This window comes from bacterium SCSIO 12844, assembly GCA_024397935.1.
Classification (GTDB): domain Bacteria; phylum Pseudomonadota; class Gammaproteobacteria; order Francisellales; family Francisellaceae; genus M0027.
On the sequence record CP073743.1, the window covers coordinates 2073774 to 2189116 of the forward strand.

Below are 115343 nucleotides of genomic sequence, written 5' to 3' on the forward strand. Positions count from 1 at the left end.
ATAGTATTACAACAGTAATAAGTTTGATTATGAAATTATTTTAAGAAGTCTAAGAAAAAAGTTATTTATTTAGAAGCATTTTCTGAAGGGTTAAAGTATTTAAATAACTCACCTTCAGGTTTAAGAATAAGCGTATTATCTTTATTAGCAAAAATACTATCATAAGTCTGCATGCTTTTTAAAAATTCAAAAAGGGATTGATTTTTTGAATAACTCTTAGCATAAATCGACAATGCCTCAGCTTCACCTTGAGCTCTGATTTGTTTAGCTTGCGATTGAGCCTTAGCTAAGATTACTGTAACAGAAGCATCAGCATTCGCTCTAACTTCTTCTGCTCTAGCATTACCCTCTGCTCTAATACCTGCTGCTGCTTTTTCACGCTCAGAACTCATTCTTTGATAAATTGACTCTGTCACTGTTTCAGGTAGATCAATTTGCTTAATTCTAACATCTTTAATTGCAATACCTAAATTTTGTGCCTTATCCGAGACAACTTTATCTAGGTCAGCCATTAAATTAGAACCACGATTATTCACTAATTCTTGAATGGTTCTTGTACCAAATTCATCTCTCATTGCTGATGATGTATACTGAATTAATAAATTTTCTGCTGTTGATACACTGCCATAAGTTGAGCGGTAGAACTTATCTAAATCAGTAATCTGCCAAATTACATAAGCATCTACCATGATATCTTTCTGCTCTTTAGAAACAATACGTGATGAATCAACTTGTAAGGTACGATAACGCATATCATACTCTTTTACATCTTCAATAAATGGTAGCTTAAAGTGCAATCCTGGCGTAAATGATTTTGTTTGACCATTATCTAATTTTTCAATTTGACCTAGTTTTAAAATAATTGCTCGATGAGATTCAGTTACTGTAAAAATTGATGCATACAGTAAAATCAAGACAATAATTAATAAACACAAAAATCCAAATGCTTTATTCATTAGTAATTGCCTCCATTACCTGAAGAAGATTTATTCGCTTCTGTCCATCTTACCCACATTTGTTGATTCATTGGTGTTGATGATGTTGAAGCTGTTTTAGCTGTACTTGTGTCGCTAGATGCAGCATGAGTCATAGGAGGACGTGTATAGTTACCTGAACGCTTAATACCTGTAACATCTGGCATAAACAAATTATTATTACCCGAACCATCAACAACATATAAACGATTATTACTTAATACATTTTGCATGGTTGTTAAATAGATTTGTTTTTCAATAATCTGAGGTGCTTTAACATACTCTGGTAAAATCGCATTATACTGCGCTACATCTGCCTGAGATTGTAAAATGAGTTTTTCTTTATAAGCTTTGGCTGTATCTAAAATACGTGCTGATTGACCATTAGCTTGCGGTATCACTTTATTAGCATAACTTTGTGCTTTGTTAATGGAGCGATTACGGTCTTCACGTGCTTTAATTACATCATCAAATGCAGCTTTAACTGGATCAGGCGCTGTTGCCTTCTGCATATTCACAGAAACAATTGCGATACCTGTTTTATAATCTTTAAGTAAGCGTTCTAATTCTGTTTGAACTTCTTTAGTAATTTGCAGACGATCAATACTAATAATACTATCTAAAGTACTCTGACCAATCACTTGACGCACAGCCGCATCTAATGATTGATTTAACATTTGTTGAGGATTAACCACATTAAATAAATAATCTTTCAAATCAGAAATTCGATAGTTAACTGTAAATGCGACTGACGCAATATTTTCTTCTGAAGTAAGCATTTCTCTGGATAGTGAAACTGTTTTTACTTGATCAACACTTTGTTCATAAACTGTCTCAATAAAACGAGGATACCAATGAAAGCCTGGCCCAACCGTTTGAACATAGCGACCAAAGCGTAGAACTGCAGCTTGCTCGCCTTCTTTGACAATAAAAATACCTGATATTCCCCAAATCACGGCAATTAATAGAATAACTAACAAAATCATCGAACCTACACTCTTTGCATTACCTGGAGGTTTTATGCGTGTAGGACCTTTGTTAGAATTTTTATTATCTTTTTGTGGATTTGACTTCTTCCTAGAGAATAAATTCTTAATGACTTCTTCAAAATCTGGAGGTCCATCTTGATTCTGATTTAACTGAACCGTCCTGTTTTGTTTTTGCCACCACAGCTTTTTAATCATATATCACCCTTTGCTAAGCTTTAATAACAAACTTTCCTTTACTTTAATGTTGGTAAAATATATCACCTAATTCAAGTGCATTATCATCACATATTGACTTCAATTTGTAAAACCCACAACGTATATTTAACACAATATTACCATTTTCATCGCTAGATTCTGATAAAACCGCATTAATTTGATACAGTTGCGCTCTAAAACGCGCATGTTTTGCTTGGATAATAATTTTACCTGATACTTCGTCTTTACTTAAGCATAATGAAATTGATTCTTTTAATAAATCAATTCCTGCACCTGTTTGTGCAGAACACCAAACTCTCCTTGGTTGTAACTTCTCTTGATCATAATCAACATGCACTAATTTTTTAGTTTTATCTGATAGATCAATTTTATTATAAACTTCCAATACAGGAATATGATCTGCATTAATTTCCTTTAATACTTGATAAACTTGATTGATATAATCTCTGTACTGTTCATTAGAATAATCAACGACATGTAATAATAAATCTGCTTGAGCCGTTTCTTCTAAGGTAGCTCTAAAGGCATCGACTAAATCATGTGGTAAATTACGAATAAAGCCTACCGTATCAGAAAAAATGACTTCACCATAATGCGGTAAAGTTGATTTTCTTAACGTTGTATCTAATGTTGCAAATAATTGATCTTTAACAAATGCATCAGCACCCGTTAGTACATTAAATAACGTTGATTTACCCGCATTGGTATAACCTACCAATGATATCGTTGGGATATGCGATTTTTTTCTTACTGAGCGTGATAATGCACGCTGGGCTCTAACCTTATCAATCTTTTCTTCTAAGGTACGAATTCTATGACGTATCATACGTCGATCGAGCTCAATTTGCTTCTCTCCTGGTCCACCTCTTAAGCCGATACCGCCTTTTTGACGCTCTAAGTGTGTCCATGCCTTAACTAATCGTGTTGCTTGATAATTTAATTGAGCTAACTCAACTTGTAAACGCCCTTCATAGGTTTTAGCACGCATAGCAAAAATATCTAAAACAACGCCTGTACGATCAAGAATACGGCACTTTGGTAACATTTCTGTCAAATTACGTTCTTGGGCAGCTGTAATGTTATGATTAAAAATAATTAAATGAATATCGTTTGATTTAACGATGGAAGCAATTTCGTCAACTTTACCTGAACCTACAAAATATTTAGGGTCCGGCTTTGATCTTTTTGTATGGATAATTGTAATGACTTGCCAACCAGCAGCAGTCACTAACGAATTTAACTCATCTATATCTGAGTCTTGTTGATCAAAACGACCAAAAAACTGAGCATCAACCAATAGGCTGCGCTCACCTTTTTTTATTTGTTCAAAGAGTTCCAAACAACGCGCTTAAATATTATGACTCAAGCGGTTGTTTGTTTTCAATTGTCGAAATGTCATCTTGCTCAAAAGATTCACCCATAAAGTCATCACCAACTAACTCATCTTCGATTGCTTCTTGATGATTTGATTGTTGATTTTGGTGACTATGATGCTGTGTTTGTGAGTGATTCGAAAATAACAAACGCACCGGACGAGATGGAACTACAGTTGAGATTGCATGCTTATAAACCATTTGATTGACATTATTACGCAATACAATTGAAAACTGATCAAATGCTTCAATTTGACCTTGTAGTTTAATCCCATTAACCAAATAGATAGATACAGGTATTTTTTCTCTGCGAAGCGCATTTAAAAAAGGGTCTTGCAAAGATGATATTCTTGACATATTTTCAGTCCTCTATTTATTTATTGTTATAATTTATACCCATCGGGTAAACTAGATTCTACCAGGGATAAGTTCATAATGCTACTATTAAATAACTATTTTTTCACCTAAATAATTCATTACTTTAGATTTTAATTTTAACCCATCAACAAATGGATCAAATACTTGAATTGGACTTTGCCAGTGTCTCATCCAGGTTATTTGGCGCTTTGCTAATTGGCGTGTTGCTATGATAGATTTTTCAACTGCTTCTGTATAACTTAATTTCCCTTGCAAGTGCTGCCACATTTGACGATAACCAACACAACGAATCGATGGCAAAGCATCATTAAGATCTTCTCTTACAAACAACTTTTTTACCTCATCTATAAAACCAGATTCAATCATTTGATCAAATCGTTTAGCAATTAACTGATGCAAACAACTACGATTATGAGGAAAAAGACCAATTTGAGTGACATTGTATTGAGACGCTAATGCATAACTTTTGGCATCTTGCCATAATTGACTCATAGGCTTTGAAGTAATGTAGTAGACTTCTAATGCTCTAATAATACGTTGTGCATCAGTAGCTTTAATATTTTTTACTGACTTTTGATCAACCTCAGATAGTTTTTGATATAGATAGGCCAAACCATTATTTTCAGCTTCTTCTATAAGCTTTCCTCTTATCAATTCATCTGCTTTAGGTAGTTCAGTTAGCCCATGCATAAATGCATTAAAATACATCATTGTACCGCCAACTAATATGGGTATTTTTTTATTTTGATGGCATTGATCAATTATTGGTTTTGTGGCACTTAAAAAATCTGAAACAGAAAAAGTTTGATTTGGCTCAATAAGATCAATTAAATGATGGGGATAGGCTTTAAGTTCATCTGGTGTTGGTTTTGCCGTACCAATATCCATACCCTTATATATCATTGCTGAATCAACGCTGATAATCTCTGAATCAAAGTGATCATTTAAATGCATTGCCAATTGTGTTTTACCACTGGCTGTTGGCCCCATTAAAGTAATAACATTCATAAATTTATTCTAAATAATTAGTTTTCTGATTCAAGCTTTACAGAAATTACATTTTTTAAATAGTCTAAATAGGCTTGATACTGTAAAGAAAATTGCATATTTTTTGCCATTGATTCACTTTGCATTTGCATTCTGTAATAATTAGTATCAGCTTTACTAGGTTTGATAGTACTTTCAATACGATAAATATATAAAGCTTTATTCGCCTCAAGTAAGTGATATTTTGATTGAAGTAGATCATTTATAGGTGCTGACATAATAGATTTAATGACATTTTCAGGTAGCTGTGTACTTGTTCTTGCAACTAATAATTGTTTCCAATTTAAAGGAACACTAACAAGTTTGTTAACTGACTTAGCATTATTTAGTTCAGTAATAACAACTGAAGCTTTTGATTTTAACCATTTTTGTTTTTGTTTCTGAGCTAAAATAGTACGTATTTGAGTGCTAACTTCTTTTAATGGCTTTTCTTGTTGTAGTTTATATTGATTTAAACGAATAATAACAGCTTCTGTTGGTGATATATTTATTACATCACTATTGTATTTATTTTTTAATACATCATGACTAAAGGCTGCTTCTCTAACTGATTTATTTTTGGCAATACCACTACCTGTAGCTCGTGTAAAAAAGTCACTTACTTTAACCGCCACCTTTGCTTCTTTCGCTGCACTTTCTAAACTATCAGGAGATTCATAAGCTAAATTAGCCATTTTATTACCAATAGAAGAATATAAAACTTGTGCCTGTTCTTTAGATAATTGGTTTTTAATTTCTGTCTTAACTTCAGAGAGTGGCTTTACTATCGTTTTTCCATCTTTTTGCTTTGTCGTAAATTGAGATTTGTTTGCATCATAAAAAGCTTGAATTTGACCATCTGTTACTGTAATTCGCTTTTGTATATCAACTAATGTTAGCTCAATATAACTAACTTTAACTTCTGCTGGCTGAATAAATTCACTCTGATGTGCTTTATAATACTTAGAAATTTCATCATCAGTAATAGAAGTTTTTGTTGATACTTCAGCATAAGGCACTTCAGTATAGCTTACTTTACGTTTTTGAAATAATAAATTAAAAGTTGCAGTTTCTTCACTTGGAAGCACAAAGTCACTGCCTATTAAACCTACTGTAACCTGAGATGATAAAATATTATCTTCTAACATACTTCTAAGCATTGGTAATGTATAGCCACTAACGCGTAAAAATTGATCATATTTTTCTTTAGAAAATTGGCCATTTTCTTGAAAGTATGGCATCTGTGTAATTTGTTGATCAATCAGTGCTTGAGAAACTTTGACACCCATTTGTAGTGCACCTTGCTTTTGCAATTGTTGATTGATTAATTGTGATAGAGCAAGTTTCTGATACTTAGGATTATTTAAATCAGTAATACCTTCTTGAGATAAGCCTTGTCTCATTTGATTTAGTTGTTGCTGAACTTCAAAATCAGTAATATTTGTTTTACCCACTTTTGCAACTGTCTGTCCGCGTTGGTTATTGCCTTCAAAATAATAACTAATGCCCCATAAAACAAATACCACACTTATTACGCCAATAATAACGGCACTAGCCCATCCTTTAAGCTTATCATGGATTGATTGCAGCATAACAAAAGCTTCCTTAATTCTTTCTAAGTTCTTTTAATTTTTCGACATTTTAGCATAGTCATAATAAAAAAGGCATCCCGAAAACGGCATGCCTTTTGTAAGCTTTAAGCTCTTATAAAAATCAAAGAAAACGGTTTATGTCAATTAACCGCATCCTTTAATCCTTTACCAGCTTTAAATACTGGTGATTTTGACGCAGAAATCGTCATAGGCTGGCCAGTTTTAGGGTTACGCCCTTGACGAGCAGCACGCTTACGAACCTGAAATGATCCGAAACCAACAAGACTAACTTGATCACCTTTTTTAAGTGAGCTTGTAATCGATGTAATGGTTGCATCTAACACTCTTTGAGCAACTTCTTTTGTTACATCAGCTTCCTTTGAGATTGCGGTGACTAATTCACTTTTATTCACAGGTCTATCCTCTTACTTGTTAACAAACTTATTATCCCTAAAAACCTACTGAAGACCAGCTATTTTGCAGGATTATTGCTAGTTATAGCAAGGCCTTTTCAGTCAGTCAACTCTAATCTAGCTCTTTTTCTCACTATTCTTAGTTTTTTGTGTTTTTTTAGCTGATGGGCTTGATTTTTTAGATTTATTTAATAGTTTTTTGCCATTAACTAAAGCATGTGTTAATACCTCATTAACCCACTGAACTGGAATAATTTCCAAACCATCTTTAATATTATCTGGCATCTCAACTAGTTCACGTTTATTTTCTTCTGGAATTAATACCGTTTTAATTCCACCACGTAAAGCAGCTAATAGTTTTTCTTTCAAGCCACCAATCGGTAAAACTTCACCTCTCAGTGTTATTTCACCAGTCATTGCAACATCAGCCCTGACTGGTTCATCCGCTAATACTGAAACTAATGAAGTACACATTGCAATACCCGCGCTTGGTCCATCTTTGGGTGTCGCACCTTCAGGCAAATGGACATGCAAATCATATTTTTCATAAAAGTCATCTTTTAAATTAAGCTTATCAGCTAAACTTCTAACAACAGTAACAGCTGCCTGAATTGACTCTTGCATGACATCACCAAGCTTACCGGTACTAACAACTTTACCTTTACCAGGTGTGGCGACAGCTTCAATTTTTAATAACTCACCACCAACTCTAGTCCAAGCAAGCCCAGTTACTTGTCCAATCAATGGCTTCTCATCAGCAATACCATAACGGTACTTTTTAACACCCAAGTAATCTTCTAATATTTCAGATGTAATTTTTATATGTTTTAGTTTTTTATCCAATAGTAATGATTTAACTGATTTACGGCACAAAGTTGCAATATAACGTTCAAGCTCACGAACACCTGCTTCTCTTGTATAATAACGAATAACATCTGTAATGATTTTATCCGAAATCTCAATTTCACCTTTTTTAAGACCTGTTGCCTCAATCTGCTTTGGTACAAGGTAACGATTAGCAATATTCAGTTTTTCATCTTCTGTATAACCAGATAAACGAATCACTTCCATACGATCTAGTAGTGGCTCTGGAATATTTAATGAGTTAGCAGTTGCAACAAACATTACATCTGATAAATCATAATCAACTTCAAGATAATGATCATTAAACGCATGGTTTTGCTCAGGATCTAACACTTCAAGCATTGCTGACGCTGGGTCTCCTCTAAAATCCATACTCATTTTATCAATCTCATCAAGTAGAAATAATGGATTTCTTGTACCAGCTTTAGTCATTTTTTGAATAATCTGACCTGGTAATGAACCAATATAAGTCCTACGATGGCCTCTAATTTCAGCTTCATCACGCACACCACCTAACGCCATTCTAACATAATGACGTCCAGTTGCCCTTGCAATAGATTGCCCCAAAGATGTTTTACCAACACCTGGCGGTCCAACCAAACATAAAATTGGCCCTTTAAGCTTACGTTTTCTTTGTTGAACAGCTAAGTACTCTAAAATACGTTCTTTTACTTTTTCCAAACCATAATGATCAACATTTAAGACTTCTTCAGCTTTTGTTAGATCTTTTTTAACACGAGAACGTTTTGACCAAGGAACATTAATTAGCGTATCTATATAATTACGCGATACTGTAGCCTCAGATGAAGCCGGTGACATCATTCTAAGCTTTTTAAGCTCTTGCATGCCTTTTTTTTCTGCTTCTTGAGACATTTTCGCTTCTTTAATGCGACTTTCAATATCATCTAATTCATTTTGACCATCTTCCATCTCTCCTAGCTCTTTTTGAATTGCTTTCATCTGCTCGTTGAGATAGTATTCTCTTTGATTTCTCTCCATCTGTTGTTTCACACGCTTCATAATCGTGCGCTCAACTTGGAGAATATCCATTTCAGTTTCCATCAACACCATTAACTTCTCTGCACGCTTACAAACATCTAAAGCTTCTAATAGCGCTTGGCGATCTTCTATTTTAAGACTCATATGTGCAGCAATCGTATCCACCAAACGTCCTAATTGACGTGTACTAGAAACAGAGTTAATGACTTCAGGTGGGATTTTTTTATTTAATTTGACGTATTGATCAAATTCAGTCACTAAAGTACGTGTAATTGGTTCTGTTACATCTTCAGGTGGTTCATTATCTTCAATTAATTCAATTTCTGCAGATAAATAAGCAAAGTCAGTCGCATAGCGACTAATACGCGCTCTTTTCTCACCTTCAACTAAAACTTTTAATGTACCATCCGGTAGCTTTAATAATTGCAATATCGAAGCCATCGTACCTAATTCAAACAAATAATCAGGTAATGGATCTTTATCATTAGCTTCCTTTTGTGCTACCAGTACGATCTTTTGATTCGTTGCCATCGCTTTTTCAATTGCGCGAACTGATTTTTCACGTCCAATGAACAAAGGTACAACCATATTTGGATAAACAACCACATCTCTTAACGCCAATACAGGATAAGCACTAACTTGTTGTTCTGTTACTCTCTCTACCTCTTGACTCATTACAAATCCCTAAATTTTTATATGTTAAAATATATTTTTCACTCATGCAGATGACGAAAGTCTAACTTCTTCTTCGTTTTCTAAAACAACCAAAGCAGCGCTTTCTCCTCTAATTACACGATCATCAATAATTACCTTTTTAACATTTTCTAATGATGGTACTTCAAACATAGCATCTAATAGCGCATTTTCCAGGATTGATCTTAAACCACGTGCACCAGTTTTTCTATCTAACGCTTTTTTTGCTGCTGCTTTAACTGCTGAATCTTTAAATTCAATTTCAACTTCTTCTAAACTAAACAGATGTTTATACTGTTTTAAAAGTGCATTTTTTGGCTCAGTTAAAATTCTAGCTAAACCTTCTTCATCTAACTCTTCTAAAACAGCAATTACTGGCAAACGCCCTATAAATTCAGGAATAAGTCCAAATTTCACTAGATCTTCAGGCTCTGTTTTTTTCATCAACTGATTATGCGCCTGACGATCAGTTTCACTAACAACTTCAGCACCAAAACCAATTCCTGACTTCTCAGTTCTTTGACGAATAACATTTTCAATACCTGCAAATGAACCACCACAAATAAATAAAATATTAGCTGTATCAATTTGTTCAAATTCTTGCTGCGGGTGCTTACGTCCACCTTTAGGCGGCACAGAAGCAACTGTACCTTCTATTAATTTTAATAATGCTTGCTGAACACCTTCGCCTGAAACATCTCTTGTAATTGAAGGATTTTCACTTTTTCTTGCAATCTTATCAATTTCATCAATATAGATAATACCTCGTTGGGCTTTATCTGCTTTGTAATCCGCATTTTGAAGTAATTTCTGAATTACATTTTCAACATCTTCACCGACATAGCCTGCTTCAGTTAAAGTTGTTGCATCTGCAATAGCAAATGGAACATCCAACATCTTTGCTAGTGTTTGTGCTAATAGTGTTTTACCATTACCTGTCGGTCCAATTAAAAGAATATTACTTTTGCTAAGTTCTATATCACTACTATCTTCACTCTCATCACTTGTATCTTTTTTTGAAAAAATACGTTTATAGTGATTATATACCGCAACAGATAAAACTTTCTTTGCAAAATCTTGACCAATGACGTACTGATCAAGATGTTTTTTAATCTCATGAGGTTTTGGTAAAGCTCTTTCCTCTTCTTCTTCAGTAGTAGATTGTCTTTGATCAATAATAATATCACGACATAAATCTACACATTCATCACAGATATAAACTGAAGGTCCTGCAATTAATTTTTTTACTTCATGCTGGCTCTTACCACAAAAAGAGCAGTAAAGTGTTTTGCCGCTAGTACCATCACCTGATTTTTTCTTTCTAGGCATAATCTTATTATCCTAATTTGAATTTATACTTTAACAATAAATCAAAATGGAGGCTTTTTCCAAAACTTCAAGTGCTTTTGCAGCAATTTTAATTTTAATATAATTTATTTTGATTTGTTTGAACTACTTTTAGATTCCATGACTGCATCAACTAGACCATACTGCATTGCCTCTTCTGCCGATAAGAAATAGTCTCGATCTGTATCTTGAACTAGTTGATCATATTTTTTACCCGTATGTTTTGCCAAAACACGGTTTAAAGTTTCTTTTACTCGCATCGTATTTTTAGCATGAATTTCAATATCAGTTGCTTGACCCTGAAATCCACCTAATGGCTGATGAATCATAACCTGCGAATGTGGCAAACAAAAACGTTTCCCTTTATTGCCTGAAGCTAATAATACAGCCCCCATACTAGCAGCTTGACCAATACACATCGTACTTACATCTGGTTTAATCAACTGCATCGTATCATAAATTGCCATACCAGCAGTGACCACACCCCCAGGTGAATTTATATATAAATGTATATCTTTATCAGGATTTTCACTTTCTAAAAATAATAATTGGGCAATAACTAAATTGGCAGTGTGATCATTGACCTCACCAACCATAAAAACTATACGCTCCTTTAGGAGTCTTGAATAAATGTCAAATGAACGCTCACCACGAGATGTTTGTTCAATTACCATAGGAACTAACGTATTATGCATAATCGTCCCCTCTTTGTATGCAATTTCTTAAACTAAAACCACGTCAATTAAATTTTTGGTACAAGCCATATTAAAAACATGGCTTTTTAAATACTACTTGATAGTGCTTGTATTTATTACAACAGTCAACACTAATTAGTAGCTAGCGTTGCTGCTGCCCCATAACAGAGCGAACCAACTCAAAAAAGTCAGCATCTTTCTCAGATACTTGAGCACTTTCTAATAATGTATCAACCAACTGGTCTTCTAATACAGCATGCTTAATATTATCCATTTCTTGCTTATTTTCAAGAATATGTTTTTTAACATTATCTGCATCTTCATAGACTGAAACCACTTCATCAATCATTTGGTCAATACGCTTTTGTTCAGGTTCAAATTCATGCTGTTCAAATAATTTACCCACAATCAGGCCAAGTTTAACGCGATCAAAAGATGGTTTTTCAAACATTTCATTTGGAATATTTTCAGCTTTAATACCACTTTTTTCACCACCAAAGCGTTGGATTAGTTCTTGTTTAGCTTTACTAATTTCATTTTGAACCAAGCTTTTAGGAACATCAATCTCATTCTGCTCTTTTAGACCATTAAATACTTGCTCTTTAATTTTCTTCTTGATCGCAGCTTTTAGTTCACGCTTCATATTATTTTCAATTTCACGCTTAAACGTATCAAAATCACCTTCAACGTTAAAGCGCTTGAAGAATGCTTCATCTAATTCTGGTAGTATTGGCTCTTGTATTGCTTTTAAAGTAATCTTAAACTCAGCTTCTTTTCCACCTAAGTTCTTATTATGATATTCCTCAGGGAAAGTAACTTTAATTGTTTTTTCCTCACCATTAGTCATACCAACAACACCATCTTCAAATCCAGGTATCATCTGCTTAGAGCCAAGAATAATTTCAGCATCTTCTTGCGAACCACCTTCAAACTCTTCTTCATCAATTGTACCAACATAATCAACTTTAACTTGATCATCAATCGCTGCTGGGCGGTCAACTGCATTATATTCAGCTGTCTGCTTTCTTAATGTTTCAATCATTTGATCTACTTCAGCTTCACCTAATTTAACAACTGGCTTTTCTACTTTAATTTCTTCAATACCCTTAACTTCAAATTCAGGATACAATTCAACTTGAGCAACAAATTTTAAGTCTTCACCTTCTTTATCTTGAGTGACTTTAACTTCTGTAATTCCAGCCGCTTTTAGTTTTTCTGATTCAATTGCCTCATAAGATCGTTTTGGCAATACATCACCAATGACTTCAGAACGTATCTGATCACCATAACGTTGCTTAATAAATCTTACTGGCACTTTACCTGGTCTAAAGCCATCAATACGCGCATTTTTAGAAATTTCTTTCAATCGTTTATTAACTTCTTGGTCAATTTCTTTTGCTGGAACTTCAATGGTTAAATCACATTGAATACCATCTTTTTTTTCTACCGTTACTTGCATAGATGTTTTCCTCAAGTTCAATTTTAATCAAAAACTAATTAATACTGTCTAAATATACAAATGTGAAAGTCTATAGGGTTTAATTGCAGATGTCTACTATTGGTGTTACAAAGCCTATCATTTTATTTTATCTTTTTGTTTACTTTCTTTAACTTTATCTAAATAGCGTTTTGCCAATGCATGATAGAGCGGTTCTCTACAAATTGCCCTAGATACAGTTGTCGCAATAATAGAGCTAATCATAATAGGCAGTAGCATATTACTTGTTGCCGTATCAGTCATCTCTGAAACGATAATAAATGCAGTAATTGGACTTTGTACAACCCCTGAGAAGTAAGCAACCATGACTAATAATACAATTGCTCCTTGATACTCAGGCGTAAAAAAGTGAGATATCATACTGCCAAAACCTGCCCCTGCTGATAATGACGGTGCAAATATACCACCTGGAATTCCACTTAAGTAGGTTAATAATGTTGCCAGCATTTTATAAAACCCATATAAAATACTAGTCGATTGACTATCACCTGTAATTACTGCTTTAGCTGCTTCATAGCCACTACCATAAGTCTCACCATGTGAAATCAAACCAATTAATGCAACAGCTAGCCCTAAAATCCCTGCTATCCATAAAGGATGCCGTCTGACAACACTAAGCATTTGTCCTGAAATATAAATTAAAAGCCAACTAAATAAGCCACCTAATAAGCCACCTAAAACAGCACAAACTAATATAATAAACCAACCATCTTGAAATATATTTAAACTGGCAGAAGATGAACCAAAATAGGTATAGTCTCCCAAAAAACCCATTGCAACAATACCAGATAATACAACCGTTGTAATAATCGTACCGCTAACACCTTTTTCATAAGAACCTGCTAACTCTTCAATTGCAAAAATCACTCCAGCTAATGGTGCGTTAAATGCTGCAGCAATCCCTGCTGCCCCTCCAGCTAGTAATAATCCTCGCTCAACATCATCTCGTTTAAATTTATCTAATTTACCAAAAAAGTTCATCACTGATGCACTTAACTGTATGGTTGGCCCTTCTCGACCAATTGATGCCCCACACATAAACCCTACAATGGTTAACCCAAATTTACCTAATGCTATACGAATTGAAACCAATCGACTCCTGCGTTTTGCATTTTTAACTTGAAGTGCTGTCATTACTTGTGGAATACCACTACCTTCTGAACCATCAAACATATAGCGCATCACATAGACAATTAGCATAAAACCAACAGGTGTAATGACTAATGGCCAATAAGGGTAATTGCCTGAAAAACGTAAAAACCAACTATTAACATGATCACATAAATAAGCAAATAAAACACAAACTAAGCCAACTGAAATACCACCTCCCCAAAAAATAACACGTCGTCGCCATACAGATATCGACATTAATTTTTTAGATTCAACTAAGAGTGTTTTTTTCTTTAAGGATTTTAAGCTTTCAATTTTCATACTGGAAATATACTTATGTGTCATGCGTTTTTAAACGCCTTTATTCTATATCTCTATGCTTGAGTATTCAAACTATTATCATAAGATTAGAGAAACATTTCATCAACCATTTCAAAAAGCATTCCTTCCCTTAAGGCTCCATTTGATTGATACATCAAATCAATATTGAGCAGATCAAAAATAGCATATAAAACACAAAAACCACCGGGTAAAATATTTTCTCTATCTACTCGCAAACCTGGTAATGAAATTGCATCAACCACCTTTAACTCGATCAGTTTTGCACAAATACCATCTAAGCCAGATTTAGAAATTTCTCCTTGATTCCAATGTAGTGCTTTCATTACAGAGGCAATTGAGCGAATCGTACCCGATGCACCTAGTGTTCGTTGCCAACCAATTTGTTTATAAGTCTTAATAATTGGTTTTAGAACCTCTTTAGTATATGTAATTGCAGAAACAAAATTACTCAATGATAATTTGTTATCTGAAAAAAATTGATCTTGGACACTAACACAACCCACTTCAAGACTTTCAAGCTCAATAATATCTCGCCCTTTACCAATAACAAGTTCTGTACTACCGCCACCAATATCAATTATTAAAGCCTGCTCTTTATCTAAGTTTGCCATCTTTGATGCACCAACATAAATTAACCTTGCTTCTTCCAAACCTGAAATCACTTCAATTTCAGCTCCAAGTACATTTGATGCCTTCATTAAAAACGCTTGATTATTTGCTTGTGCTTTTCTTAAGGTATAAGTTCCTAAAGCTTTTATATCAGTTACCGCATACTTTTTAATTGATTCAGAAAAATTCCCCAAACACTCTAATGCTTTACCCTGCACTTCAGTTGATAAATGACCTTCATTATCTAAACCTGAACGTAACTGGACTTTATACTTATTTCGATAGAGTGTTTTAATCTGATAACTTCCACTTGTTCCAATAACACTTGAGATTAGCATATGAAAACTATTTGAACCTAAATCAATTGTTGCCAATATTTTCTCATGCATAAATTAACTCCCAAATAATCCTTTGACTTCATGTAGAAATTAGCTAACATAATACGCAAAAAGCTACGTATTTAAAATTTAAAAGCGTTAGATTTCTTAATTTTTAGGATAATATACTTAATTGAATAGTTTTAGGAGAACATAAATGAGTGTTGTTAATGTAACTGACCAAAATTTTGAAAGTGAAGTCATTCAATCAGATTTACCTGTAATTGTAGATTACTGGGCGCCTTGGTGTGGACCTTGTAAAATGATTGGTCCTTTGTTTGAAGAACTTGCTGGCTCTCACAGCGACAAAATTAAATTTGTTAAAATTAATGTTGATGACAATCCAGAATCCCCAACTAAATATGGTGTTCGCGGCATTCCAACTTTAATGATTTTTAAAGATGGCGGCGTTGAAGCAACCAAAGTTGGTGCAATGAGCAAACAACAACTAATTGCTTTTATCGAAAGTAACCTATAATTATTTTTTTTTCTTTCTATTATCTGCTATGATACTAAAAAATCATTAGTTCAAAATTACATCTAGAATATTTTTCAATGAGATATGTTTAACCCAACAACCTACTAAAAGAGATCATCACTAATGAATCTAACTGAGTTAAAACAAAAGTCTATACCGGAATTGATGGAGCTTTCTCAATCACTTGGACTTGAAACAACCGGACGTGTGCGTAAGCAAGAGCTAATTTTCACCATTTTAAAAGGTCACGCTGATAGTGGTGAAGATATTTATGGTGAAGGCGTCCTAGAAGTACTTCAAGATGGTTATGGCTTTTTACGTTCTGCAGATAGCTCTTACTTTGCTTCTCCGGATGATATTTATGTCTCACCTACATTTATTCGTAAGTTAAATTTAAGAACAGGCGATAGTATTGTCGGTAAAATACGTCCACCAAAAGATAATGAAAGATATTTTGCAATCAAACACATTGATTCAGTCAACTTTGACTCGCCTGAAGTTGCTAGAACAAAAATTCTATTTGAAAACTTAACACCACTATTTCCTGAAGAGCGTTTACGCATGGAAATGGGCAATGGTACAACCGAAGATATCACAGCAAGAGTGATTGATCTATCTTCACCATTTGGTAAAGGGCAACGTGGCTTGATTGTATCTCCACCAAAAGCTGGAAAAACGATGATGATGCAGAATATTGCTTCATCTGTTGCTAGACGTTACCCAGAAAGCTATCTGATTGTACTTTTAATTGATGAACGCCCTGAAGAAGTAACTGAAATGCAACGCTCTGTTCAAGGCGAAGTTGTTGCTAGTACATTTGATGAACCTGCCGCACGCCATGTCCAATTAGCTGAACTTGTCATAGAAAAAGCCAAGCGGATGGTTGAACATAAACAAGATGTTGTTATTTTACTTGACTCTATTACACGTCTAGCACGTGCTTATAACACAGTTTCTCCTTCTTCTGGTAAAGTTTTATCAGGTGGTGTTGAGGCCAATGCCCTACAACGCCCTAAACGCTTTTTTGGTGCTGCTCGTAATACAGCTGAAGGCGGTAGCTTAACGATTATTGCAACTGCCTTAATAGACACTGGCTCTAAAATGGATGAAGTCATTTTTGAAGAGTTTAAAGGTACAGGTAATATGGAGCTTCATCTAGATCGCCGCATTGCTGAAAAGCGAGTTTATCCTGCTATTAACTTTGCTAAATCTGGCACGCGTCGTGAAGAGCTATTAACACCAAAAGAAGAATTACAACATATGTGGATTCTGCGTAAAATTCTTCATAACATGGATGAGATTCAAGCAATTGAATTTTTAACTGAACGTATGAGAAACACAAAAACCAATCAGGACTTTTTCACTGCTATGAAACGTGGTGGCTAATCTCAATGACTCAATATCATGATTTAAGAGATTTCCTTAAGTGTTTAGAAGATAAAAATGAATTAAAAAGAATCGCCTATCCCGTTAGCCCAACACTTGAAATGACTGAAATTTCTGACCGCGTACTCAAAAATAAAGGTCCAGCACTTTTATTTAATAATCCAAGTCATCAATCAAAAATTCCTGTATTAACCAATCTCTTTGGCACCCCTGAGCGTGTTGCAATGGCAATGGGTGCTCAATCAATTGATGCATTAAGAGATATTGGTAAACTACTTGCTTATTTGAAAGAACCTGAGCCACCCAAAGGGTTTAAAGATGCAATAGAGAAGTGGCCCGTCTTTAAGCAAGTACTTAATCTTTCACCAAAACACATTAAAAAGCCCTTATGCCAAGAGATCATTTTAAGAGGTAATGAAGTTAACCTCTGGGATTTACCTATTCAGTTATGTTGGCCAGAAGATGCAGCCCCTTTAATTACTTGGGGCCTAGTAACCACTAAAGGCCCAAACAAAGAGCGCCAAAACTTAGGTATTTATCGTCAACAAGTATTAGATAAAAATAAACTGATTATGCGCTGGTTATCACATCGTGGTGGCGCACTAGATTTTAAAGAATTTTGTCAAAAAAACCCTAACAAACCTTTTCCGATTGCCGTAACTTTAGGCACAGATCCTGCAACGATTCTTGCAGCAGTAACACCTATACCAGATACCTTATCAGAATATGCCTTTGCAGGCCTTCTACGTGGTAATAAAACTGAGCTTACAAAATGCACCACACATGATTTAGAAGTTCCAGCCAATGCAGAAATTGTGCTTGAAGGCTTTATCTACCCAGGTGAAACTGCACCTGAAGGGCCTTATGGCGATCATACAGGTTACTATAATGAAGTAGAACAATTCCCTGTTTTTACTGTAGAAGCAATCACCATGCGTTCTAATCCAATTTATCATAGCACCTATACTGGTAGGCCACCTGACGAACCAGCAATTCTAGGTGTTGCGTTAAATGAAGTATTTGTGCCTATCTTACAAAAGCAGTTTCCTGAAATTACAGACTTTTATTTACCACCTGAAGGCTGTTCTTATCGACTGGCTGTTATTAGCATCAAAAAACAATATCCAGGCCATGCTAAACGCATCATGATGGGAATTTGGTCATTTCTACGCCAATTTATGTATACTAAATTTGTTATTGTTGTTGATGATGATATTAATATCCGTTCATGGGAAGATGTTATTTGGGCAATGACAACTCGAATGGATCCAATTCGTGATACAACGATGATCGATCATACACCGATTGATTATCTTGACTTTGCATCTCCTATTTCAGGCCTTGGTTCAAAAGTTGGTTTTGACGCAACAAATAAACTACCAGGTGAAACTAATCGTGAGTGGGGCAAACCAATTACTATGTCTAATGATGTTAAGCATAAAATTGATCAGATCTGGAATGAGCTGGGGTTGTAATATATGAACTACCCTACTGATAAAGATGGATTTTTACTTCAATTAGATTTATGGGATAAAGCATTTGCAGAACAAACTGCTGAAAATGAAAAAATCAAATTAACCCAAGCGCATTGGGAAGTCATCTATTTTTTACGAGATTTTTATCAAGAATATCAAACTTCACCTGCCATTCGAGCACTAGTTAAAGCACTAAAGCTTAAATTTGGTGATAAAAAAGGTACAAGTCTTTATTTGCAAAGCTTATTCCCTGAAAGCCCTGCACGACAAGCTGCTAAAATTGCTGGATTGCCAAAACCTAGTAAATGTATTTAATAATGATAATGATATCAATAATCAAACCTTCCTCTCTTAGCTGCTCTCTCTAAGCCTTCATCATTATCATCTCTTTCATGCAAAAAGAGGTATTTCCCCCCCTGCTGTTGCTGTTGCTGTTGCTGTTGCTGTTGCTGTTGCTGTTGCTGTTGCTGTTGCTGTTGCTGTTGCTGTTGCTGTTGCTGAAAATATTCATCTTTAATTTCTTGAAAGTCAAGTTCTCTAATTGCAGTTCAGCTATTCCCGCTTAATTTTTCATTTAATTATTAATTCCATTAGCATTCTCATTGACAATACTTACCGCTACAGCATATGCACCGTATATTAGATTTTTATGTCTCATTAATAAATAACCGGGTATAGTTAAAAACACGATGTTCATGGCAAAATATAATTAACCAGTGTCGATGATCAATTGGGCTTTAACTTTTCCTGATAGGTGTAAATATAGCGCTTCCCAACTATTAATCTGTGCTATAAAAAAAGCACTTCTTATTCTGTCCCATAAACGACTTCTTGTCTCTAATTTTTTTAATGCCGACTTAAATAATGGACAGCATAGTTCTTGAATTTGATCTACCAAAAATGCCAATAGCATCAAAAAGCCAAATACTGTACATAAGTTGTTTGCTCCATGACCAAAATTGTGTTCAAAATTATACCCTTGATTTTTTAATGTATTAAATGTCTCATTTTCAATTTTCCAGCGTGCACGTGCTCCTGTCATTATTTTAAATACATTGTTTGAATTAAGATCAAGGTCTGTCACCCAAGTAAAATGCTGTACTTTACCTTTTTTATTTGTCTGTTTATAAGACAAAAAGTTAACCTTAATATCACTTCTAGTTTCATTTAATTCAGCTTGATTAACCCACTCAAATTCATGTTTAACACCCTCTAGTGACATCGACAAAAACTCGGATTTACTTGCTTTAACCCAGTCAAAAAGCCAGGTATGATCACTTGGTTTTACTCCTAGAATATAATGAATATTATGTTTGTTTAGGTCATCAATATGAGGGCCATTGGCATATAAGGCATCTTCAACAAAAATCATTGCTAAGTGCGGGTGTTCTTGGCGAAGACGTTTAATTAAACGTTTCGCTGCATTTCGCTCACAATCATTTTTCTTTGTTCCATCACTTTTAATAATTGGCTCAGGCGCTAATGGAATCACTTGCTTTATATCAGGATGTACAATCGAAGCACACAACATTTGATGATAATAAGTTTTTGTTCCATTACGGTGATGTTTTACACAGCAATTATCACAATGCACTTCATGTGATGAAAACATCCCTGTGCCGTCACTGGAAATCAAATAATAATCATTATAAAAACAATATTGCTCTAGAACTTTACCTCTTTGTAGATTGCTTAGTAATGCATTAAATGACTGACGTAATTGAAGATAATCAATTTCATCTAAACGTTCACGTAAATATGTATCACATGGCACTTTTTCAACTTTATATAATGAGCTAATATTATTTTTAACCAAACTGCCCTCTGATCGCATATCTTTATCAAATTTAAGTAATGAAGGATACTTCATTCCAAATACTGCCATGCCACACATCAAACAATCAACAAGTGAGTAAATGCTGGATGACTTCCTATCAGTAGCTTTTGCAAAGCTATTTCTTAATGTGTGTAATAAACCTGGTATAGATAGATGTTTTTTAAATTGATTGTTCATTGTAAAATAACTAGGTTACGAAAAATAAATATATGATCGGTCTAAAAGTCTTTATTTGCAACCCGTGTCATTAATAGCGGGAATTGCTGATTGCAGTTTTATGCTTTTCATTATAGTCCGGTTCATCACCTTCCTCTTCAAAATCAGAGTCATTACCTTCTTCAACAACAGGTTCATAAACACTAATACCAATACCTCTTGCTGAATCATAATTATCAAACTCATCATCAATAAATAAAATATCTTCTGATTCAATTGATTGGTCTATTCTTTTTCTAAGTTCACCTATTAATGCTTCTTTACAATCTTGACCTATACTTTCGACTGTTTGTAGCTTAGCATTAATTACAGTACCAGCACCAACAACATTATTTTCATTAAAAGGAGTTTGTTGATGTGGTACTTCACCAGTTTCTGTACACCACTTTTGATAAGCTCGATTAACAATATCAATAGCATTAGAGACTGGACCTCGAGTTGCAATATAAATTGGTATACCTTCACCTAAACAGTAATGCAAAAACTTCAAAAAACTAGGGTTCACATGATTGATCGGATTTTCGTACATATCAGAAAGGACTTCATAATCATCATGACCTTCCTTTAGCTCACGTAAATTAATGCCCTTAGTATGTGTTAATGTAATTGTATGATCAAAATCAAAAATAACTGCCTTCATATACTTGCAAGCTCCCCAAACTATCAATATTTATAATATTAGAAACAAAAAATAATATATTATTAATTTTTAAATATCAAGCAATTTAGTTTACACATAAATTCAGTGCAAAATAATATAAAAAATGCTATACTATTTATATAGTTGGGAGATAATATCATGAATTTATACGACTACTGTAAAAAAGAAAGTTTAGATATATCAAATTTATCTAAGTCATCCTTAGAAGCACTTGGCAGTATGTTTTTGGAAAATGTAAATCCAACTCAAGAAGAAATAAACCGACTTCGTTCAATTGATCAAGGTACAGTATCATTAGAGGATGCTTTACAGAAAACGCATGAAAAAGCAAAAAAATTAGCAAATGCTTATAAGCTAGAAGAACATGCTTAATTTATGAGTACCGACCCTTATTTATATCCTAATTCAAATGTTTTAAAAAACAAATTTGACCTATATAATCAGGATGATCTTAACAAAATAGAAAAAGAAATATATGATGTAAAAATACAAATGTCTCTACCTAAGGGGAGCTTTAATTATAATCACTTAAAGGCTATACATAAATTTTTATTTGAAGATATTTATGATTGGGCTGGACAAGAAAGACTAATCGATATTGCTAAAGATAACTCACTTTTTGCAAAACCAACTAATATTAAACATGAAATCGATAAAATATTTCATCATCTTTTAAATGAGAGTTTTGATCACTTTGGCCATTATGAAATGTGTGAAAAAATTGCTAAATATTTTAATGATGTTAATGTTGTTCACCCATTTAGAGAAGATAATGGTCGAGTTAATCGAGCTTTTTTTTCAATGTTAGCCAGAAAATATGGTTATAAAATCAATTGGAGCAATATGGATAAAAATAAATATCTCGAAGTTAATATCTTAGGTATGCATCAAGGTGACGATACCCCTTTAGCTAATTTACTATTTAAACACTCTCAATACTTAAAGTAACATATCATTATGTTATTAATAAACATATTAATTCAAGTTATGCTTTATTTAACTAAAATCACGCATTATAACTAGGTTCACTTATAGAAACTTCTGTCTCAGCTTGATTAAAAATAGCAGGTGGTGATTTTTCTAATTCTAATGGGAATCTTCTTTGCCAATCCTCCATTACATCAGATACAAATCCTTGGATTGCAACTCTTTCTTGGCTATCTTTAGGATACTGTAATGCTAGAACAGATAATTGATTACTAATCACACTCAACTTAAGCCCTATATCTTCATTAGTTGCTACTTGAGTAGTATTAATCATACTTTGAAAATCTCCAACATTTTGCAATATTGCAGGCAATAGAATTAATAACTGCTCATTTTTTGGTAATAAGTCACATAATTTATGAAAACTACTAAAAAAATGATTTATTTTAATTTCATGATCTAACGCTTTTGCTTGGTCTTTGTACTGCTCTAAAACTTCATTTGTAAGCCCTAACTGATCTAAACCAGCTTCTTTAAGAAACAAATTATAAACTTGACCATCTAACTCACCAAACTTCATTTTAAAATTATCTTCATAAAAATTTATGATTCTTGCAACATGAAATAACCTACTTTCATTTGACGAACTGTTATCGAGTCTTAAAGTATGAATGTGAGACCGATCAATATTATCAATTAGTCCAAGCCCAGCTAACTCTGATTGATGAAGTGTATAGCAACCTGCAACATCGTCTTTTATGCTATGTAATGTTTCAAGCTGTAGTTTCTGTGCTATTTCTAATGCATTGTATTCTTCTTCAGTAAAAGCATTCCTTTCATCCCAGTTTGTTAAATCTTGCTGACTTAAAATATAAGATTCATTAATTACTGCATCACTAATATCTGGCGCACTCCTATAATAACTTTGTCCCGGTTTTGTACCCATTGGAGCACCAAGATATGTTAATTGTGGAATTACAAAATGGTCAACCGCATTAAAATTTTGATGAATTACTTTTCTCATTTTACAACCCTCATATTTAAGCAACTACAATACCAATATATAATAATCAAATATAATAAGCAATACTGTAAATACCAAATACATCATTATGTATATACTTGCTTCACTCTTAAGTAAAAATTTATATTAGAAAGTTATAACTCGAGCTTATGACAAAGCTCTTCAGATTGTGTTGCTTTTGAAAATATTATTGCATTATCTTGAGTAACTTGCTTTTCCATATTTTGACTAATTTTCTTTTTGGCATAAGCAATTTGTAACTTTCCATAAGCGGACTGCTTTTCTTGACATTGCTTTGTATCTTTATCTAATTGGTAACTAATTTGATAGTGGCAATTAGTTTTACTTACTATTATTAGTTAATCCAGGTTTTCTAATTAATTCTGCAACAAAGTCTGGTATATAAGTACATGAAGTATAAATATCTTGACTATCATCACTACTACTTGTTACTTTTCCATTTTTAAACATCACCGACCCTAATAATAAACTAGCATAATGTTTATTAAATACTACTTTATCTTCATCGTTTGAATCATAGATTGTCCTATTATAGTTTTCTTGAGGGGTAAATAGTCCTGTCACATTCGTTTCATTATAGATACCAATATAACCTAATATTGGTATATTTTGTAAATAAATTCTAAGCACTCTAGCTGGAGAACATATATAGTTTTGAGAATTTTCATCGATTAACTCAGCTGCTGAATAACAGCTATTTAATATTACAGCATCTACTTGAACATCCAGTATATTTCGAATTAACTCAATCAATTTTGAAAAATTCATTGTGTGTTCCATTTCACTTTTAGCACTCTTATTTTCTCCAAATAGCCAACCTAAAGCTCCATGTAAATTAAGTACGACCCAAATGTTATTTGCTGTAGCAGATATACATTGATTTTTTACACTTGCTAAAATCTCTTTATCAGTTGCATTAAATTTAATTACTGCTTTATTAATAACTTGACAACCCTTAGCTTCAAGCGTCTTTTTTACAGAATTAAAATTAACAGCCTTATCTTTTCCACTATCAAAAGGAGAACTAATTAATAATATTTTTGGTTTATTCTTACCTTTTTAAAGTAGAAACTGGAAACAAAAATACTAACTATATGGACTATATTTAAAACAAAATAGCATATAGTATCAATAATTTAAAAGACAATATTTTCTGAAATAAATATGATCATAAATAAGCTGAATAATTTAATTGCAATAACATCCCTTCATCAATTGACTCCTAATTCTTATACTAAATTTAGCTACATATTACAAAATCAATAAAAAGGAGTTAGATTTATGGCAAAACACTCAATTGCAGCAGAGTTTGTTTATCAATTAGCCGAATACGGCATCAAACAAATCTTTGGTATCACAGGTGATGCAATGAATGCATTTACAGATGCCATTAGAAAAGATGGCAGAATCAAATGGTATACAGTAAGACATGAAGAATCAGCAGCTTTTGCTGTCAGCGCTCAAGCTGAATTATCTCAAGAATTAGCTGTTTGCGTTGGCACCATCGGTCCTGGTGCTATTCATTTAGTTAATGGTATTTATAATGCAACAAGAGATCGCTCCCCTGTTTTAGTTATCACAGGTCAAGTACCTGGCCAAGAAGCAAGAAGTGATTATTTCCAAGAAATTGATCAGAGTAAAGCATTTGATGATCCATGTGTTTTTAGTGCCATTATACAAAGTGAAAAACAAATTCCACGCCTTATCCAACAAGCTATTGAAGCTGCAGTGTCATTACGTGGTGTTGCTCATATTGCAATTCCAACTGATCTTGCAACTTTAAAAATAGAAAAAACCAACCAACCCATTCAAACATTTATCCGCAAAAATCATACCGTTATTCCTGATGAAGATGAATTAAAACAAACCATTGAATTAATTAATCAAAGTAAAAAGCCTTCTCTACTAATTGGATGCGGTGCACGAGGCGCTTCTGATGAAGTTGAAAAACTAGCTAAAAAACTAAATGCACCAGTTGCACATTCTTTAAAAGGTAGTGAAGTATTAGCTTATGATAACCCATACTCAATTGGTGGTATCGGCCATGTTGGTACACCACACGGTATGGCAGTTGTTGATGAGTGTGATTTACTTATTATGCTTGGTACTGATTTTCCTTACAGTGCATTTTTACCAACACATGGTAATATCATTCAAATTGATCTTAATCCACAAAAACTTGGCCACCGCACGCGAATTGCTTATGGCCTTATTGGTGATGTTAAATCTACAATAACTCAATTATTATCTATGCTTGAACAAAAACAAGCTGATAATCACTTAAAAAAACTACAGTCGCAAAAAGAAAAATGGCTTAAAAATACACTTGATAAATATGATGTGGATAATGGTGATATTATCCACCCCCAAACGGTATTACTAAAGGTAAGCAAATTAGCAGAAGATGATGCTATTTTTATCGGTGAAGTTGGTGAAGTAACTGTCTGGGTTGCACGCTATTTAAAAATGAAAGGTTCTCAAAGATTAATTGGTTCATATAATCATGGTTCACTTGGTGTTGGCTTGCCTGCTGCTATTGGTGCTAAAGCAAAATATCCTAATCGACAGGTTATAGCTCTTTGTGGTGATGGTGCTTTTGGTATGCTTTTAGCTGACTTAGTAACTGCTGCTCGATATGAGTTTAATCTTGTTGCTATCGTTTTTAATAATAATAAATTTGGCTTTGTTGAGTTAGAAATGGAAGCTGCAGGCTACCCTAGATTTGCTACAGATTTAGTTAATCCTGACTTTGCAAAAGTTGCTGAAGCTTGTGGTTGTATCGGTATGACTGTAACAAAGCCAAATGAATTAGAATCGACATTAGAAAAAGCACTAAAACAAACTAAGCCTGTTGTCGTAGAGGTTTTTGTTAACCCTGATGAGTTAATTATCCCTCCAGAAATTGATTTTGTTTCTGCATGGAAGTTTACAACTGGAAAAATTAAAGAAATGGTTATTGAAAGAAGTATTCAAAATTTATTTAAAATGCTGTAGATCAAACTGTACCTACTGGTGCAATGTTTGGTATTATACTTTTAACTTGATTTTTTAATATCCAAGGACAGGCACTCTCATGCCCATCAATTTGCTGGCAGTAAAATACTACCCCAGTATAATCAGCTGGATAAGCATAACCAATCGCATTATCACAGTTAACTTGTTTAATCTCAGAATTTCTATCCTCTAAAATATAACAACGTGATGATGACTTACTAAATGTTACATTAATCACATTATCTTCTTGTGAATTCATACAAAAGGCAAAATATTGTTTAAGATTTGGCCAATATTGAACTTTCATACCACAAGCAGCCATTTGTATACTACCTAAACCTTTAATTGTTTGAACTTGAAATTTCAAAGGGAATGCTCCTTGTGGTGGGTAATCTGGCATTGTAAAGGTATGACCACTAATTACTAGATGAGGTCCATTTGAAGATGAATCATCATAATGATACTGACAACCACCTAAACTATCACAGACTGAAATTTTTTGATTATTAAAATACTCATAAAACTGTATACATGCTTTATAGCGCCCACCTGTATGCGTCATCTCCCATGTATAAGTATCTCCAGGTAATATCGTACAAGTATTCCCAGGACTATCTAATTTACAATGATAATTATCTCTATCTATATAAAAATTACCATAGCCAACATCACATTTATCCATTTCCCATTTATATTTAGAGTTATTGATAATCATGCCATGGCTATTAGCCAATACTACTGATGGAAAAATAATACCTAAGCTAATTAGATATATAATCAATTTCATCTTTGCTTCCCCCTAGTTTAGCCTAATTTTTCAAAAGCTAATCACTAGCCACCAAATTTATTGTCTGATTATATTATTTAATTATTTGTAAATAAACTAGGAAAACTACTAGTTATTTATGTTGAATAAAATTAATGTAATCCTAGGCATTAATTTAAGTATTAATAAAAAATGCTTTAAATGCCTTTAAATCAGCTTCCTTTTTATTTTTTAACGCTAAAGCTTGATCAAGCATTACTTCTTCAAACTGTATATTTTGCCCAGGCACAAATTGAGCCAGCATATCAATATCAGCGCTAATTACATTGTAAATTCTAGGATAACCACCCGTACACTGGCGGTGACGTAATAAAATAATTGGTCCATCTTGAGTTAATTGAATTGTACCATCAGAAACTGCTTCTGATATCATTGATTTGACTTGATATTTTAATTTGTTAGCATTCTCAAGTCGTAATCCCATATTATCTGAGTGTAATGAAATCTGCCAACTAGCTGTAAAAAAATCATTTTGATTTTTAAGAATATCTAACTCTGGGGCTGGTATAACTCTAATTGGTTGATTAAATTTATACCAGTGAAACCATTGAGAAAAATCACCTCTTTTTAAACCAATTCTTTCTCTATTTTGATCTGATAATGATGAAACTGCCAAATAACTTCTAAAGCCGTATTGTTTTTTTTTAAGAACTAACTGGCTATGTCTAGGCGCATAAATGACAGTTGCATGAGGTACATGAGTCGACTTACTATTATACATTAACTCTGCATCTTCAAAAGCAGCCCCTGTAAGTACAAAAATAGAATCTTGAGTAAATTCAAATTTAGGAGGGTAGACGATTTCTATCACCTGATTACAATTAGGCTCACCTAGTAAAATTTTTGCCTCTTGATAAGATAATTGATCTAACGCTCCTTTAGGTGATATGCCAAAAGCCTGATATCCATAATTTGGAACCAATGCTTCAAAGCATAAGCCTTGTTCAGATATTTTCAGCATGAGAATCTAGTGCTTTAATACGATAGATTAACTGTAATGCAATCGGTGAGTCTGAGTGAATACATACCGTATCAGCTCGTATTAAACGACGTTCCGAAACTAATTTATTCGTTTGATTTATATCATATGTTTTAACATAACCAGCTAGAATATCTTCATATTGAGCCAATGCTTCTTCAGGATCATCGATGCAAGCATAAGGCCTATCACGAGGAACTAGAGCTAGTTGATCATCTATCATGCAGTAACGACGTTCGATAAATGCTTCATAAAGGCATTTAATATCCAATCTTGTGCAAGCTGAAGCAAGTAAACTTCCTTCGGGTACTAATACCTGCTCTATACCTTTTGTACTTAACCACCTAGCTAAAAATAAAGCAAGTTTAAGGTTGGTATTTACCTTATGGTATAAGGCACCATGAAATTTAACTCGCCTAATAAAAGGAAACATTGTTAATTGTTCATCCAAACTTAAAGCAAGTTCCTGATTAGAGATCTGCATTTCTTTACGGCCAAAATTAGCTTCATCAGGATAAGATAAATGTGCCGTTACCATAAGTCCACGTCGCCTTGCTTCATGGGAAAAATAAGAGACACTAGTTTCATCTCCAGCATGCCCCCCACAAGCAATATTGACAATATCTACATATTGTAATAACTCCTGGTCGACTGGATTGGTCTCTCCACGCTCACCAATATCACAATTAATTAACATATAAATTCCTTTTTCATTTTTGTTTTAAAATTATTTTAAATTTCTTTAAACTTAAGTGTATCACCAGGTTTTAAACTTTCAAATAAATCAAAATCAGTTAATCCAATTATATTCCAACCACCAGGTGATGATTGAGAATAGATTCCTGTTTGCATACCCGCTAATGCAACACTTCCTTTACTTACTCTAACTCTTGCCCGTTTACGCCTTGGAATCTCTAACTTAGGATTTAAGCCTATCAAATAAGGAAAAAAAGGAACAAATCCTAACATTGCAATTTGGTATGTAGGCGCTTTATGTAATTTTATTACTTCATTTTCAACTAGCTTTGTATGTTCTGCTACTCGAGTTAAGTCATGGCCACCATAGCTAACATCAATTGTCCATTGATTCGTCTTTGTTAACCACTGCTGTTGTTTATTTTTTAAAGCGAGTTTAATTTGCCTTTCAAGCTCTACAGCTAATTTCAAATAGGTATTTGTATTATTATTTAAAAAATGAAAAGCTAAAGCATTATATGAAGGCACTAAATCGATAATTTGCCATTGTTGCAAAAATGATTCATTTTCAGATATTACATAATAAGCAGTTAAGACTTGATGGCTTAATTCTTTTGAGATTTGATCACCAAAAGAAAAAATAAGGCACTGATCACCGAGTAAATAATAACGCATCTATTTACTTACATTCGTATTTTTTATTATGCACGATTGTAACGGAAACAAAATCATAAATGAATATAAGACATTGTTTAATGATTATATCTTTACCGAAAAATGACGGTAATCAAAAAAATAAATACATGATTAAATAATATTCACAAATAAGTTTAATTTTTTAAAAAATTTTATAGGGAGTTGCAAATATGCCAAATCTAAACTCATACTCTACAGATGGTGTTAATCACTGGGTTGTACCAACTATTAATCATGGTAATGCCCCCACAGGTAAAACATTCGGTCAAAGTTACTATAGTCAAGGTCGTAATGTTTCTTTAGCAAATGTTGAAATAAATAGTGAAAATTTAAAAATTGCTGATAAAAAATATATATTCGAAAAGCAGATTAATTTTTCATGGGAAATAAATCGGAACTCATTTACTGAAACTGAATACTTAAGGTTAAGCGAACAAAACAAAGTTCAAATGCATCGTTTACATGCTATCTTCGATGATACTAGAGGTTTTTATCAACAATTTTATAGCCAAAAGAAATTAGATGATTATGACTACTTTGATAGCTTACAAAAAAACATTCTAAATACTACATTAACTAATATAAATAACGATCCACTATTAGCAAAACAACAACAATATTTTGCTGCAAGAATACTTAATTTTTATGAAGATAATTACCAAGAAACTGATGGCCAATTATCTGATAATGTAAAGTTATTGTTTTTAAAAGAAGCAAAAGTAATTGACAAAAATGCAGTTTCTATACCAGCTGAAATTAATGCTAAAGTAAAACAATATCAGAAAAATGCCAAATATTTAGATCAAATTTACAACCCTGATTTAAATAACCCAGATATTGAGTTTATAGTATCAGAATCTTTAACAAAAATATTATCTAAAAATAAATTTTCACTTGAAGATTTAGCTAATCTAAAAGATCATATTAATCAAACATTTTCAGCATTTTCTGAAAAAACTAGAAATAATATTCATGACATGCTTAAATCAAAACTCCTTCAAGAGGATATCAAACCTGACTATGAATATGATGTTCCATTACTAGCAACCCAATTAACTAAAATTGACTATAAAGATAGCAATATTGAGAACCCTATAGACCTATTTATGAGCAAATTAAACGATATATTAAACATAGCTCAATCAACTAACATCTTAGATCTACTATCTAACACTATCAAAAGCTCTCTAAAAGATGAAAGTCACCCACTACGATTCCTTTGCGAAGAAAAACAATTTATTAGTGGTTCAACTTATACCAGTGATGCCAAACCTTATCAAACTGCATTACGTTTAATTGGTCAAAAAAAAGCTGAAATACAATCCTTTGATACATTAAGTAATCCTGAACTATATAATGACCCAGTTAAATCTATTGATGATAAAAAAGATTTATTTTTAGATAAATTAAAAACATACCTTAATGATAGCAATTTAAATAAAACTGATCTTAGGCATTTACACAATTTTATTTACTCAACAACCGAAAATAAAGACCATCCTTTACGATTTATTTGTGAAAAGACGGGGGTCGTTGCAAGTGCATTAGGCCAGGAGTATGGTGAAACTTCAACATTAAATACTGCCATTAGTATGGTCAAACATCACAAGTCAGAAACAAGTTCTAGCTTAGCGTCTACTCCAAGTAGTTTATTTTACCCTACACATAATTCGACTAAAACTAGTACTGCATCACCTTCAGATCAATTTTAATGATCAATTCATATTCTCAACTTATAAAATATTACAAGTTATTGGTCCACAGCAAAGTGTAGACTCTTTTTCTTTTTCAGCAAATACCATTGGAGTTTCTTCTTGTTTCTTTTTACCAAAGCCACCTTTGGGCACTGGCATTAACATTGGTACTTCTAGGTCTGATGTAAATCCCATAAATGAATTGCTATTCTCTAAATTATGAATTTTTTCTGCAGATTCAGCATCGTAGCGTTTACTCTGATAATTAAAATAAGCTGTACCTATTTCATCAACATCAGGGAAATATTTACTATAATCAAATGGTGTATTATGAATTAAACCTATTGATTTTATCGGTGTTTTTGGACTATCTCTATGATATATTTCACCAAAATCGACTGGAATAACTTGACCATTTATAAGCTTCTTAAAGTTATCTGGTTTAGGGTCTGCCATAAAATAATCCATTCTATATAAGTCAGTGACAGCCTGCTTAACTTCCTCAGCTGACGGCTCATTACCTTCAATCCAAGGCGTATACATTATATCACCTACTGCTTTTGCTTGAACTAACTCTTCCTTTCCAATTGCAGTAAAATATTCATTCCATCTTGATACTTCTTCTTTAATATCGACCATATCCCGCTTACTTGATCTTATTTCTTTTTCAGCATAAATACCATCTTCAAAACCAAGTTCATCTGTTATCCTAACTTGAGATACCATACCAAATTGGCCATTTGCAATATTTGCTTTTAATACTTCACGCGTCATTATTCAACCTCCTAAACAAATGATGGGTTGATTATGAATAATTAAACATGAAATAACCAGATATTTAAAATTACAAACTTAAACTAGCATTATGTTTTATATATTAATCAATTGTAATGGTAAAATACTATCTTATGTTTTAGATTTGATTATTTTGCGATCATAATAAAGTAAATTATAACTGACTTTTTAGTAATCGAATTGCTTCTTTATAATTAGGATGGCTAAAAATTGCATTGCCTGCAACAAATGCATCTGCACCTGCTTGTGCAATGGATTTAATATTATCTGCATTAATACCACCATCAACTTCAAGACGAATAGGTAATTGATTATCATCTATCATTTGACGTACTGTTTTAATTTTCTCTAAAACAGTTGGAATAAAGCTCTGTCCACCAAAACCAGGATTTACCGACATTAGTAATACTCGGTTTAAGCGCTCTAATACATAATTTAATATAGATGGATCCGTTGAAGGATTTAAAACTAACCCAGCTTCAATATCAAATTGACGAATTAGCATTAAACTTCGATCAACATGCTTAGATGCTTCTGGATGAAATACAATACTACTTGCACCTGCTTTAGCAAATCGCTCAATTAAATCATCCACAGGTTCAACCATCAAATGAACGTCCAATGCTATAGTGATACCTTCTTTTCTTAATGCTTCAACAATCATTGGACCAAATGTTAAATTTGGCACATAATGATTATCCATAACATCAACATGAATCCGATCACAACCTGCTTCAATAGCTGCAACTACTTCTTCATAAAGCCTTGCCATATTTGCTGATAATAGTGATGGGCAAATCCAATATTGTTGTTTCATATGATATAACCTATATAGTTTTATGCGCTCTCTTCAAATACACGTCCGATTGAAAGATAATCCATACCTAATTGTTTTAGATAACTTGGATTATACAAATTACGGCCATCAAATATAACTGGAGTATTTAACTTAGATTTAATTAAATTAAAATCTGGTGATCTAAAACATGACCATTCAGTTACAACAACTAAAGCATCTGCATTCTCTAATACTGCCTCTGGTGTTGTATAAAAAGAAATCGGCTTATCAACATAAATTTTCTTAAAGTTATCCATTGCTTCTGGGTCATAAGCTTGAACCGTTGCACCCTTTCGAAAAAGCTTTTCAACTAAATCACGCGATGGCGCTTCTCGAATATCATCTGTGTTTGGTTTAAATGCAAGTCCCCACAAAGCTATATGCTTACCTTCAAGGTCTCCATTAAAGTATTGTTCAATTTTTTCAAATAAAAATTGTTTTTGATCTTCATTTACCTGGTGTACAGCATCTAAGATTCTTGCCTTATATTGGTGATTGTCTGAAGTATACCTTAATGCTTGAACATCTTTTGGAAAACATGAACCACCATAACCACAACCAGGATATATAAAATGATAGCCAATACGTTTATCAGAACCTATACCTAAACGCACTTGTTCAACATCAGCACCAACAGCTTCAGCAATACGACTCATTTCATTCATAAAGCTTATTTTAGTTGCAAGCATTGCATTAGCTGCATATTTTGTTAGCTCTGCCGAACGAACATCCATAAACATCACTTTATCATGATTACGATTAAATGGTTGATATAGTCGCTTCATTACTTCAGTTGCTTTATCAGAGTCGACACCAACAATAACTCTATCTGGATTCATACAGTCATTTACTGCATCACCTTCTTTTAAAAACTCAGGGTTTGAAACAACATGAAATTGAATATCACAATGACGCTTTTGTAATTGTGCATCAATCGCAATCCTAACTTTATCTGCTGTGCCAACAGGTACTGTTGATTTATTAACGATGATTTTTTCATCATTTAAATGCATACCAATTGTTTGAGCAACCTGTAATACATATTGTAAATCCGCTGATCCACCTTCTTCAGGTGGTGTGCCTACAGCAATAAAAATAACTTCTGAATCTTCTATTGCTTGTTTTGCTTCAGTTTGAAATCCAATACGACCTGCTTTAATATTTTTTTGAATGAGCGCCTCTAAGCCAGGCTCAAAAATTGGACACAGTCCATGGTTTAAATCATCAACACGCTTTGAGTCTATATCAATACAAGTAACATGATTTCCCATCTCTGCAAAACAAGTTCCAGTTACTAAGCCAACATAACCTGAACCAAAAATCGTAATTTTCATTGCATTGTTCCCTACTGATTTAAGTCAACATCCACAGTTTTTTCATCACTTAATTGTTGAGGCATTAAATCTTCTACGGTTACACTCTCTGTTGCTTCTTCTTCAGTTTCAGCCTTATCAGATAATGCTTTTACTTTTAATGGCTCATTGGCAAATAATTCGAACATTGCAATTAAAAATTCATGTAAATTCTCTGTCATTATTGTAAAGTCAGCATCAAATTTTTGTGACTCTGTTTCTGTAAAGATATCATTTGCCTGGTCTTGCAGAATCTCTAAAAATTTCACCGAACGGATACTAAAGTCATCTTTAACAACAAAAGCAATTTGATCTTTCCAAGTTAAACCTAACTGAATCACTTCACGGCCATTTTCAATTAACTGTGCAATTTCACCCGATAATAAATTTTGGCGCTGGCAACGAATCGTACCACTATTATCATCAGGGTCTTTTAATACACAATTATCTTCAATAACTAAATCATTTGGATATTGATTTTCAGTTAACCATTTAGTTAATAATAAAGGAATTGTTACAATATCAGGTGTTTGAATTTTAAATGAGCCTAATGCTTTTCTTAATTGCACCGTTAACAATTCTGCTTTTTTCATTGAAGCTGCATCAATCACCAATAGATTAGCCTTTGTATCTATATAGCCATAGATAAATGAATGCTTTGAAAAAGCCTTTGGCAAAAGACTATGATAGATTTCATCTTTCAGTGCATCTTTTTCTTTTTTTCTTACTTTTTTATTTTCCCGTAATTCTATTTCTTCTATTTTTTCATCTAGCATTTCTTTAACTACAGAGGCAGGTACTATTTTTTCCTCTATTTTTAATGCCACCATTAAATAACCATTAGCAGCATGAACTAGTATACCCTCAGTTTGGCCAGAGGGAGAACTCCACCCAAGCGATAAAGCTTCTGAAGAAGGACAAGGTTGGAAACGAAATTCACTAAGTGCTTTCTCAAAGTCTTCTGTTTTTAGTTTAAATGATTCCGTTAATTGAAAAATGATAAGATTTTTGAACCACATTATTTTTATTCCTTAAAATTGACATCTCAAATACTCTTTAAGTAGATGCCAACATCATAAGCGCTTTATGCTTTAATGTTAAGAAAATTTCTTAAGAAGAAAATATTGAGTATTTTTAATTATAAACACTTAACCGTTCTGGTGTACCGATATCAGCCCATACACCATGATAGATTTCAGCTGTAACTTTTTGATTAGTCATTGGTTTTTTCCATATATCAGGTAATCTTACATTACAACCTGAGTAATATCCCTCAAACAAGCTCTGATGATATAAACCAATCCCTGAAAAAGTATATGTTTTTGAATTCAATTTTGTAGTCGGTATATTATTATCTACTGAGAAATCACCTTTTAGATGATGCGGTGGATTCTCAACTAATATCAAGTGAGCTTGACGCGTATTGTTTAATGTAAATTGAAGCAATTGGCTATAGTCATAATCTGTTACAATATCCGCATTAACCACAATAAACGTCTCTGATAAAAAAGCTAAAGCTCGACAAATACCACCCCCAGTCTCTAGTGGCTCCACTTCACAAGAATAGACGATTTTAACACCCCAACGATCACCAAAACCAATGGCTTTAATAATCTGATTTCCAAGGTAAGCAACGTTAATTATAATCTCACTAACACCTGATTTTACTAGGCGATCAATTTGTGCTTCTAATAGACTTTTACCTCTGACAGATAATAATGGTTTTGGCATATCTTCAGTTAAATGCCTCATTCTTCGACCGCGACCTGCAGCTAAAATCATTGCCTTCATTCGTTAAACGATTTCCTTTAATTTTTTAATTTTAATGCTTCATACCAGCAATGTATAAATACACAGCCAAAACATGACATACTGTACCTGCCAATACAAATAAATGCCACAATGCATGTGCATATTTTATCTGTTCATCCAACATATAAAAAATCGTGCCAGATGTATAAATTACACCACCTAATAATATCAGCATTAAAGCACCTAAAGGTAAAGCTTCAATTACCTGTACAATAAAGCCTAATGCAGTCCATCCCATCATGATATAAATAAATGTTGATAACCACCCCGAATGAAAAAAAATTAATTTATAAGCAAAACCTAAAACAACCAACCCCCATAAAATACCAAAAATAATCCAACTATATGGATTTTTAACCATAATTAAGGCAACTGGTGTATAAGTCCCTGCAATTAATAAATAAATGCTTAAGTGATCGAGTGCTCTAAAGAAACGTTTTGCTTTACCGTCACTTAGCATGTGATAAAGGCTGCTTGAAGCATAAAGGATGATAATACTTACTGCAAATATAACACAGCTGACAACATTAACGGCTAGGCCTGAACCACAGGCTTTTATAACTAAAAAAATTAAAGCGACCACACCAAATAATACACCAACAAAATGTGTTAACGTATTCATTCGTTCTTCTGACTTTGAAAAAATCACATCATAGTGTGAGTGTGACATTGGTCTTTAAATTTCCATTATCTTTACCCATATCTATAATTATTGTTCAAAATGCTGTTATAATAAATAATCTTTAGCAAATAATTTATTATTAAATATAAAATATGCAAAAACTCCAAATAATACTTGCTTCATCATCCCCTTATCGCAAAGCATTACTTGAGAAATTACAACTACCCTTTTCTTGCCTATCCCCAGATATAGATGAAAGTGCGTTAATTGATGAATCACCCCCACAATTAGTCAAACGTTTAGCTCAATTAAAAGCTGAAAAAGTCTCTCAAATAGTAAAAGCACCAAAAATCATTATTGCATCAGATCAAGTTGCAACATTTAACAATCAAATTTTAGGCAAACCCCATAATAAAGAAAACGCTATAAAACAATTAACAAGCTTTAGTGATCAATGTGTTACCTTTTATACCAGTTTATGTGTTCTTAATACCAAAACAAAACAAGTTGAGACATTCATAGAGCCATTTAAAGTGTATTTTAGAAACTTAACACTAACAGAAATTACTCATTATGTTGAAAAAGAAAAACCACTCAACTGTGCTGGCAGTTTCAAATCTGAGGGTTTAGGAATAACGCTTTTTAAAAAACTTGAAGGCAATGACCCAAATACTTTAATTGGCCTACCTTTAATTCGACTGTGTGAGGTTTTAAGAAAGATGGGGATTGGGGTTTTGGGTTGATAATAACTGCGCATTAGGCGTAATCTCAGCACCGTACACAATTAAAGGAGAATTTGTTGAGCTATTCGATTTCATAACCTTTGATTTCAAATCGGTTATAACCTTTCCTTTTAATTGAACTGTTGTATTATCAATCAGTTTAGCTAGTTGATTATTTTCCCCTATTTTAATATTTGGAGGATTGCCAACATCTATCACAAACTGCTTGTTATTCTCTAGCTTTGCTTGATCAGCTAAACAGTTTAAAAATTCATTTCTTATTTTATCAAAACTTTTTAATCCATTTATTGATTCAAAATAAAAAGATTTATTAAATATTGCCATTAATTGATTTACAAAAATTATTTGATCATTTGGATTAACTAATGTTCCCTTAAATAAACTTACTTTTTTACCTAAAAGTAAATCTTCTATCTTACTTGCATCTAAAAACTGCTCTTTTGTAAATGGCGTTTCCTTTATCATCAAAAGAAACTGTTCTAATTCATTTTGGCTTAACTTACCTCTTTCTATGACTTGATTTACCGTACTAAATAAAATATTAATTATATTCTTTGATAATTGTTCCATATTACTTTTAATATCTTTTAACTCATTAGTATAATCGCTTTCTAAAATTGCTGATAAATATACTAAATCCTCATAATCTAAGCTATCAACAAATGAATTAACTTTACTAGAATCAGAGCAGAAAAGAGCATCAAAATACCTAAATATGCTACCAAATTTTACATCAACATCTTTAAGATCATTAACAAATGTTTTTATCTCACTAACACTATCTAAAGATCTTAACTCATTTTTACGACCACGCTTATCTTTAGCTAATTGATGAATATCAATTATTTTCCTATTTTCATAAATATTTTTAATGATTGTTTTTTCATTTCCATTAAGATTTAAATTAGAAATATTTTCATATGTATTCTGCTCAAATAACCTAAATGCTTTATGTAGAAACCCATAACAAGCTTGGAGTTCATTTTTTTGATTTTGTTGATTATTATTATATTTTTTTAATTCTAATTCAGTAGCTTTTTTCCTTATTTCAATCTTAATTAAATTTAATATCTGTTCACCCTCATGTGATTGATCTGTAGTTTTGAATGTTTTACTAAAACTATTAAATAGACGCCATTTAACATCATTTTGATTACTTTTCCCACCTTCTTTATTTTTCCACTCTTGTTGTAGCTTTGCTTGGACTTCCACACAGTCATCTAATGTGCTTAATTTAGATACATTTTCTTTAATCCATTGTAGAGCTTCTTTCCTCATATCTTCTGAATTAATAACCTTATTATCTTTGACAAACTTTTGTAAAGCATTTTGTAGCCCTTGTAAAAATTGATCTGCAGATAATTGTTGAATTGACAAAGATAAAGAAGATAAACTACTTTGACTTGAACGCATAAATAAATTTTTAATACTACTATCCGGGTTTTTATTAATCCTGTTACCATTATTCCTCATAACAAATAAATTATTTGCCTGTTGACTGTCTCCTTTTAGTTCTTTAAGTTGAAATGGTTCATTGATCTCTATATCAGTTAATGTAACATTTTCATCTATATCTAACCTATCAAATCTAATATCATTAAACTCAATAGACTTAAAGCTGCAATCTTTGATAAATGTATTCTCTTCAAATTTACTATCAATAAAATTACAACTGACAAAATCTTGACTAAATTTCGTATTATTAAAATTACAAGACTCAAAGGTAGAATTTTTTATTTGTTTATCATTTGAACTTTCAAACGTACAATTTTCAAATGTACATTTTTTAAATACTGCATTATTACAGTCTAAGTTTTTAAACCTAACATTAACAAACGTTATACCCTCTAAAACTGTCGTTCGATCAATTTCTCCATTTTCAAAAACACAATCAGATATTTGTGCTCCATTTAAATTTACCCGTTTTAAATTTTTGGGTAATCCAGCATCTTTACCGCCATTAAAAATATGATTTTCTAAAGAAAAATGACTTTCTTCTGAAGCTTGATTAATTATATTTTCTAATTTATAGTTTACAAATAGTGGTAACTTTGTATTTTCATCTACAATAACATCATTAAAATTAGCATTCTCTAATTGACAGCTTTTATCAATTTCAACACCTTTTAAATCTTTAGGTATTTGAATACTACTTAATGAAACATCACTAATGTTGCCAACAAATTTTGCTTTTGATAAATCACAACCATCTAGCTTTAGTGGAAAAACTGTTTCAAACCAAACGCCGCTAGCATTATTATTTTCTATTTTTAATAAATACTGCTCAATAGTAGACAAATATAAGTCATTATTTAAGTCAATAGGATAAAATGAAAAATGTTTATTCCATGCTGAAATAACCTTGTCTTTGTCCTTATTTTTTAACTTAGAAATGATTGTACTACTTTGTACTACATCAAGATCTAATGCTTCTTTGAATTGATTTATTTTTCTCTTCAATTCTTCTACTGAAACTGAACCAAATGTAGCACCATTAAAATTGGCTTTTGAAAAATCGTAAGGTTCATTATTTTCATATATCATTTGATTTAAATTGACCAACCTTAAATCACAGTTTTTAAAATCAATTATAAAATCATTAGGTACTTTAATTTTTTCATTACTATTAATTAATAAAAAATGAATAAATTTAGATATATTACTTTCAACTTCATCTTTCAACTTATTAATATTATCCAAAGCTATGTTTAATTTTTCATAAGACTCAATCACTTGATCATCATCACCTTTATTTATGTTACTTAATAGCTTATTAATAAATTCAATTTGTTGATTAATTTCATTGTTTTTACTTTCTAAAACTGATTTAAAATGATTTAAAATGCTTTTATTTAAATAGTGACTATCATCAGATTGTAGATTTGTCAAACTCTGAATATAATTTTGATATAGATAATCTTTGCTATTATCTATTATATTTTTAATATCATATTGTTTAAAATATTCTCTTATGTTTTTTGCAATTTCTTTTTGTTTAAGCCCTTTTTTTTTCTGAAAATAATTTATTTTTTCATTAATATATTCATTAGGATTACTGTTAATTTTATTTTTTTGCTCTTCTATTATCTTAAGATTCTTATCAATTCCATCAGATGCTTGTTTAATTAACTTGATATTTTTCCCATGATTTGTAATTTCATTGTTTAAAGAATCGATATTTAATGCATTAATTTGATTTATAGCATCACTATTATCTTGTTTAAAGTTTGCTTGATTTTTCTCCAATGTTGCTTTTTTATTTTGTATTTCATTTAATAAACCTTCCAAGCTATTTATATCTAAATAATGATTTAATTTATCATTTAAACTTTTATTAAGTTGAGCATCATCAATGATGTTTGATTTTAATATGTTGTTTTTTATTCCATCCTTTAGCATATTCTCATATTTAAAAAAACTTTCTTGAATGCCAATTTGACCTAAATATCGCAATAATATTTTACGACTATCAGACATCCTAAAAAATGACTCTCTCTTTTTTATTTCATGATATATAGCAAATAATGCCTTACTTAAATCATTAATATCTGATTTTGACCAATCAACGCGATTCCATGCTGCAAATTTTTCTGAAATCAGTTTATCCGCATTTTCTTCTGACATATGGTCTTTATTTATCAGATGTTTTCTATAGTCAGCTTTCGTTTTGTTAATAATCTCATTTAATACGGAATAATATTTTAAATTAGGTAACAGATTATTTTTTTCTTTTTCTAAATCTTCTATTTTACCTATAATTGATTTTCTACTTTCTTCCAAATCGGCAATTGACTGTGATATTGACTGATACTCTTCAGCAAATTTAACTAAATGATTAATCTTATTATTATTCTCAGCGATAAATATATTTTCTAATGCTTCTCTTAAAGTTATAAAGCTTTTAATTTGAACATCATTATCTAAAGCTTGTGGGTTAGCTTCAGCATAATCAAATAATTCAATTATTCTATTTTTTATATTACCTATGTTTTCATTTAATGTTGTTAGTTCATTTTCTAAATTTTCATTTTCTTTAGAGCTAGATTTAATGATTGAATCATTTAAAATTAGTTCATTTTTTACAGACTGATTAATCCTCTGTTCTAGCAAACCAGATAATCTTTTTACTTCTCTTTGAATTGATTCAATATCTTTTTTTCTGTTTTCTGTCTCTTGTCTAACATTTTTTAACAATTCATTTACAATAAACTTCATACCCCTACCCCAAATTTAAGTTATGCCAAATAATTAAATAAATTTACAACTTACATTAATAAATACAAATTAATAATAGAATTTTAAAAACTTCCCCTCCCAAAAATTAAATTTAAAATAATAGCATTACATAACCAATCTCTCAGTAATAAAACTAGCTGTCAACTAAATAAGTACGTATAACTATAAAATAATTCAAAATAATTAGCATATATTTATATGTTTTATCTAATTAAAACAAAAATTAATAATAAATTATATTTCAAAATAATAATATAGCCTAATTAATTGGTTAACACTTTTGTAAATGTCAAAATTAATACCCATTTAAATCTTTTAAAAGCATAAATCATGTTTACTTTGTATCTTCAATAAAACTACGTTATAGTAATGGACTTTGAAATAAAATTAAGAGGATTAGAGACCATGACAACTGCAAGTGCACGTCATATTTTAGTTGAAACTGAAGCACAATGTAATGACTTAAAAGGTCAAATTGAAAATGGTGCGGTTACTTTTGAAGAAGCTGCTAAAGCACATTCACTTTGCCCTTCTGGCCAACGTGGTGGAGAGTTAGGTTCTTTCAGCCAAGGTCAAATGGTTCCTGAATTTGATCAAGTTGTCTTTAATGAAGAAGTTGGTAAAGTTCACGGCCCTGTTAAAACTCAGTTTGGCTATCATTTAGTTGAAATTACTGAGCGCAGCTAATCAATCTAATCATGCTATTTTATCTGTAAATAGCAATTAAAATTATCAAGGCGCGATAAAGTTGCGCCTATACAAATGTATATAATCATGGACGATAAAAAACGATATCATTATTTAGATAATATTAAATGGGTATTAGCCATCTTGGTGATTATTCATCACTCTGCTAGCGCTGCTGGATTAGACCCTATCGGCTTTAACTTACCTAAAGTCATTAAATCTAACCAATGGCAATATGATGTTTTAAGCAATTTACAAGGGATTAATCAATCATTTTTTATGAGTTTATTCTTTTTTATCTCAGCTTATTTCATTTATCCATCACTAATTAAAAAAGGCAATATACACTTTATTTTAGATAAACTAAAACGTCTTGGTATTCCTGTTTTAATCACTGTCTTTATTATTACACCAATTGTTGCTTATCTAGGACCACTACATGCTAGTTATCTTTATGTGTTAAAGTTTTATGGTAATTTACTAAAAACTGCGAATATGCAGCTTGGTGTAACATGGTTCTGCTGGGCATTAATTGTATTTAATATTTTTTTCCTTATTGCTCACAAGTTATTTTCATCCAATAAAGAAAAGCATTATCAGCAAAAACCGATACCCAATGTACTGGTAATCATATTATTAACAGTCATTATAATTGTATTTAATGCTATTGGGTTATACCTACAAAATCTATTAGGCGAAAACTTTTTGGGTCTTCATGATTTAAAATACTTTCCCATGTACATCTTGATGTTTTATCTGGGTATTAAGGCATATCAATACCAATGGCTTGATCAGATTAATTTTAAACATGCGTTTGTAGGTATTCTAATGTGGTTATTTGCCTATGCATTTCTTTTAAAAATTTTATCAGGTTATGGCTTTAATGGTTATGTTCTAATTAGAGGATTTACTGTTATTGGTCTATGCTTATTTTTAATTTATGCATTTAAAGCACTCTTTAATAATACAAATAAATTTACCAGGATACTTTCCCGTTCAAGTTATGCTGCTTATGTTATTCAAGTGATTCCTTTAGTAATATTCACTAGTATTTTAAGATTATTTATGACTGAAACACCATTAGCTAATTTTATTATTATTGCTATTCCATCTGTGGTTTTCTCATTTATTTTAGGCTATCTTATTTGTAAGTTGCCTGTTTTGAAGCGAATATTTTGAACTTTTCATAAGTTACGCTTTCTCCACCCAATTATATAATGCCAAACCATCAACTCGAGAAAATTCTTCCAAATTATTAGTAACTAAAGGCAATTCAAGACTTTTTGCATGTGCTGCTATCAATAAGTCATTTGCACCAATTAGCTTACCTTTTTTTTCTAAGCTAGTTCTAATTAAACCATATTCATCAGCTGCGTTTTGATCATACTCAACAATTGATAGAGGTGTTATAAAACTTGCTAATGCCACTATATTCTTTTCAACTTTAATACTTTTATATACACCATAAACCAACTCAGAATAAACAATTGAAGAAATACCAATTTCATTAAATTTATACTCCTTAAATTTATTGAGTACATGAGGTGGCTTTTCATTAATAATATAGATACATATATTGGTATCTAGCATCAGCTTAATCATTTAAACTTTTCTCTCTTTTGGAGCGGTAAATCAATACGTCCTTCAGACATAAAATCTTCAAACTCATCTAAACACTGAAATATTAGATCCCAATCTTGCTCTTCAGGTAACTCTCTAATAATCAAAGCATTTCCAATTTTTTTAATATCAACTTTTGTTGAATCAACATTTAATTTCTTTGGAATTCTAATCGCTTGACTATTACCACTTTTAAATACAGTAGAAATCATTTACATTACCTCTAGTGATACGTATATATAATATAGTATACACAAAAATTCATGTATATACAAATTATGATATACATAATTTAAAATAAATTACCAGGATGTAAAACATGAAAAAAATATTAGTATTTATTTTAACCATCGGATTTTTAAGCAATAATGCAATAGCCTTATGGAGTACTGGCCATGCACTCGTTGCTCAAATTGCAGAAGAACATCTAAATCATGAAACGCTAATAAAAGTTAATCAATTATTAAATATTCAGCCAGATGTACCTGAATTAAATGACTGGAAACAACCGCAGCCTAGCCCTAAAATCTTATATCAAACCTATAATTATATGCAAGGTGCTGCTAGCTGGCCAGATGATCTAAAAAATTATTACTGGCAAGACTTTAGCCAAAAAAATAATTTCTCTGATATGCATTTTATCGGTGTTGATATTAATTTAGCTCAACAAGGCAATCAAACTTATTGCCAAAATACATTAAATAACCAGTACATTGAATCATTTATTCATAAAAATTCTCATAATATTATCAATGCAATAGAAAGTGCAGTTAAGACATTAGCATTAAAAACAACTTCAGATAGTCAAAAAGCGACTGCTTTAAGATATTTAATCCATTTTATGGGTGATTTAGCACAACCTTTACATACCATCAATCCTAAATTAGATGGTATTAATACCTATGGTGGTAATCGTATGATTTTTAATGAAATAAATACCCCAGAGTACAATCAAGTTACAGGGAAAAATCCATTAAATGATTATACCACTTTAGCCATTGATAAATTACATGCCTACTTTGACAGTGATCTTGCTCAGTTTAACCAATTACAAGAAACAATGGATTCAAAATACTCACCTCAAGGTTATGAATTATGGTATCAATATAAAAATGAATACTTAGCCTACTTACATTATCTTGCCTTACAAACTGGACAATATACAGATCAAATTTCACCAAGTATTACCCATTGGGCAAAACAAAGTGCTCAACTTGGCTGTGAAATCTTAATTACTGATCAAGATAGCTTTCATTATCAGGCAAATACAACAAAAAAACTCATTACAATTACCTGGAATCCAAAAACTTTTTCACAATATAATAATAAATTTAATCAACAAATATATTTAAATGGTATGCGCTTAGCCTATTTGCTAGAAGCTATTTATAACCCTGATAGCATAAATCCTATAATTATCAGCTATAGAAAGTTAATTATCAATCCTATCGTCAATAACCCTAATATAGTTACTCTAAGCGAGTTATCTCAACAATAGTTTTGAAACTCTATTATTAGGATTTTAAAATTTTCTTAAGAAAAATATAAGAACAAATTGACAACGTAAATAAAACGATAGATAAAAGAAAATATACCTCTCGTATGCCTAAATGTAATACTAAAAATCCACTAGATAATGTACCTAAAGCAAGTGCTGTATTTTGCATTGTTGATGCCGCACCTGACACTCGCCCCATTTGATGCTCTGGTGTTTCTTTTTTAATTAAATAACCATAAGTAACTAACTGTGTTCCCGTCCCTAGACCAATGACAAATCCAAAAATATAGATAACCCATGATGGCCAGCTTGACTGGTATAAACTAAGGCCTAACACACCACAACCTAAGATAATAAACCCAATAATAAAATAACTACTATAGTTAGTTATATTTTCTTTTCTACTAATTAATACACTAGTTATTACTGCTCCTAATCCATCTAAACCGACAAATATACCTAATGCTTCAGGTTCATTCGGTAGTACATGATGAATGAATATTGTTAACTGTGCTTGCCTAATTAATGAGCAAAAAAACCATACCATCACAAGTATAACAACAGTTCTTACTAATTGATTTTTCCATACTAACTTTAAACCAGATAGCACATCACTTAGCCAATTTTGAACGACTTCCCCTTGGTCATTTTCATCTGATTTTAATGGTTTATCAAAAGGTAGGCCAAATAATATTAAAGCTGAAATAATAAAGCTCACTGCATTAATTGCCAAACAACTTCTAGCTGAAGCAATAACCATTACTAATGCACCCAACATAGGACCAATTACCTTACACATTTGAAAAACAACTGTGGTATAACTTGAAGCTTTTAATAACTGCTCTTGAGAAACAACATGTTTAATATATGCTTGTTGAGCTGGTACATTAAAACAAACTACAGAAGCCCTAACAAAAATTAATACTAAAGCAAAAAGAATACTATTACTAAAATAAAGCCCTATTGTTAAAAATCCTGCAATTAAATCGGTTATAATCATCATATTACGTTTACTGACTTTATCGGTTAAAACCCCAGCAAACGGACTTAATATAATTGAAGGTAAAAAATAAAATAAAATCATTAATCCTAATAATACAGGTGATGCATGCCACTCGATAACAAAAATGATTTGTAAGGCAAAAATATCAAACCAATCACCAATATTACCAATTGTAAATGAGACAAAAAAACGACTAAATTGATGGTTTTTCCAAATATTATTCACTCTATAGCCTATCAATATTCACTAATACATAGCTTTATAGCTAAGAAATTTTACCCTATAACATAAACATAAACATAAAATGCTATATAAAAAAGGGATGATAGTGCGAAATTTAGATTTAAAGTTTTAGCAGATGGATACGTCCTAGGTCTTACATAGCTATTTCTTGAGATTGATCATTCAACTGGTCACTTTGAATTTTTAGAAATGGTAATACACTGTCAGCTTTATAACATCTATTAATATAAAGATTGAAAGACTTATTAACCTCAATATATGAATGCATACTTGAAGCAACAATAAATGATGCAGCAGCTTCCATAAATGCCTTCCCTTGTTCTGAGTGAGGTGAAATATTTAATACATCCATAACTTTACAATACATATTTGCCATACCTGAAACACCTGCAATATAAGGTAATTTTTCATCTCTGCATTTAACTACAAATGGATTATTTGAACTAGCACTTACTTTTCGGTAATCAACATCTCTCTTCCAAGGAATAAAAATATCCTCTTCAAATATATCTTTATCCTCAATTGTTCCAGAGTTACCTATTCTATCTAAGCTTACTTGTGCACTTTGATGTTTTTGTTTATTATCTTTATAAGCTTTTGTTCCATGAATAACATGACTATAAATGTTATTTATTTTATCTATATTACCACCAGAAAACCCTGTAGCTACCATCCATATCATTGAAAGTTTTGCAACATAATTTGATTCATCATCATTTTCTAAATAAGATAATAAACTTTTCATAGATTTAATTCCTAGTTCATTAAGATTGACCGATGGATATGCGCCTTTTTTGGAAACATTAAGTTTTTTAAATTTATTAAATAAAGTTCGCTTTTGACCCTGGTTAAAATTAATTTTGATAAATTCAACTAAACCTTTAGATACTTGATGTACTACACGTTTTGTTTCTTCACTTTTAATTACTTCATGAGCTTCTTGATCTCCTTTTTTCATTTTTTCCTTAATACTATTACCTGAGCTATAAGGAAATTTTAAGCTAACTTCTTGAGAAGGTAGAATTTTGCTTAAGATATTTTGACCAGAATCTTCAATCGCATATTTATTACTATCTATCATATGGGCAAGCGAACCAGTTTTATTTGTTATAAAAAACCAATTTACTTTAGAACCATCACCACTATAGTGTTTAGACAAGACCATACATATTTTGATATATCTATTCACTTTTTTACGATTCATTACATCTAAGTCTTTCAGCTCCTGTTTGTAGCGACTTATCGACGCTTGATTTAATGTTCCTTTATTAATTCGTTTTTGAATTCTTATTGCAATATCATTTAACTTACTTAAAATCGCATGATTACCATTAGCTAGTTGATTTTTTAAATCAATACCTCGATTGACTAAAATTTTCTTTTGTTTTTTATCATATCGATTACCTGAATAGCTAGTGAAAAAGTTAGACTGAGAAATATACTTTGGCATAACACAACTCCCATAGTTCCGTAATAAGCTTTAAAGTTAAGATAAATTTACATTTCAAGATAAAACGCAAAACATCGCATAACAAATATATAATAATCAGATAAAACAATCAAACATAACGTAGAGCTTCATTTACATAGAATGTAACAAAATTATCCTGTTTATGAGCAAATATAAAAAAATCAAATATAATAAAATATTCACAAGCTGTTGATTTATAAAATGAAGCACTTAGAAGAAATTTACAATTTATTTTATAAAAATCAGTATTGTTTTTTTAACACTACAAATTAATCAACTTATTAAATCCACCATCATACGAATATGATTATCTGTATCATTTAAACAAGGGATATATTCAAAAGACTCGCCACCTGAAGCTAAAAAGCTTTCACGCCCTGCAATATTAATTTCTTCTAATGTTTCTAAGCAGTCACAGGCAAATGCAGGTGATATTACTTGTACGGACTTAACGCCATCTTTTGGTAATTGAATGAGTGTTTTATCAAAATAAGGTTGTAACCATTCTAATGGCCCAACTCGAGACTGAAAACACATCATATATTGATCGTTAGTTAAATTTAATCGCTTAACAACACTTTGGGTGGTTTCATAACAAGCTTTTTGATAAGGATCTCCCTTTTCACAATAAATTTTTGGTAAACCATGATATGAAAATATTAATTTTTCCGCACGAGCATTTTTCTGTTGAAAGACCTCAATTGATCTAACCAATGCATCAATATATAACGAATGAGTGTGATAACCTGAAATAAATCTAAATGATGGCAAACTGCGCTTTTTTTCAAACACTTGATTAATATTATCAAAAACTGAAGCAATAGTTGTTGCGGAATTTTGTGGGTATAATGGCAAAATAACAATATTTGAAATTTGTTTAGTTTCAAATGCATTAAATGCTTTTCTTATTGAAGGATTTCCATAACGCATTGCAATTTCAACATGATACTTATCACCTAAAGCTTGTTGTAATTGATGTTTTTGCTTTTCTGTATAATAGAGTAATGGTGACTTACCCTCTTTCCAAACCGATTGATATAACTTAGAAACCTTTTTTGGCCTAACATTTAGAATAATAATATTAAGAATCATTTTCCATAAAATGCTTTGATTGTTAATCACTCGTTTATCTGATAAAAAAGGTTTTAAATAACGTTTAACCGCATTAGGCGTTGGCGCATCTGGGGTACCTAAATTAACGAGTAAAACACCTTGCTTATTTAATCCATTATTCTGCATTTTATGCTAAAATCTCTTTGTTTTGTTATGTTGATATCAAAATAACGCTAGTCAACCATCATGGTCTGTTTTAAGATAGGTTGCAAGTAAAAGAAATGAATTTTTTAAATGCTAACGGTAGAGCTTAATGTCAGAATATAACTTTAAACTGATTGAACAAAATGCCAGAGACTACTGGCAAAATAATAAAACTTTTGAAGTCAAAGAAGATCATACAAAAGAAAAGTATTATTGCTTATCAATGTTACCTTATCCAAGTGGTTCACTACATATGGGCCATGTCCGTAACTATAGCCTAAGCGATGTTATTACTAGATATCAAATGATGTTAGGTAAAAATGTTTTACATACAATGGGTTGGGATGCTTTTGGCCTACCTGCTGAAAACGCTGCCATTAAGCATAAAAAACCTGCAGCCCAATGGACTTATAATAATATTAAACAAATGAAAACTCAGCTTAAATCACTTGGGTTTGGCTATGATTGGTCAAGAGAGATTGCTACATGCCATCCAGAATATTATCGCTGGGAACAATGGTTTTTTATCAAGCTTTATGAAAAAGGCTTAGTTTATCGTAAAAATTCTGTTGTTAACTGGGACCCAGTTGATCAAACTGTCTTAGCAAATGAACAAGTCATTGATGGTCGAGGCTGGCGCTCAGGCGCTTTAATTGAGAAAAAAGAAATTCCACAGTGGTTTATTAAAATTACTGATTACACTGATGAATTACTTAAAGATATGGATCAGTTAGATGGTTGGCCAGAAGCTGTTAAAATTATGCAAACCAATTGGATTGGTAAATCCAAAGGTTTAAATATCACATTTGATATTAAAGATCATAATGAACAGATTGAAGTTTTTACTACAAGACCTGATACACTTTTTGGCGTTAGTTATCTTGCCATTGCGCCTGAACATCCAATTGCCATTGAGGCTTCAAAAAATAGTCCTGAAATTATGCAGTTTCGTGAAAATTGTCGTCATATGTCAACCATGGAAGCTGATCAAGCAACAATTGAAAAGAAAGGTATTGATACAGGTATTAAAGCAATTCATCCATTATCCGGGAAAGAAATTCCAATCTGGATTGCTAACTTTGTCTTAATGGGCTATGGCACAGGTGCAGTTATGTCAGTACCTGCACATGATCAGCGTGACTGGGAGTTTGCTCAAAGCTATTACTTGCCAATTAAACCAGTTATCCATTATGAAGATAAGCATGAACATAATTTCAATCAGTCAGCATTAACTGATTATGGTATTTTAGAAAACTCTGGTGAATTTGATGGTTTAAATTTTGATGAAGCTTATCAAGCAATCAAGCTGAAACTAGAAGAAAATAATCATGGTAGTGAGACGATTAATTATCGCTTACATGATTGGGGCATCTCACGCCAGCGCTACTGGGGTTGTCCTATCCCTATGGTTCATTGCCAAAATTGTGGTATTGTGCCTGAAAAAGAAGAAAATTTACCTGTTGTACTACCTGAAGATGTAACCTTAACTAAAGCTGGTTCACCATTAAAATCAATTGATAGCTTCTATCATACCACATGTCCTAGCTGTGGCAGTCAAGCTTATCGTGAGACAGATACTTTTGATACATTTATGGAATCTTCTTGGTATTACGCACGTTATACTTGCCCACATGCAAATCAAATGCTGGATAATGAAGCCAATTACTGGTTGCCGGTTGATCAATATGTCGGTGGCGTTGAGCATGCCATTCTACATTTGCTTTATGCACGTTTTTTCCATAAAGCGATGCGTGATATGGGATTAGTTACAAGTGATGAACCTTTTAAAAATTTATTAACACAAGGTATGGTTTTAAAAGATGGCGCTAAAATGTCAAAATCAAAAGGTAATACCGTTGACCCTCAAGCATTAATTGACCAGTACGGTGTTGATACTGCCAGATTATTTAGTTTATTCGCAGCTCCACCTGAGCAATCGCTTGAATGGTCTGATCAAGGCGTAGAAGGCGCACACCGATTTTTGAAAAAGCTATATAGCTTTAGTGAACAACATCAAACCATGCTTAAAAATTTAAATCAACAGTCTGTTGACTCATCATGGCACAAACAGTTATCTAAAGATGATAAAGCCATTCGTTATGAAATTCACAGCACATTAAAACAAGCTACTTTTGATATGTCACGTAATCAGTTTAATACTGTCGTTTCAGCCGCAATGAAAATCTTAAATGCTTTATTAAAAGTTGAAAATGAATATTTAATTTATGAAGGGCTAAGTATTCTATTGCGCTTACTATCTCCAATTACACCACATATGACTCATCACTTATGGCAAATAAATAACTTTGGTGAAAATATATTAAATGCTGCATGGCCAAAACCAGACTCAAATGCATTAATTACAGATGAAATGACCTTAATTGTGCAAGTAAACGGCAAAGTCAGAGCTAAAATTACCGTTGATGCACAAATGGATAAAGAACAAGTAGAAGCCATTGCCCTATCACAAGAAAATGTGATGCGCTTTACTTCTGAAAAGCCCATTCATAAAGTCGTCTATGTCCCTAAAAAACTTGTTAATATTGTTGTTGGAGCATAAAATGCAATTAACTTTAAATAAACGCCTTTGGCTAAAATGCCTACTTATTGTTATTGCTGCTATAACAATTTATGGTTGCGGTTTTCATTTGCGTGGATTAAATCTGAATATCCCTGAACCAATGAAACAACTTTATATTCAAAATGATACCAATGACTATCAGTTTGTTGCAGCACTAAAACCTTTACTAAATTCATATAAAATTAACGTTGTTAACAATCCTAAAAACGCAACAGCAACTTTAGTTATTTTAAAAGTGCAGACATCTAACACAATGCAAAGTGTCACTGGTAACTTATCAGCTGGTCAATACCTTGTTACTTATGATGTTACCTATAAAGTAGTTGATGCTAAAGATCGTACTTTATTATCAGAACGAATTAGTTCAGCAAGTGCTACTTACTCTAGTAATGCAACACAACAACTTGCTGCTAATAACCAAGTCGATCAATTAAAGGCACAATTAAGCAAACAAGTTGCCAGTGATGTTGTTAGCTCATTTACACAAATAACCCCAGTTGATACAACTGATGATAATATTATTATTCCAGATGACACTGACAAGTCATGAAAATTAACTTTAAAGGATTAAAGCAACACCTTAAGGCACAAAATCATTTTATCTATTTAGTTTTTGGCGATGAGCCTTGGCAAAAAGAGCAAAGTTTAGAAATGCTTAAACAGCATTTTAAAACTTTAGAATTTAATGATATTGAACGCCATAATTTTGACAAAACGCTAGATAGTGAATGGTTTTATCGAGCTTATGATAACCTTTCTTTATTTAGTGATAAGACACTAATGATAATACGCTTTGATCATATCCCTGATGAAAAGTCCAAAAAAATACTTGCTGAATTTGCTCAAACTCATAACAACCAAGATAGTCAAACTGCATTAATTTTACTTTTACCTCAACTTAACACACAACAACAAAAGCAAAAATGGTTTAAATCAATTGATGAGAATGGCGTTATATTACCCATATGGAATCTTAATCGCTATCAAATGAGCCAATTGATTCATCAATTAAGTCATGAAAAACAAATCAAATTAACTGATACGGCTTGTGAAAAACTCATTGAGTATACTGAAGGTAATCTTCCAGCAACAGCACAAACATTAGAAAAACTTGCAATTACACATACTGACCAAAGCGTTACAGAAGATGATATCAATGAAATTATCTCAACTGTTAGCCATTATGATGTTTATGCACTTAGTGAAGCATTTTTAAACTATGATTTAAAAAAAGCAATTCTAATTATCAATCAACTACAACATGCTGGTACTGAACTTGTATTATTACTATGGATACTAAGTCAGGATATCCGTTTATTACTACAATTTAAGCAAGCTAAAAGCCACATAGAATTAAATGATTTATTTCAAAAGCATCGCATTTGGAAAACACGCCAAGCCATGTATAATAAAGCACTAAGGCATTATAAAGCTGAAACACTTAAAACCAAATTATCTTTATGTGCTAAAGTAGACTACCTAGTTAAATCCTATCAAACTGAGCTTGCTTGGCAGCATTTAGTTCAAATAATTATATAAAATACTAAAATAACCTGAGTTCGAAAATAGAAAGTAGCTTAACCATCAAATGGCTATAATGATAGCCTGAGGTTAATTCTTATTACTAATTGTTATAGTTATATTTTCACTTACTTTATTGGATGTTGATTCCATATCAAAATCACGTTCTGTTGTTGTGGTGCAGTCTATACTTGTAGAGGTTGAATTAGAAGATGAATTTATACAGGCCTGACTGCAAGTATATTTAGCATTAGGGTTTGCGTTTTGTAAAATAGATGTAGTTGCCTTTACATCTGCCCCATATTGTTCATTATCCTGATACTTTTGCGTATAAAGTTTTAAATAAGATGAGCAAACATAATATTGCTCATTGCCAAAAAATATATCAATATATCCATCTGCACTAAGATACACATAAGTAGTGTCAGGCGAATAGGTAAAAGATAGATTGCTAACACTTGTATTGGGCTGTATATAAACCATATAAGAAGCAGAGGGTGACAAAAAGCTACTACTTGAAGTTGCACGTGCAAGCATTGCTTGATCTGTATGATTAATAATTTTATATTTAGCTACAGAAGATTGTAATACTTCAGTATTAGCTGTTGCTATAGTAAGGATAAAGAGAATACTTATTAAGTATAAAGCATTCATAAATTTATAAGTCATAAGTTAACTCCAGGTTAATTAAAACAAACAATAATTCAATTATAGCAGACTTTAATTTGTGAAATTCATTCTCAATAAAATAGGAATAACATGATGCCTCATAAAAAATATAGTAATGAATTTAAAACAGAAGTAGTTAAGGTCTTTTGACAATTAACATTAGCTGTAGTAGCTCCGACTTGATCTGAGCTACTACAAAAAAGAAGAATTAATATTTGACTATCATAATATTAACTTTGGTTTAGAAATTTGCTATGATCATGGAAATAAATCATTTATTGCAACAGTTAGGATTCCAAAAGATCTAATAACCAAAAAACCTCAGTAAGATCACTATTTCACGCTATTTTATAATAATAAAAATGCTACAGAATAGGCCAATCAATCTAAAGTTTGGCCTGCATCACATACAATGTTATAAATATTTAGTAAATACTGGTATAATAATTACTACTACTATTATCTGAAACAGAGGTCCAAGGACATGCGGGATCTCCCCCATCTGTTTGTCGACAGAAAAACACCAATGACTCTGAACGAAATGTTGAACCTAAGCCATTATCACAACGAATCATTTTATTTCCATAATTGCAAGTTTCTTGACTCTTACTGAATTTAAACATGTAAATATCATCTTCAGAATCAATATTTACTTGATTTAATTTTACTAACCTTCCAAGACCATCTGTAACACTTACTGTACCTAGACCTATTGATGTAAAGTATTCAGCTGCATCTGTTACTTCAATAACAAGCTCAAACCCTTTAGCTTCTTCATACCATTTGCTGTGACAATCATTTCCATCACAGGTTGCATGAATAATCATTGTTCTTCCAGGCATTTGTTCTGAATCATATTCTTTAGCAAAAGTTAAATAAATATTATTATACCAATCATCACTATCAGGATGTCCCCTCTCATGCTTAAATCTTATTAAATCAAATTTACTTGAATCTTGGCTAATCTCATCATTTACATCGTAATCATCTAAAACTTGAAATGCTAATGTCATATATTTACCATCACCATTACAGTCACCCTCTCCATCATCTGCTAAAGTAACTTTTATATCACTATGAGCAAATATAATATTAGGCAAATGATTTACATAGAGCATACACTTAGAATCTTGCAACTTAACATAAATATCATTATCACTATCATTTTTTATTGTTGCTTCATATTCTTCCGAGTCATAACCATAAGCAAGGTTCAAACCTAATAACAGTATAAAACCAATGATTAAAGCATATTTTTTATTTATTATTTTCATACTTCACAACCCACATCAATCAATTCAGCATTAAATTATAACGCAATGCTTCATATATGTGAAGTGTTAATTCTTATTTATAAATATTTTTATCAAAATAAAATATCAAGGCGCGATAAATTGACGCTTCTACAAATAGAACTTTATTTAGGAATCCACTGCAACAAACTGCTGTGGTTTTTCATCTTTGCCTTCAAATAAAAATTTAACCATTTCTTCTTCAAGAAATTTTCTTGATTGAGCATCCATTAAATTAAGGCGATATTCATTAATTAAAATCGTTTGGTGATCCAACCACATACGCCATGCATCTTGAGATATATTCTCTAAAATTCGTTTTCCTAAATCACCAGGATATGGCGCAAAGGTCATTTTAGGTGCTTCTTTTTGTAATTTTTGGCAAAATATCATTGTTGTCATTATTATAAGCTCTATCATTGTCGATTGTAGAATCTATTCTACTGAATCATTGGTTAAACCAAAAGCATTAATTAAATTGAAATTGCTTATTGATTGTCTCTATAAAAATTAACCGATGCTTAACAATCCAGTCATCCCAATGCCTTAGCCATTGTTTATATATTATAGGCACGGATATATTCTCAATAGATAAAATTTGTTGATATAGCTTATCTTTAAACTGATCTTTTAATTCAGTAACGATTTCTAAACCTAGCGGTAAAACTACAATCCATTTAACCATTAACCGTTTAAAAAATGACTCATAGAGCTCTTTATATGCCTCTAGCCCATATATTTCAATATTATGAAAGAGTAAAAATACTTCAAATGCAAATTGGTGATATTTAACTTTGCTAACTTCACAGCCTATTAAGTCTATAGAGTTCAAAGAAAAATTTTTTTCTTTTAAAAATGCCATATCAAAGCATTCAAATATGGCTTTTTTTTCTTCGGGTAATTCAGTTAAATAATTGATCATTATCTTTCTTTAAACAAAAAATTTATGCTTTATCTCAGTAATTGTGTCACGAAGTACTTGCGCTTGTTCAAATTCCAGTTCACGCGCATGCGCTTTCATTTGCTTTTCTAATTTAGCAATCAATTTAACTGCCTCTTTAACGCCTAAAATCGCCTCTATATTAATATCACTTACTTTGGCTTTTTTCTTACGTGCTTGTTTCATTTTTTCTTTTTCAGGCGCAAAATCTAACATATCATCAACATTTTTAATAATACTTTGAGGGGTAATACCATGCATTTCATTATGAGTAATCTGTTTTTGCCTTCTTCTTTGTGTTTCATCTAGTGCCAATTGCATTGAATTTGTAATTACATCTGCATATAAAATTGCTCTACCATTGACATTACGTGCAGCTCGACCAATTGTTTGAATTAGCGAACGTTGTGAACGTAAAAAACCTTCCTTATCTGCATCAAAAATTGCAACTAAACCAACCTCAGGCATATCTAAACCTTCTCGCAGTAAATTAATACCAACCAACACATCAAAAGCACCTAAGCGTAAATCACGTATAATTTCAACTCGTTCAACCGTATCTATATCAGAATGTAAATAGCGCACATTAACACCTTGCTCTGATAAATAGTCAGTTAAATCTTCTGCCATTCGTTTTGTTAGTGTTGTAATTAATACTCGTTCATTAACTTTAACTGAACGATGAATTTCAGATAATATATCTTCTACTTGAATTTTAACCGATCTAATTTCAACTGTTGGGTCAACTAATCCCGTTGGACGAACAATCTGCTCAACTGTATTTTGCGTATGCTTTAGTTCATAATCAGCAGGTGTTGCAGAAACATAAATCACTTGATTAACTAAATTTTCAAATTCTTCAAATTTTAAGGGCCTATTATCCACAGCAGAAGGCAGACGAAAGCCATACTCAACTAAATTTTCTTTACGTGAACGATCACCAAAATACATACCGCCTAATTGTGGTACTGTCACATGTGATTCATCAATCACAACAAAAGCATCATCCGGTAAATAATCCAATAGCGTTGGCGGTGCTTCACCTTGTGCCCTACCTGATAAATGACGGGAGTAATTTTCAATACCCGAGCAATAGCCAAGCTCTCTAATCATCTCAATATCATAAAGTGTTCTTTCTCTTAAACGCTGCTCTTCAATTAATCGATCGTTATCTCTTAGCACTTCAAGACGCTCTTTTAATTCATCTTTAATCAAATCAATTACTTTTTCTAAGCGCTCTCTTGATGTCACATAATGTGTTGATGGGAAAATACTGATATGACGTAATTGTGCTAATGTTTGCCCTGTTAGTGGATCAAAATAAGTAATTCGATCAACTTCTTCATCAAATAATTCAATTCTTACCGCTCGATTATCACTTTCAGCTGGAAAGATATCAATGACTTCTCCTCTGACTCGATAAGTTCCTCGAGAAAAATCCATTTCATTTCGTTGATATTGCATCTCAGCTAATCGTCTTAAAATGCTTCTTTGATCAATTGACTCTCCTACTCTCACTGACAATAACATCTGCATATATTGCTCTGGATCACCTAAACCATAAATTGCTGAAACCGTTGCAATAATAATTACATCATTACGTTCTAAGATTGACTTAGTTGTTGATAAACGCATTTGTTCAACATGCTCATTAATCGATGCATCTTTTTCAATATAAGTATCCGATGCTGGCACATAAGCTTCAGGTTGATAATAATCATAATAAGAAACAAAATATTCAACTCTATTTTCTGGAAAAAATTGCTTCATCTCAGAATATAGCTGTGCCGCTAATGTTTTATTATGCGCTAAGATCAAACATGGCCTTTGTACTTTTTCTATAATATTAGCAACCGTATAAGTTTTTCCTGAGCCTGTTACCCCTAATAAGACTTGATGCCTAAAACTGTGATCTAAGCCATCAACAAGTTTTGTAATCGCTTGTGGCTGATCACCTGACGGTTGATAACTGGTATTTAGCTTAAATACTTTTTCATCATCTTTATTTATTTGACTTTTCACTATACTTTGACGCTTTTTATTAGACATCGTTTTGACAGCTCTCTATAATTTTTAAATAATTTAATTAATGTTAATTTACATAGACTAAATCGATACACATATATGCATATCAGCCAATTTAAGATTAGCAACTTCCGAAATATTACCACTTCAGATATAACATTTCACCCCCATATTAATCTTATTGAGGGATTAAATGGCTCAGGTAAAACTTCACTCTTAGAGGCACTCTATTTTATTAGTCATGGCCGTTCATTTAAAGCCAACCAATTAAACCGTATCATTCAATATGATACTAGCGAAACAACTTTGTTTGCTGAGATTAATCATGCTGAAATGCCAAAAACACTCGCATTGCAAAAAAATAAAAATGGCCAGACTGAATTAAGACTAAATCATAATACAGTCAATACACAAAGTGAATTAACACGAATATTGCCAATGCAAATTTTACACCCTGGTAGTTTTGCTATTTTAACTTCTGGCGCAAAGTATCGTTGCCAATTACTCGATTGGGGTGCATTTTATAGTCAAAACGCATTTCATCCACTATGGCGTAAAACGAAACAACTCATTCGACAACGTAATAGCCTTTTAAAACAGAATCCAAATGAAACAATGCTCAAACCTTGGGATTACGAGCTAACTACCTGTAGTATACAACTAGATCAACTACGTAGTGACTACATGCATAAACTTCAGATTGAAATTAATACACTACTACCTATATTCAGTAAACAATCTTTAAATTTTGACTACTATCGTGGCTGGTCAAATCAAGAAGAATTATCACATGCACTGAAAAGACATCTAGCACAAGATATTAAGTCTGGCTTTACTCACTATGGCCCACATCGAGCTGATTTAAAAATAACAACCAACCACTTACCTGCTTGTGATGTCTTATCTCGAGGTCAACAAAAGCTCTTAATCTTAATGCTAAAACTCGCTCAAGGCGCTTTATTTTACAAAGAACATCAAACACCTTGTATTTATCTAATTGATGATTTACTTTCAGAACTTGATAAGCATGCAACAAAAGCGGTACTAGAATTTATAAAAACTCAAAATGCACAAGTATTTATTAGTGCTATTAATTCTGAAAAAATTCAAACATTTTTATCTCAAGATCAGTATCAACAATTTAATATTGCTGAAGGGAGCATTAAAGCCTAAGCCAATTAATTAAATTGATATAAAACACTTAAGAATTAAACATAAAACTTGGTATAACTCATAATTATCTATTTGCTTTATGTAATATATTTTAGAAAAACACAGGGTAATATATTGCATTATAAGTGCAACAAAAAGCTCCTTTACCTGTCATCTAAAGTTTGATTATAATAAATATAGTTAAATTAAATATTGATTATCTAAGGTTTAAATTATTAACACTTTTATTTTAAGGGACATTTAATGGCAAAACTCAGAATTATATCACTTGATATGGATGGCTGCTTATTTCATAGGCATTATCATAAAGCATATCAAAAAGATCGAGATCAAGCTTTATTCGAAACAAATAAAGAGTTTTTTGAGTCGCTTCTAAAAGAAACTTCAGAAGATGAACAACTGATTTTTATGATTGGTTCAAATCGGCAATCATATACTATAGATGCATCTAATAGTGGCAAAGGCCATAATACCGAATACTCTTTTAAAGCAATTGAAAAAATTGCAACTATCTTTTCTAAAGAGAGAGCAAAAAATACAACACGCCTAGATACATTTCTATTAGAAGATATATTCAGTAACCGAAGGGCTGGCAGCTCCTTTCAAATTGCACAACAAATACGAGAAGGCAAACTTCCAGAGCCCAATAAAGATTCGCTACTACTAGAACAATCAAAAATTCCAATTCTCTATGCTCAAATGCATCGACATGCTTTAAAAAACCCAACTGAGGTTATTGAGTTTGACTTTTATGATGATCGAGAAGATATTATCAAAGCATTAAATGAGTTTTATATTAATTATCCTGAAATGATTCCAAAGAATGTTACGTTAAACTTACATTTATACAATGGAGAAGAACGAGTAGATCTTGAACCAATTCAAGGTCAAGGCAGAATTGATTCAAACTACTGTCAAACAGTAAAAAATATGATGCAAATCACTATAGAAGGAACGCAACAAGATAGAGATTGCGACTATGATACTGCAAAAACGCTGACGGAGCTAAAAATGGAAAATAGTTGCGCTGCATATGTAACACCTAAAGCCTTAGATCAATGCACAAAACAAAATTTAACCAATAACAAAAAGTTTTTTCATGATATATTATCAAACGTTAACAATCAAACAAGATTTGGTGGCGGAAAAACGATTAGATTTGACGGGAATAACTATTGCATCCCAAATGGTGTTTTTCAAGCCTGCCAACCTTTTTGTAAGAAAAATACACACACTCCAACTATTAATCTTGATTTATTAGTAACAGATGATGTTAAATCATTTTTTTCTAATAAAATTCAGTCTTATGCTCAATCCAAAAAAGATAGTTCAGGCTTCTTTTGGAAACGCTCTGAACCAGTTAAATCATTTTATACTGAAGCGGCTAAAGGATTAAGAGAACTTGAACACCATGTAAGTAACGATTTATAAATAATCGTTTATTTTCTTTATTTAAAAGGTAGATCTGTATAACATTATTATAACTCTCATAAGTATTCTATAATAATAAATAGAACCTAACTAAATTTTAATTGAGATGATGATGGAATATAAAAATATCTTAGTTGCTATTAATGTCTTTGAAGACTACCAGCATGTTTTTCAATCAGCTCTATCTGTTGCTGAAAAAATGAATGCTAAATTAACACTGTTTATGGTTATAGAAGCTTCTTTAAGTTTTTCTCATACTAGTTCAGAAGATAAAGCCAAGTTAGAAAAAAATGCTAAAACCAAATTAGAGTCACTTATACAAAATACGAACTTAAAAGACATAGACTATGCTATACAAACAGGTAAATCTAACACATTAATTTCAGAGTATGCAAAAAACAACCATCATGACCTAATCATTTTAGGCTCTCACGGGTATCATGGTATCAATTCACTACTTGGTTCAACATCTAACAGTGTTTTACATAAAGCATCTTGTGATACCTTAATCATTAGAATTTCAGAAGACATACCAAAAACAGCAGCTGCCTATCATAAAATGTTAATTGCTACTGATTTTGAAAATGATGATGATTTATTAGTTCAACAGGCCAAACAAATTGCTAAACATTACGGTGTTTCACTGAATGCACTCACTGTAATAAAACACGTTACTTCATCAATATCATCCAGTGATTACGGTGTTATACCAAACATCCGTCGTGATTTATTAAAAGAAACAAAGTCAAAATTTTCAGACTGGTTAAAAGCACATGATATTGAAAGTAAGCCTATGTGCGTCATTGGTGAACCTGCAAGTGAAATTGCTGAATATGCTAATAAGAAAAATATTGATCTTACCATCCTTGGTAGCCACAATCGAAACTTTATTGGCCGCTTTTTTATAGGTTCAACAGCAAATGCTATCTTACACTTAATCCAAAAAGATGTTTTAGTTGTACGTTTGAAATAATATACTCTACAAATAGCAAAAAGTATAAATATGGAAATAATCACAAATGACAACTGACAGCCATCATATGATGATTGATATTTTCCCACACATTTGCCTATTTTTTGGCATTGCAGGTGTCATCGTTCCGCTTTTACATAGACTCAAAGTCTCTCCCATTATTGGTTACTTAATCTGCGGCATCATTATTGGACCATATGGACTAATTCAATTCTCCCAACTACAACCCTGGGTCAATTATATTTCAATTAAAAATACCCACACAGTAGAATTAATTGGTGAGCTTGGCATTATCACATTAATGTTTATGATTGGTTTAGAGCTCTCTCTTGATCGCTTAAAAGAGCTACGCCGCTATATTTTTGGGCTTGGCACACTACAAATTTTAATCACCGCTGGTATTATCACGATAGTTGCAACTCTATTTAAAAACACTTTACAAACAGCGATTCTAATTGGTTCAACATTTGCACTGTCTTCAACGGCTATTGTGATGAAGTTTTTAGAAGAGCGTAAGCTAATTAACCGTCCTATCGGAATGTTATGCTTATCTATTTTATTAATGCAAGATTTAGCCGTAATTCCGATTTTAATCCTAATATCCTCTTTTACAGGCAGTACGAATACTAACTTAGTCATTGATTTAAGTATTTCACTAATAATGGGTGTATGTGCTGTGGTGATTATTTATTGGCTGGGTAAAAAAATTCTCAAACCCTTATTTCAGTCTATTCATTTTTCAAAAAGTCCAGAATGGTTGGCAGCATTAGTTGTTTTTATTGTTATTACTTTTTCGATGCTCACTTATATGGCTGAGCTTTCCCTTGCTCTAGGTTCATTTATTGCTGGCTTATTAATTGCTGAAACTGAATTTAAACATGAAGTTGAAATTATTATTAACCCATTAAAAGGCTTTTTACTTGGTATATTTTTCCTGTCTATTGGCATGATGATTAACCCCATTGAGATTTTTAATTATCCACTATTATTACTACTTTCAATCATTGGCATTTATACACTTAAGTCAGTTATTATCTTTTTACTTTGTGTTGTTTTTAAAGTTCCAGCTCGTCACTGTGCAGAAACAGCGGTTTACCTCGCACAACCTGGTGAGTTTGCTCTAATGATTTTAGGAATTGCAATGACAACACAATTAATGCCACAAGAAAGTATACAATTTTTCCTCATTGTCACCGTTTTATCTATGATGGTATCACCACTTTTATTTAAACTCGCGCCCATAGCGAGTCATTATGCTCAACAATTATTTAAAAATCATAAATCATTAATTAAATCAGCCAATGCACATGAAAAACATGAAATTGTAATTGCTGGATTTGGTCGTATTGGCCAATTAGTTAGCATGGTTTTAAAAGAACAAAATATCCCTTACATTGCCTTTGATCACGATGGTGAATCTATCCAAAAGTTACGTAAAGATAACTTTAAAGTTATCTACGGTGATGCTCGTAAAAAAGAATTATGGCATCATCTAATTAATGACAATGTTAAGACTGTTGTTATTGCTATTGATGATGATAAGATCACTGGCAGAATTATCAAATTACTGAAAACAGAGTATCCATTAATGTCGGTTATCGCACGATCAAAAAATATGAAAAATGCGAATATTTTATATGAAAATGGCGCAAATTATGTCGTCACTGAAACACTTGAATCGAGTCTGCATATTGCTCAACTGACAATAGAACAATTAGGTCATGAACCTGAGAAAGTTAGAGATATAATAGAGTCAATACGTAATAACTTTATTAACACTTATCAATCTAGTGAAAACTCCCAATAAATTGACATATGTCATGTTGGTTAGTTCATTTACAGCGTATAATGTCACTGTAGTTAAAAAACATGGAAACAATTTAGATGTTAAATCACAGAAATATATTATATGCGATTGACCTTGATAAAGGTTTAGATGATTCTTTTGCAAAATTAATCGATGAAGCAAATGATAATAATGTTAATATTCATATTTATCATGTTGTCAAATCAACAGCTGCAGCTTATGGCTATGCAACAGCTTATATTCCTTCAGATTCTATGATGGAGTTAGAAACTAAGCTTAAAGATAATGCCCAAAGTAAATTAAATCAATTATTAGAAACCAGCCGCTTTACTAATGGTTCAGTTTGTATTGATATCTCTGATAGCCCTAAAGAAGAGATCATTGAAAAAGCAAAAGAATTAAAAGTTGACGCTATTTATATTAACGGTCATGATCACAATTTAATTGGTCGACTAGGCTCTGTTGCAGATTATGTCATCAACCATGCAAAGTGTGATGTTGTCGTATTAAAGCATTAATATGAGGTAAATAAAAATGACTACTGCGTTAGAATATCGTTATACACCTGAAGATAAGCCTACCACATTGGCTTATCACTTTTGCTGTGAAAATCCTGCATGTGGCCATTTAATTTTTAAAGCAACACATTTTAATGAACATTTATACTGCCCTCACTGCGGAGGTTCATTGGTTTTACAACAGCAATTAGAGCATGATTTAAAACATAAAAAAATACTTGAAAAATCATATCAATTCGTACAAAACTTATTGAAAACACAGCAACAAGAAGAATATAATAAATTGCTCAAACGTGAATATATTTACCACTTTCTTCAATATAATCGACCTGAAACCATGGAGTTAGAACCAACTAATACAAATAATAACAATGAACCTGATAACACACCAGAGCTTATACCAAAACCAGCATCTGCAGCTTAAAATTTATCAAATTTAACTATTTATATTACATTCCTATTTAAAGTTTTTAATTCGTAAACTCTAGTAAAATATTTTTGAAAACTTCCAATATTATTATCTACATTTTATACATATTTTAATATTCTAGTAAGATTGAAATCCATTTTAACAATATTTAAATAGCTATTATAACCAATAATACTCTGTATCTATCAGTAGATTAATATAAACAATGTAAAAAAAAATACTTATTTTCAGTTTTTTAATTTTATATTCATTGCAAAAATATAAAATTACAATATATAAGTGGGTTGCATAAAATGAGAAAGAAATTATTTAGATATACAAATGGTGTTACATATAATAAACACTCATCTGAATCAGCTAAAGCATTGGGAAAGTATTTTGAAAATGGAATTTGTTTTGGATCATGTATTTCATTTGCTAACAACTATTTAACTCAGGGACAAGCTAAAGTTAATAGAATTGATGCAATTCAAGTACAAAGACACTTATTATCAGGCAAAAAAAATATGCTAGAGCTAATGAACTCAAATCCTTTAGCATACTCAGATAGCAGTATAGCTGATTATACTGAAGGTGATTTGAAAAACTTATTAAAAGATCAAATTGAGACAAATGATTCTGGTGTATATTTATTAATATTATGTGAAAGCCAACAGAAAAGTCATGCAATTTTATTTTTACATGATCAATCATCTAGAATATATTTTGATCCAAATTATGGGGCTGTTAAATACTCAAATGACCACAGTCTAGATGACATGCTTAGTACAATTGAAAAACACGTTACTTCAAAAGAAACAGGTGCTTTAGATACAGTAAATGCTTTATGCTTTTATAAATTAGAAAAAGGAATAGAACATATGCTAAACCCATATGATAAAGCCAGAAGTGCATCTCAAAGAAGAGCAACTAAACGGGCTGAAATAGAAGAATTTCCAATGTATGAAATGCAAATGAAAGGAGAATTTATTGATAAGGAAGGACATATTAATATTGAAATGAAAGAGCTATAACAATACTCATTTAATCTATTATTTGATCTCACTTAAATCTTTTATTTGAACTAATTTATTTTTAATTAAAACATTACCTTTTTTATTAATATTAGAGATGGTTCTTGATAATGTCTCTACTTTAATATCTAAATGATTAGCTAAATCTTTGTATTGCATCGGTAGATAAAACTCTTTCTCGCATAGACCATACTGCTTTTTCTTTTCTGAAATTTTCAATATAAACTGATAAACTTTATGCTCAGCATCTTTATGATGTAGGTGATAATTATTTTGCCGATTCACTTGATGGCCTAATAAGGGGATTAAGTCTTTCACCATATGTGGATGCTGCATTAACTCTTTGTAAAATTTATCATACTCAAACGTACACAGTAAGGTATTTTCAATCGCCACTAATGTCATTTGGTGTGTTTTATCATTTAATCCATCTAAACCAACAACATCACCTTGAAAATAAAAATCAGCAATATAATCATCGGATGTAACTGACTTTAAAGCACCTGATTTAATGGCATAAAGTTTTTTTAATTCTTTGCCATGGGAGTATAACGTATCACCAGGCTCTAGATAAGCACTCTCTGGATGATTGCCAACCTCTTCTTTTTCTTGGTAGTTACATAGCCATTTGAACAAACAGCTTTGACAAGTCATCGATTGAATTTTACTCATGCTTTTAATTAACCCAAAAATTAAACTAAAATGTAAGGAAATCTTATTACTAAGGCCCTACTTAAGCAATCAGTATTTGCTTATTAATTGATCTATGTCAATTCTATGTTAAATCAAACCAATATGCAAAAAATATCTAATGGCTTTACATTTATTATTTATTATACTTTCTGCGAAGAAATTAAATCTCTAAAGGTATATAATTATGCTACCAACTCTTTTATCTGTTGATCTTGCAAGATATCAATTTGCATTTGTGGCAATGTTTCACTTTATTTTTGTTCCGTTAACACTTGGACTTACCTGGATTTTATTTACTATGGAGTTAATGTATGTAAAAACAGGTAAGGTTATTTATAGAGATATGACTAAATTCTGGGGCAAGCTGTTAGGTATTAACTTTGCTTTAGGTGTCCTATCTGGTTTAACAATGGAATTTTCATTCGGCCTTAATTGGGCTTATTATTCTCAATTTGTTGGTGATATTTTTGGCACACCATTAGCAATTGAGGGTTTAGTTGCTTTTATGCTTGAATCAACCTTTCTAGGTATTTTCTTTTTTGGTTGGAATAAACTTTCTAAAAAACAACATTTAATGGCAACTTTCTTCTTGGCATTAGGATCTAACCTATCCGCCCTTTTAATTTTAGTTGCCAATGGATTTATGCAGGTACCAACAGGTGGCGAATTTGTATGGCAAACGATGCGCATGCAAACAACTAACTTAGGCGAACTATTTATCAATCCAATTGCACAAATTGGGTTTGCACATACTATTTTTGCTGGCTATACAACAGCTTCGGTATTTGTCATTGGTATTAGTGCATTTTATTTATTAAGAAAGCAAGACACTGAATTTGCAAAAAAATCAATGGCAATTGGCTTAGGCTTTGGCCTTGTTGCTTCCATTATGGTAATTTTTATGGGTGACCAACAAGGTTTAAATGCTTATCATAATCAACCATTAAAACTTGCTGCAATAGAAGCGGAATGGACTACACAAACACCCCCTGCAAATTTTAATGCTATTGCTTTTCCATCTCAAAATATGCAAAAAAATTATGCCACCATTCAAATTCCTGATGCATTAGGATTCCTTGTTACCCATTCGAAAAATACCAAAGTCTTTGGAATTAAAGATATTTTATATAATGGGTATAAGACTAGTAACGGTAAAACTGTACCATCAATGACTACTCGTATCGAACAAGGTGCTTTAGCTTATGATGCCTTAACTAAAATGCAGCAAGGTAGCACAAATACACAGATACTAAAAACTTACAATCGTTATAAAAATGACCTTGGTTTTGGCATGTTATTACTACCATATGTTGAACAAGGCAAACCATTAGTATCAGCTACTAAAGAACAAGTTTATAAAGCAGCAACCAACGCCATACCTGATGTATTTTCACTCTTTTGGACTTTCAGAATTATGGTTGCATTAGGCACACTAATGTTTATTGCCATATTACTAGGTGTTATTTTCGCCATTAGAAATACTTTATGGCAAAAACGTTGGTTGTTAAGATTTATGCTATATATGATTCCAGCACCATGGATTGCTTCATTATGTGGTTGGTTTGTAACAGAGCATGGTCGCCAACCTTGGACTGTCTATGACATATTACCGACAAGTCTAAGTGCCTCTTATTTATCAAGTGTTGATATAGTTATCTCTCTAATTTTATTTATAAGCATTTATGCTGTTTTAATTGCCTTTGAACTGTTCTTAATGTTCAAATACGCAAGACTTGGCCCAAGTGCTCTACATACAGGCAAATATCACTTTGAAACCCCTACCCAAAACTTAAATCAAGGAGATCAATAATGATTGACTTATATACAATTGTACAAGTTCTAAGCTGGGTAGCAATTGGTTTAATTATGTATTTAGTTTTAGCAACTGTTGGCTTTGATTTTGGAGCTGGCATATTAGCTAGATTTGTAGGAAAAACTGACCAAGAACGACGCGCTATTATTAATATTGTAGCACCAACCTGGGATGGTAACCAAGTATGGTTAATTACAGCTGGTGCTGGAATATTTGCTATATGGCCACGTGCATATGCTGCATCATTTTCAGGCCTTTATCTCGGCATGCTTGTTGTCCTTTTTAGCCTCTTTTTACGTCCAGTTTCTTTTGAGTTTCGTTCAAAAATTAAATCAGCTAAATGGCGTAATTTTTGGGACTGGATGTTAGTTTTTGGCAGCTTTATTCCAATGTTAATTATTGGCATTGCTATTGGTAATTTATTTTTAGGTCTCCCATTTCAGTTTCAACCAGGTAGTCTAAGATTTGCCTATGGCACAGGTGCACAAATTGCTCCAGAAGCTGCTGGATTTTCATTAATTATGTTATTAAAGCCCTATGCATTAGTCACAGGTATTTTTGCCGTTGTCATTGCTATCATGCAAGGTGCTTCATACTGTGCGATTAGAACTGATGGTATTTTAAGAGAAAGATTTAACCGCATTAAGATTATATCTTCAATATTATTTATTCTCTTATTTGCAATATTAGGATTATGGTTACTTTTTATTGTTGGTTATATATGGGAACCCTCAAGTATTCTTAAAAGTTATTCTGACGCAATTTATCATCCCTTAAATGGACAGATTATTACGATATTAGATGGTGGTTGGTTGCATAATTATGCAACTTACCCATGGATGATTATTGCACCAGCATTAGCATTTATTGGTGGTTTTGGCGTTATGATTATGACTAAAAAAAATAAAGAAATTGCTTCATTTATCTTTAGTCTTTTAGCTTGTTTAGGTGTCATTTTTACGTTTGGTTTTACCCTATTTCCATTGTTAATGCCATCCTCAATTGCTCCAAGCGAAAGTTTAACTTTATTTAATGCTTCAAGTTCTATGGTATCATTAATTGGTATTTTGATTGTTGCTGTTATCATGTTACCGATTATATTTATTTATACGACGTTCGTTTATAAAAAAATGTGGCAACGAGGTGAGTTTATGAATGCTGATGAAGTTAACGCACGTGACCATGAATTATATTAATTTAGAAGGAATCAATTATATGTTTTATATTGTTTGGATTGTTGCAGCATTCGCTGCTGTTGGCGCAGGCTGCTGGTTAGCTAGTGTAACTGATAGAAAAAATAAAAGATCCCTTAATGATACTCAACATTAAATTTTATTAATTGGTTATTTAAGAGAAAATTGATGATTTATTTAGATACTATTGAAAATTATTTATTAAGCTTACAAAGTAATTTAATCAACCGAGTTGAAAATGAAGAAGAAAAAGTTAAATTTCTTCATGATGCTTGGGAGTTTAAAACTGGTGGTGGTGGTATTAGCTGTGTTATTGCTGATGGCAGTGTAATGGAAAAAGGTGGTGTTAATTTCTCAAGAATTAAAGGCCCAGCATTACCTAAAGCTGTTTTAGAAATGAAGCCTGAATTAACGGGTTATCACTATGAAGTGATGGGTGTATCTGTTGTAATGCACCCACTGAACCCTTATGTTCCGACTTCACATATGAACGTGCGTTTTTTCTATGCTGAAAAAGAAGGCGCATCACCAATCTGGTGGTTTGGTGGTGGTTATGATTTAACCCCTTATTATGCTTTTGAAGAAGATTGCAAAAACTGGCACCAAAGTGCTTATAATGCATGTAAAGACTTTGGTGATGATATATACGATACTTATAAAACTAAATGTGATGAATATTTTTATCTACCTCATAGAAATGAACAACGTGGCATTGGTGGTATATTCTATGATTATCTAAACCAATGGTCATTTGATGAGTGTTTTTCATTTATGCAGTCAGTTGGTAATACTTATGTAGATGCCTATATACCAATTGTTGCCAAACGTAAACAAACACACTTTGGTGAAAGTGAACGCAACTTTCAACTCTATCGTCGTGGTCGTTATGCTGAATTTAATCTTATTTATGATCGTGGCACTCACTTTGGATTACAAAATAATGGCCGTACTGAATCTATTCTTATGTCATTACCACCAGTAGTTAATTGGCTATATAACTATCAAGTTGAGCCTGGCTCAAAAGAAGCAGAGTTAACTGAAAAATACTTAATTAAGCGCAAGTGGCTTTGAATTTGAACTCAAGCTATACTGACTGAAATTTCTATTAATAATTATGCTATAAGAGGACTATATCAGTGTTATTAGATAAATTAATTAAACTTATACAAGATCCCTATATTGCATTATTTATCACTCTTTGTTTAGGCTATTTAGTTGGTAAAATAAAATATAAAACATTTGTCTTAGGCGGCATTTCTGGTTCACTTATTATGGGTGTTGTTATTGGACAAGTAGGTATTAACATATCACCTGCTATTGGCTCAATTTTCTTTGCTTTATTCTTATATGCTGTTGGTTATCAGGGTGGTGCATCTTTTTTTAAGTCACTTAACCGACAAACATTAGTTCAACTAATCTCTGCAACACTAACCTGTGTCTTGGGTTTATTAACTGTTTTAATTTTTGCTTGGATGTTTCACCTTGATCGTGGCATTGCTGCAGGCTTGGGTGCTGGTGGGCTTACACAATCAGCTATGATAGGTTCAGCTAATGATGCTATTTCTCAATTATCACTACCTCAATCAGCTATCCATGCAATGCAAACAAACGTTGCTGTTGGCTATGCTGTTTGTTATATTTTTGGTTCTTTTGGTCCTATCATCTTATTAGCAACTATTTTCCCATTGATTATGCGCTGGAATTTACGCAAAGAAGCAATAGCATTAGCATCTGAACAAACAGGTGGTCATCCTCTACTAGAGCCAGGCCAGTTTAATGCTATATCCCCGTTTAGTACTCGAGTTTATCAAGTCAATGACCAAGCCTTAGCTGTCGGTAAACATTTATTAACCCTTTATGCAGATAAAAAACCTCGAATCGTCATTGAAACTTTACTGCGTAACAATCAGATTATTGAAACAACGCCAGAAACAGTAATTCAGTCAGGTGATATTATTGCCGTTACTGCACACAGTGATGATTTTCATCATATTGCGAACCAACTTGGTCAAGAAATTGACAAGCCTGCACAATTAAACTTAGTTGAAGAAAGACGCTCATTTATACTAACTAACAAAGAAATTATTGGTAAATCCATTAAAAATGTCATCCACTCTATTAGTGCAGAACAATACTATGGCGCTTTTATTGCCGAAATCTCACGCTTTGGTGAAAAATTACCACTTACTGGTGATTTAGTTTTAAAACGTGGTGATGAAATTACTTTAGTCGGCAAGCCTAAAGATTTAGATCCAATTACAAATAAAATGGGCAAAGTAATAACAAAAGCTCCCATTACCGATTTTATTTTCTTTGGCCTTGGAATGGCTATTGGTTTTTTAATTGGTATGATTAGTTTTCATATTTTTGGCGTATCAATTACTCTAGGTTCAGGTGTTGGCTGCTTGTTATCTGGTTTACTTTTTGGCTGGTTTCGTTCTGTAAAACCTCAGTATGGAGCACTTCCAGAAGGTGCTTCTAATTTCTTGCGTGATTTTGGCTTAGCTGTTTTTGTTGCAACAGTTGGCCTGACAGCAGGCCCTCAAGCAATTGAAGCAATCAAGTCAAATGGCTTAACTTTATTCTTCTTAGGTATTGGTGTTACTTTAATTCCACAGATTTTGACTTTTTACATCTCATACTATCTATTAAGAATAAAAAATCCTATCGTATTGTTATCAACCATTGCTGGAGGTAGAAGTGCCAATCCAGGTTTTGCCGCCCTTTTAGAAAAAGCAGGTAACTCAACACCTGTTATCCCATTTACTTCAACTTATGTGTTAGCCAATATATGGCTAACATTGTGGGGGCCAATTATCATTGGACTTGTCACAACTAATGTATAATTTTATTTATCATCTAATAGGAGTAGGAGTTTTCTATGACTAAACAACCTAAGAAACAAGCGTTAAGTCCATTTGAATTTAAAGATGAATTAATCAAATTAGCTCAATCAAGCCAGGACCATGCCATGTTAAATGCTGGTCGTGGTAATCCAAATTTTCTATCAACCATACCCCGTTATGCTTTCTTAAAACTGGGGCACTTTGCCGTTAAAGAATCAGAACGCTCTTATAGCTATTTAGAAAATATTTTTGGTGGCTTACCTGAAAAAAAAGGTATCGTTGAGCGATTTGATCACTATGTCATGCTACATGAAAAAGAAAATGGCGTCTCTTTTTTAAGTGCTGCATTATCGTTTGCTAATGATCATTTAGGTATTGAAAAGGAAGATTTTTTATTTGAAATGGTTAATGCCTTTTTAGGCTGTAACTATCCATTCCCACCGAGAATGCTACCAATCTGTGAAAATATTGTCATGCACTACCTACAAAGTGAACTTTACCATAAAAGTGATACACCTTTTGCATTTGATTTATTTGCAACAGAAGGTGGTACTGCATCAATGACATACATTTTCCAATCAATAAAAATTAATGGTTTACTAAAAAAAGGGGATAAGATTGCTATGATTACCCCTATTTTTTCACCTTATCTTGAAATTCCTGAACTTCCAGAATATGACAATGAAATTGTCCATATTCATGCCAAAAAAGAACATAACTGGCAAGTCCCTCAATCTGAATTAAAAAAACTTGAAGATACTTTAATAAAAGTACTTTGTACTGTTAATCCAAGTAATCCGCCATCCTATAAAATGGATGATCAAACACTTCAAGGTATTGCTGATATTGTTGAAAAGAAAAATAAAAATTTAATGATTGTCACAGATGATGTCTATGCAACCTTCTCTGATGATTTCGAGTCATTATTTTCACGCTGCCCTTTTAATACCTTATGCGTTTATTCGTTCTCAAAATACTTTGGTGCTACTGGTTGGCGATTAGGTACGATTGCATTACATAAAGAAAATATATTTGATCAACTAATAAAAAAATTGCCTGCTAAAACATTAAAACAATTAGATCAACACTATGGTTCATTAACACGTACACCACGTGACTTAAAATTTATTGATCGTTTAGTTGCTGATAGTCGCTCTGTTGCACTTAATCATACAGCTGGCCTATCATTACCTCAGCAATTACAAATGATGTTTTTTGCACTATCAAGCTTATTAGATAGCCAAGAAATTTACAGAAAATCTGGAAAAACATTAATTCGACGTCGATATAATATCTTATTTGAATCTATCTCGCCCAAATTAAAAGCACATGATAATGCTAATTTAGTTGGCTACTATACGCTACTAGATTTAGAAGATTTAGCCAGTACTTTATTCTCTAAAGCTTTTGCTAAGTGGGTATTAAAAAATACTCAAGGCTCTGATGTTTTAAAACGTCTTGCACTAGAAACTGGTGTAGTTTTATTACCTGGACAAGGATTTGATGTAGAACATCCTTCTGCTCGCGTTTCTCTGGCAAATTTGAGAGAATATGATTATCGACAAATTGGTTTATCCATCCGCAAATTATTAGATGAGCACTATGAGTTATTTAAAAAATCAAAATCATAAAAAAACAATCTTAATTCTTGGTATTGGCTCACCATTTTCAGATGATCAGTTTGGCTTTAAAGTTGCACAATACTTGCAACAAGTGCTAACTGATCAACCCAATATCACAATTGAAATTGCAGATCGGCCTGGCTTGAATTTATTAAGTTTTCTTGATGATAATTACCAAAAATTAATCTTAATTGATGCAGTTAACGCTAATCAAGAACCTGGTACTTCATTTTATTTTAAAGCAGATGAAATTACACAGTTTAATGGCTTTTTATCTTCACATAACTTAGGCATTGCTTATGCATTAAGTTTACACCAAGCACTAGGTAACTCACTAAGTCATATTTATTTTTATGGTGTTCAAGCAAAATTTTTAAATCAAAAAGACACTATATTATCTGATGAAGTAATAACTCAAATACAACCGATAGCTAAAAATATCATTAATAGCATATAGAAAACATTATTTGATTATTTTTCTATCATTTTATATTGTTTCATTGCAGATTTATTGTTATTTTTTATCTTAAGCTTTAATTTATTCAAATATATTATTGCCATTTTTATACGCATTAATGATGTAAATACGATAACTTTAGGAGTTTATCATGAAAAAAGTAATATTTGCACTAAGCTTAATTGCAGCAACAGCTTCTGCTAGTTATGCCACAACCTATGAAGTTTATAGCCAACCTAATAAAGGATCTCAAGTAGTTTCGGCAATTAATGATCAAAATAGTAATCAATATATGCCATTTTATCAAAAAGGACATTGGGTTAAAGTTGCTGATACGGCAACTGGTAATACAGGCTGGATTAATATTCAACCTACCTCGGCTAAACAACAAGCTAATTATCAGAAAAAATTAAACGCAATTAACTCAGAGTATCAGCAATTACAAGCACAACGCCAAATCTTTGAGCAAACCTATCAAGCAGCAGTTAACCAGTTACAGTACAAAGCACAGCTGATAGAAAACCAAATGAATCAAGCTCAAAATGCAAACTCAAACCCTCAAGCAACTGAACAAACTGAAGTCGTTCAACAATCATTTAATTCTTTCAACGTTCAAGTGAATAAAGACGGTAAAACTGCTACTGTTACTAGAGAATGGTTAGGTAAAGATGGAAAAATGCATAAGCAAACTAAACAAGTCCCAGTTAGCGAGTTACAAAGCGTTGCAATTGGCGTTTAACTAATCTAATTTGTCTCCATAAAAGGATAATCAATATATCCTTCTCTACCTTCATGATAAAATGTTGTAGAGTCTGGCACATTTCTTTTCGTATCATATTTAAATCGCTCAACTAAATCTGGATTGGCAATAAATAACTGTCCCCAAGCTGCAGCATCAGCACAACCTAACTCAATTACAGCTTCTGCTTCTAATTTTGACAATTGCTGATTGACAATATAAGGGCCACCAAAAGCATCTTTAAGTTTTTGGGCTAAGTTGTCCTTTCCTAGATTTGCTCGCGCAAAAATAAAAGCAAGATTTCTTTTGCCTAATTGCTCTGCAATATAAGTAAATGTTAAAAGTGGATCTGAGTCACCCATATCATGAGCATCACAGCGCGGTGCTAGATGCATGCCGACACGACCACTACCCCATACATCGACAACTGCATCAGTTACTTCAAGCATAAAGCGAGCACGATTTTCAAGAGAGCCTCCATAATAATCTTCTCGCTTATTAGTACTATCCTGTAGAAACTGATCTAATAAATAACCATTAGCACCATGAATCTCAACACCGTCAAATCCAGCTTTTTTAGCATTTTCAGCGCCTTGTCTGTATGCTTCTATTGTTTGTTCTATCTCATCTAAAGTCATTGCTTTAGGTGTTTCAAAGTCACGAATAGGACGAACTAAACTTGGATGTCCTTGAGGTTTCACAGCACTTGGCGCTAATGGTAATTTATCATCTAAATAAATTGGGTCAGAAATTCGTCCCACATGCCATAATTGCAGTAAAATTTTTCCATTTGCTTTATGCACACTATCTGTTACTTTCTTCCAACCTTCTATTTGAGCTTCACTCCAAATTCCTGGTGTTCTAGGATAACCCACACCCATTGGACAAACAGAAGTAGCTTCAGTAATTATAAGTCCTGCTGTTGCTCTTTGCTGATAATAGGTAGCCATAATATCAGTTGGTACTCTTGTTGCACTATCAGCACGACAACGTGTTAATGGCGCCATAATAATACGGTTATCAAGTACTAATTGACCTAATGTAACCGGCGTGAAAAGTATGCTGTTAGCTGTATGATTTGTTTGCATAAAATAATCCTTTAAATACTATTTATTCTTTTGAGCACGGCTTTACCATAACAATATTTTTATATGTAGGTACCACAAAATTACCTTCAAGCTCATTTCTTACAGTTGCTACATTTACAACATGATAATCTTGATTTATTAAAACTTGTGCATTTTTTTCATCAGTTATCGCAATCGTTTTTAGTTTATCATTAACTAAAGTAAAAATCGGTTTATTTAATAACTTTTTACTCAACTGCTTAAGCAATTCTGCATTTTCTTTATTTAAACTAAATTTCAGCATATGCTCTGACTGACATAATTGATCACTTTGAAAAGGAATGACAATCAATGGATTTTTATCTGCTGCTAATACAACTTTTATTAAGCAAATAGAGACGATTATTGCAATTAGAAGTGTAATTAAATTATAAATAAATGTTTTTCTGTTCATGATATTCCATCATTTTGCCAATTACTTTTAATTTAGTGGCCAGGGTATCGATTTTTAATAAAAATATAAACAGAAAATAGCAATATTATTGTAAATATTCCTCCTCCAATTAATTCTGAATAATTTGAAATAACATCAACTAATTGATTTATAAATAAACCACCATTTATATTAAATAAATTCAATAATTCAAATAACCCAAGTAATATGGAAATTACCAAAGCTAAAGATGAAATAATAAGCTGGTATTTTTTATAATACTGCTTATTGTCATTCGCAATTGATACAAGTTTTGCCATTACTCCTGCACTTAATGAATCAACTAATGCCATTCCCAATGCAAAAGCTAAAGGCAATAACAAAATAAAGCTAATTGAAATGCCATTGATATAAGAACTTGCTGCAAGCCCTAATAATCCAATTTCTGTTGCTGTATCAAAACCAAGACCAAAAATAAAACCAATAAAATACATTTTATAGGGCTTATTAATTGAAGCTAACAAAGGGGTTGTTAACTTTGATATAAAACCAACATTCTGATTAATTTGATCATGTTTTAATAACTTCACAATAAAGATACAATTAATAAATGCCATTAACCATAAAAAAATAATTGATGTTAATGCACCAATATACATACCTGATGTCATCACCATAGATGATTGTTCTTTAAAAATACTAATACCAAAGATCAGCAAAACTGTCATAATAAGCACAATACTAGAATGACCTAATGCAAAATAAGTTCCTGTTGTTAAATAGTATTTTTTTTCAACAGCAAATTTACGCGTTACATTATCAATAGCAACAATATGATCAGCATCGAAACCATGACGTAACCCAAGTAAAAATGCAACTAATACCATATAAAATACAATCATATGACTTTGTAAGATAAGTAATGTCAATAACCAAAATACTAACGCTACTAAGCTATAGCACTTAAAAAAATGTTTAAACATAAAGGATAATTCCAATGATTTAAATAGGATTAATTTCGAGTAACATTTAATGTTAGAAAATGCGCAGAACAAGAAATACATGGATCATAATTTCGAATCACCATTTCAGCATGTAGTCGTAATTCATCATCAGCTCGATCTAGGCCAAATTTAGTTAATGATTGCTTTAAATCCGCTTCCATACAAGCTAAATTTTGTGCCGTTGGCGGTGTTATTCTAATTTTACTAGCCAAGCCTTGTTCATCAAACTCAAAATAATCTATCTGAACGCCTCTTGGTGCTTCGCTAGCCCCCCATGCTTTACCTTTTTTAAAGGTAACATCAACATAAGGTTTCTCTGGATACTGATAATTACGGCAAATCGCTAAAATTTCATAAAATGCATAATAACACTCAATAGACCTTGCTAAGATACTATGAAAAATATTATTGCTTGGAAATGACACTCCCGTTTCATTGGCTAAATCTTTTATCTTTTGTGGTAAGCAATCAAAATTTAAATTAAAACGTGATAGTGGTGAAGTTAAATAAGGTTTGCCATCTTTAGTTGAATGTAATGCTGTCGATTGAGGCACATGAAATTCTTTAAAATGTTCATCCCACTGATCAATATGAAACTTTAATCCTGTACTGGTAATAACATGATCTGCGATTACCGGATACTGGCCTGATTCATCACAAAGTGCTACTTGAACTAAATCGTCAAACTCAACATCAGGGTAAGGTAATGTTGCAAACCAACGAACTACAGCTTCAGCATCAACTAATGCATCTTCCAATCGTATAATCAATTCATCAATTTCTTTTTGTTTCGGCGCGCGATAAAATCCACCCACCTTAATTGCACCTGGATGCACAGAACGGCCACCAAAAAGTTTTAAGATATCATTACCTAATTGTTGTAGTTTTACACCACGTTTAACTTCATCTGGAAAATCTTTTGCCATTTCAATTGCTGAGTGATAATTCAGAAAATCTGGTGCTGCTAAAATATGCGTATGTAAATAATGTGATTCCGTCCACTCAGCTAGATACATCACACGACGCATAGAATGTACCCAAGGTGTCACTTCGACATCAAATGCTCGCTCCATTAATGTCACAACACTCATTTGATAGGCCATAGGACAAATACCACAAATCCTTGCAACGGCATCAATAATCTCGTTTGGTTCACGGCCTTCTAAAAACTTCTCAAAATATCTAGGTGGTTCATAAATTCTAACATGGCATTTAGTAATTTCATTTCCTTCAATAACAAGATCAAGCGCACCTTCGCCTTCTACACGCGCTAGAATTGGTACTTCAATTGTTTTTACATTTTTGGATGATTCATTTGTGTTCATTTAAATCACCTGCTTCCTTAAATCCTGTTTGTTGGTTATTAATAAAATGATATTTACGTGCTATCTCAGCATCAGTTAATCCCATTTCTTTTAATTTATTTGTCATTGCATCAAAGTTGGCATATTTTGAAGCACCATAACAGCCATAACAACCTCGATTAATTGCTGGGCATAATGCATCGCAACCATTAGCCGTTACAGGGCCTAAACATGGCTCACCTTTTGCAACCATAACACAAGTAATCCCTCGGTGCTTACAAGAGACACAAACAGGGTCAACAACCTTTTCAGGCTCTACCTTAAATAATAATTGTCTCACAGCATGGTACATTTGATCTGCGCTAACAGGACAACCAGATATTTCAAAATCTACGTTAACATAATCTTTAATTGGTTTTGCTGTATCTAAATCACTGGCTTCAACTACATGTGGATGATCTGGGTAAACTGCTTTAATCCAATTTTTAAATTCTTTTGCATCAATATTATTTCTTAGTCCTTGAATACCGCCAGAGACAGCACAAGCGCCCATTGAAATTAAATAACGGCTATTTTCACGAATCATTTTAATTCGTTCTACATCATGTTTAGTATTAATACTACCTTCAATAATTGCAATATCAACTTTAGCTTCTTCATCAACCGCACCTGCTTCAGCAAAATGCTTAATTTCAACTAAGCCTGAAAGTTCTATTAATTTTATACCCTTATTGATAAAAGCAAGTTGACAACCATCACAAGAGCTAAATTTATGTACGGCTAATGTTGGTTTTTCTGGAACATTTTTTAAAGGGTCGTAAGCTGACATAATTATACTCCTTCAATTGCCAATAATTTTTCTACTTGTGGATAAGCATAGACAGCACCATCTTTACAAACAAATTCCTTACCCATCTGACAATGCCCACAATGGCCTACTGCACACTTCATACTACGTTCAAGACTGATATAAATTTGAGCTTCTGGTACACCTTTTTTAATAAAGGCTTTAGCAACATTAATCATCATAATCTCTGGACCAACACTCATTACAATTGTATTTGCATAATCAATATCCAGATCATCAATTGCTTCAGTGACAAAGCCTTGATACCATTTCCATGGACCAAAAGACTCACCTTCTGTTCTTGTTATAATGACTTCTGTATTCGCCAACTCATTCCAACGTATATATTTATCTTGATAGATTAAACCATCACTATGGCGTAAACCTTGTACAACATAAAGTTTACCAAAACGCTCTCTTTCTTGTAATAAGCATTCAGTTAAAGCAACTAAAGGTGCATTACCTAAACCTCCTGTCATAATAACAACATCTTTCCCATAAGCATTTTTAATCGGCCACTGAGTACCAAATGGTCCGCGAATACCTACTCGATCACCCTTTTTTAATTTAGCCATTCCTTTTGTTACACGCCCAACAACTTGTATCGTATGTTCAAAACGGTTTGGACTAAATTCTCGATCATTGACAATTGAGATTGCAACTTCACCAACACCATAGAGGTAAATCATATTATATTGGCCTGGTTGAAAGCGATATTTCTCTCTTAATTGAGGATCTGTTAACTCTAGACGTAGGGTAAAAATCTCATCGGCATCTTGTATAAACTCAATGATTTCTGCTTCAAAGGGTAAATATACATCATCTTCTATAATCATTTTATTCCCCACAAATCGTATTGATTTCATCTGTAACATCAATTTTAACTGGACACCAAGTAATACAGCGCCCACAGCCAACACAACCCTTCGTATCAAATTGATCTCGCCATGTTCCAAATTTATGCACTAACCATTGACGGTAACGATATTTAGGTTTTTCTCTATATAGCTCACCATGGGTATAACTGTGATCTAAACCAAAACAAGAATCCCACTCTCTTAAATGCTCTGTTTCATTGCCATCTAATTTAGGCTCATCTTTTTCTGTATGACAAAAACAAGTTGGGCAAGCCTGTGTGCAGCTACCACAAGAAAGACAGCGTTTTGCAACATCATCCCACTGTGGATGGTCTAAATTTTGTTTTAAAGTTTCTTCCATAATCGGCACTTCTGGTACTTTTTTTACTTGTTGTGCAGCTGTTGTTTCAATCTGTTTAATTGCTTGATTAATTTGGCTTGTTGTTGCTTGATTTAATTGAAGCTGAGTTAATACTTGCTCTCCTTGATCTGAACCTGACTCAACCACAAAACCACTATCAATTTCAGTAACTGCCAAATCAAAGCCTTTATTGGCTTTAGGTTGATCACCCAAACTGACACAAAAACAGTTATGATGACAACTAGTACAATTAGCAGCGATAATAAATAATTGCTGACGTCTTTTTTGATAACGAATATCATGATAGGTATTATCAATAAATACCTTATCTTGAATCTCTATTGCTCGCAAATCACAAGGCCTTACACCAAAGATTGCATACTTTGGAATATGCGCTGACTTTTCAAACGAAAGTTTACCTTCAGCATTACGTTTTACTTTCCAAAGTACCTCTCTTTCTTCAAATAATAGTGGTTTAATTGACTGAACTGGCACAGTCCAACCAAAAGCGCGCTGACTATCTGTTTTTTTAATTGCATAAAATGCTTCTTTCTGCTCATCAACATACCCCCAAGGCAGTTGTGAAGCTTTATCAACTGTATCATAAACAATCGCCCCATCATCAACGACAGGAGCCTTAACTTCAAAACCTGCGCTTTTTAAAATATTAATTAAATTGTCTAGTTTTTCATAAGGTAAAAAAAGTTGTTGTTTCATATCTTAAACCCATTAACAAATTCTTGGCAATTGTTCGCCACTTAACCAATCGACTCGTCTTAAACCACCAAATGCAGTTTTCATAGCTACATAAGGACTCTTTTGATCATTTAGTTTAGTTACTTCTGCTATAATCTGTGCATTTTTACCTTTTGGATGGTTTCTTAAATCTTTTAAAACTTGATCTGCTTGATTTTGATCACAGAGCATTAATACTTTACCTTCATTAGCAATAAATAATGGATCAAGCCCTAATAACTCACAAGCAGATAACACTTCATTTGACACTGGTAATTTTGCTTCATCAATTTCAATACCGATGCCATATTCATGCGCCCATTCATTTAATGTTGCAGCAATACCACCTCTGGTTGGATCTCGCATTGCTTTAATTGATGCATTAGAATTAAGTAGATTAGAAATAAGATCATTTAAATGGATTGAGTCACTTAAAATTTTTGTCATAAACGTTAAGTTTTCTCTTTCTGACATCACAGCAACCCCATGATCTGCGATATTGCCATTAACAATAATTTTATCACCTGGCTTTACTATTTCTTTAGCTAAAATATGTTGTGGTTTTATCACACCAATACCTGAAGTATTAATAAAAATACCATCTGCCTTACCTTTCTCAACCACTTTTGTATCACCTGTAACAATAGAAACACCCGCAGTTTCAGCAGCTTTTGCCATAGAAGTTACAATCGTTTTTAAATCACTTAAAGGCAGCCCTTCTTCTAAGATAAATCCAACTGAAATATATAATGGTGTTGCACCTGAGACAGCTAAGTCATTAACTGTTCCATGTATTGCTAATGAACCAATATTTCCTCCTGGGAAAAAATAAGGCGATACAACATAGCTGTCGGTTGTATAAGCTAACTTACCATTTATTTCTGGTAAAACAGCCTGATCTTCTTTTTTATTTAAATAAGGATTATCAAATGCTTTTAACATTAGTTGGTCAATTAGGCGATTCATTGACTTACCACCTGAGCCCATGGATAGATCAACAACATCTTTTTTAAAATTAAGTTTTATCATTTAAGCACTCCGACTATATTGATAATGAGCAGCACATGCACCTTCTGAAGAAACCATACAAGCACCCATCGGCTGCTCTGGTGTACAAGCAACACCAAATAGTTTGCAGTCTAAAGGCTCTTTAATACCTCTTAAAATCTCAGGACATGCACATGCTTTGTGTTCAATACCTTTTACTTTAGGTATTGAAAATATTTTTTCCGCATCATATTTTCCATATTCTTCGCGTACTTTTAATGCACTTAAAGGAATAAACCCAAGCCCACGCCACTCAAACTCTGAACGCAATTGTAAATAGTTATCTGTTAATGTTTGAGCACATAAATTCCCTTTCTCAGTCACTGCACGTGTATATTGATTTTTAATACTCAAATCACCATCATTAATCATTTCTACAAGCATTAAAATTGATTGCAAAATATCTAGCGGCTCAAAGCCAGAGATAACAATTGGCTTTTGATATGTATCTGCAACATCCTTATAGGCATTACTACCAATGACAATACTGACATGAGAAGGACCAATAAAGCCATCGATTTGTACAGGATTACTACTGGTTAATATCGCACTCATCGCTACAGGTGTTAAAACATGGTTACAAAAGACAAAGAAATTATTTAAATCTTCTTTAATTGCCCTATCAATTGCTACAGCAGTTGGTGGTGTTGTCGTTTCAAAGCCAATTGCAAAAAAGATCACTCGTTTAGCTTCATTATTTCTTGCTAACTCTAATGCATCATCCACTGAATAAATCATTCTTACATCAGCACCACGCGCTTTTGCTTTAAGTAAACTGTCCTGATTAGTGCCTGGCACACGCAACATATCAGCATAACTACAAAAAATGACATCCTTTTGTGATGCTAACCAGATTGCCTGATCGACCCGAGCAATGGGCAATACACAAACTGGACATCCAGGACCATGAATCATTTTGATATTTTTAGGTAATAAATCACTGATTCCATAACGATGTAACGCATGAGTATGACCACCGCAAAATTCCATCAATCGATAGTTTTTATCTTCTTTTGATGCCTGATGAATTTTTTCAAATAACTTTTTAGCAACTTTTGGTTGTCTAAAAGATTCAATATATTTCATAGCGATTGCTCCTCTAGCATCACTTTAAAGTCATTTAATGTTTTTTCTGCTTCAAGCTTATCTAATTTATTTAGTGCATAACCAACATGGATAATAACAAAATCATCGATAAATACTTCATCGGATAATAGTGCTAATGATATTTCCTTAGAGACACCACCAACATTAACGATTGCCCGCAGAGGTTCAATCAATTGCGTAATTTGTGCAGGAATTGCCAGACACATAATTTTGATCCCTTATATTATTTAATTTTTCTTGATGTATTTTTGCTGCAATAAAAGCTTGCCCTAATGAAATACCACCATCATTAAATGGTAAGAATTTTGGTATAAACACATTCAGTTTATGTTCGTTTAATTGCTTATATACTTGACTTAATAGGATGTTATTTTGAAAGCAACCACCATTTAAAATAATTTGATTAACCTTGTTATTTGCTGCAGTTTTTATTATCCACTGAGCTAAAGCATAAGCAAAACTACCATGAAATAATTCGCTTGCAGCTTGAGTTGATTTATTTATTTTTTCATTTATTACACTATGAATTAATGCACTGAGGTCCAATTGATTTTTGTCATTAATCTCAAATAATGATCGATTAATTTTAATTTGTTTAACCAATGACTCCAAACGCATAGCAGCTTCTGCTTCATAAGTGCTATAGTGACAAACATTCAATAAACTACTAACTGCATCAAATAATCGACCACAGCTTGTTGTCGTAACATTGGTTCTACGTAATTTTAAAATTTGTTGAAATTCTTTTGATCTTGGTAATATATCAAGGTATTCCAATGATTGTAAATTAAATTGCTCTTTTAGAGCAACTGCCATACGCCAAGGTTCTTTCTGTACTTTATCAAGTGAAAAGTAACTCATTGGCAGTAAACTACCACAACGGTTAAACGCAAACTTTTCTGAATTATATAAAAATAATTCACCGCCCCAGGCTTGAGCATCATCACCATAACCATAGCCATCTAAAATCACGCCTAAACAGTCACCTTGAATTTGATGCTCTGCTATCACAGAGGTCATATGCGCCTTATGATGCTGAACTGGATAAATCGGTAAATTAAGTGATGCTGCAATCTCCGTTGGATAAAAATCTGGATGTAACTCGGTTGCAATTGCATCAAACTTAATTGCATAAAGACGTTGGATATGTGCTAATGTTTCACAGAAATACTCAACTGTATATTGACTATCCAAATCACCAATATGCTGAGTAACATAAGCTTTATTTTTATTTACTAAGCATAAGGTATTTTTTAAATGACTACCTAAAGCCAGTATATTAGGTAGTCTTTCATCTAAATGAATAGCTTTAGGTGCATAACCTTTAGCCCGACGAATAATATTGGTCTTATTATCATTACAAACTACAACAGAGTCATCACAGCGCATACTGATCACTCTATTATGATCAACAATGATATCTGCAATCTCTTGAAGCTTTTCTTTTGCTTGATTATTATCAGCAATAACAACATCACCGCTTAAGTTAGCACTGGTAACAACCAATAAAACATCATTTTTTTGCTTTAACCAATCTGACTTAGTAGGCCTACCTAATAGTTCATAAAATAATAAATAGTGTATGGCTGTTGAAGGTAACATAATACCTAATTTATCTAATCCAGGACTTAACGTATTGGGTAAATTTATCGCTTCTTTTTCTTTAAGTAATACAATCGGTGCTGCAAAAGACTCAAGCTCAGTCATTTCTCGATCTGAGATCTCAACATATTGACTAATTGACTGAGTATTTAACGCCATTAATGCAAATGGCTTATTTGCTCTTTTTTTACGCTTTCTTAACTCTGAAAGTACCGATTCATTTTTAGCATCGACAATTAAATGAAAACCAGAATTTCCCTTTAAAGCAATAATTTGACCCTTTTGTATTGCTGTTGCTACATTAGATAAGTTATCTGATAGTTGTGGTCCACAGTCTGAACACGCCGTTGTCTGTGCATGAAATCTACGATTAAGTGGGTCTGTATAAGCTTTTTGACAATTAGTACATAAGTTAAAATCAACAAATGCTGTTTTATCACGATCATAAGGTAATTGATTAATTGCAGCATAGCGTGGACCGCAATTAGTACAACTGATAAATGGATATAAATAATATCGACTATTAGCATCAAATAATTCATTTAAACAATCATCACAAATTTTAATATCAGAAGAAACATCTGTTAATGCAGCACCATAATCACTTTGTGAAATTTTGAAACAATCAAATGCTTGCTTAATTTCAATATACTTAATATCAAATAAATCAATTTTAGCTAATGAAGGCAAATTAGATAAAATAGCTGTTTTAACTTGCTCAATATCAAGTATATCTAGCACAATATTGACACCAAGCGGTGTATTTTTAATAAATCCTTTCCAATGATAACTTTCAGCTAACCTATAGATAAAGGGACGAAAACCAACACCTTGCACTATGCCATTTAAAGTTAAAGATAATGCTTTCACACCAATAAGCCTTTAAGCCACTGATACCAAGTATCTAAATGAGTTAACTGTTTAACCGAAACTGTGATTACTTGAGCCTTTGGTTGTATTTTATGAATATTTTCCTTAAGTTTATCTACATTAAAATCAACATATTCTAATAAGTCTACTTTATTAACAACAACCAAATCAGCACCATAAAACATATCAGGATACTTTAAAGGTTTATCATCACCTTCAGTTACTGAAATTAAGACGATACGTTTATTTTCACCTAAATCAAATAATGCCGGACAAATTAAATTACCAACATTTTCAATTAACACAAACCCATTAGGCTTGATATCTAAATGCTCAAATGCGTGTGACACCATATGAGCATCTAAATGACAGGCTTTACCTGTGTTAATCTGATAGGCTTGGGCACCAGCTGCTCGAATGCGATCAGCATCAAGCTCGGTATATTGATCACCTTCAACAACTGATATTGGATATTGGCTCGATAAATCTTTTATACTCTGAACTAATAATGAAGTTTTACCAGAACCAGGACTTGATACAAAATTTAATAATACACTTTTCTTTTCATCAATAAATTTTCTATTTAATTGTGCATAGTGTGTATTTGTCTCTAATATGGCTTTTTCTAGTTCAATACTTTCATGAACATGGGCATGATGATGAGGATTTGCATCAGTTGCTTCTAATAAGTCTTCAGTATTTTGACAACCACAAGTTGTACACATAATTTTAATTCCTTTCCTATTTAAGCTGAATTTTTTGCACTAACATTTCCATACCTGATAGAATTTTTCTATCATAGGAATTACAAAATGGACAAGCTTGATATAATTTCTCTAAGTCAAATTGTTGATGACAACTAATACACTGTGCACTACCTTCTATTTCTGTAACTTCTATCGTTGCTGAATCAAGTGATGTACTTTTGACTGCTACTGGAAACCAAAATTTTAGAGACTCAATATCAATTGCTGCTAACTTTCCAATTGTTAGAATAATTTTTTCAACTCTAGTTTGAGACACTTGATTTAACTTTTGATCAACAATTTGGATAATATTCTGACAAATTGAAAATTCATGCATTACGGTGTTTCACTAGAATTATTTAATATGAAGCAAGTATACCATAACTATAACCATAGATAACATGACATAAATCAAGTTTACATTGGATTTCTTGAAAATTTATACTTATCTTAACGCAAGCTTATGACTATAATAAATCAATAAACAAAATTAAAGTTGAATACTGTGTCTGAAAATCTAGTCTTAACTCTAAACTGTGGCAGCTCATCAATTAAATTTGCTTTAATTTCTCTACAGTCTCAAAAACTAATCCTGCAAGGTCTCGCTGAAAATATTGGACAACCTGACACCTTATTTAAATCAACCTATTTAAATGATACTCCTATACTTAAACAACTCAGTCAAGCTAGCTATGAAAGTATATTTACAGAAATTAAAAATGAATTAACTAAATATAAACTGATTGATGATGTAAGAGCAATTGGACATCGAGTCGTTCATGGTGGTCACTTATTTCAAAATGCTACAATCATCGATTCAGCAGTCATTAACACCATTGAATCATTAATACCACTAGCGCCACTACATAACCCTCATAATCTATCAGGTATTAAGTTCTGTCAAAAAGTGTTTGATCATTTACCTCAGATAGCTGTTTTTGATACAGCCTTTCATCAAAGTATCCCTCAAAATCATTATGTATATGCATTACCTTATGAATTATATGAGAAACATCATATTAGAAAATATGGATTTCATGGTATTAGTCATCAATATTTAACATTAAAAGCAGATCACATTCTGCACAAAACAAAAGGTAACTATATAACACTTCATCTTGGCAATGGTTGTAGTGTTACTGCAGTTAAACAAGGTAAAAGCTTTGATACATCAATGGGGTTTACACCTTTAGATGGCTTAGTAATGGGTAGCCGATCAGGTAGCATTGATCCCGGTATCATAACTTATTTATCAGAGAAGTTACATTTAGATATCAAACAAATAGACCATCTATTGAATAAGCAAAGCGGATTATTAGGTTTATGTGAACACTCAGATATGCGCCAAATTGAGTCATTAGTTCATAATGATGATAAAAAAGCTAAACTTGCTTTAGATTTATTTTGTCAACGAGTTACCTTTTTTATATCTGCTTATTTTGCCTATTTTGAAAAGCTAGATGCGATTATTTTTAGTGGTGGCATTGGTGAAAATTCGAGTTTAATACGTCAATTAATCATTAATAACCTTAGGAACTTAAATTTCTTAATTGATCAAAATAATAATAAGCAACATGGGCAAGAAAGTAATTATCATATTAATTCATTTGGCCACCCCACTGTATTAGTTATTCCAACGAATGAAGAATTAATGATTGCAAAAGAAACTGAAAAACTCACAAAATTTGTATAAAATTTAATCAAAAATATATTAAGCAGATGAAATCATTCCTATGTTGTTGAATTTTTGCACATAAAATTATAGGTTATCCTACATAATATTTTATGTAGAGGATTGCGCCATGCCACAACTAACAGCTTCATTTTTTGAAATCGCAGAGACAAAAAAAGAAATAGATCCAGTTATATTAAATCAATTGTACAGCGATTCAATATACAATTGAAAATGGTCATGCCAATCTCTTTAGCTCATTAATTAAAGAACTCAATGTTAGTAGTGATCTAATGATAAGTTACGCTAAGCTTGCCACAGAACTGGGTGAATCAGATATTCTTGAATTAACCCTTAACCAATTAAAGCTTGATACTTCACCTACCTTTGGTATCTTTGTCAATGATTTAGCAACGGTTGCTGCTAGTAACAATAAAAATAATATCATTGAGTTACTATCAAATAACTATTTACTAGATTTACAATCTCAATCAATGACACTTGCAGAAACTGCTACAAAAAATGACCATTATGATACCGTTGAATTTCTGCTTTCCTATATAAAAGAGCATGATGCAGAAAAGTTAAATGATACATTTAACTTAAATGAAACAACCTATCACTTAGCAGAAATTGCTGCTGCAAATGGTCATGAGGAATTAGCCGAAGAATTAGCCGAGTGTGCCAATACCCAACCTGAACGCCCACCTCAATTATTTGATGCTATTCCTAACCAAGACTTACTTCAAAGGATGGGGTTTGGATATGATTAATACAACTAAATAACTTAAAACGTATAAGTAACCCCGCCAGTAATAGCATCAATATCTGAAGCATCACCCGTTCCTTGTGTGCCATTTACAGTTACATCACTATTACCAAATATATGCATATACTGAATAAAGAAGTTAAAACCTTCATATTGGTATCCTACGCCACCGGCTACTGTAAAATTCCAAGAACTACTCCAATCGACTGTTACGACATCGCCTGATTGTTTAGAGTAAGGATGAACATACGAAATACCACTTTTGACAAATAGATCCAGTCCAGTTGAGGTTAATAATTTTACCTTTGCTAAAATAGGAATGATTAAATTGCTAACCTTTACACTTCCGCCATCTTTTTCATCATATTTTGCCAAGTCATTACCATAAAATATACCTGTTTCAGCACCTACAGCTAATGTATCTATTAAGGCCAAATCAGCGCCTATAGTTGCACCATAAAAAAAGTTCCCTTTCTGTGTATCTGCTTGCCAATTACTAACATTTGAATTGACTTGTGCATAACCCATTTGAGCGCCTACAACAATACCTGATTTAACCTTTGTTGATTTTGCATATGCGCTTGTCATAAATAGGCTAATAAACAAATACAAAATGAATAATGATACATGCTTCATCCATTTAATCTCCATAGAAAATATAATATCCTCTTACAAGTTTAGATGTGTATATAGCATCCAGCCAGGCATTTGGTATAATAAGATTTATATTTTTTTATTCAATGCTGGGATACATATATTCAATGGCTTTACCTATATTTTTACTACCTACCAGTCAAAATACTGGTTTAACCTCATTACAATTAGGTTTTGAGTTTGCACTTGACCAAAGGGGATATAGCATTTACAAGTTTAACCCTTTAACAGATACAGATTTGACGCCTAAAGAAATTGAAACTTATCTAGCTAATGATGATTTAACCTCACTACTAGAATATTTACTAGATTATGCTAATACAGCTTCCAATGGCAAAGATATTCTACTTGTCAAAGGCAGTATTATTAAACCAAGCTTACAGGCAGATTTTGGTTGGTTTACTCAATATAAGAGTCAATTTAATCAAGCGTTAATTCAAGCATTAAATGCTTATGTTATTTTAGTAACAAGTCCTTTGAATAAATCTTTAGTTGAAATAGAGCATGAATTAGCACAAGCAAGCTTAAAAATTGAACCAAGTAACCTGATTGGTGCAATTATCACTAAATTAAATGCACCAGTTGATCAATCGGGTAATATTAGTTTTAGCTTACTTGATGAAAAGCCACCAAAACTTAAATATAAACTATCTAAAAAAGATATTGAAAAATTACCAATTTTTTCTGAATCAAAGCTAAAACTAATTGGTATTACCCATTGGAAAAATACACTAACAAACCCAAGACTTTCAGATATAAAAACATTTTTAAATGTAGATATTTTAAATGAAGGTGACATTACCAAACGGCGTATTAAAACCATCACTATGTGCTCAAGGACCATTAATCGGGTTGTAGATGAATTAAACCCAGGCACTTTAATTATTACTTCAGCAGATCGATCTGACATTATTATTGCTGCAACTTTAGCCAATCAAAAAGGCATTCGAATTGGTGGGTTATTACTAACTGCACGTGATAATTTAAACAAAGAAGTATTCCAATTCTGCTTAGATCAAGCTAAGGAAACAAGCCTACCCATTCTTACTACCAAAAATAAAAGTATTAGCACAATCCTAAAATTAACTGACCTTGATTATAGTGACCTTCCTGTTGATGACCATGAACGTATTCAATTATTAAAAACTTCTATCTCAGATGAAATCAATATAGATGAAATAGAAAATAAACTTCATTCACAAGTTGTCAAAAAAATGTCTCCAGCTGCCTTTCGTTATTATCTAATGCAAAGAGCTAGATCCAATTTACGTAGCATCGTATTACCTGAAGGTACTGAACCAAGAACGATTCAAGCAGCTGTATTTTGCAACCAGCGTAAAATAGCTAATTGCATTCTACTTGGTAAAAAAAGTGAAATCTTATCCGTTGCTGAATCACATGGCATTACAATTACTGAAGATATGATAATTATTAATCCAAGTGATATTAAAGAACAGTTAATCGAACCACTTGTTCAACTACGTAAACATAAAGGCATCACGGAGTCTATGGCTAGAGATGCCTTAGAAGGCCCTATTACTCTAGGCACGATGATGGTACAACAAGGCTTAGCTGATGGACTTGTATCTGGTGCAGTCCATACAACTGCTGATACGATTCGTCCAGCTTTAAAATTAATTAAAACAAAAGAAAATTATCATATCGTCTCATCGGTATTTTTTATGTGTACCGCTGATAAAGTACTTGTCTATGGCGATTGCGCAATTAACCCAAACCCTACAGCTGATGAATTAGCTGAGATTGCTATTCAAAGTAGTGAGTCAGCCATTTCTTTTGGTATTGAGCCTAAAATTGCTATGATTAGCTATAGCACAGGCTCATCAGGGACAGGTAAGGATGTTGAAAAAGTGAGAAAAGCCACTGAAATCATTAAACAGAAAAGACCTGATCTAGTTATTGATGGTCCAATGCAGTATGATGCAGCCATTGATCCAAAAACAGCTAAAACTAAAGCCCCCAATAGCCCTGTTGCAGGTAATGCGAATGTGATTATTTTTCCTGATTTAAATACAGGTAATACCACTTATAAAGCCGTTCAAAGAAGTGCTAATATTTTAAGTATTGGCCCAATTCTTCAAGGTTTAAACAAACCTGTTAATGATTTATCCCGAGGTGCTACTGTTGATGATATTATTTATACAATTGCTATTACAGCAATTCAGGGTTAACTATATTCAAGTTACTTATGTAATTTATTCATAAATTGAATTTCAAAATAATCAGACACTTTCTTATAATTTAGACTTTCAAGCAGTTGTTATATAAGGGGTTACCATGAATAGATATATTGTTAAAAACTATGACTCAAAAGATAAGAAAATTTACTATCATGCTTTTCAAAGTGAAGAAGAAGCTAAAAAATTTAAAAAAGATAATATAAATACATGCAGCTTTAACATAATTAAAGCTGATACATCTCAAATACTATCTGATAGCCAATTTATGATTAAAGGGCATATATTAGGAAATGATGAACTTAGAAGTATATCTAATGAAAGCGATAAATATACTCTACAAGAAATTAATCAATTAAATAATAGTGAATTTAAAAATGCCATTATTCAACATAACAAATCAGCATTAGAAAAACTTCAAATTGCATTTGGAGGTTTTAAAATTCCAGAAACACAGATTGATCATCGAAAAACCATTGGCAATTATAACAATAAAAATGTAGATGAATTTGATTTTATCTACAATGAAGAAAGAAAATGTTTTTATATTAATAATATAGGTACTACAGCATCTTCAACTTTTAACTTCATGAATTTAAATGAAAGTGAAAATATTTACTCCGTAGGCAGAAATAGAGAGTACTCGAAGTTAGACTTAAGTGATGGTAATTTAAATGAGATATATAAACAATTAAAAGAATATACACACCCATATTCACAAATTTATACTAATAAAGTTCTTTCACATTCTGGTGAAAAAGGTATAACAAAAAACTTGTTAATTTCAGAAATAGTTAATTACCTATCATTTGTTAGTATGGAACCATTAAACAGCAATCATAATCTACCCGATAAATACAATAATGAAGAAATCAATATTACTGAATTTATGAAAAAAGGTAACCATCATGGCTATGGTGTCTGTCGACATAGAGCACTATTAGCAGCTGCCCTACTAACAAAATATTGTCATGATAATAATCTAAATGCATATATTGCTACTCCAAGAGTAAATCTTGCTAATGAAAATAAATCACTTGCTGGAGGACATACTTTCTGTGTATTTTATGTTAATAATGAAACTTTTTTTATAGACCCTATGTGGAACCACGTTAATGAGTATAATAAAGATAAAACTAATTTAGAGAAACCATATGACAAAGGGGGCTATGGTAAAGAGATCATTGACTTTATTATGAAAAACATTGAAGATTTTAAAGAAACTTACCCCTCTAATATAGAAGCCACATCAAAAGAAAGCAATAGCAATTTCTATGGAGGAATTACAATTGGACGTGGCAATAATGCTCAATTTTTCCCAGAGCATAAATTTATGAAATATGAACAAAAAAATAATTTAACAGCCAAACCTAAAAACACTTTCACTAATGAATAGCTCAAGCATCTAAATATCTATTCATCAATCACCTTAACATAATATTGACCATCTTCATCTTGTTCAACACCATGAATATCAGTTCCAAACCCAGGCAGTTGCTGACCAATATCGGTAAGCATTAATAAAAAATCTAATATTACTTTAGATTTTTCTGTAATACGCTCACCAGGCATAATTAAAGGTATACCTGGCGGATACGGTAGAATCATTACAGCTGAAGTTTCACCTTGCAGCTTTTTCAATGCTACAAGCTTTGTTTTACTTTTAACTAACCGCTGATAGGCCTGATGTGGGTTCATCACTAATTCTGGTAAATGATCAAAAGCATGATACATCACTTCAGGTAAGTTATGCTTTACAATTACTTGATGTAGTTTATCGGCTATATCTTGAATTGACTTATTTCGATAAAATACTGGATCTTCTCTATAAATAGAAGGTAGAACTTCCCGTACAGGACGGTTTTCATCATAGAGCTGCTTAAATTTATTTAAAACAGCTAATAAACGCATTGATTTGGCCTTTGTAATACCAACACTAAATAAAAATAGCATTGAGTAAGGACCTGTTTTTTCGACAATAATGCCGTGATCTTCTAAAAATTGAGCAACAATACTTGCAGGAATTCCGTGCTTTTCTAATTTAGAATTTTTGTTAATCCCTGGTAGTAAAACTGTAACTTTAACTGGATCTAAATATAAATAATCATCATCAACTTGTTTAAAGCCATGCCACTTATCATCTTTTTTTAAAGGCCAAGCTTTTGTTGTTCTAATATCATTTGGTTGCCATATATCATAAAACCAACTTTTAGATGATTTATTTAGCTGTACAACTTCACGACGAAAATCCATTGCCAAATGAATACACTCTTGTATTAGTGCATGTCCTAGTTTACCTTTCATCATCGCTGCTGAAACTTCAGTTGAAGCAACAATTGGATAAAAAGGAGATGTCGATGTATGCATCATAAAACTTTCATTTAAACGTTCATCATCATAACTACCTTTAACATGAACCATTGAGGCTTGGCTAAATGCCGCCAATAGTTTATGTGTTGACTGTGTTTCAAATACAGTATGATCTTTTCTAATTTTTTTAAGTCCCATGCCATATTTACCATGATAAATAGGATGAAAATTTGTATAAGGCACCCAGGCACTGTCAAAATGGAGATTTTTAACATCTAATGCTTTATGAATTTTTTCAACATTATAGAAAATACCATCATAGGTTGAATTGGTAATAACCGCATAAACTGGCCATGAAGTAGCTTGAGGATGCTCATCAAGCTTCTTTTGAATACTTCTTTTTTTAAACTCACTTAAACGAATACCACCCAATATACCATAAGCATTACGTGTTGGTTTTAGATAAATTGGATGAACATTAACCATCATCATTAAGTGTGTAATTGATTTATGACAATTACGGTCAACTAAAATCGTATCACCATCTGCAGCAGCATACATACCAACTACTTTATTTGAAGTTGAGGTACCATTAGTTACAATTAAAGAACGATCTGCATTAAAAACATTAGCAATATACTTTTCAGCAGCTTTATGTGGTCCTGAATGATCGAGTAAGCTACCTAACTCAGTCATTGAAATTGAAATATCTGATTTAAAAACTCCTGGCCCATAAAAATCATAAAATGCAACACCAACAGGACTTTTCTGAAAACCACCCCCTTGTTGATGACCAGGTGTACAGAATGAATAATTATTCTCATTGACATAGTGCATTAATTCTCTTGTAAACGGTGGTAGAATATGTTGAAAATATTCACTAATCCCCTGATTAATCCGCTCAACCCCATCAGTTTCCAATGAGGTATCATACTGTAAAAAATCAAGATTAAGATTAAAATCCTCTAATTTTAAATCTAAATCAAAATGCCTATCCCCTAACGCAAAAACTGGCAATTGAGGATTATAGCTTGCTATATTAGTAAATGCCGATAAATCAAAATGATCCCAATCAAGTACTAAACAACAAATACGTGCATTCGATTTTAGAATTGAAATAGCAGAAACTAAATCTTCAACAATTAACGTGTTATAGCCTAAATCTTGCAATTTATGCTCTAAGCGATACAGTGATTCAATCTTATTTTTCAATAATGTATGATTATAAATAAACAAAATATACTTCACAATCTCCCCTCCTAATTATTATCAATTTTCCAATGATGTACGCGTCGATAGATTGAACGTTCAAAATCTTCTCTATCTTTTCTGACATAAAATATTAAAGACCCTAGTGATACAACAGTTACACCAACTAATGCATAGCTTTCAGCACCAACATAGGCTGCAAAACAAAAACACATTGCAACAACTGCTGTCACTGTAATGGTAAAATGTTTAACAGGATGCTCAACTACATCAACTAAATTTAGCGCTGAGTAAAAATAAGGCAAAATTGTCATTAAAACTGCAATAGAAATAACCTGACCAAATATACCAGCAGTTGTTTTAGAGCCTAACATTACAAGAATCATTAATATACTCATACCTAATGCAGTTAATAATAAACCTTTTACTGGTGTATTACTTTCATTTAATTGGCCAAATACTTTAGGTAATGTTCCATCATGTGCAGCCCTTGCACCTGCTTGAGCTGTTAACATCATCCATGAGCCTAAAGATGCTAGACATGCAAAAGCAACCACTGCTGATACAAGTGGAGTAGTCCAACTTCCAAACATATAGCTAACTGTTAATGAAAATGGTGCTGACGAATGAGCAACATCGCTATTTGATAACATACCTGATATTGCTGTACAAGATAGAAAATAAACGATAGCTGCAATGCTAACACCAATCATCGTAGCACGAGGAATGGTTACCTTGGGGTTTTTAACTAAGTTTGAATTCACTGAAGCACTTTCAATACCAATAAAGCTCCAAATACATAATAAAACACCACTAAATACAGCATGAGTACTCGAATTCCCCGAACTATTCCAATTCTGAACAAATAAATCTGGACTAAAATAAAACCAGCCGGCTAAGCCTGTTAAAAGCACTGGAATTAATAATAAAACAACACCAATTGATACCAAGCGACCTATCCATTTTGCACCCAATAAATTTAAGCCAACAAAAAGCCAGATGATAATAATTGTGGCAATACTTGATATAATTGGATCATTTAATGCTGGTATAAATGTTGATAAATAAGCAACGCCTGTAATTGCAATGGCCAAATTTCCCACCCAGTTAGCATTAAAATATAAAACTCCTGTCTGAAATCCTAAAATTGGTGCAACTTCTCCAGCATAACCAACGGGCCCACCTTCTTGAGGATTTTCTGCACCTAAACGCGCATAGACATAAGCTAATGCAACAGCGCCAATTGAGGCGATGATCCAGCTAATAAATGTCACTGAGCCAATTGCTGCTAAATTAGCTGGTAACAAAGCAATGCCTGAGCCCATCATATTACCTGCAACAATTGCTGAACAAGCAATAACGCCTAACTGATTATTATTTGACATGAACAAACTTCCCCTATATCACAGAACATACAAATTAAGTAAATAGAATCATTTATATGTAATATTAGTTTGAGATTTTTTATTTTAGAGAGAATATACACAATTAAATTAAATTGACAAAAACATTAAAGCAATTATTTAAAGTTAAATTGATATAAGTCAAGAAATATAAAAAGTGAGCTATTCTTTATGATTATTTTTCTTCTTTTTAATTGAAAATTGAATCCATGCGATTAAAAACCAAATAATTGGTACAATAAATAATACACCAGTAATAACAATTGCAATCATACTTATCTGGCCACCTAAAACTTTAATTAGTAATAGCAGAAAAAATATTAATCCAAATAAAAACGGAATAAGTACCATTTAATTCAACCCATACTTATTTTTATCTTCACAAATAGTATAACACCAAAATTATCGCAGCGCGTCAAAGTATAGTAAAGCTTATTAATTGACTTCTATATGCGTTTTTAAAGAAAATCAGTCTATTAATAAGCATGTTTTATTATAACTAATATATATATTTCAAATAGTTACAGAAAAAATAATTAACCATTACTATTGATCAGATTGATTATATTGATAATTAAATAGACTCTTTAAATATCAAGTTCACCTTTACACTCATTCGAAAATATAAAATACTGATACCGGGAAAAATTTAAGCATATACAAAGTTTAGTTGTGCAAATATTGAAAATCGTAAAGATTAACCAAGGAGGTTACACATGCATCATATTCTTGTTTTAGGTTCAGGAAAAATCGGCACATTAGTTGCAAGCTTATTAGCTGACTCAGGTGACTACCAAGTTTATTTAGGTGACTTAAAAGAGCCTGAAAAAACGCCAAACACAAAAACGAAAATTACAACACTTTCATGTGATATCAATGATCATGGACACCTAAGCGCATTAATCAAAAAGTTTGATATTCAATCTGTTGTTTCATGCCTACCTTATTTTTGCAATCCAAAAGTTGCACAAGCTGCAGCAGAGCATAAATTAAACTATTTTGACTTAACTGAAGATGTTGAGGTGACTAAAAAAGTCCGTACGCTTGCTACAGATAATGAGACTGTTTTTATTCCACAATGTGGTTTAGCACCTGGATTTATTAGTATTGTTGCTAATGATCTAATCAAAAAGTTTGATGAAATTGAGCACGTTAAAATGCGTGTTGGTGCTCTACCATTAAATGTTAGTAACCCACTGCAATACGCATTAACCTGGTCAACTGATGGCGTTATTAATGAATATGGAAATCCATGTGAAATTCTAGCGAATAGTGAAAAAACACTTGTTCCAGCTTTAGAAGGTTTAGAAGAAATCCAACTAGATGGTTTAAATTATGAAGCTTTTTATACTTCTGGAGGTGTTGGCTCTTTAATTGATACTTATAGAGATAAAGTTAAAAACATGGACTATAAGACCATGCGTTATCCTGGTCACTGTGAAAAATTACAGTTTTTAATGAATGATCTTGGCTTAAACCAAAAACGTGACGTACTTAAAAATATTCTTGAAGATATTATACCTGAAACAAAACGTGATGTTGTCCTTGTCTATGTTTCAGTATTAGGTACGATTGATGGTAAATTGATTGAAGAAAACTATGCAGAGAAATTCTATCCTAAAACATTATTTGGAGAAACTTTTACTGCAATTCAGATGACAACTGCCTCTGGTATTTGCGCCGCAATCGATATGGCTGTTGTAGAAAAAACATTAAAAGGACCATTAGCAACACAAGAAGAGATTAATTTTACACATTTCTTAAACAACCGCTTTGGTAGCTATTACAACAAAAATACCAATAACACTTCATTTGGATCTTCTAGCCTAAAAAAGACTCAAACCGTTACAAATAATGCTGAAGCAATCGCGGAGATTTAAATAATGGATACAACAATGACTGAATCACAAGCAACAATACATGTATCATCTGAAAATCTTAGCTTAGATGATCAGATTAAAACAATTCTTAATACATTTGGACTAACTGAAAATCATAGTGGTACCGCAATTGGTAGTCACTGGCTTGATAATGATGCAAATAGTACGCTTGTATCACATACACCCATTACTGGTAATAAAATTACCAGTATAAAAACTACCTCCAATGCTCAACTAGATGAAGTAATTAAAAAATCTAATGATGCATTTACTCAATGGCGTCAAATACCAGCACCAAAACGTGGTGAACTTGTTCGCTTAATTGGTGATAGATTACGTTATTACAAAGATGCCCTTGGTTCATTGGTTGCTTTTGAAATGGGTAAGTCAAAACAAGAAGGTGATGGTGAAGTTCAAGAAATGATTGATATGGCTGATTTTGCTGTTGGTCAAGCACGCATGCTTTATGGTAAAACCATGCACTCTGAACGTCCAGAGCATCGTATGTATGAGCAATGGCACCCTTATGGTATTGTTGGTGTTATTAGCGCATTTAATTTCCCAGTTGCTGTTTGGTCGTGGAATGCATTTATTGCTGCAATTTGTGGTAATACCGTTATTTGGCGCCCATCTGAAAAAACACCACTTTGTGCATTAGCAGTACATAAAATATGCCAAGAAGTATTGAAGGAACACAATTACCCAGATGTTTTTTCACTGGTTGTATCAGATGATGTTGAATTTTCAAAATCATTTGTGAATGATACTCGCCTGCCAATGATCTCATTTACTGGATCTACACCTGTTGGCCGTCAAGTTGGTGGACAAGTTGCTGAACGCTTTGGTAAAGCTTTACTTGAATTAGGTGGCAACAATGCTGCAATTATTGATGAAACTGCCGATCTAAAACGCACAATACCAGCTGTTGTATTTGGCGCTGTTGGTACAGCTGGACAAAGATGCACAACATTAAGACGTTTAATCGTTCATGAAAGTATCTATGAAACAGTTGTTAAAGAATTAGCTTCAGCTTATAGCAAATTAAAAATAGGTAATCCTTTAGATACGAATAACCATATGGGGCCACTAATCGATCAAGCTTCAGTTAATTGCTATTTGAGAGCGATTGAAGCGATTAATAAAGAAGGTGGCAAGGTACACTTTGGTGGCAAAGTAATTGACAAAGAAGGATTTTTTGTTGAGCCAACCATCATCGAAGCTAATCCAAACTGGAGCATTGTAAATGAAGAAACATTTGCACCAATTCTTTATGTTATGCCATATAAAACAATTGATGAAGCCATTGCTATTAATAACCAAGTAGATTACGGCTTATCATCAGCAATCTTCACTCAAAATATACGAACAGCTGAATACTTTTTATCAGCTAAAGGTAGTGACTGTGGTATTGCCAATGTTAATATTGGCACATCAGGTGCTGAAATTGGTGGTGCATTTGGTGGTGAAAAACACACAGGTGGTGGACGAGAAGCAGGTTCTGATGCTTGGAAAGCTTATATGCGTCGTCAAACTAATACCATTAACTGGGGATTAGAAATGCCACTAGCGCAAGGTATTGAATTTAACTTATAAAAGAAAAGGATTTTAATTATGAGTCAAATAACACTAAATCAATTATTTGATCACCTTTGGCATCAATATATTTCTGAAAGCCCAGAAGCTGAAAAAATACATCAGTTATTTATTAGCCAAGGTGAAGAAGTTATTAATGATCATATTGCGATTCGTACCTTTAATGACCCTCGTGTTAATGTTGAGCACTTAGCGAAATTTTTTAAGCAGCTTGGTTATGAAGAAAAAGGTCAATATGATTTTGCATTGAAAAAATTAAATGCTAAACACTATGAACATAAAGACAATGCAGATTTACCAAAAATTTTCATCAGTGAGTTAAGAGTTGAAGATTTTAGTGTGCGCTTACAGTCTTATGTTACAGCTTTAATTGATCAAATAAGCCCTGATTTATTAACATCAACAGAATTACTTTATTCTGGCACCCCTTGGCAAACACCATTAGATTATGAAATTTACCAAAATTTATTATCTGAAAGTGAGTACGCTGCCTGGGTTTATGCTTTTGGTTTTAGGGCCAATCATTTTACAGTGAATGTTAACCATATGAAGCAGCTAAATAGCATTGAAAAAGTTAACCAATTACTTAAGGATAATAGCTATCAGCTTAATACTTCAGGTGGTGAAATTAAAGGCACACCTAGTGATCTATTGGAGCAATCTAGCACGTTAGCGAATCAAGTTGAAGTACAGTTTAAGCAAGGTGGTCATGTTATTCCTAATAGTTATTATGAATTTGCCAAACGCTATAAAGATAACTCAGGCAAACTATATCAGGGTTTTATTGCCGCTTCTGCTGATAAGATTTTTGAATCAACTGATACAAAGGCTACTAAATAATTAAGTCATTATGTTGATGCAATCCGCTAACAACTGATTTAATACTACTATTTTCAAGTATCTTTGCTTCCTCACTTTGACTATTTTCTTTTAAGTATCCAACAGTTCCATCGATACTTTCTTGGATAATACGCTTGATGTGTGTTGTTGTTGCAACAGCACCAAAGCCTCTTTGTTTTGGAATTAATGGTACATTATCTGTTTTTGCGTGATTAGGTAAATCTGCTAACCCTAAATAATGCCGCCATCTTACCAAAACGTTTAATGCTTTTTGGTTTACTGGAAGTTTTCTATTATTATTCGTATAAAAAAACCAATTACCAGAATCATCTTGAGAAAAATGATTCATCATCGGCATCGTTTTCTGTTTAACCGTTAGTTCTGCAATAGAAACTTTTAGATGGTATATCATACTTAGCACAAAATAAGCGCGCTCTATTGTAAACTGATTACTATGAAGCATTTTTTTGGTATGCATAATAATTTTTTCAACTTCTTTAGAACTTAAAGTTGTATTTTTTTTCTCAGTTTGCATACTTACTTTTGGCGTTAACGAAAAACGATAACGTAATAAGATCATTGGGTTTTTTTTGACATACTTTTTATTTAATAAAAAATTATAAAATGTACTTAAAATAGCGATTAATTCCTTTAATGAATCATTACTTAACTTAAATGGTTTATTTTTATATTTGTGAATACTCTTAAATTCCTCTCTAGTTAACTGAATCGCAAAAGGTCGCCAAGCTGGATTTTGAACACGTTTAAAACCTTCTCTTAAATAACGCCTGGCTTTAGTAAGGCCAACCCAACTTTCAGGCGGTGACTTACAAAATTGAATATAATTGTATAAGTCATCTGCTGTTAACTCTTTAATTGATTTATGTTTAATTAACCAGCACCAATGCAACAACCTTTCTATTTCTCTTCTATATGAATTATACGTCCCCATATGTTTACTATAAAGCTTTAAAAATCTTTTTGCATAAAGATATTCTTCTTCATTATGAACTTGGCTAGGAATAAAATTATTTTGGAAAGTATGCTCTACTGTATCAAATAAAGCTAACGGTGATTCAACTGAGTTATTTAACTTCATTATTATTATCTCTTTTGTTTTTAAACCTCCTAATATCTTATTATTTTAAAACTGATAAAAACCCATCAAAAATTGAGGTAAATTAATATTATTTATTCAACTTCAATTAATGCTTCTAATGCCTTAATTCTTTGTCTTAGCTCATAAATAATTGCAATTCCAGGCGCATTAACACCTAAATCTTTAGCTAAGCGAAGCGCTGATTTTACTCTTGTCAACTGATCACAAGCTATATAATAACTGCCATCTTTTTTAATGGCATAAACAACATCATGCTCAATCCACTCAATGACAACTTTATCAGAAACACTCAACATCTCTGATATTTGTTCTAATGAAAGTAAATCATTATCTGCAATAATACCTTTATGTAGTTTCATCATTATGCTCCTATTAAATCGCTACGTGGGTCAAATGCCATTTTATTGCTCATTTCTTTATAAAAAGCTTTTTGCTCATCAGAAACTGCAGGCGGTAAAATCACATCTAGCACAACATAGAAATCTCCATTAGCGATACCTTTTCCTTTAAGACGCATTTTTTTACCTGTTTGTGTATGTGCTGGCACTTTAAGTTTAACTTGACCATTTGGTGTATTAATTGAAATATCTTCACCTAAAGCTGCCTCCCAAGGCGCAATAGGAACATGAGAAAAAATATCGTTACCAACAACTTTAAATTGTTGTGTTGATTCTACATTTACTTCAATAAACAAATCACCATTTTGCCCTTTTCCATAACCTTCAGAACCTTGCCCCTTTAATCGAATCTGTTGACCATTGGTAATGCCTTTTGGTATTTTTACTTTTAATTTTTTTTCCTTTTGGGTTAATTGACCACTTTGATTTATATCCTGATAGGTAAAATGTAAGGTTCTTTCAACACCTTTTAGGGCATCATCAATCGATATATTAACCTTTGTATGCAAATTTTGTCCTGGTATATCAAATGATGTACCTTGTGATTGATAACGTTTATAACTGCCTTGTTGTTTACGACCAAACAAATCTGCAAAAATATCTTCATAACCTTCAAAACCATGATATTGATCTGAAGAGGAATACTGATAATCACCTTGATTAGTTGATGTATGCCCTCCTTTAGCCATTGAATCCTTCGCCTGCTGCCACTGACCTCCAAACTGATCATATAGCTTTCTTTTTTCTTCATCTTTTAATACTTCATAAGCATCTTGAACCTGCTTGAATTTATCTTCAGCATCTTTTTCAGTACTTACATCAGGATGATACTTTTTTGCTAGACGTCGATATGCTTTTTTAATCTCTTGAGCACTCGCACTTTTATTGACACCTAATAATTGATAATAATCTGCCATAAATAGTTACTCCGTTTTGATATCACTTAATTTTAAGCGAACTATAAAATTTTAATTTGTAAGCATTTATATCTAAAGTCTTATTCAACCTCATAAGATAGCTATCAGTCAAGAGATTAGCATCATTTCTCATACTCAATTTATTGAATAAATCACAATATAAACTACACTTTAATATGTCCAATTATTTAAATTGATCATTTAACAATAATTAATACAAATTTGAGGTCATTCAATGAATAATAATTATCAAATTTTAGTTATCGATAATGACCAAGAAGATCGACAACTAATTCGCCAGCTACTCGTCCAACAAAATCAACAGCAATTTGATATTAAAGAGCTATTTGATGCAGATTCTGCAATTAAATACTGCCATTTACATACACCAGATTGTATTTTAGTTGACTACACACTACCAGGAATAAATGGACTTGATTTTATTAAAATGCTACATCAAAAGCTACCGAATCAGCTCCATAACATTATTATGCTTACCAACCAGGGCAGTAATGAAGTTGCAGCTAAAGCAATCAAATCAGGTGCAGTTGATTACCTAAGTAAGAATAAATTATCAGCACCAAAACTTACCAATACAATCAATGAAAGTATTAAGCGTATTAAATTTAAACAACAAAAAAGAGATAAAGAACAGAAAATTCATAAATTAATTGACTATGATCCGTTAACCAAACTAGCCAACCAAAATGCTTTTAGACACAAAATAGAACAATACTTTCATGCTGCACAGCGATATAGTCGCTTATCCGCATTACTTTTAATTGACCTAGATAAATTCCATTTAATTAATGACTCATTAGGCTATGAAGCTGGCGATCAATTATTGAAATTAATTGCAGAAAGAATTAATAAAAATATCAGAACAAGTGATTTTGCTGCACGATTAGAAGAAGATCATTTTGCAATTATTCTAGATCAGATTAAAGAAACAGAGCATGCGACATACGTTGCTAGTAAGCTTATTGATGCCATTAATGAACCCTATGAAATTGATCATAAAACGATTCGAATATCAACTAATATTGGCCTTTGTTGTTTTCCTCAACAATTTAATCTGCCAAGTGAAGTTATTGATCGTGCTAATGTTGCAATGTACTATGCAAAGTTGAATAAAAAACAAACATTATGGTATTATCCTAATATGTAAACTATCAATAATTACTTGATCATTTAATCTAAGCTTATATACTGGAATTTCAGTATAATTTAGTCTAAAAATCAACAATGCAACAACTTACCTTTATAAAAAAACTAGGTGCTACTTTAATTATTGCAGGCACTTCTATTGGTGCTGGTATGTTAGCACTGCCTATGATCACTGCAGCAAATGGTTTTAAAATTTCACTTGGATTATTAGTTATCACTTGGGTATTAATGGCCATTACCGCACAATTAATTACTGAAATTAACTTACAATTTAAAAGCGGTACTAATTTTAACTCAATGGCAATTAAAACACTTGGTATTCCAGGACAAATCATTACCTGGATATCGTATGTTCTATTACTATACTCTTTATCAGCTGCCTATATTGCTGGAGGTTCTGAAATACTTGATAAGCTCTTAGGCACAACAACATGGCAAAGTGCAATTATTATTATTTTAGTGTTAGGAAGCTTTATTTATTGGGGATTACATGCAGTTGATCATTTAAATAAATTACTTATCACCATTAAAGCTATCTTATTTTTTGCATTAGCAATCGTTATCTCACCCTATATTTCAGTACCTTATTTAAATATTCAAACACCTAATATAAATTATCTGTGGTATAGTTTCCCAATTCTAATTACTTCTTTTGGATTTCACATTGTTATCCCTAGCATCCGTAGATATTTTGGTGATGATCCATCTAATTTTCAAAGTTTAAGGGTTGTCGTTTTTATTGGTAGTACCATTCCACTTTTTATCTATATATTATGGGAAATTGTCACATTAGGTACCATACCTTTATTTGGTGATAATAGCTTTAAAATGATTGCAGAACATGGTGATTCTATTAATGGACTAATTAACTCATTAGAACAATCATTGCATATTGGTTATATTGCACGCATTGCTAATGCCTTTACTAGTGTTGCAATTACAACTTCATTTCTGGGCGTTACAATGGGCTTATATCACTTTAACCAAGATACCTATAATTTACATCCGAAAAAGCATTTTAGCCGAATTATCGCATTTGTCATTACCTATCTACCGCCTTTAATATTTGTACTGTTTTATCCAAGAGGTTTTGTTCTTGCGTTAGGCTATGCAAGTATTTTTGTTGCTATTTTATTAATCATTCTACCAGTATTAATGGTCTGGAAAATACGTAAAGACAATAATACACATACACTGGCCAAAAAAACTGTATTAATTCTAACTTTACTCGCCGGAGTTATTATTATTGGTTTACAAATAGCTACCTCATTTAATCTATTACCCTATTTATAATATGTTTCAAGATTGATTGGTTAGCTTAATACCAATTGCTTTTAATCGTTTTGATAAGCTTGGATGAGTTGAAAATATATCACTTTGATTTTCATCATTTAGTGATGCTTTATTTGGATTATAAATATAAGATGCTTTGCGCATTCGTTCATTAGTTTGTTTATTAAGTTCCCTTGCTAGATTAGCATCTTGATAACTTTGATTAATCTTAATTAATGCTCGTGCTAATGGCTCATTATTTCTCATTAACTGTACAGCCCCTGCATCTGCCATATACTCACGCGACCTGGATAAAAATAACCGTAAAACAGCAGTAATTAAAGGTAATATAAAACGTAGAATTGATGCAACCATAAAAAGCATGGCTGCACCATTATTCACAGCTCTCGCACCTGAGCGAGTTCGCCTAAATGCTAATGATGCAGTTGATAGATATAACATATCTAAAATAAACATTAGCATATTTGATAGTGCAGCAACAAATAGATTTAATTTAATATCTTGATTACGAATATGTGTCAACTCATGTGCAAGTACTGCTTGTAACTCATCCCGAGTTAAGTTTTCAGCTAATCCGCGTGTAATTGCAATCAAAGCATTTTTCTCAGAATAACCACTAGCAAAAGCGTTTAAATAGTTTGCATCAATTAAATAAATACGCGGCATAAAATTCATATTAGCTGAGATTTTAATCTCCTCAACAACATTGAAAATTCTTTTTTCTAATTGACCTTGTGTTTGTTGGTTAATTTCTTTATAACGCGTTCCTGTTAACATGATTTTATCATATAAAAGAAAAGTTAATCCAACCCAAATAATGGAACCTACTGTTGTAATAATCGTAGCATAGGGTATAAAATCATAATGAGAAAATAACTGTATTACTTCTTGGAAACTTAAATGAACCTTGTGATGGTAATAGACCCAAAGGTAACTCCAAAGATAGTCAATTGCAGCCCCTAAACATAGAAATAGTAAAATAAATAGAAAGATTACCCAACGCGTCTTAGTTCGATTCTTTCGAATAACTTTGCGCCAATTTCCGGTATCTTGAACTTCAAATGCCATATTTTATCAATTTACAATTATAATTTTACTGTATAGTCTTCTAATTCATCCCGTCTTTCTTCTGAAACATTCCAATAAACAAATGCTTTATTTAATTTTCCTTTAAAAAGCGCAACAACCATTGAAGCAAAAAATGACTTTTTATCTGCATTATATACTTCAATTGAATCATTATAAGCTTGTTTTGAATATGCAAGCTTATTTTCAGTATTTGCAATTTCTTCTTGTAATTGCATAACATTGTTACTTGCCTTTAGTTCAGGGTAGGCTTCAAACTGTACAGTTAAACCCTTAGCTATTGCTGATAATGCATTTTCTGCTGAAAACTGTGCTTCTTTATTACCACTTTGTTTTGCATCTTGTGCTTTTGCTCTTAAAGCAGTTACATCTTTTAGCACTGTTTTTTCATAATCCATATATTTATTCACTGCACTAATTAATGATTCAAATACTTTAAATCTACGATCAAGTTGAACATCAATCTGACGTTCAGAATTATTCACAGCCTCAATTTCACTGATTAATCGGTTATAGGTTACAACCACATAAACAAGTAGCAATAATAAAATAATAATAACTATAATTGATGAAAACATATTAAAACCTCTTTTTCATTACAATCATTCTTTAACAATAGTTAATTTCTAACATAGCTTGAAATGTGCTTATAAACAAGAAAAAAAGCTAAATTAAGGGTAAAATATAAAAGAACTAATTAAGAAATAATCTCATAATTTGACTGATCTTGATAAAGCTTTCTTAGTAGCATGTTATTCAAATGGTGGCCTGATTTATAACAATTAAAACAACCAATAATTGCGCCACCAACATAAAAATCGCCAATAGCATCTAGTAATTTATGTTTGACAAACTCATCCTTATAACGAAGTCCGCCTTCATTCATTACTCCATCATCAGTCACGCCAATGGCATTGTCTAAAGAAGCACCTTTCGCACGATTATGCGCATGCAAATACTCTAATTGCGATACAAGACCAAATGTTCTTGCACGAGAGACTTCCCTTTTATACCAATTATATTCACCATTAAACTCAACCACACTCGGTGTGGATGCAATCACAGGGTGGTCCCATTGAATCTCAAAACGATAATTAGTCTGATCACACGGAATCACTTCTGCAAACTTATCTTCATGCTCAACTCGAACCGGTTTTAAAACTTTAATAAATTTACGAGGCTTATCTTGCTGTAATAACCCTACCCTTTCAATGGCTTCTAAAAAAGGCTCGCTACTACCATCCATAACAGGTAGTTCATCACTATCAATTTCAACCAATAGATTATCAACTTCTAGCATGCATAAGGCACTCATTAAATGCTCTATCGTTGAAATTTGTACATTATCCTGAACTAAAGCTGAACATAATAGTGCTTCTTGAATACCATTAACTGTAATGGGTACATCGACACTAGGAATCAAATCAAGCCTTCTAAATACAATGCCAGAGTCTATATCTGCTGGCTTTAAAATCATTGTGACAACTTGTCCCAAATGCAACCCGATACCTTCAATTCTAATTTCTTTTTTTATTGTTTGCTGTTTATCCACTTAATTAAAAATCCTTAATTTAATCTGCTTGTCTACGTAAAAATGTTGGAATATCTAAATACTCATTTTCACCATCTTTTTTAGCACTACCTTGCTCTTTTGCTCCTTGTGGTGCTGCACGTTTAGGCCCAGTTGATTGCTGTTGTTGCTGTGCTTTATTTTGATGTGCAAACTTGCCACCTGCACGTTTATATTGTCCATTACCCTGGCTTGCATAGCCATGTTCTGGTTGATGTGCAACTCTTGATGAGGAAGAAGTATCTTCTAAGCCAGTTACAACAATTGTTACACGTAGTTCATCTGTCATTTCAGGATCGATCACAGTACCAACAATAACGGTAGCTTGATCCGATGTGAAAGACTTAATCACCTCACCAACCTCTTCAAACTCACCAATCGACATATCCATACCTGCAGTGATATTTACCAACACACCACGCGCACCTTCTAGGTTAATGTCTTCTAACAATGGCGATGCAACAGCTGCTTCAGCTGCTTCTCTAGCTCTATTTTCACCAGTAGCCATTGCAGTACCCATCATTGCTACACCCATTGCAGCCATAACCGTTCTTACATCTGCAAAGTCAACGTTAATTAAACCTGGCTTGGTGATTAATTCAGAAATGCCTTGTACAGCGCCTTGAAGTACACTATTAGCAGCTTTAAAAGCATCTAAAAGGCTAATATTTTTACCTAATACGCTAAGCAACTTGCTATTAGGAATGGTAATTAATGAATCAACATTTTCAGCTAATTCAGCAATACCATTTTCAGCAATTTGCATTCTTCTTCTGCCTTCAAACGGAAATGGTTTTGTTACTACCGCTACCGTTAAAATCCCCATATCTTTCGCAATTTCTGCAATTACAGGTGCAGCACCAGTACCAGTACCACCACCCATACCAGCAGTAATAAAGACCATATCAGCACCCTGTAAAGCTTCTTGAATTCGCATACGATCTTCTTGTGCAGCACGCTTACCAACTTCAGGGTTTGCACCAGCACCTAAGCCTTTGGTTAACTCACTACCAATTTGAATAACTGTTCTAGATGATGAATTCTTCAAAGCTTGTGCATCTGTATTAGCACAAATAAACTCAACACCATCAATGCCGTGTTCTAGCATATGCTCAACGGCATTACCACCGCCACCACCTATACCAACTACTTTTATTACTGCATTGTCCATAACAGATTCTGCAACATCAAACATGATTTACTCCTTGATCCATCTATAACTAAACTAAAAACTCATCAATCATTTTAAAAGTGATTACTAAACCACTTGGTCATCTTTCTCCAAATACCGTCTCGATCTGTCTCATCTGAATCAAAGGGCATCGATTCTGTCTGTTGAGATTGCGAATATAATAATAAACCTGCACCAGTTGCATGCATTGGATTATGCATAATATCACTTAAACCTGTGACATACTGAGGTACACCTAAACGTACCGGTACTCGAAAGACTTCTTCAGCTAATTCTATTAAACCACGCATTTTAGCGGCACCACCAGTCAAGATAATACCGGCTGCTAATTGATCTAAAAGCCCTTTTTTATTTAAATCTTCATAAATTAAAGTTAATAACTCTTCACAACGTGCTTCAACAACACTGGCTAATGTTTGCGCTGGAAGGCGTCTTGTCGTACGTCCTGCGATATCAGGTACTTCAACAACCTCGCCATCTCTGACAGTTCGCATCAAGGCATTGCCATAGTTAATTTTAACTTCTTCAGCAACATCGGTTGGAATTCTTAATGCGTGCGCTAAATCATTAGTAACTTGGGCTCCTGCAATTGGAATTACTTTCGTATGGCGAATTGCTCCGTGTAAAAATACAGCAATATCACTTGTACCGCCACCAATATCGACAAGACATGCACCTAGCTCTTTTTCATCTTCTGTTAAAACTGCATAACTTGATGCTAACTGTTCTAAAACCACATCTGAAACTTCAATACCACAACGGTTAACACATTTAACAATATTTTGAACCGCACTAATTGAACCTGTCACCATATGCACTTTTGCTTCCAAACGCACGCCTGAAATACCAACTGGTTCTTTGATGCCACCTTGACCGTCAATTAGAAAATCTTGTGGTAATATATGTATAATTCTTTGATCCGCTGGCAAAGGAACTGCTTTAGCTGCATCAATTACTCGCTCGACATCATCAGGATAGACTTCACTATTACGAATTGCTACAACACCTGTTGAATCAAAACTATTAATATGACTGCCAGCAATACCAACACAAACCGAACCAATCTCACAATCAGCCATATGCTCAGCTTCTTCAATGGCTTTTTGAATTGCTTTAACTGTTGCGTCTATATTAACAATAACACCTTTTTTAAGGCCCTTCGATGGCTGGGTACCAAACCCAATAATATTAACTCGACCGCCTTCATTAACCTCAGCTACAATAGCCACTACTTTAGATGTTCCAATATCTAAGGCAGTTAACAACTGTTTGTCAGGCTCTCTAGACATGCATTCCCTCACTTAAACTTTATCCGCTTGAGTCATCGATCTAATTATCGTTTCAAGCTTTATGCTATTTACCACTGTTACTTTAGCATAAATCGACAGAAAACGAATGTTAAACTGTACAATAAAGCTTATTTTTTCTTAAAATCAACCGCAAAGCCATTGGTATATCGCATATCAATACGAACAATCTGTTTATTATTTGATTCAACATCCGCTAAAACTTTCAATAGTTTTTTCAATTGCTCAACTGGGTTATTACTACCTAATATAATGCTTGTTCCATCAGAGAGATTAACCGACCATTGATTAGCCGTAAAAATTAAATCATCTATTCTAAACGCATTTTTTTTTGCTAATGTTTCAAGAGCGTTATAGGTTGACACCATAAGTTTAGCATGTACTTTATTTGAATAAAAATGAGGTAGTTCAGATAAATTCAATATAACTTTTGGCGTAAATATCAATGCATTTTTAGTAATAATAGAGTGCTTATTCCAATAAGCTTTAGCAGAATATTCCTTCAATGTTACATGTACTGTTGATGGCCAACTTCTTCGAATTCCCGCTGATTGAATACCTGGAATTTCTGCTAGTTGATTTTGTAGTTTATTAACATCAAGATTAAAAAAACCTTTTGATACTTGAGGTAATACGATATCTTTTAGCATCGATTGACTGATATAGTGATATGTACCATCTATTTTTACTGTTTTAATTGGGAATTGACCTGGCTTATGAATATAAAACCACCCCCAAAAACCAACAATAACAATAATAATACAAATAAATAGTTTAATAATTAATTTAAGGCGCATAAATAATAACCTTGAACTATCCCTTTAATGATGTTTTTAAAATCTCTAAAACAAGCTGATCAAATTCCCAGCCATAAGCTTTAGCAGCTCGCGGAACCAATGACAATTCTGTCATTCCAGGTACCGTATTAACTTCAAACAAATAAGGATTCATCTGATGATCAACAATAAAGTCAACTCGCCCCCAACCTGAACAATGTAACGACTCAAAAGCAAGTAAAGCAATCTCTTTAATACGCGCCTCAGTTTGCTCATCTAAATCTGATGGACAAATATACTCTGTGCCTGAATCTTTACTATATTTAGCTTCATAATCATAAAACTCACGTTTAGGTTTTATCCAAACAGATGGCAAAACATGGCCATTAACAATTGAAACTGTTACTTCTTTACCTTCTATCCATTTTTCAGCAATCACATCTCCAAACTGTGCTGCATATTGATAAGCATCATCTAGCTGATCTTTATTTTTTACCTTAGTTACACCAATACTTGAACCTTGATTAACTGGTTTAACTGCTAGAGGAAAAGTTAAGTCATCAATATCTGTAGCATGTTTCATCCTATGTGTTTTTGGCATAGGTATCTGATATTGTTGCCAAATTGCTTTACTAATTGCCTTATCCATCGCTAGATAGCAACCCTTTCCACTACTACCAGTATATGGAACATCAACCGCATCTAGCATACTTTGTAAGGCACCACCTTCACCTTGACCACCGTGTTGCATAATAATGCATCGCCTAATATTATCTTGTTTAATCCTCTCTACCAAATAATAGCCATCACCATCCAATAAAACACTATCAACTCCCAAAAGCTTTAATGCATTAGCTACTGAACGCCCTGAGTTTAGAGATACTTCGCGCTCACTTGAACAACCACCATAAATTAAACCAACCTTACCAAATGCTTCTATACTCACCATCTGCTCCTATAATTTTCACTTCTGGTTCTAGTTGAACAGCAAATTTTTTTTCGACTTGTTTATATACATATTCCATTAAATTAATCACATCTTTAAACTTTGCTTTGCCTCGATTAACAATAAAGTTAGCATGCTTTGATGAAACTACTGCATCACCAATACTATAATTTTTTAAACCACATGATTCAATCAGTCGTGCAGCAAAATCACCTTGAGGATTTTTAAACACTGAGCCACAGCTAGCTAATTCAACAGGCTGTGCATTTTTTCTTTTTTCTAATAATATTTTAAGCGAATCGTTAGAACCTTGCGGCCGATGACTAAGTTTAAGCGTTGCTTCAACAAAATAACCATCAAAATTTGCTTTTAGTGATCGATAGCCATATTCTATTTCATCTTTAGTTTTATGAATTAAGTCTCCTTGATAATTTATTAGCGTTACATTGATAACCTCAGGCCAAATCTCACCACCAAATGCACCGGCATTCATTCTTAAAGCACCCCCAATTGTACCAGGAATACCAGCTAAAAAATTCAGATTATTAAAACCACTTTTTAATGCTTTTCTTGCAACCGTTGGACATGGCATCCCACAACCAACAACAATTGTTTGTTCATCTAAATTAATTTCAGAGTGCTTAATGGTATTTCTAAAGAGGATAAACACAGCATTAATTAATCCATCATATAATAAAACATTGCTACCAAGCCCTAATGCAACTACAGGTAACTTATCAATATTATTTTTTAAAAATTTAGATAAATCATTTATATTTTCTGGCTTATATAAATAACGCGCTTGCCCACCAATACGCCATGTATTTAATTGTTGAAGTGGCGCATACTCATAACAAATTCCTTTAGTTTTCTTCATGACTATATCTTTTTATTATTTTGCTTTATTTCAAGACGTCGTTGTTTAAAAAAAGAACTTAACAAATCAGATGCCTCTTTTTTTAAAACACCTGAAATAACTTTTGGATGATGATTTAAAAAAGGCGTTTCAAATAACTTCATCTGGGTACAAATTGCACCTGTTTTAGGATCGTCTGCTGCATAAACTAGTTTATTAATCCGACTATGGACTATTGCACCGGCACACATAATACATGGCTCAAGTGTCACATAAAGATCAATTTCTAATAAGCGATAATTACCAATTGCTTTTGCTGCTTCTTTTAAAGCGATAATCTCTGCATGTGCAGTTGGATCACAGCTTGAAATCGTTTGATTCCAACCTTTAGAGATTAATTGATCATCCATAACACATACAGCACCAACTGGAACTTCTCCAATGGATTGGGCGAAACGCGCACATTTTAATGCTTCCAAGATCCATTTTTCGTTTTTATTCATATTCTTAGTAAATTAAATAACCATCATAGCAATTAAGTATTTCCATTGTACTTGTTATAAAGATAAAAACAAAATACTACTTGATAAAATAGACCTTAAACTATAGATTTATCATTATGAATATTGACGTTAATCAACCTTATGTGAAAACGATACCATTACTATTTTTAATCATTTTACTGATTGCTTCTAATTTAGGTTATGCATCAACAAATGAAAAAAACAAAAATACAGAAGAGAAAAATCTTGAAGTAAGTATTAATATTTCATCTAATGGTAATTTAATTACCACAACAACTAACAATTTAATTCCAACTGTCACAGAGAATGACAAAATCATTGAGCAAATAAAAAATAACTTATCTATTCTACGATATAAATCCTATGCG

107 protein-coding genes (1 of these 107 only partly in view) are annotated in these 115343 nt (G+C 32.5%); 40 read left to right on the forward strand and 67 right to left on the reverse strand.

Annotated features, from left to right (window positions below; genetic code table 11):
* Window positions 1-65: 65 nt before the first annotated feature.
* The 13 genes from KFE69_09275 to KFE69_09335 form a co-directional block, all read right to left on the reverse strand.
* Window positions 66-956, reverse strand: a complete 891-nt coding sequence (locus KFE69_09275; GenBank protein ID UTW41695.1) for a protease modulator HflC — start codon at window positions 954-956, stop codon at window positions 66-68.
* Window positions 956-2158 (reverse strand): FtsH protease activity modulator HflK, encoded by a 1203-nt coding sequence (hflK, locus tag KFE69_09280; GenBank protein UTW41696.1) that lies wholly within the window; start codon window positions 2156-2158, stop codon window positions 956-958. Before hflK ends, KFE69_09275 begins: the two co-directional genes overlap by 1 nt.
* A 43-nt stretch (window positions 2159-2201) precedes the next feature.
* Window positions 2202-3518, reverse strand: a complete 1317-nt coding sequence (gene hflX / locus KFE69_09285; protein UTW41697.1) for a GTPase HflX — start codon at window positions 3516-3518, stop codon at window positions 2202-2204.
* Window positions 3519-3534: 16 nt separating this feature from the next.
* Window positions 3535-3909, reverse strand: a complete 375-nt coding sequence (gene hfq, locus KFE69_09290) for an RNA chaperone Hfq (protein UTW41698.1) — start codon at window positions 3907-3909, stop codon at window positions 3535-3537.
* Between the two features lie 87 nt (window positions 3910-3996).
* Window positions 3997-4938: a tRNA (adenosine(37)-N6)-dimethylallyltransferase MiaA gene (gene miaA, locus KFE69_09295; protein ID UTW41699.1), complete on the reverse strand. Its 942-nt coding sequence runs from the start codon at window positions 4936-4938 to the stop codon at window positions 3997-3999.
* Window positions 4939-4955: 17 nt separating this feature from the next.
* Entirely contained in the window at window positions 4956-6548 is a 1593-nt protein-coding gene (locus KFE69_09300; protein ID UTW41700.1) for a SurA N-terminal domain-containing protein, read from the reverse strand.
* A 140-nt stretch (window positions 6549-6688) separates the two neighbouring features.
* Window positions 6689-6961 carry an HU family DNA-binding protein gene (locus tag KFE69_09305; GenBank protein UTW41701.1) on the reverse strand — a complete coding sequence of 91 codons (273 nt, stop codon included), beginning with the start codon at window positions 6959-6961 and terminating at the stop codon, window positions 6689-6691.
* A gap of 117 nt (window positions 6962-7078) precedes the next feature.
* Window positions 7079-9499, reverse strand: a complete 2421-nt coding sequence (gene lon, locus KFE69_09310) for an endopeptidase La (GenBank protein ID UTW41702.1) — start codon at window positions 9497-9499, stop codon at window positions 7079-7081.
* A gap of 42 nt (window positions 9500-9541) precedes the next feature.
* Window positions 9542-10846: an ATP-dependent Clp protease ATP-binding subunit ClpX gene (gene clpX, locus KFE69_09315; GenBank protein UTW41703.1), complete on the reverse strand. Its 1305-nt coding sequence runs from the start codon at window positions 10844-10846 to the stop codon at window positions 9542-9544.
* Window positions 10847-10950: 104 nt separating this feature from the next.
* Window positions 10951-11559, reverse strand: a complete 609-nt coding sequence (gene clpP, locus KFE69_09320; protein UTW41704.1) for an ATP-dependent Clp endopeptidase proteolytic subunit ClpP — start codon at window positions 11557-11559, stop codon at window positions 10951-10953.
* A gap of 142 nt (window positions 11560-11701) precedes the next feature.
* The gene (tig, locus tag KFE69_09325; GenBank protein UTW41705.1) at window positions 11702-13018 is read right to left on the reverse strand and encodes a trigger factor; all 1317 of its coding nucleotides are present in this window, start codon (window positions 13016-13018) and stop codon (window positions 11702-11704) included.
* A 117-nt stretch (window positions 13019-13135) separates the two neighbouring features.
* On the reverse strand, window positions 13136-14488 hold the full coding sequence (locus KFE69_09330; protein ID UTW44049.1) for a chloride channel protein: 1353 nt from the start codon (window positions 14486-14488) through the stop codon (window positions 13136-13138).
* 86 nt (window positions 14489-14574) lie between these two features.
* Window positions 14575-15507 carry a Ppx/GppA family phosphatase gene (locus KFE69_09335; GenBank protein ID UTW41706.1) on the reverse strand — a complete coding sequence of 311 codons (933 nt, stop codon included), beginning with the start codon at window positions 15505-15507 and terminating at the stop codon, window positions 14575-14577.
* Between the two features lie 145 nt (window positions 15508-15652).
* Here KFE69_09335 and trxA point away from each other — a divergent pair, with 145 nt between their 5' ends.
* The 5 genes from trxA (at window position 15653) to KFE69_09360 (ending at window position 19400) form a co-directional block, all read left to right on the forward strand.
* Window positions 15653-15973 carry a thioredoxin gene (gene trxA, locus KFE69_09340; protein ID UTW41707.1) on the forward strand — a complete coding sequence of 107 codons (321 nt, stop codon included), beginning with the start codon at window positions 15653-15655 and terminating at the stop codon, window positions 15971-15973.
* Window positions 15974-16096: 123 nt separating this feature from the next.
* Window positions 16097-17359, forward strand: a complete 1263-nt coding sequence (gene rho, locus KFE69_09345; protein ID UTW41708.1) for a transcription termination factor Rho — start codon at window positions 16097-16099, stop codon at window positions 17357-17359.
* A 5-nt stretch (window positions 17360-17364) separates the two neighbouring features.
* Window positions 17365-18834, forward strand: a complete 1470-nt coding sequence (ubiD, locus tag KFE69_09350) for a 4-hydroxy-3-polyprenylbenzoate decarboxylase (GenBank protein ID UTW41709.1) — start codon at window positions 17365-17367, stop codon at window positions 18832-18834.
* 3 nt (window positions 18835-18837) lie between these two features.
* Complete coding sequence (locus tag KFE69_09355) at window positions 18838-19149, forward strand: TusE/DsrC/DsvC family sulfur relay protein (GenBank protein UTW41710.1); 312 nt, start codon at window positions 18838-18840, stop codon at window positions 19147-19149.
* 77 nt (window positions 19150-19226) lie between these two features.
* Window positions 19227-19400, forward strand: coding sequence for a hypothetical protein (locus KFE69_09360; GenBank protein UTW41711.1), 174 nt, complete (start codon window positions 19227-19229; stop codon window positions 19398-19400).
* A 143-nt stretch (window positions 19401-19543) separates the two neighbouring features.
* Here the strand turns inward: KFE69_09360 and KFE69_09365 are convergent, their stop codons facing one another.
* Complete coding sequence (locus KFE69_09365; GenBank protein UTW41712.1) at window positions 19544-20848, reverse strand: transposase; 1305 nt, start codon at window positions 20846-20848, stop codon at window positions 19544-19546.
* Between the two features lie 70 nt (window positions 20849-20918).
* Window positions 20919-21527 carry a hypothetical protein gene (locus KFE69_09370; protein UTW41713.1) on the reverse strand — a complete coding sequence of 203 codons (609 nt, stop codon included), beginning with the start codon at window positions 21525-21527 and terminating at the stop codon, window positions 20919-20921.
* 159 nt (window positions 21528-21686) lie between these two features.
* On the opposite strand from KFE69_09370, the gene KFE69_09375 reads away from it, so the two are divergent.
* Together KFE69_09375 and KFE69_09380 are read left to right on the forward strand one after the other, a co-directional pair.
* Window positions 21687-21920 (forward strand): hypothetical protein, encoded by a 234-nt coding sequence (locus tag KFE69_09375; protein UTW41714.1) that lies wholly within the window; start codon window positions 21687-21689, stop codon window positions 21918-21920.
* Between the two features lie 3 nt (window positions 21921-21923).
* Window positions 21924-22496, forward strand: coding sequence for a Fic family protein (locus KFE69_09380; protein UTW41715.1), 573 nt, complete (start codon window positions 21924-21926; stop codon window positions 22494-22496).
* Window positions 22497-22554: 58 nt separating this feature from the next.
* On the opposite strand, the gene KFE69_09385 is transcribed toward KFE69_09380, so the two are convergent.
* Both KFE69_09385 and KFE69_09390 read right to left on the reverse strand, forming a co-directional pair.
* Window positions 22555-23499 (reverse strand): hypothetical protein, encoded by a 945-nt coding sequence (locus KFE69_09385; GenBank protein ID UTW41716.1) that lies wholly within the window; start codon window positions 23497-23499, stop codon window positions 22555-22557.
* A gap of 342 nt (window positions 23500-23841) precedes the next feature.
* Window positions 23842-24288, reverse strand: a complete 447-nt coding sequence (locus KFE69_09390; protein UTW41717.1) for a hypothetical protein — start codon at window positions 24286-24288, stop codon at window positions 23842-23844.
* Between the two features lie 513 nt (window positions 24289-24801).
* Here KFE69_09390 and KFE69_09395 point away from each other — a divergent pair.
* Entirely contained in the window at window positions 24802-26514 is a 1713-nt protein-coding gene (locus KFE69_09395; GenBank protein UTW41718.1) for a pyruvate oxidase, read from the forward strand.
* A gap of 1 nt (window position 26515) precedes the next feature.
* Here the strand turns inward: KFE69_09395 and KFE69_09400 are convergent, their stop codons facing one another.
* The 4 genes from KFE69_09400 to KFE69_09415 form a co-directional block, all read right to left on the reverse strand.
* Window positions 26516-27301: a hypothetical protein gene (locus KFE69_09400; GenBank protein UTW41719.1), complete on the reverse strand. Its 786-nt coding sequence runs from the start codon at window positions 27299-27301 to the stop codon at window positions 26516-26518.
* 154 nt (window positions 27302-27455) lie between these two features.
* Window positions 27456-28301: a hydrolase gene (locus KFE69_09405; GenBank protein ID UTW41720.1), complete on the reverse strand. Its 846-nt coding sequence runs from the start codon at window positions 28299-28301 to the stop codon at window positions 27456-27458.
* Window positions 28285-29016 carry a LamB/YcsF family protein gene (locus KFE69_09410; protein UTW41721.1) on the reverse strand — a complete coding sequence of 244 codons (732 nt, stop codon included), beginning with the start codon at window positions 29014-29016 and terminating at the stop codon, window positions 28285-28287. The genes KFE69_09405 and KFE69_09410 overlap by 17 nt, the downstream gene beginning before the upstream one ends.
* Window positions 29017-29051: 35 nt before the next feature.
* The gene (locus KFE69_09415) at window positions 29052-29690 is read right to left on the reverse strand and encodes an allophanate hydrolase subunit 1 (GenBank protein UTW41722.1); all 639 of its coding nucleotides are present in this window, start codon (window positions 29688-29690) and stop codon (window positions 29052-29054) included.
* 191 nt (window positions 29691-29881) lie between these two features.
* Between KFE69_09415 and KFE69_09420 the strand changes: the two genes are divergently transcribed.
* The gene (locus KFE69_09420) at window positions 29882-31423 is read left to right on the forward strand and encodes a hypothetical protein (GenBank protein ID UTW41723.1); all 1542 of its coding nucleotides are present in this window, start codon (window positions 29882-29884) and stop codon (window positions 31421-31423) included.
* Between the two features lie 21 nt (window positions 31424-31444).
* Here the strand turns inward: KFE69_09420 and KFE69_09425 are convergent, their stop codons facing one another.
* From KFE69_09425 to KFE69_09450, 6 genes are all read right to left on the reverse strand, one after another.
* Window positions 31445-32179, reverse strand: a complete 735-nt coding sequence (locus KFE69_09425; protein UTW41724.1) for a hypothetical protein — start codon at window positions 32177-32179, stop codon at window positions 31445-31447.
* A gap of 175 nt (window positions 32180-32354) precedes the next feature.
* The gene (gene rpe, locus KFE69_09430; GenBank protein UTW41725.1) at window positions 32355-33017 is read right to left on the reverse strand and encodes a ribulose-phosphate 3-epimerase; all 663 of its coding nucleotides are present in this window, start codon (window positions 33015-33017) and stop codon (window positions 32355-32357) included.
* Window positions 33018-33037: 20 nt separating this feature from the next.
* Complete coding sequence (locus KFE69_09435; GenBank protein ID UTW41726.1) at window positions 33038-34372, reverse strand: UDP-glucose/GDP-mannose dehydrogenase family protein; 1335 nt, start codon at window positions 34370-34372, stop codon at window positions 33038-33040.
* A gap of 11 nt (window positions 34373-34383) precedes the next feature.
* Window positions 34384-35409 (reverse strand): recombination-associated protein RdgC, encoded by a 1026-nt coding sequence (locus KFE69_09440; protein UTW41727.1) that lies wholly within the window; start codon window positions 35407-35409, stop codon window positions 34384-34386.
* Between the two features lie 115 nt (window positions 35410-35524).
* On the reverse strand, window positions 35525-36181 hold the full coding sequence (locus KFE69_09445) for a nucleotidyltransferase family protein (protein ID UTW41728.1): 657 nt from the start codon (window positions 36179-36181) through the stop codon (window positions 35525-35527).
* A gap of 31 nt (window positions 36182-36212) precedes the next feature.
* Entirely contained in the window at window positions 36213-36872 is a 660-nt protein-coding gene (locus KFE69_09450; GenBank protein ID UTW41729.1) for a hemolysin III family protein, read from the reverse strand.
* A gap of 104 nt (window positions 36873-36976) precedes the next feature.
* On the opposite strand from KFE69_09450, the gene maf reads away from it, so the two are divergent.
* A complete protein-coding gene (gene maf, locus KFE69_09455) occupies window positions 36977-37567 on the forward strand; it encodes a septum formation inhibitor Maf (GenBank protein UTW41730.1) in 591 nt (196 codons plus the stop codon).
* On the opposite strand, the gene KFE69_09460 is transcribed toward maf, so the two are convergent.
* Window positions 37535-41782: a pentapeptide repeat-containing protein gene (locus KFE69_09460; GenBank protein UTW41731.1), complete on the reverse strand. Its 4248-nt coding sequence runs from the start codon at window positions 41780-41782 to the stop codon at window positions 37535-37537. The genes maf and KFE69_09460 overlap by 33 nt on opposite strands.
* 426 nt (window positions 41783-42208) lie before the next feature.
* On the opposite strand from KFE69_09460, the gene KFE69_09465 reads away from it, so the two are divergent.
* Both KFE69_09465 and KFE69_09470 read left to right on the forward strand, forming a co-directional pair.
* Entirely contained in the window at window positions 42209-42490 is a 282-nt protein-coding gene (locus tag KFE69_09465) for a peptidylprolyl isomerase (GenBank protein ID UTW41732.1), read from the forward strand.
* 87 nt (window positions 42491-42577) lie between these two features.
* On the forward strand, window positions 42578-43669 hold the full coding sequence (locus KFE69_09470; protein ID UTW41733.1) for an acyltransferase: 1092 nt from the start codon (window positions 42578-42580) through the stop codon (window positions 43667-43669).
* Between the two features lie 12 nt (window positions 43670-43681).
* Here KFE69_09470 and KFE69_09475 read toward each other — a convergent pair whose 3' ends face one another.
* Both KFE69_09475 and KFE69_09480 read right to left on the reverse strand, forming a co-directional pair.
* Entirely contained in the window at window positions 43682-44089 is a 408-nt protein-coding gene (locus tag KFE69_09475) for a type II toxin-antitoxin system VapC family toxin (GenBank protein UTW44050.1), read from the reverse strand.
* Window positions 44089-44322, reverse strand: a complete 234-nt coding sequence (locus KFE69_09480) for an AbrB/MazE/SpoVT family DNA-binding domain-containing protein (GenBank protein ID UTW41734.1) — start codon at window positions 44320-44322, stop codon at window positions 44089-44091. Before KFE69_09480 ends, KFE69_09475 begins: the two co-directional genes overlap by 1 nt.
* Window positions 44323-44429: 107 nt before the next feature.
* On the opposite strand from KFE69_09480, the gene KFE69_09485 reads away from it, so the two are divergent.
* Complete coding sequence (locus KFE69_09485) at window positions 44430-45608, forward strand: S1/P1 nuclease (GenBank protein UTW41735.1); 1179 nt, start codon at window positions 44430-44432, stop codon at window positions 45606-45608.
* A 16-nt stretch (window positions 45609-45624) separates the two neighbouring features.
* Here the strand turns inward: KFE69_09485 and KFE69_09490 are convergent, their stop codons facing one another.
* The 3 genes from KFE69_09490 to hemH all read right to left on the reverse strand — a co-directional run bounded on the left by KFE69_09490 (window position 45625) and on the right by hemH (window position 49564).
* Window positions 45625-46836 carry an MFS transporter gene (locus KFE69_09490; protein ID UTW41736.1) on the reverse strand — a complete coding sequence of 404 codons (1212 nt, stop codon included), beginning with the start codon at window positions 46834-46836 and terminating at the stop codon, window positions 45625-45627.
* A gap of 151 nt (window positions 46837-46987) precedes the next feature.
* The gene (locus tag KFE69_09495) at window positions 46988-48304 is read right to left on the reverse strand and encodes a hypothetical protein (GenBank protein UTW41737.1); all 1317 of its coding nucleotides are present in this window, start codon (window positions 48302-48304) and stop codon (window positions 46988-46990) included.
* 294 nt (window positions 48305-48598) lie between these two features.
* A complete protein-coding gene (gene hemH, locus KFE69_09500) occupies window positions 48599-49564 on the reverse strand; it encodes a ferrochelatase (GenBank protein ID UTW41738.1) in 966 nt (321 codons plus the stop codon).
* A 127-nt stretch (window positions 49565-49691) separates the two neighbouring features.
* On the opposite strand from hemH, the gene leuS reads away from it, so the two are divergent.
* Genes leuS through holA form a run of 3 tightly spaced genes read left to right on the forward strand, consistent with a single transcriptional unit; the run spans window position 49692 to window position 53702 of the window.
* A complete protein-coding gene (gene leuS, locus KFE69_09505; protein ID UTW41739.1) occupies window positions 49692-52142 on the forward strand; it encodes a leucine--tRNA ligase in 2451 nt (816 codons plus the stop codon).
* A gap of 1 nt (window position 52143) precedes the next feature.
* On the forward strand, window positions 52144-52713 hold the full coding sequence (locus KFE69_09510; protein ID UTW41740.1) for a hypothetical protein: 570 nt from the start codon (window positions 52144-52146) through the stop codon (window positions 52711-52713).
* The gene (holA, locus tag KFE69_09515) at window positions 52710-53702 is read left to right on the forward strand and encodes a DNA polymerase III subunit delta (protein ID UTW41741.1); all 993 of its coding nucleotides are present in this window, start codon (window positions 52710-52712) and stop codon (window positions 53700-53702) included. The genes KFE69_09510 and holA overlap by 4 nt, the downstream gene beginning before the upstream one ends.
* A gap of 72 nt (window positions 53703-53774) precedes the next feature.
* Here holA and KFE69_09520 read toward each other — a convergent pair whose 3' ends face one another.
* From KFE69_09520 to uvrB, 5 genes are all read right to left on the reverse strand, one after another.
* The gene (locus KFE69_09520) at window positions 53775-54353 is read right to left on the reverse strand and encodes a hypothetical protein (GenBank protein UTW41742.1); all 579 of its coding nucleotides are present in this window, start codon (window positions 54351-54353) and stop codon (window positions 53775-53777) included.
* Between the two features lie 425 nt (window positions 54354-54778).
* Window positions 54779-55627 carry a hypothetical protein gene (locus KFE69_09525; GenBank protein ID UTW41743.1) on the reverse strand — a complete coding sequence of 283 codons (849 nt, stop codon included), beginning with the start codon at window positions 55625-55627 and terminating at the stop codon, window positions 54779-54781.
* A gap of 147 nt (window positions 55628-55774) precedes the next feature.
* On the reverse strand, window positions 55775-56047 hold the full coding sequence (locus KFE69_09530) for an oxidative damage protection protein (GenBank protein ID UTW41744.1): 273 nt from the start codon (window positions 56045-56047) through the stop codon (window positions 55775-55777).
* Between the two features lie 67 nt (window positions 56048-56114).
* The gene (locus KFE69_09535; protein UTW41745.1) at window positions 56115-56567 is read right to left on the reverse strand and encodes a hypothetical protein; all 453 of its coding nucleotides are present in this window, start codon (window positions 56565-56567) and stop codon (window positions 56115-56117) included.
* A gap of 9 nt (window positions 56568-56576) precedes the next feature.
* The gene (uvrB, locus tag KFE69_09540) at window positions 56577-58634 is read right to left on the reverse strand and encodes an excinuclease ABC subunit UvrB (GenBank protein ID UTW41746.1); all 2058 of its coding nucleotides are present in this window, start codon (window positions 58632-58634) and stop codon (window positions 56577-56579) included.
* A gap of 75 nt (window positions 58635-58709) precedes the next feature.
* On the opposite strand from uvrB, the gene recF reads away from it, so the two are divergent.
* From recF to KFE69_09575, 7 genes are all read left to right on the forward strand, one after another.
* Entirely contained in the window at window positions 58710-59783 is a 1074-nt protein-coding gene (recF, locus tag KFE69_09545) for a DNA replication/repair protein RecF (protein UTW41747.1), read from the forward strand.
* Window positions 59784-60026: 243 nt separating this feature from the next.
* Entirely contained in the window at window positions 60027-61214 is a 1188-nt protein-coding gene (locus KFE69_09550; GenBank protein UTW41748.1) for a hypothetical protein, read from the forward strand.
* Between the two features lie 112 nt (window positions 61215-61326).
* Window positions 61327-62187 (forward strand): universal stress protein, encoded by an 861-nt coding sequence (locus KFE69_09555; GenBank protein UTW41749.1) that lies wholly within the window; start codon window positions 61327-61329, stop codon window positions 62185-62187.
* A gap of 46 nt (window positions 62188-62233) precedes the next feature.
* Window positions 62234-63994, forward strand: a complete 1761-nt coding sequence (locus KFE69_09560; protein UTW41750.1) for a cation:proton antiporter — start codon at window positions 62234-62236, stop codon at window positions 63992-63994.
* A 77-nt stretch (window positions 63995-64071) separates the two neighbouring features.
* Window positions 64072-64512 carry a universal stress protein gene (locus KFE69_09565; GenBank protein UTW41751.1) on the forward strand — a complete coding sequence of 147 codons (441 nt, stop codon included), beginning with the start codon at window positions 64072-64074 and terminating at the stop codon, window positions 64510-64512.
* A 16-nt stretch (window positions 64513-64528) separates the two neighbouring features.
* The gene (locus tag KFE69_09570) at window positions 64529-64936 is read left to right on the forward strand and encodes a hypothetical protein (protein UTW41752.1); all 408 of its coding nucleotides are present in this window, start codon (window positions 64529-64531) and stop codon (window positions 64934-64936) included.
* A 299-nt stretch (window positions 64937-65235) separates the two neighbouring features.
* The gene (locus KFE69_09575) at window positions 65236-65955 is read left to right on the forward strand and encodes a hypothetical protein (protein UTW41753.1); all 720 of its coding nucleotides are present in this window, start codon (window positions 65236-65238) and stop codon (window positions 65953-65955) included.
* Between the two features lie 18 nt (window positions 65956-65973).
* On the opposite strand, the gene KFE69_09580 is transcribed toward KFE69_09575, so the two are convergent.
* Window positions 65974-66627, reverse strand: coding sequence for a cyclic nucleotide-binding domain-containing protein (locus KFE69_09580; GenBank protein UTW41754.1), 654 nt, complete (start codon window positions 66625-66627; stop codon window positions 65974-65976).
* A gap of 205 nt (window positions 66628-66832) precedes the next feature.
* Between KFE69_09580 and KFE69_09585 the strand changes: the two genes are divergently transcribed.
* The 7 genes from KFE69_09585 (at window position 66833) to KFE69_09615 (ending at window position 75318) form a co-directional block, all read left to right on the forward strand.
* Complete coding sequence (locus KFE69_09585) at window positions 66833-68458, forward strand: cytochrome ubiquinol oxidase subunit I (GenBank protein ID UTW41755.1); 1626 nt, start codon at window positions 66833-66835, stop codon at window positions 68456-68458.
* The gene (gene cydB / locus KFE69_09590; GenBank protein UTW41756.1) at window positions 68458-69657 is read left to right on the forward strand and encodes a cytochrome d ubiquinol oxidase subunit II; all 1200 of its coding nucleotides are present in this window, start codon (window positions 68458-68460) and stop codon (window positions 69655-69657) included. Before KFE69_09585 ends, cydB begins: the two co-directional genes overlap by 1 nt.
* Before the next feature lie 165 nt (window positions 69658-69822).
* The gene (hemF, locus tag KFE69_09595) at window positions 69823-70725 is read left to right on the forward strand and encodes an oxygen-dependent coproporphyrinogen oxidase (protein UTW41757.1); all 903 of its coding nucleotides are present in this window, start codon (window positions 69823-69825) and stop codon (window positions 70723-70725) included.
* A gap of 65 nt (window positions 70726-70790) precedes the next feature.
* Window positions 70791-72500 carry an aspartate-alanine antiporter gene (aspT, locus tag KFE69_09600; protein ID UTW41758.1) on the forward strand — a complete coding sequence of 570 codons (1710 nt, stop codon included), beginning with the start codon at window positions 70791-70793 and terminating at the stop codon, window positions 72498-72500.
* 35 nt (window positions 72501-72535) lie between these two features.
* Window positions 72536-74131, forward strand: coding sequence for a bifunctional aspartate transaminase/aspartate 4-decarboxylase (locus KFE69_09605; GenBank protein UTW41759.1), 1596 nt, complete (start codon window positions 72536-72538; stop codon window positions 74129-74131).
* Window positions 74103-74579 carry a hydrogenase maturation protease gene (locus tag KFE69_09610; GenBank protein ID UTW41760.1) on the forward strand — a complete coding sequence of 159 codons (477 nt, stop codon included), beginning with the start codon at window positions 74103-74105 and terminating at the stop codon, window positions 74577-74579. The genes KFE69_09605 and KFE69_09610 overlap by 29 nt, the downstream gene beginning before the upstream one ends.
* Window positions 74580-74730: 151 nt before the next feature.
* On the forward strand, window positions 74731-75318 hold the full coding sequence (locus KFE69_09615; GenBank protein ID UTW41761.1) for a hypothetical protein: 588 nt from the start codon (window positions 74731-74733) through the stop codon (window positions 75316-75318).
* Window positions 75319-75323: 5 nt separating this feature from the next.
* On the opposite strand, the gene KFE69_09620 is transcribed toward KFE69_09615, so the two are convergent.
* The 13 genes from KFE69_09620 to KFE69_09680 are packed head-to-tail and all read right to left on the reverse strand — an operon-like array spanning window position 75324 to window position 87635.
* Window positions 75324-76406, reverse strand: a complete 1083-nt coding sequence (locus KFE69_09620; GenBank protein ID UTW41762.1) for an alkene reductase — start codon at window positions 76404-76406, stop codon at window positions 75324-75326.
* Between the two features lie 22 nt (window positions 76407-76428).
* Window positions 76429-76839 carry a hypothetical protein gene (locus KFE69_09625; GenBank protein UTW41763.1) on the reverse strand — a complete coding sequence of 137 codons (411 nt, stop codon included), beginning with the start codon at window positions 76837-76839 and terminating at the stop codon, window positions 76429-76431.
* Between the two features lie 32 nt (window positions 76840-76871).
* Window positions 76872-77801 (reverse strand): hypothetical protein, encoded by a 930-nt coding sequence (locus KFE69_09630; protein UTW41764.1) that lies wholly within the window; start codon window positions 77799-77801, stop codon window positions 76872-76874.
* Window positions 77802-77830: 29 nt separating this feature from the next.
* Complete coding sequence (locus tag KFE69_09635; GenBank protein UTW41765.1) at window positions 77831-79147, reverse strand: nickel-dependent hydrogenase large subunit; 1317 nt, start codon at window positions 79145-79147, stop codon at window positions 77831-77833.
* Window positions 79134-79955, reverse strand: a complete 822-nt coding sequence (locus tag KFE69_09640) for a sulfhydrogenase subunit delta (GenBank protein ID UTW41766.1) — start codon at window positions 79953-79955, stop codon at window positions 79134-79136. The genes KFE69_09635 and KFE69_09640 overlap by 14 nt, the downstream gene beginning before the upstream one ends.
* 2 nt (window positions 79956-79957) lie before the next feature.
* Entirely contained in the window at window positions 79958-80809 is an 852-nt protein-coding gene (locus tag KFE69_09645; protein UTW41767.1) for an FAD/NAD(P)-binding protein, read from the reverse strand.
* A 1-nt stretch (window position 80810) separates the two neighbouring features.
* Window positions 80811-81908, reverse strand: a complete 1098-nt coding sequence (locus KFE69_09650) for a 4Fe-4S dicluster domain-containing protein (protein UTW41768.1) — start codon at window positions 81906-81908, stop codon at window positions 80811-80813.
* A gap of 12 nt (window positions 81909-81920) precedes the next feature.
* Complete coding sequence (hypE, locus tag KFE69_09655) at window positions 81921-82955, reverse strand: hydrogenase expression/formation protein HypE (protein ID UTW41769.1); 1035 nt, start codon at window positions 82953-82955, stop codon at window positions 81921-81923.
* Complete coding sequence (gene hypD / locus KFE69_09660; protein UTW41770.1) at window positions 82956-84059, reverse strand: hydrogenase formation protein HypD; 1104 nt, start codon at window positions 84057-84059, stop codon at window positions 82956-82958.
* Window positions 84056-84286, reverse strand: coding sequence for a HypC/HybG/HupF family hydrogenase formation chaperone (locus tag KFE69_09665; GenBank protein UTW41771.1), 231 nt, complete (start codon window positions 84284-84286; stop codon window positions 84056-84058). Before KFE69_09665 ends, hypD begins: the two co-directional genes overlap by 4 nt.
* Window positions 84246-86552, reverse strand: coding sequence for a carbamoyltransferase HypF (hypF, locus tag KFE69_09670; protein UTW41772.1), 2307 nt, complete (start codon window positions 86550-86552; stop codon window positions 84246-84248). Before hypF ends, KFE69_09665 begins: the two co-directional genes overlap by 41 nt.
* Window positions 86549-87277 carry a hydrogenase nickel incorporation protein HypB gene (gene hypB / locus KFE69_09675; protein ID UTW41773.1) on the reverse strand — a complete coding sequence of 243 codons (729 nt, stop codon included), beginning with the start codon at window positions 87275-87277 and terminating at the stop codon, window positions 86549-86551. The genes hypF and hypB overlap by 4 nt, the downstream gene beginning before the upstream one ends.
* A 16-nt stretch (window positions 87278-87293) precedes the next feature.
* A complete protein-coding gene (locus KFE69_09680) occupies window positions 87294-87635 on the reverse strand; it encodes a hydrogenase maturation nickel metallochaperone HypA (GenBank protein UTW41774.1) in 342 nt (113 codons plus the stop codon).
* A gap of 168 nt (window positions 87636-87803) precedes the next feature.
* Between KFE69_09680 and KFE69_09685 the strand changes: the two genes are divergently transcribed.
* Both KFE69_09685 and KFE69_09690 read left to right on the forward strand, forming a co-directional pair.
* Window positions 87804-88991 carry an acetate kinase gene (locus tag KFE69_09685; GenBank protein ID UTW41775.1) on the forward strand — a complete coding sequence of 396 codons (1188 nt, stop codon included), beginning with the start codon at window positions 87804-87806 and terminating at the stop codon, window positions 88989-88991.
* A 272-nt stretch (window positions 88992-89263) separates the two neighbouring features.
* Window positions 89264-89743 (forward strand): hypothetical protein, encoded by a 480-nt coding sequence (locus KFE69_09690; protein UTW41776.1) that lies wholly within the window; start codon window positions 89264-89266, stop codon window positions 89741-89743.
* Window positions 89744-89757: 14 nt separating this feature from the next.
* Here KFE69_09690 and KFE69_09695 read toward each other — a convergent pair whose 3' ends face one another.
* Entirely contained in the window at window positions 89758-90375 is a 618-nt protein-coding gene (locus KFE69_09695) for an outer membrane beta-barrel protein (protein UTW41777.1), read from the reverse strand.
* 125 nt (window positions 90376-90500) lie between these two features.
* Here KFE69_09695 and pta point away from each other — a divergent pair, with 125 nt between their 5' ends.
* Both pta and KFE69_09705 read left to right on the forward strand, forming a co-directional pair.
* A complete protein-coding gene (pta, locus tag KFE69_09700) occupies window positions 90501-92582 on the forward strand; it encodes a phosphate acetyltransferase (GenBank protein UTW41778.1) in 2082 nt (693 codons plus the stop codon).
* A 106-nt stretch (window positions 92583-92688) separates the two neighbouring features.
* A complete protein-coding gene (locus tag KFE69_09705; GenBank protein ID UTW41779.1) occupies window positions 92689-93984 on the forward strand; it encodes a hypothetical protein in 1296 nt (431 codons plus the stop codon).
* 17 nt (window positions 93985-94001) lie between these two features.
* On the opposite strand, the gene ldcC is transcribed toward KFE69_09705, so the two are convergent.
* On the reverse strand, window positions 94002-96146 hold the full coding sequence (gene ldcC / locus KFE69_09710; protein ID UTW41780.1) for a lysine decarboxylase LdcC: 2145 nt from the start codon (window positions 96144-96146) through the stop codon (window positions 94002-94004).
* Window positions 96147-96157: 11 nt separating this feature from the next.
* Window positions 96158-97492: an amino acid permease gene (locus KFE69_09715; protein ID UTW41781.1), complete on the reverse strand. Its 1335-nt coding sequence runs from the start codon at window positions 97490-97492 to the stop codon at window positions 96158-96160.
* Between the two features lie 734 nt (window positions 97493-98226).
* Between KFE69_09715 and KFE69_09720 the strand changes: the two genes are divergently transcribed.
* From KFE69_09720 to KFE69_09730, 3 genes are read left to right on the forward strand one after another with little or no spacing between them, the layout of a single operon-like run.
* The gene (locus KFE69_09720; protein UTW41782.1) at window positions 98227-99390 is read left to right on the forward strand and encodes a saccharopine dehydrogenase NADP-binding domain-containing protein; all 1164 of its coding nucleotides are present in this window, start codon (window positions 98227-98229) and stop codon (window positions 99388-99390) included.
* Between the two features lie 15 nt (window positions 99391-99405).
* A complete protein-coding gene (locus KFE69_09725) occupies window positions 99406-100983 on the forward strand; it encodes an aldehyde dehydrogenase family protein (protein UTW41783.1) in 1578 nt (525 codons plus the stop codon).
* An 18-nt stretch (window positions 100984-101001) separates the two neighbouring features.
* Window positions 101002-101823, forward strand: a complete 822-nt coding sequence (locus tag KFE69_09730; protein UTW41784.1) for a DUF1338 domain-containing protein — start codon at window positions 101002-101004, stop codon at window positions 101821-101823.
* Here the strand turns inward: KFE69_09730 and KFE69_09735 are convergent.
* The 3 genes from KFE69_09735 to KFE69_09745 form a co-directional block, all read right to left on the reverse strand.
* Entirely contained in the window at window positions 101816-102922 is a 1107-nt protein-coding gene (locus KFE69_09735; protein UTW41785.1) for a hypothetical protein, read from the reverse strand. The genes KFE69_09730 and KFE69_09735 overlap by 8 nt on opposite strands.
* Window positions 102923-103014: 92 nt before the next feature.
* Window positions 103015-103302 carry a hypothetical protein gene (locus KFE69_09740; protein ID UTW41786.1) on the reverse strand — a complete coding sequence of 96 codons (288 nt, stop codon included), beginning with the start codon at window positions 103300-103302 and terminating at the stop codon, window positions 103015-103017.
* Window positions 103303-103304: 2 nt separating this feature from the next.
* Window positions 103305-104258 (reverse strand): DnaJ domain-containing protein, encoded by a 954-nt coding sequence (locus KFE69_09745; protein UTW41787.1) that lies wholly within the window; start codon window positions 104256-104258, stop codon window positions 103305-103307.
* Between the two features lie 235 nt (window positions 104259-104493).
* Between KFE69_09745 and KFE69_09750 the strand changes: the two genes are divergently transcribed.
* On the forward strand, window positions 104494-105426 hold the full coding sequence (locus tag KFE69_09750) for a GGDEF domain-containing response regulator (protein UTW41788.1): 933 nt from the start codon (window positions 104494-104496) through the stop codon (window positions 105424-105426).
* Window positions 105427-105503: 77 nt separating this feature from the next.
* Window positions 105504-106718: an amino acid transporter gene (locus KFE69_09755; protein ID UTW41789.1), complete on the forward strand. Its 1215-nt coding sequence runs from the start codon at window positions 105504-105506 to the stop codon at window positions 106716-106718.
* Window positions 106719-106724: 6 nt separating this feature from the next.
* Here KFE69_09755 and htpX read toward each other — a convergent pair whose 3' ends face one another.
* The 9 genes from htpX to tadA form a co-directional block, all read right to left on the reverse strand.
* On the reverse strand, window positions 106725-107786 hold the full coding sequence (gene htpX / locus KFE69_09760; protein ID UTW41790.1) for a zinc metalloprotease HtpX: 1062 nt from the start codon (window positions 107784-107786) through the stop codon (window positions 106725-106727).
* Window positions 107787-107803: 17 nt separating this feature from the next.
* Window positions 107804-108382, reverse strand: coding sequence for a LemA family protein (locus KFE69_09765; GenBank protein ID UTW41791.1), 579 nt, complete (start codon window positions 108380-108382; stop codon window positions 107804-107806).
* 119 nt (window positions 108383-108501) lie between these two features.
* Window positions 108502-109356 carry a UDP-3-O-[3-hydroxymyristoyl] N-acetylglucosamine deacetylase gene (lpxC, locus tag KFE69_09770; GenBank protein UTW41792.1) on the reverse strand — a complete coding sequence of 285 codons (855 nt, stop codon included), beginning with the start codon at window positions 109354-109356 and terminating at the stop codon, window positions 108502-108504.
* A gap of 19 nt (window positions 109357-109375) precedes the next feature.
* Entirely contained in the window at window positions 109376-110569 is a 1194-nt protein-coding gene (gene ftsZ / locus KFE69_09775) for a cell division protein FtsZ (GenBank protein ID UTW41793.1), read from the reverse strand.
* Between the two features lie 50 nt (window positions 110570-110619).
* Entirely contained in the window at window positions 110620-111855 is a 1236-nt protein-coding gene (gene ftsA / locus KFE69_09780) for a cell division protein FtsA (protein ID UTW41794.1), read from the reverse strand.
* Window positions 111856-111983: 128 nt separating this feature from the next.
* The gene (locus KFE69_09785) at window positions 111984-112670 is read right to left on the reverse strand and encodes an FtsQ-type POTRA domain-containing protein (protein ID UTW41795.1); all 687 of its coding nucleotides are present in this window, start codon (window positions 112668-112670) and stop codon (window positions 111984-111986) included.
* A 16-nt stretch (window positions 112671-112686) separates the two neighbouring features.
* Window positions 112687-113595 (reverse strand): D-alanine--D-alanine ligase, encoded by a 909-nt coding sequence (locus KFE69_09790; protein ID UTW41796.1) that lies wholly within the window; start codon window positions 113593-113595, stop codon window positions 112687-112689.
* Window positions 113573-114472, reverse strand: a complete 900-nt coding sequence (gene murB / locus KFE69_09795) for a UDP-N-acetylmuramate dehydrogenase (protein ID UTW41797.1) — start codon at window positions 114470-114472, stop codon at window positions 113573-113575. Before murB ends, KFE69_09790 begins: the two co-directional genes overlap by 23 nt.
* A gap of 2 nt (window positions 114473-114474) precedes the next feature.
* A complete protein-coding gene (gene tadA, locus KFE69_09800; protein UTW41798.1) occupies window positions 114475-114954 on the reverse strand; it encodes a tRNA adenosine(34) deaminase TadA in 480 nt (159 codons plus the stop codon).
* Window positions 114955-115070: 116 nt separating this feature from the next.
* On the opposite strand from tadA, the gene KFE69_09805 reads away from it, so the two are divergent.
* Window positions 115071-115343: the beginning of a BamA/TamA family outer membrane protein gene (locus tag KFE69_09805; protein ID UTW41799.1), read on the forward strand. 1596 nt of this gene lie beyond the right edge of the window; 273 of the gene's 1869 nt are visible here — the first part of the coding sequence; its start codon is at window positions 115071-115073; the stop codon falls past the right edge of the window.

Coding starts and splice junctions, on each gene's coding strand:
- KFE69_09275 (UTW41695.1), bottom strand. CDS start 956: ATGAATAAAGCATTTGGATTTTTGTGTTTATTAATTATTGTCTTGATT.
- hflK (UTW41696.1), bottom strand. CDS start 2,158: ATGATTAAAAAGCTGTGGTGGCAAAAACAAAACAGGACGGTTCAGTTA.
- hfq (UTW41698.1), bottom strand. CDS start 3,909: ATGTCAAGAATATCATCTTTGCAAGACCCTTTTTTAAATGCGCTTCGC.
- miaA (UTW41699.1), bottom strand. CDS start 4,938: ATGAATGTTATTACTTTAATGGGGCCAACAGCCAGTGGTAAAACACAA.
- KFE69_09300 (UTW41700.1), bottom strand. CDS start 6,548: ATGCTGCAATCAATCCATGATAAGCTTAAAGGATGGGCTAGTGCCGTT.
- lon (UTW41702.1), bottom strand. CDS start 9,499: ATGAGTCAAGAGGTAGAGAGAGTAACAGAACAACAAGTTAGTGCTTAT.
- clpX (UTW41703.1), bottom strand. CDS start 10,846: ATGCCTAGAAAGAAAAAATCAGGTGATGGTACTAGCGGCAAAACACTT.
- clpP (UTW41704.1), bottom strand. CDS start 11,559: ATGCATAATACGTTAGTTCCTATGGTAATTGAACAAACATCTCGTGGT.
- tig (UTW41705.1), bottom strand. CDS start 13,018: ATGCAAGTAACGGTAGAAAAAAAAGATGGTATTCAATGTGATTTAACC.
- KFE69_09330 (UTW44049.1), bottom strand. CDS start 14,488: ATGAAAATTGAAAGCTTAAAATCCTTAAAGAAAAAAACACTCTTAGTT.
- KFE69_09335 (UTW41706.1), bottom strand. CDS start 15,507: ATGCATGAGAAAATATTGGCAACAATTGATTTAGGTTCAAATAGTTTT.
- trxA (UTW41707.1), top strand. CDS start 15,653: ATGAGTGTTGTTAATGTAACTGACCAAAATTTTGAAAGTGAAGTCATT.
- rho (UTW41708.1), top strand. CDS start 16,097: ATGAATCTAACTGAGTTAAAACAAAAGTCTATACCGGAATTGATGGAG.
- ubiD (UTW41709.1), top strand. CDS start 17,365: ATGACTCAATATCATGATTTAAGAGATTTCCTTAAGTGTTTAGAAGAT.
- KFE69_09355 (UTW41710.1), top strand. CDS start 18,838: ATGAACTACCCTACTGATAAAGATGGATTTTTACTTCAATTAGATTTA.
- KFE69_09360 (UTW41711.1), top strand. CDS start 19,227: ATGCAAAAAGAGGTATTTCCCCCCCTGCTGTTGCTGTTGCTGTTGCTG.
- KFE69_09365 (UTW41712.1), bottom strand. CDS start 20,848: ATGAACAATCAATTTAAAAAACATCTATCTATACCAGGTTTATTACAC.
- KFE69_09370 (UTW41713.1), bottom strand. CDS start 21,527: ATGAAGGCAGTTATTTTTGATTTTGATCATACAATTACATTAACACAT.
- KFE69_09375 (UTW41714.1), top strand. CDS start 21,687: ATGAATTTATACGACTACTGTAAAAAAGAAAGTTTAGATATATCAAAT.
- KFE69_09380 (UTW41715.1), top strand. CDS start 21,924: ATGAGTACCGACCCTTATTTATATCCTAATTCAAATGTTTTAAAAAAC.
- KFE69_09385 (UTW41716.1), bottom strand. CDS start 23,499: ATGAGAAAAGTAATTCATCAAAATTTTAATGCGGTTGACCATTTTGTA.
- KFE69_09390 (UTW41717.1), bottom strand. CDS start 24,288: ATGAATTTTTCAAAATTGATTGAGTTAATTCGAAATATACTGGATGTT.
- KFE69_09395 (UTW41718.1), top strand. CDS start 24,802: ATGGCAAAACACTCAATTGCAGCAGAGTTTGTTTATCAATTAGCCGAA.
- KFE69_09400 (UTW41719.1), bottom strand. CDS start 27,301: ATGAAATTGATTATATATCTAATTAGCTTAGGTATTATTTTTCCATCA.
- KFE69_09405 (UTW41720.1), bottom strand. CDS start 28,301: ATGCTGAAAATATCTGAACAAGGCTTATGCTTTGAAGCATTGGTTCCA.
- KFE69_09410 (UTW41721.1), bottom strand. CDS start 29,016: ATGTTAATTAATTGTGATATTGGTGAGCGTGGAGAGACCAATCCAGTC.
- KFE69_09415 (UTW41722.1), bottom strand. CDS start 29,690: ATGCGTTATTATTTACTCGGTGATCAGTGCCTTATTTTTTCTTTTGGT.
- KFE69_09420 (UTW41723.1), top strand. CDS start 29,882: ATGCCAAATCTAAACTCATACTCTACAGATGGTGTTAATCACTGGGTT.
- KFE69_09425 (UTW41724.1), bottom strand. CDS start 32,179: ATGACGCGTGAAGTATTAAAAGCAAATATTGCAAATGGCCAATTTGGT.
- rpe (UTW41725.1), bottom strand. CDS start 33,017: ATGAAACAACAATATTGGATTTGCCCATCACTATTATCAGCAAATATG.
- KFE69_09435 (UTW41726.1), bottom strand. CDS start 34,372: ATGAAAATTACGATTTTTGGTTCAGGTTATGTTGGCTTAGTAACTGGA.
- KFE69_09440 (UTW41727.1), bottom strand. CDS start 35,409: ATGTGGTTCAAAAATCTTATCATTTTTCAATTAACGGAATCATTTAAA.
- KFE69_09445 (UTW41728.1), bottom strand. CDS start 36,181: ATGAAGGCAATGATTTTAGCTGCAGGTCGCGGTCGAAGAATGAGGCAT.
- KFE69_09450 (UTW41729.1), bottom strand. CDS start 36,872: ATGTCACACTCACACTATGATGTGATTTTTTCAAAGTCAGAAGAACGA.
- maf (UTW41730.1), top strand. CDS start 36,977: ATGCAAAAACTCCAAATAATACTTGCTTCATCATCCCCTTATCGCAAA.
- KFE69_09460 (UTW41731.1), bottom strand. CDS start 41,782: ATGAAGTTTATTGTAAATGAATTGTTAAAAAATGTTAGACAAGAGACA.
- KFE69_09465 (UTW41732.1), top strand. CDS start 42,209: ATGACAACTGCAAGTGCACGTCATATTTTAGTTGAAACTGAAGCACAA.
- KFE69_09470 (UTW41733.1), top strand. CDS start 42,578: ATGGACGATAAAAAACGATATCATTATTTAGATAATATTAAATGGGTA.
- KFE69_09480 (UTW41734.1), bottom strand. CDS start 44,322: ATGATTTCTACTGTATTTAAAAGTGGTAATAGTCAAGCGATTAGAATT.
- KFE69_09485 (UTW41735.1), top strand. CDS start 44,430: ATGAAAAAAATATTAGTATTTATTTTAACCATCGGATTTTTAAGCAAT.
- KFE69_09495 (UTW41737.1), bottom strand. CDS start 48,304: ATGCCAAAGTATATTTCTCAGTCTAACTTTTTCACTAGCTATTCAGGT.
- hemH (UTW41738.1), bottom strand. CDS start 49,564: ATGCAGAATAATGGATTAAATAAGCAAGGTGTTTTACTCGTTAATTTA.
- leuS (UTW41739.1), top strand. CDS start 49,692: ATGTCAGAATATAACTTTAAACTGATTGAACAAAATGCCAGAGACTAC.
- KFE69_09510 (UTW41740.1), top strand. CDS start 52,144: ATGCAATTAACTTTAAATAAACGCCTTTGGCTAAAATGCCTACTTATT.
- holA (UTW41741.1), top strand. CDS start 52,710: ATGAAAATTAACTTTAAAGGATTAAAGCAACACCTTAAGGCACAAAAT.
- KFE69_09520 (UTW41742.1), bottom strand. CDS start 54,353: ATGACTTATAAATTTATGAATGCTTTATACTTAATAAGTATTCTCTTT.
- KFE69_09525 (UTW41743.1), bottom strand. CDS start 55,627: ATGAAAATAATAAATAAAAAATATGCTTTAATCATTGGTTTTATACTG.
- KFE69_09530 (UTW41744.1), bottom strand. CDS start 56,047: ATGACAACAATGATATTTTGCCAAAAATTACAAAAAGAAGCACCTAAA.
- KFE69_09535 (UTW41745.1), bottom strand. CDS start 56,567: ATGATCAATTATTTAACTGAATTACCCGAAGAAAAAAAAGCCATATTT.
- uvrB (UTW41746.1), bottom strand. CDS start 58,634: ATGTCTAATAAAAAGCGTCAAAGTATAGTGAAAAGTCAAATAAATAAA.
- recF (UTW41747.1), top strand. CDS start 58,710: ATGCATATCAGCCAATTTAAGATTAGCAACTTCCGAAATATTACCACT.
- KFE69_09550 (UTW41748.1), top strand. CDS start 60,027: ATGGCAAAACTCAGAATTATATCACTTGATATGGATGGCTGCTTATTT.
- KFE69_09555 (UTW41749.1), top strand. CDS start 61,327: ATGGAATATAAAAATATCTTAGTTGCTATTAATGTCTTTGAAGACTAC.
- KFE69_09560 (UTW41750.1), top strand. CDS start 62,234: ATGACAACTGACAGCCATCATATGATGATTGATATTTTCCCACACATT.
- KFE69_09565 (UTW41751.1), top strand. CDS start 64,072: ATGTTAAATCACAGAAATATATTATATGCGATTGACCTTGATAAAGGT.
- KFE69_09570 (UTW41752.1), top strand. CDS start 64,529: ATGACTACTGCGTTAGAATATCGTTATACACCTGAAGATAAGCCTACC.
- KFE69_09575 (UTW41753.1), top strand. CDS start 65,236: ATGAGAAAGAAATTATTTAGATATACAAATGGTGTTACATATAATAAA.
- KFE69_09580 (UTW41754.1), bottom strand. CDS start 66,627: ATGAGTAAAATTCAATCGATGACTTGTCAAAGCTGTTTGTTCAAATGG.
- KFE69_09585 (UTW41755.1), top strand. CDS start 66,833: ATGCTACCAACTCTTTTATCTGTTGATCTTGCAAGATATCAATTTGCA.
- cydB (UTW41756.1), top strand. CDS start 68,458: ATGATTGACTTATATACAATTGTACAAGTTCTAAGCTGGGTAGCAATT.
- hemF (UTW41757.1), top strand. CDS start 69,823: ATGATTTATTTAGATACTATTGAAAATTATTTATTAAGCTTACAAAGT.
- KFE69_09605 (UTW41759.1), top strand. CDS start 72,536: ATGACTAAACAACCTAAGAAACAAGCGTTAAGTCCATTTGAATTTAAA.
- KFE69_09610 (UTW41760.1), top strand. CDS start 74,103: ATGAGTTATTTAAAAAATCAAAATCATAAAAAAACAATCTTAATTCTT.
- KFE69_09615 (UTW41761.1), top strand. CDS start 74,731: ATGAAAAAAGTAATATTTGCACTAAGCTTAATTGCAGCAACAGCTTCT.
- KFE69_09620 (UTW41762.1), bottom strand. CDS start 76,406: ATGCAAACAAATCATACAGCTAACAGCATACTTTTCACGCCGGTTACA.
- KFE69_09625 (UTW41763.1), bottom strand. CDS start 76,839: ATGAACAGAAAAACATTTATTTATAATTTAATTACACTTCTAATTGCA.
- KFE69_09630 (UTW41764.1), bottom strand. CDS start 77,801: ATGTTTAAACATTTTTTTAAGTGCTATAGCTTAGTAGCGTTAGTATTT.
- KFE69_09635 (UTW41765.1), bottom strand. CDS start 79,147: ATGAACACAAATGAATCATCCAAAAATGTAAAAACAATTGAAGTACCA.
- KFE69_09640 (UTW41766.1), bottom strand. CDS start 79,955: ATGTCAGCTTACGACCCTTTAAAAAATGTTCCAGAAAAACCAACATTA.
- KFE69_09645 (UTW41767.1), bottom strand. CDS start 80,809: ATGATTATAGAAGATGATGTATATTTACCCTTTGAAGCAGAAATCATT.
- KFE69_09650 (UTW41768.1), bottom strand. CDS start 81,908: ATGAAACAACAACTTTTTTTACCTTATGAAAAACTAGACAATTTAATT.
- hypE (UTW41769.1), bottom strand. CDS start 82,955: ATGATAAAACTTAATTTTAAAAAAGATGTTGTTGATCTATCCATGGGC.
- hypD (UTW41770.1), bottom strand. CDS start 84,059: ATGAAATATATTGAATCTTTTAGACAACCAAAAGTTGCTAAAAAGTTA.
- KFE69_09665 (UTW41771.1), bottom strand. CDS start 84,286: ATGTGTCTGGCAATTCCTGCACAAATTACGCAATTGATTGAACCTCTG.
- hypB (UTW41773.1), bottom strand. CDS start 87,277: ATGTGTACAACTTGTGGTTGTCAAAATACTGAAGACTTATTAGAAGCA.
- KFE69_09680 (UTW41774.1), bottom strand. CDS start 87,635: ATGCATGAATTTTCAATTTGTCAGAATATTATCCAAATTGTTGATCAA.
- KFE69_09690 (UTW41776.1), top strand. CDS start 89,264: ATGATAAGTTACGCTAAGCTTGCCACAGAACTGGGTGAATCAGATATT.
- KFE69_09695 (UTW41777.1), bottom strand. CDS start 90,375: ATGAAGCATGTATCATTATTCATTTTGTATTTGTTTATTAGCCTATTT.
- pta (UTW41778.1), top strand. CDS start 90,501: ATGGCTTTACCTATATTTTTACTACCTACCAGTCAAAATACTGGTTTA.
- KFE69_09705 (UTW41779.1), top strand. CDS start 92,689: ATGAATAGATATATTGTTAAAAACTATGACTCAAAAGATAAGAAAATT.
- KFE69_09715 (UTW41781.1), bottom strand. CDS start 97,492: ATGTCAAATAATAATCAGTTAGGCGTTATTGCTTGTTCAGCAATTGTT.
- KFE69_09720 (UTW41782.1), top strand. CDS start 98,227: ATGCATCATATTCTTGTTTTAGGTTCAGGAAAAATCGGCACATTAGTT.
- KFE69_09725 (UTW41783.1), top strand. CDS start 99,406: ATGACTGAATCACAAGCAACAATACATGTATCATCTGAAAATCTTAGC.
- KFE69_09730 (UTW41784.1), top strand. CDS start 101,002: ATGAGTCAAATAACACTAAATCAATTATTTGATCACCTTTGGCATCAA.
- KFE69_09735 (UTW41785.1), bottom strand. CDS start 102,922: ATGAAGTTAAATAACTCAGTTGAATCACCGTTAGCTTTATTTGATACA.
- KFE69_09740 (UTW41786.1), bottom strand. CDS start 103,302: ATGAAACTACATAAAGGTATTATTGCAGATAATGATTTACTTTCATTA.
- KFE69_09745 (UTW41787.1), bottom strand. CDS start 104,258: ATGGCAGATTATTATCAATTATTAGGTGTCAATAAAAGTGCGAGTGCT.
- KFE69_09750 (UTW41788.1), top strand. CDS start 104,494: ATGAATAATAATTATCAAATTTTAGTTATCGATAATGACCAAGAAGAT.
- KFE69_09755 (UTW41789.1), top strand. CDS start 105,504: ATGCAACAACTTACCTTTATAAAAAAACTAGGTGCTACTTTAATTATT.
- htpX (UTW41790.1), bottom strand. CDS start 107,786: ATGGCATTTGAAGTTCAAGATACCGGAAATTGGCGCAAAGTTATTCGA.
- KFE69_09765 (UTW41791.1), bottom strand. CDS start 108,382: ATGTTTTCATCAATTATAGTTATTATTATTTTATTATTGCTACTTGTT.
- ftsZ (UTW41793.1), bottom strand. CDS start 110,569: ATGTTTGATGTTGCAGAATCTGTTATGGACAATGCAGTAATAAAAGTA.
- ftsA (UTW41794.1), bottom strand. CDS start 111,855: ATGTCTAGAGAGCCTGACAAACAGTTGTTAACTGCCTTAGATATTGGA.
- KFE69_09785 (UTW41795.1), bottom strand. CDS start 112,670: ATGCGCCTTAAATTAATTATTAAACTATTTATTTGTATTATTATTGTT.
- murB (UTW41797.1), bottom strand. CDS start 114,472: ATGAAGAAAACTAAAGGAATTTGTTATGAGTATGCGCCACTTCAACAA.
- tadA (UTW41798.1), bottom strand. CDS start 114,954: ATGAATAAAAACGAAAAATGGATCTTGGAAGCATTAAAATGTGCGCGT.